This window comes from Serpentinimonas sp. SMBJO2 (genome assembly GCF_056341105.1).
The window spans coordinates 2,373,533-2,481,150 of record NZ_CP150628.1 but is presented as its reverse complement, the minus strand read 5'-3'; the positions used below and the strand labels follow the sequence as shown (position 1 = coordinate 2,481,150).

Here is a 107,618-nt window from a genome sequence, read left to right as displayed (position 1 = left end):
CTGGCGGCATTTACTGCCGAGCTGGAGCAGCTGTCTCCCCCGCGTGAGCGGGGATCGACCTCGGACCTTCCCGGCACGGCGCGAGGCCGCAGGGTCTCCCCCGCGTGAGCGGGGATCGACCGTGGACTCGGTGCCCATGGTCGACGTGGTGCTGGTCTCCCCCGCGTGAGCGGGGATCGACCCCGCACCGCCGAAGGCGGCAAGAAGTTCTGAGGGTCTCCCCCGCGTGAGCGGGGATCGACCGCCGCCAGAGCTGAGGAACAACGCCGCACCGCAGTCTCCCCCGCGTGAGCGGGGATCGACCCTACCTTTCTCACCTTGCCAGCGTGTTCGCCATGTCTCCCCCGCGTGAGCGGGGATCGACCCGATGCCCGATAGGCGGCCAGGCGCTCCTTTGCGTCTCCCCCGCGTGAGCGGGGATCGACCGCACACGACCCACATCTTAAAATACGGGCCATGGTCTCCCCCGCGTGAGCGGGGATCGACCCGGGGATTACGCCACGGCTCAAGCGCATTGCCGGTCTCCCCCGCGTGAGCGGGGATCGACCCTTCCCTGGCTTCGAGCGGCACGTGATCGAGACGTCTCCCCCGCGTGAGCGGGGATCGACCCATTCCCGCCGCTGCGATTCGTGCGCCGTTCACGTCTCCCCCGCGTGAGCGGGGATCGACCTGGAGTTTGGTTCGGACGGGGCATCGCTGGCGGGTCTCCCCCGCGTGAGCGGGGATCGACCGCCGCGCTGGTGCCCATGTGCTGCGTGCGCATGGTCTCCCCCGCGTGAGCGGGGATCGACCACAATGATGGTTCTGTTGTCGATGGTTCCGGCCGTCTCCCCCGCGTGAGCGGGGATCGACCCCAGCATTCTGAAGGATCTTGCTCGCATGATGAGTCTCCCCCGCGTGAGCGGGGATCGACCCCAGACCGACAGCGGAAACAACCGACTGCCACCGTCTCCCCCGCGTGAGCGGGGATCGACCTTCAGCGGAATCTCAAGCACCAGTCTAGGGGGCGTCTCCCCCGCGTGAGCGGGGATCGACCCCGCACCGCGACCGCTGAGAGCGAGATATTCAAGTCTCCCCCGCGTGAGCGGGGATCGACCCCTGCGATTGCGATTGGGTGGAACGACCTTCACGTCTCCCCCGCGTGAGCGGGGATCGACCCTACCCCGAGAGCGAATGCAAGGGAGAGTGCATGTCTCCCCCGCGTGAGCGGGGATCGACCCGCAGGTCGAGCGTTTCTATGGGGTCGCCGTGGGTCTCCCCCGCGTGAGCGGGGATCGACCTCGTTGTCAGCTCTACCGCTTCGGCAAGGCTGAGTCTCCCCCGCGTGAGCGGGGATCGACCCGCAAGGCGGCAGAGATTGAATGGGAGTACGCCGTCTCCCCCGCGTGAGCGGGGATCGACCCTCACAACCCGCGACTTGATGGCGGCAGAGGCAGTCTCCCCCGCGTGAGCGGGGATCGACCCTCAGGCGAGAAAGGGTTTAGGCCGCAATGCATGTCTCCCCCGCGTGAGCGGGGATCGACCCATGGATGACTACGACGGCGCAGACCGCAGACGGTCTCCCCCGCGTGAGCGGGGATCGACCCGTGCTCAATGTATTCCAGCGGCGGCAAGATGTGTCTCCCCCGCGTGAGCGGGGATCGACCGCAACACCTGATTTGCCCGCTCTGCGCCATCAGGTCTCCCCCGCGTGAGCGGGGATCGACCCATCATGCCAGCCGCCGCAAGCGAGGATGTGCAGTCTCCCCCGCGTGAGCGGGGATCGACCCAAACAAACGACCAGCAACCGCCGCCAAAAGCAGTCTCCCCCGCGTGAGCGGGGATCGACCCTGGTGAGGCATCAACAACGGGCGAGGCAGCAAGTCTCCCCCGCGTGAGCGGGGATCGACCCCAGGTCGCCGCCGCTGGAGTTCTACCAGGTCGGTCTCCCCCGCGTGAGCGGGGATCGACCCCAGGTCGCCGCCGCTGGAGTTCAACCAGGTCGGTCTCCCCCGCGTGAGCGGGGATCGACCCTGCTGGCACAGGACGGGGCTTCTGAGGGAATCGTCTCCCCCGCGTGAGCGGGGATCGACCCCCGGCAGGCAGAAGGCGTATGGAGCGGTTACCGTCTCCCCCGCGTGAGCGGGGATCGACCCTAGTAAAGGATTTGCATGGACTACATCACCATGTCTCCCCCGCGTGAGCGGGGATCGACCCCACATGATCGCCATGCACCAGAACCCGGCTGCGTCTCCCCCGCGTGAGCGGGGATCGACCCTGGCGAGGCGGCAGCATCAGGCGAGGCGGCAGGTCTCCCCCGCGTGAGCGGGGATCGACCCCGTTCCGCTGCTGGAGCGCACCCTTTCCATCGGTCTCCCCCGCGTGAGCGGGGATCGACCGTCACCGACGTGCGCGTGGAGCGGTTGCAGGACGTCTCCCCCGCGTGAGCGGGGATCGACCCGCCTCCAGCGCCTGCTGCGCTGCGTCTCTGAGGTCTCCCCCGCGTGAGCGGGGATCGACCTCGGCGACGTCGACGGCGGCATGGATAACTTCCGTCTCCCCCGCGTGAGCGGGGATCGACCTTTCCAGCAAAGCCACTGCGGGCGGTCTTTGAGGTCTCCCCCGCGTGAGCGGGGATCGACCACCATTGTGGTTCAGGTCGAACCCGCGCCACCAGTCTCCCCCGCGTGAGCGGGGATCGACCTTCCCTATCACGGCTGAAGTGAGTATGGAAATTGTCTCCCCCGCGTGAGCGGGGATCGACCCGCATCGCAAAGCGGCAGGGTTACCACATGACCGTCTCCCCCGCGTGAGCGGGGATCGACCGTGAGCAACGGTGCCCGCCCTTACGCCCGATGCGTCTCCCCCGCGTGAGCGGGGATCGACCTCGTCAGGGGACGATGTGCGATACCTGAGCCGCGTCTCCCCCGCGTGAGCGGGGATCGACCCGACAAGGCCGGAACCATCGATAACAGAACCATGTCTCCCCCGCGTGAGCGGGGATCGACCCGTGGCAATAACCAACGTAAACGGCGCATTCACGTCTCCCCCGCGTGAGCGGGGATCGACCGCCACCCCGGCCCCGGCCCCGGCCCCCGCAACAGTCTCCCCCGCGTGAGCGGGGATCGACCCGAGGGCAGCGGATTGTGGTACGGGCTTAGGGTGTCTCCCCCGCGTGAGCGGGGATCGACCTCATGACGCCCTACCCATGGCCATTCCCCCGATGTCTCCCCCGCGTGAGCGGGGATCGACCCAGCGCCTAGGTCTTGATTTGCCGGGGTGAAGTGTCTCCCCCGCGTGAGCGGGGATCGACCCTTAATGCAGGCCAGCAGGGCGATGTTACGCGGGTCTCCCCCGCGTGAGCGGGGATCGACCCGATACAGACACCTTCCGCGCTGCCCCACTCTAGTCTCCCCCGCGTGAGCGGGGATCGACCCCCAAGACCCGATCAGCAGCACTGACGGCACCAGTCTCCCCCGCGTGAGCGGGGATCGACCCCGAGAGATTGTAAGGCAAAAGGATCGACTGGCGTCTCCCCCGCGTGAGCGGGGATCGACCCGCGCAGGGTGAAGGCGCCCAGCTGGGCAAGATGTCTCCCCCGCGTGAGCGGGGATCGACCTGCTGCCGATGGCCGTAATTGCGCCGCTTGGAAGTCTCCCCCGCGTGAGCGGGGATCGACCCGATTCAGCCGCGCCCAATAGTGAGTTGAACGCGTCTCCCCCGCGTGAGCGGGGATCGACCTGACGCCCTCGGGGCCGCTTGCGGTCTGGTCGAGTCTCCCCCGCGTGAGCGGGGATCGACCTGACGCCCTCGGGGCCGCTTGCGGTCTGGTCGAGTCTCCCCCGCGTGAGCGGGGATCGACCCCACGCCTTCAGGCCAGGGTTGTCGAAGGCCTCGTCTCCCCCGCGTGAGCGGGGATCGACCCGGCTGGGTGTCAGGGTTGTATTGGCTCATATGGTCTCCCCCGCGTGAGCGGGGATCGACCTTGCCGCTGATCGGTATAAGGGTCGTATGGTGGGTCTCCCCCGCGTGAGCGGGGATCGACCGTCTCGCGGGTGAGGGGCGAGGTGCGAAAGTGGGTCTCCCCCGCGTGAGCGGGGATCGACCGTTTGCGCAGACCCCAGAAGGCGATGAGGGCGAGTCTCCCCCGCGTGAGCGGGGATCGACCCTTTGCGATTTTGGTAGAGAGGAAGGCCATTTGGTCTCCCCCGCGTGAGCGGGGATCGACCCGACCCAGCCTCAGCCGGGGGAGCAGAAAAGGGGTCTCCCCCGCGTGAGCGGGGATCGACCGATTGGGTTCAGGACACAAAACGCGCTTGGCAAGTCTCCCCCGCGTGAGCGGGGATCGACCTTGTGGGCACCGACCAGATATTGCAGGCCCTACGTCTCCCCCGCGTGAGCGGGGATCGACCCACAGTCGACGCGGCGAAGGTGTTTGGCGTTGAGTCTCCCCCGCGTGAGCGGGGATCGACCGCTAAGCGCCGGACGCGGCCCCCTAGCCTTTGGGTCTCCCCCGCGTGAGCGGGGATCGACCTCTCGCAAGCTCCGTGAAGGCCAGCACCGTATAGTCTCCCCCGCGTGAGCGGGGATCGACCTCGCACATGGATGACTGAAAGCGAAAAGATAGGGTCTCCCCCGCGTGAGCGGGGATCGACCTGCAGCGGCGGCGGTGGCCAATGCGACCCTTTGGTCTCCCCCGCGTGAGCGGGGATCGACCCCTGAGTTCGACGTTCAAGGCTTGAGCCACTGCGTCTCCCCCGCGTGAGCGGGGATCGACCTCTCGTCGGCTTGGTCTTGGTACAGCGCAAAGTGTCTCCCCCGCGTGAGCGGGGATCGACCCCGCACGATGTCGTCATAGCGATCGGCAAACTGGTCTCCCCCGCGTGAGCGGGGATCGACCCCGACGTGCCGTTCCTGGCGCGCCATGCGTTCAGTCTCCCCCGCGTGAGCGGGGATCGACCCGGACAATGCAAGGGCGGCAAGGGCTGCCCGGTGTCTCCCCCGCGTGAGCGGGGATCGACCCCTGATCGGTGACGTGTCGCTTCAGGTCCGCACGTCTCCCCCGCGTGAGCGGGGATCGACCTGGTCTCAGGGCGGTGGCGCGGCAGACTGTATCGTCTCCCCCGCGTGAGCGGGGATCGACCCGATTTGGCTTTGCCGGTTTCCAGCAAATCGGCGTCTCCCCCGCGTGAGCGGGGATCGACCCCCTGCACAGCCAACGAACTGGCAGACCTGACCGTCTCCCCCGCGTGAGCGGGGATCGACCGCGAGGATGCAACTCCAGTACATCTGCGTCTGGGTCTCCCCCGCGTGAGCGGGGATCGACCTCAGCTAGCCCTTGCACGCGCTCAAGCTGATGAGTCTCCCCCGCGTGAGCGGGGATCGACCCTGATCGGCGGTGCAAAGCACGCAGCCTTCCTCGTCTCCCCCGCGTGAGCGGGGATCGACCTCATTTACGGGTCGAGGCGCTGGATGCCCTGTGGTCTCCCCCGCGTGAGCGGGGATCGACCGCTGCTGCCCAGCAGGGTTGGTGCGCTGTTTGCGTCTCCCCCGCGTGAGCGGGGATCGACCTCGGCAGGCAGGCCGGGTGCGATGGATCACCTCGTCTCCCCCGCGTGAGCGGGGATCGACCCATTCAGATTGCACTTCACCGCCAGCCGCAGCGGTCTCCCCCGCGTGAGCGGGGATCGACCTCCGAACGGATGCCACAACCGCCGACCATTCCGGTCTCCCCCGCGTGAGCGGGGATCGACCCGAGTGCTAGAGCGCGCCATCGTTGACCTGCAAGTCTCCCCCGCGTGAGCGGGGATCGACCATCACCTGCGCCGGTTTTATGACCTGATGGCCAGTCTCCCCCGCGTGAGCGGGGATCGACCTCTGCTCATGCAGGTCTACGGCCCCCACAATCGGTCTCCCCCGCGTGAGCGGGGATCGACCCACTTCATGTCGCGGAGAAGGTGACAATGGCAGGTCTCCCCCGCGTGAGCGGGGATCGACCCCCAGCCGGTTCGATGCCGATGGCAACCGTCTGGTCTCCCCCGCGTGAGCGGGGATCGACCCATTCCATGCGTGTGCAAACCTTCTGACCCGCCGTCTCCCCCGCGTGAGCGGGGATCGACCGAAAGCCGAGCAAGCACGCCGCAACAGCGTCAAGTCTCCCCCGCGTGAGCGGGGATCGACCTGCAGATTCGTAGCTCACGTCATACACCCTGTCGTCTCCCCCGCGTGAGCGGGGATCGACCCCGGGGCGACTGCGTGGCCCTGGTGGCCGCCATGTCTCCCCCGCGTGAGCGGGGATCGACCTCACGTTGCGGTGCGAGTGCAGGATCACGCCGCGTCTCCCCCGCGTGAGCGGGGATCGACCTGTCAGCAGAGTCTGACACCATTGTCATCAAGGGTCTCCCCCGCGTGAGCGGGGATCGACCCGAATCCATCGAAGCTGGCGTCGTGCCCAGCATGTCTCCCCCGCGTGAGCGGGGATCGACCTCCCCTACCGTGGCCGGGCTCACACCCAGCACAGTCTCCCCCGCGTGAGCGGGGATCGACCTGCGGCCGTGACCCAGCAGCAAGCGCCGGCTGAGTCTCCCCCGCGTGAGCGGGGATCGACCGCGCAGGCGGTCGCGGTGCGCCCAAAGATCGGTGTCTCCCCCGCGTGAGCGAGGATCGACCTGATCCAGTCCGAGAGCTTTCGGCCCTCGCGCTGTCTCCCCCGCGTGAGCGGGGATCGACCCGGCAAGACCATCATAGAGGGCACCGGCAGTCAGTCTCCCCCGCGTGAGCGGGGATCGACCTCTTCGCCGGCAAGCGCTCCCAAAAAACAGCCGGTCTCCCCCGCGTGAGCGGGGATCGACCCGTGACCTACGACGACGCCACGACCGGCAACCTGTCTCCCCCGCGTGAGCGGGGATCGACCCGACTCGGCCACATCCCGCAGCGCCTTGATACCGTCTCCCTCGGGTGAGCGGGGATCGAACTTGCTGGGCGAAAAACACGATCTGTCTGGATTGGGTTCTCCCCGATCGAGCAGGAATGAGTCCGTGCCTAGAAGGCGTTTTTATGGGCTTGGTGATGCCGAGGTATCGGTCGGGCCTAAAAACGCGCAAAGAGGCCGAGAGCTGCGCTCGACTAGGCAGGCGCCGCCGGGACTTGGCGTAACTACAAAACGCAGCTACACTACGGCCACAATGGAGCTTGAACTCGGCTTGGCCCGCTCTGCCGTGCCCTACGTGGTCTATACCGTTCGACACGAGCACACTATCCGCCTGATTTCAGCAAGGAAAGCCAATGCCAGCGAAAGAAAGCACTATCGTCAAGCGCACCCTTGACCTCAAGCAGCCGCCGCGCTTGGGCGCCGAGCAAAAGGCACGACTGGCTGCCGTGGCCTCGATGCCCGATGAGCAGATCGACTACAGCGACGCACCTGCACTACCCGATGCGGTCTGGATGAAGGCGGCGGCAGAATTGCCCCACGCCAAGAAGCAAGTGACGCTGCGCATCGATGCCGACGTGTTGGCGTACTTCAAGCACGCCGGCAAGCGCTACCAGTCGCGCATGAACGCCGTGTTGCGCTCCTACGTCGAGGCGCACAAGGCGCAGGCGAAGTGACCGAGCGCTGCAGTCGCTGAAAAACTGTGGTCGAGCCTGCATCCAGACCACATCGGACAGGGGTTAGGCTGCACACTGCTAGGCCACAGTGCGTTAGACACAGGAGCAGGAAAGGGTTATCATGCAGCATTACCATGTGATAACAGGCCCACTATGGCAACGTCTCTCAAAATCGACGACACGCTGAAAGGTCGCGTTCAGCACCTCGCCAGCCAGCGCCGCCGCTCGCCTCACTGGATCATGCTCGAAGCGATTCAGCAGTACGTCGAGCGCGAAGAAGCCCGCGAGAGCTTTAAGCAGGAGGCCTTGGCATCTTGGGCGGCCTACAAGGAAACCGGCCGCCACCTGAGTGGCCAAGAAGTTCGCACTTGGTTGAACACTTGGGGCACCGATGACGCAAAGGCGGTGCCGGAGTGCCACGAGTAATCGTTACCGAAGGCGCGGCGCAAGGTTTGGAACGTTGCCGGCGATTTCTGGCGGTCAAAGCACCGGACGCCGCCAAGCGCGCCGGCCAGGCCATCGAGCGGCAATTCCTGCTGCTGGAAACCGCCCCCGACATTGGCCGGCCGTGCCCTGACATGCCCGATCTGCGCGAGTGGGTGATTGCCTTTGGGGATTCCGGCTATGTGGCCCTGTACCGCCACGAGCCGGCCGACGATGCGGTGTATGTTCTGGCCTTTCGGCACCAGAAAGAGGCGGGCTATTGATGGCCAGCGTGGTGGACGCTGCTAGCCTTGGTCCACCGGCGTGCGCAAGGTCACGAACTCTTCGGCCACGGTCGGGTGGATGCCCAGCGTGGCGTCGAACTGCGCCTTGGTGGCGCCGGCTTGCAGCGCCACGGCAAAGCCCTGCACGATCTCGCCGGCTTCGGCGCCCACCATGTGCAGGCCGAGCACGCGGTCGTCGGCGTCGTTGACGATCAGCTTGATCAGCGTGCGCTCGCTGCTGGCGCTCAGGGTGTGGCGCAGGGCGCGAAACTCGCTGCGATAGACACGCACGCGCCGGTAGCGCTGGCGCGCCTGCGCCTCGCTCAGGCCCACCGTGGCCAGGCTGGGGTGGGTGAACACGGCGGTGGGCACCAGATCGAGGTCGAGCGCCGCGCGGGCGTGGCCGCTGCCGTAAAGCTGGTCGACCAGCCGCATGGCCTGCGCCAGCGCCACCGGGGTGAGTTGCATCGGCCCGGTGACGTCGCCCAGCGCATAGACGCTGGGCACGCTGCTTTGAAACTGCGCATCGACCACGATCTCGCCTTGCGCTCCCAGCGCCACGCCCAGTTCCTCGAGGCCCAGCCCCTGCACGTTGGGCCGGCGCCCGGTGGCGTAGAGCGCGGCATCGACGACCAGGCGGTTGCCGTCTTCCATTGTCACGTGCAGGCCGTCGGCGTGGCGCTCCAGCCCCAGCACGCCGGCTTGCAAGCGCAGATCGAGCCCTTGCTTGAGCAGTTCGGCGGCCAGAAAGTGGCGCAGCTCGTCGTCGAAGCCGCGCAAGATCTGCTCGCCGCGATAGAGCTGCGTCACGTGCGCGCCCAAGCCGTGAAAGATGGAGGCGAACTCGCAGGCGATGTAGCCGCCGCCGACCACCAGCAGCCGCTGCGGAAAGGGCTCGATCTCAAACAGATCGCCGGAGTGCAGGGCATGCTCGCGGCCCTTGAAGTGCGGCAGATGCGGCGCGGCCCCGGTGGCTACGAGGATGCGCGCGGCGCTGAAGCGGTGCTGGCCCGGCGAGCCGTCGGCGTTTAGGGTGGCCAGGCTCACCGTGTGGGGGTCGAGCAGGCGCGCCCAGCCCTCGAACAGCGCCACGCCGCTGGCGCGCAGCAGATCGGCATAGACGCCGTTGAGCCGCGCCAGCTCGCGTGCGCGGTTGGCCTTGAGGGTGGACCAGTTGAGCCGCGCCGGCGCGCCCTCCCAGCCGTAGCCCAGCGACTCGCGCTGCGCGGCCGCGTAGTGCGCGGCGTAGCCGTAGAGCTTTTTGGGGATGCAGCCGGCGTTGACGCAGGTGCCGCCCAGCCCGGCCACGCCGTGCGCCTCGGCCAGCGCCACGCGCACGCCACGCTGCGCCGCCATGCGCGCCGCGCGCACGCCACCGCTGCCGCCACCAATCACGAAGAGGTCGAAGTCGTAGGGGTTCATGGCGGCTGTGGCGGTGGGGTGGCTGAGGGCAAATTATGCCGCGCTGCGGCTGCCACGGGGCGCCTCGGGGCGGCGCGCAGCCTGCGCCCCGAGGCTGCGCTGCAAAAAGCGCCCGGTGTGGCTGCTGGGGCAGGCCGCCACTTGCTCGGGGGTGCCGCAGACCAGGATCTGGCCGCCGCCGGCACCGCCTTCGGGGCCGAGGTCGATGAGCCAGTCGGCGGTTTTGATCACGTCCAGGTTGTGCTCGATCACCACGATGGTGTTGCCGGCGTCGCGCAGCTGGTGCAGCACCTTGAGCAGCAGCTCGATGTCGGCGAAGTGCAGGCCGGTGGTGGGTTCGTCCAGCACGTAAAGGGTGCGGCCGGTGTCGCGCTTCGAGAGCTCGAGCGCCAGCTTGACGCGCTGCGCCTCGCCGCCCGAGAGCGTGGTCGCGCTCTGGCCCAGGCGCAGATAGCCCAGTCCGACGTCGAGCAGGGTTTGCAGTTTGCGCTGCAGCGCCGGCACGGCCTGGAAGCAGGCGCTGGCCTGCTCGACCGTGAGCTCCAGAATCTGCGCGATGTGCTTGCCCTTGTACTGCACCGCCAGCGTTTCGCGGTTGTAGCGCTGGCCCTGGCAGACCTCGCACGCCACATAGACGTCGGGCAGGAAGTGCATTTCGACCTTGACCACGCCGTCGCCCTGGCAGGCTTCGCAGCGGCCACCGCCGGCCGACTGCGCCACGTTGAACGAAAAGCGCCCCGGGCCATAGCCGCGCTCGCGCGCCGCCGGCACCTCGGCCAGCAGCTCGCGGATGCCGGTGAACAGGCCGGTGTAGGTGGCCGGGTTGCTGCGCGGGGTGCGCCCGATCGGGCTTTGATCGACGTTGATGACCTTGTCGAAATGCTCCAGCCCTTCCAGGCCCTGGTGCGGCGCCGCTTCGTCGTGGCTGCGGTAGAGGTGGCGCGCCACGGCGCGGTACAGGGTGTCGTTGACGAGGGTCGATTTGCCCGAGCCGCTCACGCCGGTGACGCAGGTGAACAGCCCCACGGGGAAGGCGGTGCTGACCGCGCGCAGGTTGTGGCCGCTGGCCTGCAGCAGGCGCAGCGCCGGGCCGCTGTCCGGGTCGAAGGCTTTGCGCTGCCTGGGCACCTCGATGCGCCGGGCGCCCGAGAGGTAGGCGCCGGTGAGCGAGCCCGGCGTGGCCATGAGCTGGGCGCAGCTGCCTTGGGCCATGACGCGCCCGCCGTGTACGCCGGCGCCGGGGCCGAGGTCGATGACGTGGTCGGCGGCGCGGATCATGTCTTCGTCGTGTTCGACCACCAGCACGCTGTTGCCGAGTTCGCGCAGGCGCAGCAGGGTGCCGATCAGGCGCTCGTTGTCGCGCTGGTGCAAGCCGATGCTGGGCTCGTCGAGCACGTACAGCACGCCCGACAGGCCCGAGCCGATCTGGCTGGCCAGGCGGATGCGCTGCGCCTCGCCGCCGCTCAGGGTCTCGGCGCTGCGCTCCAGGTTCAGGTAGCCCAGCCCGACGTCGTTGAGAAAGCGCAGCCGCGCCGCGATTTCGCGCTGCACCCGGGCCCCGATCTCGGCCTTGGCGCCCTGTAGCTGCAGCTGTTCGAACCAATGCAGCGCCTGCGCCAGCGTGATCTGGCCGATCTGGTAGATGGCGCGGGCTTGCTCGCCTGCGCCGATGTACACGTGGCGCGCCTGCGGCCGCAGGCGGCTGCCGTGGCACTGCGGGCAGACCTGGGTGCTGCGCAGACGCGCCAGTTCTTCGCGCACGGTCGGGTGGCTGCCTTCGCGCCAGCGCCGCTCGAGGTTGGGCAGCAGGCCCTCGAAGGGGTGGCTTTTGCGCACCGTCTGGCCGGCGTCGAAGGCGTAGTCGAAGGCGATGGCGTGCGCGCCCGACCCGTGCAGCAGCACCTGGCGCACCGGCTCGGGCAGGCGCTCCCAAGGGGCTTCGAGGTCGAAGCCGTAGTGCGCGGCCAGGTTTTGCAGCACGCCAAAAGCCTGGGCGTTGCGCCGGTCCCAGCCCTTGATGGCGCCGGCGGCCAGGCTCAGGCTGGGGAAGGCCACCACCCGCGCCGGGTCGAAACGCTCCACCTGTCCCAAGCCCTCGCAGCCGGGGCAGGCCCCAAGGGGTGAGTTGAACGAGAACAGGCGCGGCTCGAGCTCGTCGAGCGCGTAATCACACAGCGGGCAGGCAAAGCGTGCGCTCAGCAGGTGTTCGCGGCCGCTGTCGAGTTCGAGCACCAGCGCCTTGCCGTCGCCCAGCCGCAGCGCGGTTTCGAAGCTCTCGGCCAGCCGCTGGCGCTGGTCGGCGCCTGCGCTGGGGTCGGGCGCCCCGGCCTCGGGCGCGCGCACCCTGAGGCGGTCGATCACCACGTCGAGGTCGTGCTTGTCGTGGCGCTTGAGCGCCGGCAGGCGCTCGGCCTCGAGCACTTGGCCGTCGAGCCTGAAGCGCACGAAGCCCTGCGCCTGCAGCTCGGCCAGGGTGTCGGTGAATCCGCCCTTGCGCGCGCGCGCGATCGGGGCCAGCAGCAGGATTTTGCTGCCTGGCGGCAGCGCCAGCACCTGATCGACCATCTGGCTCACCGTTTGCGCCCGCAGCGCCTGGCCGTGCTCGGGGCAGTGCGGGCTGCCGACGCGGGCATAGAGCAGCCGCAGGTAGTCGTGGACTTCGGTCACCGTGCCCACGGTCGAGCGCGGGTTGTGGCTGGTGGCTTTCTGCTCGATGGCGATGGCCGGCGCCAGGCCGTCGATGCTGTCCACGTCGGGCTTGTCGAGGCGCTGCAAGAACTGGCGCGCGTAGGCGCTCAGGCTCTCGACGTAGCGGCGCTGGCCCTCGGCGTACAGGGTGTCGAAGGCAAGGCTGGATTTGCCCGAGCCCGACAGGCCGGTGATCACCACCAGCGCGTTTTTCGGGATGTCGAGGTCGATGTTTTTCAGGTTGTGCGTGCGCGCGCCACGCACGCGCAGCATCGGCAGCGCAGCGGGCTGACGCAGCGCCTGCGCCAGCGGGGTGCCGTGGTCTGGGGCGCTGGAGGCAAGGGCGGCAGCGGCGGTGGGGTGGTCGGGGTTCAAGGGGCGCGGCAAGTCGATCGGGGGCAACCCCCGATCATAGGAGCTCTGGCCCAGGCGTGCCCAGGCTGCGCCCCAGCGCCCGCCTCGGGCCGCCCCTTACTGCCCCTGCCCGAGCGCGAAGCCGCGTTCGCCGTCGAAGGTGCAGAGGTTTTCGGTCTTGATGAAGTCGATGCCGCGCTGCGCCAGCGCCTGCATCAGTTCGATCAGGTCGGTATGCGTCACGCTCGCGCCGTTGGCGGCCACGAAGCGGCAGCGCCAGTGGTCGGTGCAGAAGGTTTCGGGGAACCCCCCCGGCCAGACCTTGACGCCGCGGTTGGTGATCATCTGCAGGTGAAACGCCGGCGTCACCAACGCGCTCAGCTGGCCGGCCAGAAAGTCGGCGCTGCAGCGCGCGTTGACGAACACATCGACCCCCACCAGCGCCTTGACCGACACCGGATCGGGCAGCGCCGCATGCAGCCCCGAGTGGGCCGCCGCCGCCGAGGTCTCGAGGGCGGTTTGGGCGGGCGCCACGTAACGCACCGGTTTGAGTTGGCTCGGTTCCTGGCCCAGGCGGTCGATCACGGCGTCGGCAAAGTCCATGCTGCCAAAGGGCCGGCCGACGCTCAGCGAGCCGCGCAGGTCGGCGGTGATGATGCCGTCTTCGATCGTGCGCAGCCAGGCGTTGTGCACCTTTTCGGCCACTTCGGACTGGCCGATGTGGATCAGCATCATCACCCCCGCCAGCAGCAGGCCCGACGGGTTGGCGATGCCCTTGCCGGCGATGTCGGGGGCGCTGCCGTGGATGGCCTCGAACATGGCGATGCGCTCGCCGATGTTGGCGCTCGGGGCCAGCCCGACCGAGCCGGTGATCTCGGCCGCCACGTCGCTGATGATGTCGCCGTACAGATTGAGGGTGACGATGACGTCGAAGCGCTCGGGCCGCGTGGCCAGCCGCGCCGCGCCGATGTCGATGATCATGTGCTCGTTTTCGATCTGCGGGTATTCCTTGGCCACTTCGTCGAAGACCTTGTGAAACAGGCCGTCGGTCATCTTCATGATGTTGTCTTTGGTCATGCACGTGACCTTGCGCCGCGCGTTCTGGACCGCGTACTCGAAGGCGTAGCGGATGATCTTTTCGCAGCCGGGCCGGGTCACGAGCTTGAGGCACTGATAGACCTGATCGGTCTGGCGGTGCTCGATGCCGGCGTACAGGTCTTCCTCGTTTTCGCGCACGATCACCAGGTCCATCTCGGGGTGCAGCGTCTTGACGAAGGGGTGATAGGTGACGCAGGGGCGCACGTTGGCGTACAGGCCCAGCGTTTTGCGGATGGTCACGTTCAGGCTCTTGAAGCCGCCGCCTTGCGGGGTGGTGATGGGGCCCTTGAGCAACACGCGGGTGCGGCGCAGGCTGTCCCAGCTCTCGGGCGCGATGCCCGAGGTGTGGCCGGCCAGATACTGCGCTTCGCCGACGCTGATGGTCTCGGGCGCGATCTGCGCTCCGGCAGCGCGCAGCACGCGCAGCGTGGCTTCGGTGATCTCGGGGCCGATGCCGTCGCCCGGGGCGACGGTGATGGGAACCAGGTTGCTCATGGGGGATGCTCCTCTTGAGGTTGGGTGAATCGATGCAGTGCGGGGCGCGGCAGCGCCCATGGGCTGCGGGCCAGCGCAGAGTATGACGCGAAAGCGCCTCATGACCCGATTATCTTATGGCCTACATCGCTCGGACTAAACCTAGTGTGGCGTTGCGCGCTATCTGGAACATAAAACCGCGCCTTTTCGTCCCTGCTGTCGTTGCAAATCCGCGCCATAGTGGCACTATGGCTGTGGTTTGCGCCTAAGCAGGGCCAAAAATCCATCGGTTTTATTTGTCCCATCCAGCGCGCACCACCACACCAGGGGCGAACGGGGCTGGGGCCGGGTGCGTGCCCAGCCCGTCGATGCCTGCCAATGCCCGCCAATGCCCGACAATGCGGCCATGAACCCGTCATCTATCCCACCCACGCCCGAAGGGGGCGCTGCGCCCGTGCATGGCGAGCGCCCTGCCCACATCCCCCGGCCTGCGTCCGAGCACGAGCTGGTGCTCAAGGTCATCCCCATGCCGGCCGACTGCAACCCCAACGGCAACATTTTTGGCGGTTGGGTCATGGCCCAGGTCGATCTGGCCGGTTCGGTGCTGCCGGCGCGGCTGGCGCGTGGGCGCATCGCCACCGTGGCGGTGAACCAGTTCATTTTCAAGCAGCCGGTGCGGGTGGGCGACATCCTGAGCTTTTACGCCACCCTGACGCGCGTCGGCAACACCTCGATCACGGTGCAGGTGGAGGTCTATGCCGAGCGCTTTGCGGCCCAGGGCCGCTACGTCAAGGTGACCGAGGCCTCGCTCACCTACGTGGCGATCGACGAGCAGGGGCGGCCGCGACCGGTGCCCAAATAGACGGCCGGCACGCAGGCAGACGAAGTGCGCGGCCCCGCGGGCCGTGCCATGCGGCCAAAAAAAAAGCCGCCCGAAGGCGGCAATGACGTCCATCAAGGCGTCTTTGGGAAACCATGAAGTCATCCAGTGGCGGCCATCTGAGGGCCACCAAACCCTGCGGGCAATCTGTTGCGCCCTTCATTCGACTGTGTTGACAGCGACAGATGCCGATTGTGCAGGTGCAGCAAAGGCTTGTACATCCCCTGTTTAGGGGAGTGCCGGGCGGCAGACGGCGGGGTGGCTTCAGCACCGTCTCAAGCATTTATGGCGGCCGCTCGGCGATCTGCAGCCGCTGTCTGGCCAGCCACACCAGCGCGATCACCGGCACCCCGAGCAGCGCCGTGAGCATGAAGAAGCCGGGGTAGCCCAAGCCATCGACCATGGCGCCCGAGTAGCCGCCCAGGGTTTTGGGCAGCAGCGTCATGAGCGAGCTGAAGATCGCGTACTGCACGGCGGTGAACTGGATGTTGGTCAGGCTCGACAGGAAGGCCACGAAGGCGGCGCTGGCAAAGCCGGCGGCCAGGTTGTCGAGCGACACCACCCAATAGAGCAAAGTCAGGTCGCGCCCAGCGTAGGCCAAGGTGATGAAGGCCAGGTTGGTGAGGGCGGACAAAATCGCACCCCAGAGCAGCGCCCGCATGACGCCGATGCGGTAGGCCAGAATGCCGCCCAGAAAACCGCCAAAAATCGTGATTGCCAGGCCGTAGGTCTTGACCGCGGTGGCGATTTCGGGCTTGGTGAAGCCCATGTCCTGGTAGAAGATGTTGGAGATCACGCCCAGCACGATGTCGGAGATGCGGTACAGCCCCACCAGCGCCAGCAGCAGCGCGGCCGTGTGCCAGCCGTAGCGCTTGAAAAAGTCCAGCAGCGGCTCCACCCACGTGATGCGCGCCTGCTCCCGGTCGGCCAGCCCGAGCCGAATCAGCAGCCCGCCCAGCGCAAAGGCGCTGCCCAGCGCCAGCGCCATGCGGCTGGCCTCGAGCAGCAGGTTTTGCAGCGCGCCAGCGCCGCGCTCTGACTGCCACCCCAGCGCCCCCAGGCCCCAGAACATGCCGACAAAGCCGGCGACGCTGAACAGGAACACCAGCAGCAGCCGCAGGTGCTGGCCCGCTGGCGCCAGCGCGGCCTGGCCTTGGCTGGCGCGCGGCTCCGGAATCAGCAGCGTGGTGAGCATGCCCACGCCCATCACCGTCGCCATGATCAGGTAGGCCGACTGCCAGGCCTCGAACTGGTAGTGGTCGCGCGAGGTGCCCCAGTGCGCGGCCAGAAACAGCACCCCGGCCCCGGCCACGATCATGCCCACGCGGTAGCCGGCGATGTAGGCCGCCGACAGCAGGCCCTGCTGCTCGGGGCGCGCGATCTCGATGCGGTAGGCGTCGATGACGATGTCCTGCGTCGCCGACATGAAGCCCAGCATGACCGCAAACAGCGCCATCGCCACCAGCGCCTGCGGGCCTTGGGCCGGGTCGGTCATGGCCATGCCGACTATGGCGCACGCCACCCCGACCTGCGCCAGCAGCATGTAGGCGCGCCGGCGCCCCAGGCGGGCGGTGAGCCACGGCAGCGGCAGCCGATCCACCAGCGGCGCCCAGACGAACTTGAACGAATAACCCAGCGCCGCCCAGCTGAAAAAGGTCACGGCGCGGCGCTCGACCCCGGCCTCCATGAGCCAGAGCGAGAGCGAAGAAAAGATCAGCAGCAGCGGCAAGCCGGCCGAAAATCCCAGCATCAGCAGGCACAGGACGCGCCAGTCCCACAGCGCCTGCAGGGTCTCGCTCCAGGTGTGCAGGGGCGGGGCTGCGCCGGCCTCGGCGTCGGGGGCGCCGGCGGGCAGCGCCACCGAGGGCGCAGCGGTGGCCAGCGCGGCAGGGGGTACCGCGCCGGCGGTGGCCAAGGCCGGGTCGCTCGGGCTGGGTTTTGTTACAGAAGCTGACACACGCATGCCGCGATTGTGCCTATGATTGCGCCATGTGCTGGCTCTGTGTATGCAAAACTCCGCTCGGCTCGGCCACTGCGCCGCAGCCCGATGGCGCGCCGCCGCAGCGCTGGGCGTCGCGCCGCGGCTTCATGCTTGCCGCCGCCGCTGGCGCCGCCACGGTTGCTGCCGGCGGCTTGCTGCCCACGGCGGCGCAGGCCCAGGTCAGCGTGGGCGAGGGCTCGCGTCTGCGCCACCTGGTGCCGGCGGCCCAGCTCGAAGCGGCTGCGGCGCAGCAGTACCGCCAGATGATGGAGCAGGCGCGCCAGCAGGGTGCGCTGGCCCCCGACTCCGACCGCCAGTTGCGCAATCTGCGCGCCATCGCGCAGCGCCAAATCCCCTTTGCCCACCCCTGGAACGCGCGCTCGCGCCAGTGGCAGTGGGAGGTCAACCTGATCCGCAGCGAGCAGATCAACGCCTTCGTCATGCCCGGCGGCAAGATCGCTTTCTTTACCGGCATCCTCGACCAGTTGCGCCTGAGCAACGACGAGATCGGCATGATCATGGGCCACGAGGCCGCGCACGCGGTGCGCGAGCACGCCCGTGCGCGCCTGGCCAAGACCCAGGCCACCAGCCTCGGGCTGTCGCTTGGGGCGCAGCTGCTGGGCTTGGGCGATTTGGGCAACGTGGCGGCCAACCTCGGCACCCAGTTGCTGGCGCTGCGCTTTAGCCGCGAAGACGAATCCGACGCCGATCTGGTGGGCCTGGAGATCGCCGCCCGCGCCGGCCACCACCCGCAAGCCAGCGTCACGCTATGGGAAAAGATGATTGCGCGCAACCGCAGCGCGGGCATCAACTTCTTGTCCACGCACCCGGCTGGGCCCGAGCGCATTGCCCAACTGCAGGCCAATGTGCCCAAGGTCATGGGCCTGTTCGAGCAGGCGCGGCGGCGCGGCTGAAGGGGCGCAGCCCAGTGTGGTGTTGCTAGAGCGGGTCGCGCACGTAGGGGTTGCTGCGGCGCTCGCGCCCAAAGCTGCTCTCGGGGCCGTGGCCGGGAATGAACACGGTTGCGTCGCCCATGGGCCACAGGCGTTCGCGGATGCTGGCCAGCAGTTGCTCGTGGTCGCCCTGCGGGAAGTCGGTGCGCCCGATGCTGCCGGCAAACAGCACATCGCCCACAAAGGCACGCCCGATCTCGGGGCTGTAAAACACCACGTGTCCGGGCGTGTGGCCGGGGCAGTGGCGCACGTGCACGCTGCTGCGCCCGAGCGTGACCGTGTCGCCGTCGTGCAGCCAGCGCGTGGGCGTGAAGGGGCGCGCTGGCGGGAAGCCAAACATCTGGCTTTGCTGCGCCAGCGCATCAATCCAGAACTGGTCGCCCGGGTGCGGCCCGATGATCGGCAGGCCCAGCCGCTGCGCCAACTCGCCGGCGGCCCCGGCGTGGTCGATGTGGGCGTGGGTGAGCCAGATCTGCTCGAGCCTGAGCCCCAGGCGCTGCGCCTCGGCCAGTACCTCGTCGAGGTCGCCACCGGGGTCGATCACCGCCGCGGCCTGGGTCTGGTCACACCACAGCAGGCTGCAGTTTTGCTGAAACGGCGTCACGGGGATGGTGTGGTAGTGCAGCATGGGCTGGATTGTAGGCAGGTGGGGGCGGTGAGCGCGCATCTGGTGAGGGCGCATCAGCACAAAGCAGAAATGTCCCCTGTGGTGTGCGGGGGCGGTTGCTCAGCGGATGGCGATTGGGCGGCTGCGGGCGCGCGGGTTGCGGCAGCAGTAGCCTGCGCCCGCAGCCAAGCCGCCAACCCCAGGCCCGCCACGCGGCCGCTGGCCATGCAGGCGGTGAGCAGGTAGCCGCCGGTGGGGGCTTCCCAGTCCAGCATCTCACCGGCGCAGAACACGCCGGGCAGGGGTTGCAGCATCAGGGCGTCGTTCAGGCCCTCCAGCGCCACCCCGCCGGCGCTGCTGATGGCCTCGGCCAGTGGGCGCGGGGCCACCAAATCGAGCGCCAGGTTGTGCAGGGTGGCCGCCACTTGGGCCGGGTCGTGGCGCTGTTCGGGGGGCAGCACCTCGTGCAGCAGCGCCACTTGCGCGGCGGTCAGGCCCAGGCGCTTGCGCAACAGCGTGCCCAGCGACTGGCCGCTGCGTGAGCGCTCCAGCTCGGCTTGCAAGCGGCTGTGGCTCCAGTCGGGTTTGAGGTCGAGCGCGATGCGCACCCGGCCAGCGGCGTCGATGCCGTCGCGCAGCCGCGCCGCGGCGGCGTAGATCAGGCTGCCTTCGAGCCCGGTTTGGGTGAGCACGCATTCGCCCCGGCGCTCGAAGGCCTGCCCGCTGGCGTCGGTGAAGCGCAGCAGCACGCCCTTGAGTGCCGCGCCGGCAAAGCGCTGTTGCAGGTGTGCGCTCCACCCTACGCGTGCGCCCACGGCCACGTCGAAGCCGCAGTTGCTGGGGCGCAGCGGCTGCAAGGCCACGCCGTGCTGCGCCAGCCACGGCATCCAGGCGCCGTCGGAGCCCAGCCGGGGCCAGCTCGCACCACCGAGCGCCAGCACCACGGCGCGCGCGTGCACCTCGGTCTGGCCCTGTGGGCCGTGCAGGCGCAGGCAGTAGCCGGGCGGTGCGGCGCTGGGTGCCAGCGGCTGCAAGTGGCCGCTCCAGCGCTGGCGCAGGTGAAAGCGCACCGGCACGCCGCTGGCTGGATGGCGCAGCCGCTGCAACCAGGCGCGCAACAAGGGCGCGGCCTTCATGTCGTGCGGGAACACGCGCTGCGAGCTGCCCACGAAGGTGGCTATGCCCAGCCCGGCGGCCCAGTCGCGCAGCGCCTGCGGACCAAAGGCGTCGAGCCAGCGGCCGCACTCTGCAGCGCGGGCGCCGTAGCGGGTCTTGAAGGCCGGCAGCGGCTCGGCGTGCGTCAGGTTCAGGCCGCCGATGCCGGCGAGCAACAGCTTGCGCCCCACCGTGGGCATGGCGTCGAACAGGTGCACCTCGAAGCCGGCCGCGCTCAAGACCTCGGCTGCCATGAGCCCCGCCGGCCCGGCGCCGACGATGGCCACCGGGCAGTGCAGGGGGGGTTGGGCGGCGGCGCTGACCGGGTGGTGTGGGGTGGTGTGGCTGGAGTGGCTGCTCATGTCGGCTCCCCCTGGCGCAGGGCGGAGCGCACTTGCTGTTCCAGCGCCTGCAGGTCGCCGTCGTTGTGCAAGCGCTGCAACCCGGCTTGTTCGCTGGCGTCGAGGGGCTCAAGAAAACCCTGCTGCAGCGCCAGCACGGCGGCGTCGGCGTCGGAGGGGTCGCGGCCATCGGCTTGGCGCGCGGCCAGGCGCCGTTGCGCCAGCTCGGGGCTGGCGCTGCAATGCCACAGGTGAAACGGCACCCGCTGTTGAGCGGCCAGTGCGCGCACGGCCTCGCGCTCGTGGCGGCGCAGGCAGGCCGCGTCGATCAGCACCGAGCAACCGGCTTGCAGCAGTTGCCCGGCCGCTTGCTGCAGCCGGGCGTAGGTGCGCTGCGTCGTGTCCGGGTGGTACCAGTGCGCTTGCTGCGCCGCACTGGGCCGCGCCGTGGCAGCCACGCCCAGCAAGCGCTTGCGCTCCACGTCGGAGCGCAGGCACAGGGCGGCGCGCCCCTGCTGCGCCAGGGCATCACGCAGCAGCCGCGCCACGGTCGATTTGCCGCTGCCGCTCAGGCCCATCAGCAGCCACACGCCGGGTGGCGCGGGCGCGGCCAGCAGGGCTTGGGCGCAGGCGAGGTAACTGGCGTGCTGCGCCCAAGCGGTGGCGTTGCGGCCACCGCGGTCGCTGTGGGCAGCGTCGTGGGCAGCGTCGTGGGCAGAGCCGTTGCCGTTGTCGCAGGCGCCGCCCAAACCGCCGTGGCCACTCATCAAGGTCACGCGCGCACGCACCAGGGCGCGGTAGGCGGCCCAGGGGCGCAGGGCGCGCACGCCGTCGAAATCGCCCGTGGCATCCAGATAGCCGTTGAGGAAGCGCCACGCCAGCGCCGGCAGCCGGTGCTGGAGCAGGTCCATGAAGGCAAAGGCGGCGTCGTGCAGCACGTCGAGGGCGCGCAGATCGGGCTCGAACTCGAGCGCATCGAAGGCGCGCACCCCGCCTTCCCACTCGATCAGGTTGCCCAGATGCAAGTCGCCGTGGCACTCGCGCACCTGCCCGGCAGCGGCACGCGCCTGCATCCACGGGCGCAGCGCCTGCAATTGCGCCTGCAGCGCCGCACCCAGTGCCTGCACGGCAGCCCGGTCCGCTGCCGTCAGCGCCGGGTGCGCCAGCAGGGCCTGCACGCATTCATGCGCCCAATGCGCGGTGTCGCGCTGCGGCAGCGCCGCGAGCGGCAGCGGCGCCAGCGACTGGTGAAAGGCCGCCACGTGGGCCGCCAGGGCGTCGATGGTTTGCGCTCGCAGGCAGCCGCGGCGGGCCTGCTCGGCCAGCAGCGCCTCAGGGGCAAAGCGGCGCATGCACAGCACCCAGTCCAGCGCGGTGTGCGCCTCGCTGGCGTGCAGCGCCGCCTCGGGGTCGGCGGCAAACACCTCCCAGCTCGTGCTCAGGGGGCGCAGCCCCAGGTACAGCTCGGGCGCCGTGCGCCGGTTCAGGCGCAATTCTTCCAGCCCAAACCAGCGCCGCCGCTCGGGAGTGGAAAAATCCAGAAAAGGCAGGCGCAGCGGTTTTTTGAGCTTGTAGGCGCGCTCGCCATGCAGCAGCACGCGCGAAATGTGGGTCTCGATGCACACGGTCATGTGGGCAGTGTAGGGCACAGGGGCGGCCCCAAGCGCGGCCAGCGCCCCATCGGGGGCCGAGAGGCGGTGGGGGCAGCAGGCTTGGCCTCGAGGCGCTGCACCACGCGGTGCCGTGAGAGCCAAAAGTGGCCCAAAGTGGCCGTAGAAAGGGTGCTACAATGCGCTCCTTTCCCCGATAGCTCAGTCGGTAGAGCGCCGGACTGTTAATCCGTAGGTCCCTGGTTCGAGCCCAGGTCGGGGAGCCAAGATTTTTTCAAATCAAAGGCTTGCATCATTGATGGTGCAAAACGCCCTCAGCGGTGGCAAAGCATCAGCACCGTGCCGCCACCGAAGGTCCAGACGGGATCGGGCATACGGGGGGGCAAGATCACGCCACCAGCGCAGCGGCCAACGCTTCGGGTGCCAGCACTTCCTTGTGGCTCACGCTGGCCGTGCGGCTGGCCAGCGCCAGCGCGTTGTTTCCATGCGGACGTTCTTCCGCATCCAGGCTCAGCCCAGCTTGACAGGAGTTAACATGCGTGTTAAGTTCGGGTCATGGCCTACCGCATCGAGTTTTTCAACGCCAGGGTTCAGGCCGAGGTGCTGGGCTGGCCTGCTGGCATTGCGGCGTGCTTTGCCGTGATTGCCAAACGCATGCTCGAGCACGGCCCGAACCTGGGTTTGCCGCACACCCGGGCCTTGGGCGGTGGCTTGTATGAGGTGCGAGCGCGCGGCGCAGAGGGCATAGGGCGCGCCTTGTTTTGCACGCTGGTGGGGCAGCGCATTGTGGTGCTGCACGGCTTCATCAAGAAAACGCAGGCCACCCCGGCCGAGCATTTGCGCACGGCGCGTCGGCGCATGAAGGAGTTGCAGGATGAATGAGTCCGAAAAGTTTGCCCCCGTGGCTTTTGACCCGCAGGCGTACGCGAGCGCGCGCAGCGCGGTGGACGCGGCGTTCAAGCAGGCCTTTGAGGCGCTGGATGATGAGTTCAGCGCGCTCGATGTGTTGCTGCAGGCGCGCAAGGCTGCCGGGCTGACCCAGGCCGAGGTGGCGCAGCGCATGGGGATTGCGCCGGCTTCGCTGGCGCGCATCGAGGCCAGCGTGGGCAGCCGCAAGCACGCCCCTTCGCTGCTGACGCTGCGTAAGTACGCGCAGGCCTGCGGCAAGCGCTTGGCGCTGCGACTGGATTGACGCCGCCGCGCCAGGGCGTGATGCAGCAGATTGGCGTCATGGCTTGCCCCTGGGCAGAAACTTGCAAACCTGGAGAACCCCCTTGGCTCGGTTTGCAAGGTGGCCCTGCGGCGTGTTTGCAGCAGCGCAGTGCCTCCCGTATTGAGCGGCTGCTCGGACCGTCTGCCGCGCACGTCTCCAGCCAGCCTAAAGCGCCCTCAGAAACTCACCCGCCAAGCGTTGCGCCTGTTCGTACGTCACCTGGTCATAGTCCTGCGTCACGGACTCGGCTACATCACTCAAGCGCGGCGAGACGAAACCCAGGTACTGCGGGTCGGGCACGAAGATGTCGATGTCCTTGCTCAGCCGATGGCGGTGGCAAAGCATCAGCACCGTGCCGCCACCGAAGGTCCAGACGGGATCGCTGATGCCGTGCCTGGTGATTTCGTCGATCAACGTGTAGGCGTGGCGCAGCAGATCCTGCCAGATGCCCAGGGGCAAGTCGGAAGGCGTTTGATCACCGGCGCTCATGCCCAGGCTGACCGCGGCGACTGCAAGTCATGGGCCCACTGCAGCAGATGTTTCCACAGCGTCTTGGCGGGGCAATGGGTGTGGCGAGCCACCTCTTCCACGGCACCCACGATGAGGAACAGCGGTGCTTCATCCAGCAGGGTAGCGACCTGGGGCGTGATGTGGGCCGGCAGTTGCCCCGCCACCAGCGCAGCGGCCAAGGCTTCGGGTGCGAGCACTTCCTTGTAGCTCACGCTGGCCGTGCGGCTGGCCAGCGCCAGCGCGTTGTTTCTATGCGGACGCACTTCAGCATCCAGGCTCAGCCCGAGCAGTTCCAGCAGCATGATGAGCTTGGCGGCACCCAGGTCAGCAATCGTGCCGGTTTCCAGCTGGTTGATCGTGGCGCGCGACAAGCCGCTGAGCCGGGCAAGCCTGGCCTGCGACAGGCCCAGGAGCTGACGACGCTGTTTGACGAGCAGGCCGATAGACACCAAATTCATGGGCGCATTGGAGCACAGGCGACCATGAAATGTCAACAATATTTGACTTTTTGCACCAGCCCCGCCGGGGATCAATCCCGGGTCTTGCAGGTGTTGATGCCAAAAGGCAGATAAGCCGGGCACCAGCCCAGGGCGGCGGTCAGGATCGGCACGATGCCGATGTAGCCCCAAGCGCCCACGGTTCCCGTGGCGGCCAGCGCGATCAGCGCCACCCCAGCCACCACGCGCACGATACGGTCCACACTGCCTACGTTGGTCTGCATTGCTGCTCTCCTGCGTGAATAAGACATCGACATTCTGGCACAGCGGTTCTGGCCTTGTTCAAGGCGCAGTCTTTATACTCTAACAGCTCAGGCGAGCACACTCAACCTGCCAAGGGGATGCGACCATGATCAAGCCGCTCAACGTTCTGTTTTTGTGCACCCACAACGCCGCACGGTCCATCGTCGCCGAGGCGGTGCTCAACCACTTGGGTGGGCATCGTTTTCGGGCCTATTCGGCCGGCACCCAGGCGCGTGCCGATCACCAGCCGCACCCGCTGGCGCTGGAGGTGCTGCGCGCCGCCGGCATCGCCACCGACGGGCTGCGCAGCAAGAGCTGGACCGAGTTCAGCGGCCCCGACGCGCCCGAGATGGACTTGGTGGTCACGGTGTGCGACCTGGCCGCCGGTGAGCCGTGCCCGGTCTGGCCTGGGCACCCCGCGACGGCGCACTGGAGCTACCCAGACCCGTCGAAGGTGGCGGGTGACCTGGAGCAGCAACGCGAGGCCTTCCGTCAGACCCTGCATGCGCTGCACCTGCGGCTCGAGCTGCTGGTGCAACTGCCACTGGCCGGGGTGGATCGGCTGGTGCTGCAAAGCGAGGCGCGCCGTCTGGGGCACTAAAGCCCCAAGCCCCAAGCCGGCACCCCCAAGCGCCCGCGCCGCGCTTGGCCGGCTGCTCGGCAAGGGCGTGTACCCCCGGCACTGCGCCTGCCCCGGCGCATGACACGCTTTTGACGCCTGATCGTCACCGATTTTTCATCGGCACGCATTACGCTGCGCACAGTACAAGGCTGCGCGGCGCGACCCAGGGGTGCGCCGAAGTCTTGTGCGCTTTTCTTCTCCCCCCATGAATTTCGTGTCGCAAGGAGCGCATCGATGTTGAATTTGAATCTGCGTGCGGTATCCGCCGCTTGTGTGTTGGCGCTGGCCACTGGTGTGGCCGCAGCCAGCGCGGCCAGTGCGGCGCGCGCCCCGGCTGCCGACCCAGGCCGTGCCGCCATGACACAAGCCGTGCCCACCGGCAACGTGATCTTCTTTCACCCCGACGGCACCGGCCTGAACCACTGGACCGCGCACCGCATGTACTTCCATGGTCTGGACGGCATCTCCAACAAAGACCGTCTGCCGCAGATGGCGGTCTACCGTGGCCACATGCACAACCTGATCAACGGCACCTCGCACGCCGGCGCCACCACGCACGCCTTTGGCTACAAGGTCGATGCCTTCGGCTCTTTTGGCATGGACGGCGACGGCAACGCCAATCCGCCCACCAACCGTGCCATCCGCAGCCTGTCGGGCTTCAGAGGTTCGATCATGCGCGAAGCGGCCAACGCCGGTATTCCCGTGGGCGTGGTCAACGACGGCCACATCGGCGAGCCCGGCACCGGGGCCTTCCTGGCTGAGGTCGGCAACCGCGACAACTGGCAGGAAATCACGCGCCAGATGATTCTGGGCCGCCCGGGCATGAACGACACCACGCCCTGGGTCATCATGGGCGGCGGCGAGGCCGACGCGCTGCCGGCAGGTGCTACCACCGTGCACCGCAATGTGAACGAAGAGCGCCGCGCCCCGCTCAACAGCCGCACCAGCCTGCGCACCGACGACCTGAACCTGATCGCGGCCTGGAACGCCATGGGCAGCGGCAACCTGAGCAACGACCCGATGCAGCGCGACGACTTCATCGTCCTGCGCACGCGCGCCGAGTTCGAGACGCTGCGCCAGGCGCTCAAGGAACACCCGCGCTACGCCCCGCGCGTGCTCGGTCTGTTTGCCTTCCAGGACACCTTCAACGACCGCAACGAACAAGACCTGATCAACCGCGGCTTTGTGCGCGCGGGCATGGCGGCTGGCAGCACCGGCGCGGCGCCGAACAAGCAAAGCCGCCTCGTGCTCTGGGGTGACCACAGCGCCACCGAGCCGGGCTACAACCCGCCCACCTTTGCCGAGATGACCGAAGTGGCGATCGAGATCCTCAGCCGCGCCGCCGCCCAGCGCCCGCAAGCCGCGCAGCGCCGTTTCTTCCTGGTGGCCGAGCAGGAGGCTATCGACAACTTCGGCAACAACACCAACGCCATCGGCATGTTGCACGCCATGGAAGACACCGACCGCGCCATCGGCAAGGCGCTGGACTTTTTGCGCCGCAACGAGCGCACGCTCATCGTCACCGCCGCCGACAGCGACGCCGGTGGCCTGACGGTGGTATCAGGTCAAGTCTCGGGCATCACGCCCCCGACCAACATTTTGCCCGCTGGCCGCGCGCCCGACAACGTCGCCGCTGTGGCCACCAACCCGTCGGCAGCCGTGCCAGCGGGTGGCGCCGGCCCGGATTCGGCCACGGTGAACAACTTCCTCGACGGCGTCGAAGGCCGCCAGTCGCCGATGTTCGTCACCGAGCCGGACCAGTTCGGCAACCGGATGCAGTTCGGCATCGCCTGGCCGGGCACGGCCGACTACCACGGCGGCGTGTTGTCGCGCGCCGCCGGCCTCAACGCCGGCATGTTGAACAGCCGCTTCAGCGCCCGCTTCGACAACGTGGACGTCTATCGCCTCAAGCACGCCACCCTGTTTGGCCGCATGCTCAACTACCCCAGCGCCACCCAGGCGCCTGGGCGTTGAGGTAGCCACCTGGTTTCGGGAAAGCGCGTGGGGCTTACCCCCACGCCTTGATGCCGCCTGCACCCACCGGGGTCAGGCGGTTTTTTTGTGCGCCCGGCCCACGCGGTGGTGGCGGCCAGCCCCGCAGCGATCTGATCACCGTGCTACACTGCCAGCAAAAGCTAGTGTGGTGGTGCGCGCTGGATGGGACAAATAAAACCGATGGATTTTTGGCCCTGCTTAGGCGCAAACCACAGCCATAGTGCCACTATGGCGCGGATTTGCAACGACAGCAGGGACGAAAAGGCGCGGTTTTATGTTCCAGATAGCGCGCAACACCACACTAGGGAGGGCAGATGAGGCGCGTGCGCAGGGCTTGGGCGGGGGTGACTTTGATCGAGTCGCTGGTGGTGCTGGCGCTGCTGGCCATGCTGGCGGCGCTGGCGGCCCCGGCGCTGGGGCAGTTGGTGTTGAACCAGCGCCAAAGCACGACGGCCAGCGAGATCTGGCGCGCCTTGGCGCTGACGCGCAGCGAAGCCATCCGCCAAGGCCGCCGCATGGTCTTGTGCCGCAGCGCCGACGGCAGCCTCTGCGCGCCCGCAGGCGATTGGTCGCAAGGCTGGATCCTGTTTGCCGACCCCAACCACAACGCGCAACGCGATCCGAGTGAAGCGGTGCTGCAGGTCTGGGCCGCGGTCGCACCGGGCATGCGCGTGCTTGGCAATGCGCCGGTCGTGCGCTACGTGTCCTACATGCCGCAGGGGCACACCGAACTGGTCAGCGGCGCCTTTCAGGCTGGCACCATCACCGTCTGCCGCGCGGGCAGCAGCCCGAGCCCAGCGCAGCAGATCGTCATCAGCCGCAGCGGCCGGCCACGTCTGCAGCAGGGCACGGTCGGCACCTGCCTCTGAGCTGTGCCGGGGCAGCGGTTTGCCTGCTCAGCCCGCTTGCAGCGGTGCCACTGTGCCCTGGGCCAGCACCTCGGCCAGCGCCGCCACCAGCGCCGCGCACTGCTCGGGCGTGCCCACGGTAATGCGCAAGAAGGCGTCGATGCGCGACGCGGCAAAGTGGCGCACCAGCACCGCACGCTGGCGCAGCGCAGCGGCCAGATCGGCGCCGCGGTGGGCCGGGTGGCGCGCAAACACAAAATTGGCCGCCGACGGCAGCACCTCAAAACCCAGCGCCGCCAGTTGCTGGTGCAGCCAGGCGCGGGTGTCGATCACGCGCTGGCAGTTGGCGGCGAAGTGGGCCTCGTCGGCCACCGAGGCCAGCGCGCCGGCCAGCGCCAGCCGCCCCAGCGGGTAGGAGTTGAAGCTGTTCTTCACCCGCTCCAGCGCCTCGATCAGCGGCGCTTGCCCCAGCGCGTGGCCCACGCGCAGCCCGGCCAGGGCGCGGCTCTTGGAGAAGGTCTGCACCACCAGCAGGTTCGGGTATTGCGGCACCAGCGCTGCGGCGCTGTGGCCGCCGAAGTCGATGTAGGCCTCATCCACCAGCACCACCGCGTCCGGGTTGCCGGCCACGATGCGCTCCACGGCGTCGAGCGCCAGCAGCCGGCCGGTGGGGGCGTTGGGGTTGGCAAAGACGATGGCGCCGGCGCGCTCGCCGTCGGGGCGCGGCAGGTAGTCGTCGGGGTGCAGGCTGAAGTCGGGGCGCAGCGCCACGGTGCGCGCGCTCAGGCCATACAGGCGGCAATAGACTGGGTAGAAGCTGTAGCTGATGTCGGGCAGCCACAGCGGCCGCACGTGCCTGAGCAGCGCCATGAAGGCGTGCGCCAGCACCTCGTCCGAGCCGTTGCCCACGAACACCTGCTCGGGTTGCAGGCCGTGGCGCCGCGCCAGTGCGGCCTTGAGCGCGGCGGCGTTGGGGTCGGGGTACAGGCGCAGGCCCTCGTCGGCGGCGGCGCGCATGGCCGCCAGCGCCAGCGGCGAAGGCCCGTAGGGGTGTTCGTTGGTGTTGAGCTTGACCAGACCGGCGATCTGGGGCTGTTCGCCTGGCACGTAGGGGGTCAGGCCGTGCACCACGGCGCTCCAGTAGCGGCTCATCGGGGGGTGGGGGCAATGGGGGTGTAGGGGCTGGGATGGTATCATGGCGGCCGATATCTCCCCCCTTTGCCTCGCCGTGCCATCTTCCGAATCCAGCAGCCCCATGCGGCAAGCCGACGTCACCCGCCAGACCCTGGAGACGCGCATCCGCGTCGCCCTCAACCTCGACGGCAGCGGCGTCGCCAGCTTGCGCAGCGGCATCGGTTTTCTGGACCACATGCTCGAGCAGATCGCGCGCCACGGCCTGATCGACCTCACCGTGGAGTGCGAGGGCGACTTGCACATCGACGGCCACCACACCGTCGAAGACATCGGCATCACCCTCGGCCAGGCGCTGGCGCGTGCCGTGGGCGACAAGCGCGGCATTCGCCGCTACGGCCACGCCTACGTGCCGCTCGACGAAGCCCTGAGCCGCGTGGTGGTCGATTTTTCGGGCCGCCCGGGCCTGCACATGGACGTGCGCTTCACCGCCGCGCGCCTGGGCGAGCTCGACACCCAGCTGGTGTTCGAGTTCTTTCAGGGGCTGGTCAACCACGCCGGCATCACGCTGCACATCGACAACCTCAAGGGCGTGAACGCGCACCACCAGTGCGAGACCGTGTTCAAGGCCTTTGCCCGCGCCCTGCGCGCCGCGCTCGAGCCCGACCCGCGCGCGCCGGCCGCCATGCCCTCGACCAAAGGCTGCCTATGAGCCCGGCTGCCGCCGCCGCACTGGCGCCGTCTGTGGGCCAGCCGCACGTACACCCAAGCCATTCCCAGCCATGAAGCCGCACACCGTGGCCGTGGTCGATTACGGCATGGGCAATCTGCGTTCGGTGGCGCAGGCGCTGCGCGCTGCGGCGCGCACGCTCGAGGCGCCGTTCGAGGTCGTGGTCACCGGCAGCGCGCAGGTGCTGCGCGAGGCCGAGCGCGTGGTGCTGCCCGGCCAGGGGGCCATGCCCGACTGCATGGCCGAACTCGAGCGCAGCGGCCTGCTGCCGGCGCTGCACCACGCCGCCGCGCACAAACCGCTGTTTGGCGTCTGCGTCGGCATGCAGATGTTGCTCGACCACTCCGAAGAGGGCGACACCCCCGGCCTGGGCCTGATCCCCGGCCAGGTGCGCCGCTTCAGGCTCGAAGGCCAACGCCACCCCGACGGCAGCCGCATCAAGGTGCCGCAAATGGGCTGGAACCAAGTCTGGCAAGCCGCGCACCCGCTGTGGCACGGCATCCCGGACGGCAGCCACTACTACTTCGTGCACAGCTTCTACGCCCAGCCCGCCGACCCGGCGCACGGCGTCGGCCGCACCGACTACGGCGGCCCCTTCGTCAGCGCGCTGGCGCGCGACAACCTCTTTGGCACCCAGTTCCACCCCGAAAAAAGCGCCGACCCAGGGCTGGCCCTGTACCGCAACTTTCTGCGCTGGGCGCCCTGAATTCACTCCAACCCCTCAGCCTCCAGCCTCCCGCCATGTTGCTCATCCCCGCCATCGACCTCAAAGACGGACAATGCGTGCGCCTCAAACAGGGCGACATGGAGCAGTCCACCGTGTTTGGCGACGACCCCGCCGCCATGGCGCGCCACTGGCTGGCCCTGGGTGCGCGCCGGGTGCACCTGGTGGACCTCAACGGCGCCTTTGCCGGCAAACCCAAAAACGAAGCCGCCATCCGCAGCATCCTGGCCGAGCTCGGCGACGAAGTCGATGTGCAACTGGGCGGTGGCATCCGCGACCTCGACACCATCGAGCGCTACCTCGACGCCGGGCTGCGCTACGTCATCATCGGCACCGCCGCGGTCAAGAACCCCGGCTTCCTGCACGACGCCTGCAGCGCCTTTGGCGGCCACATCATCGTCGGGCTCGATGCGCGCGACGGCAAAGTCGCCACCGACGGCTGGAGCAAGCTCACCGGGCACGACGTCGTCGATCTGGGCAAGAAGTTTCAGGACTACGGCGTCGAATCCATCATCTACACCGACATCGGGCGCGACGGCATGCTCAGCGGCATCAACATCGAAGCCACCGTGCGCCTGGCGCAGGCGCTCACCATTCCCGTCATCGCCTCGGGCGGCTTGGCCGGCCTCGACGACATCGAGCGCCTGTGCGCCGTGCAAGACGAAGGCGTGCAGGGCGTGATCTGCGGGCGCTCGATCTACAGCGGCGAGATCGACTTTGCCGCGGCGCAGCGGCTGGCCGACGCCTACCCACGCTGAAGCGGCCCCGCCCCATGCTCGCCAAACGCATCATCCCCTGCCTCGACGTCACCGGCGGGCGCGTGGTCAAGGGCGTCAACTTCGTCGAACTGCGCGACGCCGGCGACCCGGTCGAAATCGCCGCGCGCTACAACGAGCAGGGCGCCGACGAGCTCACCTTCCTCGACATCACCGCCAGCAGCGACGGGCGCGACCTGATTTTGCCCATCATCGAAGCCGTGGCCGCGCGCGTGTTCATCCCGCTCACCGTGGGCGGCGGCGTGCGCAGCGTGGCCGACGTGCGCCGCCTGCTCAACGCCGGGGCCGACAAGGTCAGCTTCAACTCTGCCGCGCTGGCGCGGCCCGAGCTCATCGCCGAAGCCAGCGCCCGCTACGGCGCGCAGTGCATCGTGGTGGCCATCGACGCCAAACGCCGCAGCGCCGCCGAACCGCAACGCCCCGGCCCTAACGGCACCCCCCTGGGTCCGGGCTGGGACGTGTACAGCCACGGCGGGCGCGTCAACACCGGGCTGGATGCGCTGGTTTGGGCGCAGCGCGTGGCGCACTTGGGTGCGGGCGAGATTTTGCTCACCAGCATGGACCGCGACGGCACCCAAAGCGGCTTCGACCTCGAACTCACCCGCGCCGTGAGCGACGCCGTGCCCGTGCCCCTGATCGCCTCCGGCGGCGTCGGCAGCCTGGAGCACCTCGCCGACGGCATCCGGCTAGGCGGCGCCGACGCCGTGCTCGCCGCCAGCATCTTCCACTACGGCCAGCACACCATCGCGCAAGCCAAGCAGTTCATGGCCGCGCAGGGGATTGCGGTGCGGCGGTAGCCGGGCTGGGCGCGGCATCCTCATAAACCTGCTCCAGCGTCAGCTCCAGGCCCACGCTCTCAAGCTGCACCGTTTGGCCAGGGCCGCAGGGGTGCAGCACCCACAGGCCGGTCTCGTTGCGCCTGAACACATCGACGCTCGGATGCTCGGGGTCGATCAACACATATTCGCGCAGGCTGTTCAAGCTGCGATAAAAAGCAAACTTGAGCCCACGGTCGTAGGCGGCGGTGCTGGGCGAGAGCACCTCGATCACCAGCAGCGGCTCGGCCTTGGCGTCGCTGCGCGCGGCGTCGGCAGCCGAGCAGGTCACGAACACATCGGGGTACAGATAGGCATCGGCGGCAGCGATCTGCAGCTTCATGTCGGAGATGTAGGTGCGGCACGGGCTGGCGCGCAGGTGCTGGCGCAGGTGCGCAAACACGTTGCCGCAGAGGGTCACGTGCGCGTCGCTGGCACCGGCCATGGCAAAGACCTCGCCGCGCAAAAACTCGTGCTTGCGCGCTTGCTCGCGCTCCCAGCGCAGGTAGTCGGCGCCGGTGAAGGGGGTTTTTTCCAGTGCACTCATGCGCGCATTGTGCGCCAAAGCGGCGCGCTTGTGTGCCATCAGGTGTGGCCAGGCCGCACCTGAAGGGTTCAATGAGCGTCGCGCAACACTTCGGGGTGCCGGCGTGCAATGCGGATGAGTGCCTGCGCGGCACCGCTCGGCGTGCGCCGCCCTTGTTCCCAGTCTTGCAAAGTGCGCGTGGAAATGCAAAGCGCCGAGGCAAATTGGGCTTGCGTCAGGCCACAGCCCAAGCGCGCTTGCGCCACTTCATTGGGTTCGATACGGGTGCTGCGCGCAGCCTGGCCAGACTTCATTTCGTGCACCGACTGCAACAACATGCGCCCAAGCTCGGTGCCGCTCATGGTGCCTGTTGAAGGGCTGGGGTTGGGTTTGGGGTAAGTCATTTTCGATAGCCTCGCGTATGGATTTGAGCAAATGCGCCGGGATGTTGCCCCTGACCGCCTTGGCATAGATGAGCAGCAACCAAATCTCACCCTTGGCCAAGCGCGTGAAGTAGATCACGCGCACACCAGCGCGCTTGCCAGTGCCGCTGCGTGACCAGCGCAGCTTGCGGCAACCGCCGCTGCCAGGAATCACGTCGCCGTCATCTGGGTTGGATGCAATCCAGTTGCAAAAAGCCAGCCGCTCATCTTCAGACCAGAGGCTGTTTGCAGCAGCCACGAAGCTCGGCGTTTCAACGATGGTGAGCATGAGCAGCCACATTATACGGCCAAGCCGTAGTCATGCGCGGGCTTGTCATGCGCAGCCACGCAGCCCCATGCCGCCCAACAACGCCGCCCCGCAACACCCCCCAGCGCCGTGGTTCAAACGGCTCGGGCGTGGTGAGGCTCAACAGTTCGACGTGGGGGTCTGGGCGTGTTGCCCTACCGGGCTTCACAAATCGGGCGCACGCGGGCCAAGGTGGCATCGAGCACGGCGACGGCGGCCACTGCCCGGTTGAGCCAGGCGGCCTTGATGGCGTCGTCCTGGGGGTAGTCGTGTGCCAGTTGGTTGCGGATTGCGCGCAACTCGGCCCAGTCGTGCGCGTGCTCGATCAGGCCCAGTTTTTCGAGCCGGTTCAATTTGTCGATCATGGGCCGGTCTTCGAGCGCTTCCTGCAACACGTCGAGCACCGCCGGGAGCAGGCGTGCGCCCATGGTGTCTTGCAATTTGGTGAAGCGCAGCAAGAACTGATCCCAGTCTTGCACCGCTTCGTCATCGTACCGGGCCAACTGGGCTGCGCTCACGGGCAGCAGCGGGCGCAGGGCGCTCAGGGCGTGTTCGAGGTGGTGCCGGTGGCGCTGGCACTGTTGCCAAGCGTCGTGCAGGCGCAGGCGCGCAGCGTCGCTCACAGCGGTTGGCCTTGCGCGTGTGCGCGGCTGTAAATCGGGGCACAGTGCGTGCGGCCGGGGTAGTCGATCAGGAGGTCGATTTTCTGCTCGCCCAACTGCGCCCAGGCCTGCGCCAGAAAGCGGCTGTGCGCCGCCACGATCTGCTCCGGGTCGCGCAGCTCGGTCACCAGCAGCAAGTCGATGTCGCCGCCGCGCTGGCGCTCGTCGAGGCGCGAGCCAAACAGCCGCACCTGCACGCTGGCACCAAAACAGGCGCGCGCGCTGTCCAGCAGAACCCGGCGTTGTTCAGGGCTTAGGCGCATGGGGGTTGCATGGTCAGAGCAGAGAAGGCTTGCAGGCGCATTCTACGGTTTTCGGCACAGGTTCAGATCATGGTTGGGCGCAGGCGAGCCGCCCCCATGCCGCCCAACAACGCCGCCCTGCTACGCCCCCCAGCGCCGTGGTTCAAACGGCTCGGGGGTGGTGAGGTCGAACAGTTCGTCGTGGATGTGTGCGGTGTACAGGCCTTGCGCGTGGGCTTGCTCGCGCACGCCGGCGTCCCAGTCCACCCCGGCCAGAATGCCGATGCGCGGGCGCTGGCCGTATTCGGGCAGCATCAGCGGCAAGGTTTCGAGCTGCTCGATGAGCTGATCGATGGCTTCCGCGCGCACGCGGCTCTTGACTTCCACGACCACCACCAGGTTCACGCTGCCATTGGCGCTGGCGATCACGTCGTACTCTTGCTCGCGCCCGTGGCGGCGCACGCGCTGGCGCGGGGCGATGGTCTCCATGCCAAAGCGCTCCTGCAGCAGCCGCTCCATCGAGGGCAGGGCCATGCCTTCGGCAAAATAACCGAACTTGTCGCCCAGGCCGGCAATCTGCTTGCCCAGCTCCGCCATGCGCCGATCCAGCTCACGCCGCGACTGCTCGGTCTTCTTGCGCTCCTCGGCCAGCTCGCGCTCGTTTTGTGTGCGTGCGGTGGCCAAGTTGCGCTCGATGGCTTCGGTCTTCTTGCGCTCCTCGGCCAGCTCGCGCTCGATTGCGGCGCGCGTGGCCGCCAGCTCGCGCTCATTTTGCGCGCGCAAGGCCTCCAGCCGGCGGTCCGACTCGCGAAAGTGCTCGTTGTAGCCCAGGATCATGGCCTTGAGCTCGGCCCACGAAACTTCTGGTGCGGCGCTGCTGCTGGGGCTGGTCATGCGGTGCTTCCTCCTTGTTCTTTGTGTCAGGCCACCTTGACGGCGAACTCCATCACGGCGGGTTGCGGCACGTGTAGGCTGGCGTTCAAGATCTCGAAGCCGACCACGTTGCCTTGGGCATCGTAATCGACAATTACGCCGGGCCTGATTTCGTCCGACTCCTCCACGGGAGCGGCGCTGAAGGTCAGGGTCAGGATGTCTACACTGCGGTCGTAGTCGGCTTTCATGTGGGGCTCCAACACCAAACGCACCAGATACACCTTGCCGTCGGCAAGTACACGCGACTGGTGGATGACGCGCCCACCTTGGCCAGCAAGCACTTGTTCGGGCGAGTAAAAAACGCTCTCAACCCAAGCCAGTGGGATTTGGCGGCGCTCCATCTCAAAGGCAGCGCGCGCAGTCAACGTAAAGGGCATGTGCAGATTATGGCAGCACTGCGCTGCTCAGGGTGACGGCGCTCCCCCAGCGCCGTGGCTCAAACGGCTCGGGGGTGGTGAGGTCGAACAGTTCGTCGTGGAGGTCTGGGCGTGTTGCCCTACCGGGCTGCACAAATCGGGCGCAGGCGCGCAGCGTCGCTCACAGCAGTTGGCCTTGCGCGTGTGCGCGGCTGTAAATCGGGGCACGGTGCGTGCGGCCGGGGTAGTCGATCAGGAGGTCGATTTTCTGTTCGCCCAACTGCGCCCAGGCCTGCGCCAGAAAGCGGCTGTGCGCCGCCACGATCTGCTCCGGGTCGCGCAGCTCGGTCACCAGCAGCAAGTCGATATCGCCGCCGCGCTGGTGCTCGTCGAGGCGCGAGCCAAACAGCCGCACCTGCACGCTGGCACCAAAACAGGCGCGCGCGCTGTCCAGCAGAACCCGGCGTTGTTCAGGGCTTAGGCGCATGGGGGTTGCATGGTCAGAGCAGAGAAGGCTTGCAGGCGCATTCTACGGTTTTCGGCACAGGTTCCGATCATGGTTGGGCGCAGGCACGCCAACAGGCGCTGCCCCCCCCGCACAGCCTCAACGCTTGAGCTCGCGGTAAAAGTTCTCGTGCGGGCCCAGTGCCAGCCAGGTGCGCGAACCCTCGTCCCACAGGTAGGCGAGCAGGTACTGCTGGTTCACACAGTCGAACTTGTGTACCCATACGCCGCTCAGGTCGCTCTCGACGCCCAGCAGAGGGTTTGCCACCAGCTCATGCAGCGCTTGCAGCAGCGCAGCGCGCTGGTTGGCGTGCAGCTTCTTGACAGCGCGCTTGAACGCTGGCCGCTGGTACAGCGCGACGCTCATGCCTGGGGCCAGGCAAAAGGCTCGGAGGCTTCTTCCAACGCCACCAGCGTGTCGCGCACCAGCTCGATCGGCAAGTCTGGGTTGTCGAGCGCGGCGCGCCCGACCCTGGCCCAGTAGGCCACCTGCTGCGGTGCCGAGCGCATCTCGGCCTTGGCGCGCAGCTTGGCGCTTTCGTACAAGCTGGGGTCGATGCGAATCGAAACGCTCATGGCGCAACTCCTGTGGTAAGGTGCAACAATTGTAGCTCAGCACCAAACCCTGCGCCAGCCCTGCGCCAGCCCTGCGCCAGCCCTGCGCCAGCCCTGCGCCAGCCCTGCGCCAAACCCGGCGCTTGCGGCGCCCAGCCCCCAACTGTTGCACCCACACCACACCTGCACGAAAAACCGCGCCCAAACGCGCCGCCCGGCCCCGCTTTCTGGTGCAATAGAGCCCAGCCCCCAGTGCAGTCACTGGGGGTCGGCCAGGCAGCACCGCCGCCACGGGCCCCATCCGTTTAACCTTGGAGCATTTTTCGATGAAAAAGACCCTGATCGCCCTGGCCGCTCTGGCCGCCACTGGCGCCACCCTGGCCCAATCCAGCGTCACCATCTATGGTCGCATGGACTTGGGTATGTCGCAAACGGATACCACTGTTAGCTCGGGCACCAGCAGCGTGCACCAACTGACCGGCGCTACTGCTCCTGCTTCTCCTGTCGGCGGCAGCGTCAACGACGCCTTCTCCCTCGCAGGTGCGCAAGACCAGTGGACTGGCAGCCGCATCGGCTTCCGCGGCACCGAAGACCTCGGCGGTGGCCTGCGCGCTGGCTTCGTGTATGAGTTTGGCATCAACGCCGACCGCGGTGCAGCCGGTTCCGCCGACACCGCTACCCGCCTCGCCAACCTGAGCCTGAGCGGCGGCTTCGGCACCGTGGTCATCGGTACCTTCCTGAACTCCTTCGATACCGCACGCGGCTTCAGCCCGGCCAACAACAGCATCCCCGGCGGTTCCTTCACCCAGTTCGAAGCCGCTGCAGTGACCGAGCGCTTCGACGGCCGTTCGCAGAACGCCATTGCCTACGTGTCGCCCGCATTCAACGGCTTCACTGCGTCCATCGGCTTCGTCAACAACAGCGACGAAACGCGTAACCTGAATGGTCAGGCTCTAGGCGGTGGCTTCAACTACGACGGCTTCATCGTCGGCTTGGGCTTCACCCAAGGCCCGCTGCGCGCCCAGTTTGCCTACGGTAACTTGGATGTCAATTTCCACACTGGCATCGGTGCTGGCACCCTCACCGCCCCCGTCAACACCGACGTCACCAACTGGGCCTTGGGCGTGAGCTACAACTTCGGCCCTGCCGTCGTCTCCTTCGTGTACGAAGACAGCAGCCGTGACCGCCGCGGTCCTGCCACTGGCGTTACGGAAATCGATGGTATCGACCGCAACGCCTGGGAAATCGGTGCCCGCTTCCCCATGGGTGCCTTTGCTCCTTACGTCACTTTCGGCGAGGGTAGGGTCACCACTATCCGTGCTGCTGACGGCGTGCGTACCCGCAACGACACCAGCGCTTGGCAAATCGGCACCACCTACAACCTGAGCGCCCGCACTTGGGTGTATGCTGGTATCGGCGAAGCCCAGCGTGAAACCGCTGACGGTCTGAACGTGCGCAACGTCGAAGGCTACCGCCTCGGCCTCGTCCACACTTTCTGATCCCGGTTCGTGGCCAGCGGCCTGAAAGCCTGAAGCGCTGCCCAGCCTGCCCCAACGCAGGCCAGGCAGTCGCAACAAGCCCCCAGCCGCCCCCAACCCACCCGCCCAGCGTTAACCCGCTGCGCGGTTTTTTTTCATCTTTAGCGCTGCGCGGGTTTTTTCATGCCTGCGGTTTGCTTCCCCAAGGGGGCTGGCAGCAGGGGTGCCAGCGTGTGCGGCACGGCTTGCCTGGCAAGCTCGCTCGCTCCGGCACGGGGTAGGGCGGGGTGTGCGCAGCGCAAGCGGCATGCGCTCTGTTTGCTATCCAGCACTGGTGTGCTAGACTGGTCGGCAAATGGGCAAAGCCCACGCCTTCCCAGGAGCCTGTGATGTACGCGATAGCGTTCGTCCTCGACACCGAGACTTTGAAGCAGTCATACCCCAACCCGTCGTGGAACAATGCCTACGGCGACATTCGTCGTGTACTGGAGCCGCTCGGGTTTAGCTGGCAGCAGGGCAGCGTGTATTTCGGCGACGACAAAATGACCGCAGTCAAGTGCGTGCTTGCTGCACAGGCGGTCAGCAAAGCGCTGCCCTGGTTTCGCGCCAGCGTGCGCGACATCAGAATGCTGCGCATAGAAGAAATGAACGACCTCGAGCCTGCCTTGTAAGACCACGGTCCTGAAAGGCTTTTCAGGCCTCATTGGCTGTCCCATCCCGGACGATTGTCTGGACCTGCGGCGCCAACGCGGGTCCCCTGCGTCAAAAAACCTGCCGTTTGTCTAAGTTCGGTTCAAGCAGGCGTAGCCTTGCCCAGGTCGGAGAAGTTGGAGATCTTGACCGCGCCGTCGGGAAAACGCGCCACCACCTCCAGCTCACCGCCCATCGCTTCGATGTGGCTGCGCAGCGTGGATATGTACATGTCGGTGCGCTTTTCGATCTTGGCAATCGAGGGCTGCTGGACGCGCAACACCTCGGCGAGCATCTTTTGCGACAGCCCACGCGCCTGGCGCAGTTCGTTGAGCGGCATTTCCGCCAGCATGGCCTGCGCCATGGACTCGGAGCGCGCTCGTGCTTCGGGCGACATCTGAGCGCGCAGATCGGCAAACTTCTTAGCCATGGATCAGCCCTTCCTTTCGAAGTTGTTCCAAATGTTCGTCGTAAAGCCGGTCCGCCACCGGCACATGGACGGCGTACCAGCGCTCGTCTGCAGTCTTGTCGCCCCCGATGAGCAAAATCGCGCTGCGGCGAGGGTCAAAGGCGTAGAGCGTACGGTAGGGGCGGCCTGCGTGCTGTGTGCGAAGCTCACGCATGTGGCCATGCTTGGAGCCGTTGATCGCGCTGCTGTGCGGGAAACCCAGGTTCGGCCCACGTTCCTCAAGCAAGTGCACCGAGGCCGCCAGCGACTCTTGCTCGGCCTCGGACAATGTGCTCCACCAATCGCCGAACTCATCGGTGTATTCGACATCCCAACTCATGCAGCGATTATGCCCTTTATGGAATATTCCGTCAAGAGAATGTTGGCTTGCCACCCAGGTTTCTGTGGTGTGGGCTCGCGCCTTTGCGAAATCGTGCTTGGACATTATCCGCTTCTAGCTGTACCATCCCGGACGATTGCCTAGACTTGGGGCACCAACTGGGGTCCCCCCCCGCGTCAGGAAACTTGCCGTTGCGCTGGCCGCTCGCCGGTCAACTGTCCAGCCGCTTGAGTTCGCGGTAGAAGTTTTCGTGCGGCCCAAGCATCAGCAGTTTGAGCGTGCTCTCGTCGAGGACTCGGTAAGCCAGCAGGCAGAGCAAGCTGCCCATGCGGAACTTGTAAACCTGCACGCCTGCCAGGTCGCCAACTTTGGTTTCGCCCGCTTCGGGCTGGCTGACAAGCGTGCGCACCGCTTCGTCGAGCGCGGCTTTCTGCTGCTTGTGCAGCTTCTTGACGCTGCGCTCGAAGGTGGGCGTGACGAGGATGCGCATCAACCAAACTGGTACTCAGCTTCAGCTTCCTCTTGATCGGCGATCAGGATGTCGCGGATGACGCTGAAGGGCAGGTCGGGGTTTTCAGCGGCGATCTTGCCGATCTGCGACCAGTATTCGATTTGCTTGGGCACCGAGCGGTGCTCGATGGAACCGTAGCGCTTGGCGCATTCGACCAAGCCAGCGGAGAGTTTGACGTTGATGGCCATGGTGCACCTCAATGGATGGGCGCATTCTAGCCCAACATGGGCCAAAAGGGAACCAGTTTGCCGCTCACCTGTACCTGGATGGTTCAGCAAGGCCGGAGCCGGATTCTCGGCAGCAGCGTGACCGCAGCCAGTCGGCAAACTCACCAGCGCGCGCCCAGTATGGCTGTGCTGAGCGCATGAGGCCCCCAGGTTGCTGAGCGGGTTTGCAGCTTCAGGCCACCGTCGGCCCGTCCATGCGCAGGGTCGGCTGGTCCACGCCCACCGGCAGGCTCTGGCCCTCCTTGCCGCTGGTGCCCACGCCGCTGTCGAGCGCGAGGGCGTTGTCAGGCATGTCTCATGTGGTATATTTACTGCATGAGCAAAGTCCCTCGCTTCGAGCGGCCCTTGCATTGGGTGGGCTCATCCAATGCGCGAGCTGTTGGCGTTTCCGGCGTGAGTTATGGCCGCGATGATTGATGCCGTCGATGAGGGCTCTGGCGATGTGTTCAGGGATTTGGGCTTTGCCGATGCCCAAGAGCGACGGCTGCGCACCGAGCTGGCCATGCGCCTGAACGATCTGATCCAAGAGCGCAAACTCACGCAAAAGGCGGCGGCCGAGATCTTCGGCATTGCCCAATCGCACGTCTCGGAACTGCGCCACTACAAGCTGCGCCGCTTCTCGGCGGAGCGCTTGCTGCACTTCATCACCCAGCTGGACCGCGACGTCGAGATTCTCATCCGCCCCAAGGTCGCTCATCACGCCGCCGGCTGTGTGTCGGTGCTGGCCGCCGTCTGAGGCTGCGACGAGAAATCGGGTCAAGCAGTTTCATTGTGAATGCCTTCAACAGGTCAACTTGAGCTGCTCAACGAGGTCAGGGCGGCCTGAACAACAAAGTAACGGCAGGCGCACCGAGCGGGATGACTATGACTTGTCAGCACACCGTCCGGACGCTATGATGGCGGCATGTTTCAGAACATGGGGGTTGCCATGAGTGCCTTGAACCTCGCCAAAACCGAACGCATCGATGTCCGCGCCAGCAGTGCTGTCAAGCAACTGCTGCAGGAGGCAGCGCGTTCTTGCCACAAAAACGTCAGCGAGTTCCTGCTGGATGCCGGGGTGGTTGCGGCCAACCAGGCGCTGGCAGATCGTCGTCACTTCGTCCTGTCTGAGGAGCAGTGGCAGGCGTTTCAGCAAGCCCTCGATGCACCGCCGCAGCCTTTGCCGCGCCTCAAGAAGCTGATGGCGCAACCCAGCATTCTGGACTGATGCGTGTCTCGGCTTGAGTCCATTCGCAAACTCAGGGCAACCGATGCCGTCGAAGCGTTCGATTGTGGCCAGCTCGCCTTGAATCAGTTTCTGCAACGCCATGCACTCAACAATCAACGGGCCAGCAGCGCGCAGACCTACGTGTGTTGCGACAACGGGACGGTCGTCGGGTTTTACAGCCTGACCGTGGGCAGTGTCGATCATCCTTCGGCACCGGAAGTTTGATTTCAAAGATGGAGCGACCGATCCATTCCACCTGTTTCTGGTCATAAAGGATCTCAAGGCGTTGCTCGCGCAGTAAGCGCTGACGGCCAGGTGCCCCATCCCGGACGATTGTATAGACCTGTGGCGCCAAGCTCATCATGCTGCTGGAACTGCTGAGCCTGGATGCTGAAGAACGTCCGCATGGAAACAGCGCGCTGGCGCTGGCCAGTCGCACGGCCAGCGTGAGCTATAGGTGTCCCATCCCGGGCGATTGACTAGACTTGCGGTGCCAGTGCGGGTCACCCCCGCGTCAGGAAACCTGCCGTTGCGCTGGCCGCTCGCCAGTCAACACTGCGCTTCAGCAGGACGCGCCTTCGGCGCGCCCCTGAGCATGAGCGTTGGCCGGCAAGCAGCTTCGCAGCTAAAATAGCAGGCATCCGCATTTCGATGTGTTACCAAGAAACGAGAGCATGCCTCACGCGCTAGAACTGAAGTACAGCCTGACCTCTCAGGAACTGCTTGACGCAATCGACAAACGATTCCGTCTGAAGGTTGCGCTGGAGGGTGCCGTGGCGGAGGTTCATTTTGAGCGCAAGCTCCGCATTGCCAGCAGAGAAGGCTGGCTACACAGCTACGAAGGCCACGATGTGGACGGTATGCATGACTTCACCATCATCACCCTTGCCGGCACGACCATGAAAGTGGAGGTGAAAACCATACGCAATGGTCAAAAACCGCAGGTTGAACTGCAAAAAACCCGCACGGCCAAAGGCGATCCTGGCAGCCGCTACTACGAACGAAGCCATTTCGATGTGGTCGCCGTTTGTGTCGGTCGTCTTACTGGTGATTGGAGCCAGTTTCGGTATGCATTGGTGCAAGACCTTCCTGCTCACCGAAGCCATCCAGGCAAACTTCAGGTTATGCACCCTGTACCTGATGGAGAAGAAACCAGCCCGCGGTGGTTCTCACGCTTGCAGGATGTGATTGACGCATATGCAGTCTGACCCCATCTACAAAACGGAGTTCGGCGCGCTGTTTTGCGCTGACAGTTTGGAGTTCTTGCGGCACCTGCCTGATGACTCGGTTGATTTGGTCATTACCAGTCCGCCTTACGCTCTGCATTTCAAGAAAGAGTATGGAAATGCTGACCAGCAAGATTACGTTGCCTGGCTTGTCCCCTTTGCCAGAGAAATAAAGCGTGTCATCAAACCAACTGGTTCATTCGTTCTGAACCTCGGTGGCGCATGGCAACCCGGAGCGCCGGTTCGCAGTTTGTATCACTATCGAACATTGCTGGCCTTGATCGATCAAGTTGGCTTTGACTTGGCACAGGAATTTTTTTGGTTCAATCCTGCAAAAATGCCGGCGCCGGCAGAGTGGGTAAATGTCAGGCGCATACGCGTCAAGGACAGCGTTGAATACATTTTCTGGCTCGTCAAGGACCCGATGGCCAACGCTGACAACAGGAGGGTTTTGCAACCTTACAGCGAGGACATGAAGCGGCTCATCAAGCGCGGCGTTAAACAGACTGTGCGCCCCAGTGGCCACGTGATAAACGGCACCTTTGCCAGCGACAAAGGCGGTTCAATTCCTTCCAACCTCATTCAGTGTGGCAACAACGAATCAAACAGCTCCTATATTAAAAACAGCAAGCAACTTGGCAACAAGGTGCACCCGGCTCGCTTTCCAGCAGAGCTTCCCAGATTCTTCATTGAATTTCTGACAAACCCTGGAGATTTCGTGCTTGACCCATTTGCCGGGAGCAACACCACGGGCTATGTGGCTGAATGCTTGAGGCGCAAATGGACTGGAGTCGAAATTAGAAGTGACTATGCTGCGGAAAGTAAATTGCGCTTTGAGAGTTCTTCGGAGCTTGCATCTGCGACGCAAGGACAGTCGCCTCTTCCGTTTGATTTGATTCACGAAATGTCACAATGAAAGTCGCCCAACCAGGCACTTGAGCGGACTTGCCCGCCACCGGCGGTCACGCCGCTTGGCTTCGGCGATGGGCCGCCTTTGGGTAGGTGTCCCTTCCCGGCTGATTGCCTAGACCTGTGGCGCCAACGCGCGCGTCCAGCTTGGCTGTGCTGAGCGCTTGTCAAAAATAACCTATTAGCTTACACTTCCGCAGGTGGAGAAGAAAACGCCACATCGCAAGCTGTCGGTGGTCAAGGCCTTGGTCGAGGCGGGTAAAGTCCGCGTCACGCACTCAGCCAGGCTTGGGGCTGCTGCCATGGGGTTTGAGCTGGCCGACATGTTGGCTGTTGTGCTGGCGCTCAAGCCCGCAGATTTTTACAAGAGCATGACCACCCAAGCCGACCACACCCTGTGGCAGGACGCATACCGCCCCAGCACCAAGGTGGGCGACGTGTACCTGAAGCTGACGGTGGTGGATGAGGGGCTGATCGTGTCTTTCAAGGAGCTATGACCATGAAATGCCCGGTTTGCGGCGCGGCGGAACTGATACGCGACACCCGCGACCTGCCCTACACCTACAAGGGCGAAAGCACCGTGATACCTGCGGTCACGGCGGACTTTTGCCCCGCCTGCGCCGAGTCCATCACCGACTTGGCCGAGACCGAGCGCGTGATGCGCGAAATGCATGCCTTCAACAAGCAAGTGAACGCAGCCAGCGTGGACCCGACCTTCATCGTTCAAGTGCGCAAGAAACTCAAGCTTGGCCAACGCGAAGCGGCCGATCTGTTTGGCGGCGGGGTCAACGCCTTCTCGCGCTACGAGCGCGGCCTGACCAAGCCCCCGCTGGCCTTGGTGCAGTTGTTCAAGCTGCTGGACCGTCACCCCGAGCTGCTAAACGAGGTCAGGGCCGCCTGAGCAGCAAAGAAACGGCAGGCGCACCGAGCGGAATGAAAGGTCAGGTTGATCCATGGCATGGTTACGGCTCCATTCCATGGTCGCCAGAACGATCTGCATCCATGTCGCACACCCGGTCGAAGATGACGGTGCAAAGGTGCGAACAAACGGCTTTGACGGCTTGCCAGTCGTGCCAGCGAGGATTGAGGTTCTTGTATTCGCTGAGTTCAGTTTCTTCCAAGTCAAAGGGTAGCGCGTGGGCAAGTTGCACCTGCAATTGCTGCAGCGGCGATTCCCCGTTGTCCTGCTGGTAGAGCCGGTCGAACGGTTGCAGCGCACGGGCAACGTGCGCATCACCCATGTGATCGGCCAAGGCCACGAAGTCGAGGTAGTCCCGCGTGGCGTTGCGCTTGAGGATCAGCACGCCCTTGATGCGCAGAATCTCGCCCTCGGTTGGAACGGTGATTCGCGCACCGTGATAGTCCACCACTGCCGTTTCCAGCGGTTCGTCGCGGATAAGCTGTCGAACGCCGGTTTCGATGCCGTCGAGGCTGCCAAGGATTTGCACGGGGCGCTGCACGCGAGCCGTCTTCCAGCCAGCGACCGACTCAAGCTCGGCCAGCACTGCGTCGAAGCGATGGCGCAGGTCGGTCAGCACATGGTCGGCGTCGCGCGAGAAGCGATGCGCGGCATGGATGGCCGAGGCGGTACCCCCGACCAGCACGGCATCGGGCAGGATGCGCTGGAGCCGTGCGGCAGAAGACAAGACCAGCTCCCAGTCAGGCAGCGGCGCGATGTGCTTCGGCATAGTGCATCCAGAAGTGATGGCGCTGCGCGTAGGGGTCGGAGATGCGGGGCCGGCAAACGCGCGCCACTTTGTCGAGCAGGGCAGGGTCGGACAAAGCCGCCTGGCGCAGTTGCGCCCAATCGTTCCACCGACCGCGTGAGATCACGTCGTCGATGGCGGCGAGGGTGTAGCGTTGATGGTTGAGGTGGCGATGCAGCATGGCGAACCACACACTTTTATGATTTTGAACGGCAGCATCTTACGCGAACAGCGTGAAAAAAGCCGCACGCCATGCGATTATCTGTCCCATCCCGGGCGATTGCCTAGACCTGCGGCGCCAACGCGCGCGTCCAGCTTGGTTGTGCCGAGCGCTTGATGCGGCCCCAAGGTGGCTACGCAGGGTTGCGGCCTCAGGCCGTGCCGCCCACCGTCAGCCCGTCGATGCGCGGCGTCGGCTCACCCACCACGCCCACCCGCTGACTCTGGCACCACCCGCACCGCTGCCCCGGTGCCGCGCGCCGCGATCTGGCCGATGGCGTACACCGTTTCGCCTTGGGCGCGCAGCGTGGCGGCCACCGCATCGGCGGCGGCAGCAGCAACCACCAGCACCATGCCGATGCCGTTGTTGAAGGTGCGGTTCATCTCGAAATCGTCGATGCCGGCGCTGCGCTGCAGCCAGGCAAAGAGCTCGCTCTGCGGCCAGCTGCCCGACACCAGTTCGGCTGCGAGGTGATCGGGCAGCACGCGCGGAATGTTTTCCAGCAGGCCGCCGCCGGTGATGTGCGCCAGCGCCTTGATGCCGCCCGCTGGCGCATCGAATGGGTGCTGCGCCAGCGCCTGCAGCACGCTGCGCACGTAGATGCGCGTGGGCGCCATGATGGCTTGGCGCAGCGGCTGGCCGTCGAGGGTGGCGGGCAGCTTCGATGCCTCGCGTTCGAGGCACTTGCGCAGCAGCGAAAAGCCGTTGGAGTGCACGCCGCTGGAGGCCAGCCCCAGCACCACGTCGCCGCTGGCCACGGTCTGCCCGGTGAGGATGCGCGCTTTTTCCACCGCCCCGACGCAAAAGCCCGCCAGGTCGTACTCGCCCGGCGGGTACATGCCGGGCATTTCGGCGGTCTCACCCCCGATCAGGGCGCAGCCGGCCAGTTCGCAGCCGCGCGCAATGCCGCCCACCACCGCCGCAGCGGTATCGACATCGAGCTTGCCGCAGGCAAAGTAATCGAGGAAGAACAGCGGCTCGGCACCCTGCACCAGCACGTCGTTGACGCTCATGGCCACCAGGTCGATGCCCACCGTGTCGTGCAGCTGCCACTCGAAGGCCAGCTTGAGCTTGGTGCCCACGCCGTCGGTGCCCGACACCAGCACCGGCTCGCGGTAGCGCTTGGGCACTTCAAACAGCGCACCAAAGCCGCCGATGCCGGCCAGCACGCCTTCGCGCAGCGTCTTGCGCGCCAGCGGCTTGATGCGCTCGACCAGCGCGTCGCCGGCGTCGATGTCAACGCCAGCGTCTTTGTAGGAGAGGGGTGTCGTGGTCATGTGATGTGGGCACTATAGAATGTGTCGATTTTACTGGCCCGCCTTCCCACCTTGTCTGCCCCTTCGATGTTGCTCACCCCTGCGCAGTGGCGCGTGCTCACCTGGCTCGGCCTGGCCGTGGTGGCGTGGCTGCTGCTGGGCCTGCTGGCGCCGGTGCTGGCGCCCTTCATCGTCGCCGCCGTCATCGCCTACGCGCTGCACCCGGTGGTGGAGCGCTTGCACGCGCGCGGCCTGCCGCGCTGGGTGGGGGCGGGCATTTCGATTTTGCTGCTCATGGCGATCATGGCGGCGGTGCTGCTGCTGATCGTGCCCGTCATTACGCACCAGATCCCGCTGCTGCGCGAGCAGATTCCGCTGCTGCTGGAGCGCTTCAACGCCTGGGTGCAGCCCTTGGTGCAGGCGTATGAGCTGGACTTGGACCTGACCGTGGACGTGGCCGCCGTGCGCGAGCTGTTGCAGCGCCTGCTGGCGGGCCAGGAAGGGCAGTTGGTGGACTACGTGCTGTCGTCGCTGCGCATTGGCGGCTCGGTGCTGGTGGCGCTGCTGGGCTACCTGGTGCTGACGCCCATCGTGGCGTTTTACATGCTGTGCGACTGGGACTGGCTGGTGGCGCACAGCAAGCTGCTGGTGCCGCCGCGCTGGCGCGCCACGACGCAAAGCTTCCTCGACGAGACCGACCAGGTGCTGGGCCAGTACCTGCGCGGCCAGTTGCTGGTGATGAGCACCATGGCGCTGTTCTTCACCCTCGGGCTGATGCTGGTGGGGCTGGACCTGGCCTTGCCCATAGGCGTGTTTACCGGACTGGCCATGTTTGTGCCCTTCCTGGGCTATGGCGTGGGGCTGGTGCTGGCGCTGTTGGCGGCGCTGTTGCAGTTCCAGGAGCTGTGGCCGGTGCTGATGGTGGCGGCGGTGTACGCCGCCGGGCAGGTGTTCGAGAGCTTTTACCTGACGCCGCGCGTGCTGGGCGAGCGCATCGGGCTGCACCCGGTGGCGGTGATCTTTGCCCTGATGGCCTTTGGGCACCTGTTCGGCTTCGTCGGCGTGCTGATTGCGCTGCCGGTGAGCGCGGTGCTGGTGGTGGCGCTGCGCCGCCTGCAGGCGCTGTACCAAGGCAGCGCGCTCTACACCGACGGCATGGAGCGGGTGCCTGCGCCTGCCGCTGATTCTGCACCCGCCCCCGGGAACCCGCCCGCCTGAGCCACGATGCAGCAACTGGTGCTCGATCTGGGGCTGGCCGCGCCGCCCGCGCTCGACAATTTCCTCACCGACCTCGACGCCGAGCAGCCGGCCCTTGCGCACCTGCGCGAGCTGTTGGCGCAGCCGCAGTGCGCCAGCGTGCCCACTTTGCTCTGGGGGGCGCCCGGCACCGGCAAAACGCATCTGCTGCACGCGGTGCGGCTGGCGCTGCAGCAGCAGGGGCAGGCGGTGGGCTGGCTCGATGCCGGCTGCCGGGTGCTGCCCGATTTTGATCCGAGCTGGAGCGCCGTGCTGCTCGACGACTGCCAGCACTACGGCAGTGCGCAGCAGGCGCTGGCCTTCAACTGGTGCATCAACGCGCTCACGCCCACCGACGGCCGCCCGCGCTGGGTGCTGGCCGCCGCCGACCGGCCGCCGGCCGACCTCGATCTGCGCCCCGACCTGCGCACCCGGCTGGCGTGGGGCCATGTGTTCCAATTGCCGCTGTTGAGCGACGCCGAGCGCCGCCGCGTGCTGCGCCAGGCCGCCAGCGTGCGCGGGCTCTTGGTGCCGGACGAGCTGCTCGACTTCATGCTCAACCGCTTTGCGCGCGAGCTCGGCAGCCTGATGGCGCTGCTCGAGCGGCTCGACGGCTACGCGCTGCGCACCCAGCGCCCGCTCAGCATCCCCTTGCTCAAGGCCATGCTCGATGAGCACCGCTGAACCGGCCGGCCCCAGCCCCCGAACCACCCCCATTCAAGCCCACCACCAACGCACCACCCCATGAAGCTGGCCCTATTTGACCTCGACCACACTTTGCTGCCACTGGACTCCGACCACGCCTGGGGCCAGTTCACCACCCGCATCGGCTGGACCGACGCCGATACCTTCACGCGCCGCAACGACGAATTCTTTGCCCAGTACCAGGCCGGCGCGCTCGACATCCACGACTACGTGCGCTTCAGCACCGCCGCCGTGCGCGAGCGCGGCGCGCAGGCCGCTGCCGCCGCGCACCAGCAATACATGCGCGAAGTGATCGCGCCGCAGCTGCGGCCGGCCGCATTCGAACTGGTCGAGCGGCACCGCCGCGCCGGCGACGCGCTGCTCATCGTCACCGCCACCAACGAGTTCGTCACGCGCCCGATCGCGCACGCGTTCGGCATCGACGAGCTGCTGGCGGTCGAACTGGCGCGCGGCCCCGATGGCTGGTACAGTGGCGAGATCGCAGGCACGCCCTCGTTTCGCGAAGGCAAGGTGCAGCGCCTGGAGCAATGGCTGGCCGCGCGCGGCTTGGGCTGGGGCCAGGTGCACACCACCTTTTATTCCGACTCCCTCAACGACTTGCCCCTGCTCGAAAAAGCCGACGTGCCGGTGGCCACCAACCCTTCGGCCGGCTTGCGCACGCTGGCGCAACAACGCGGCTGGCCCATTCTCGACCTATTTGATACCGCACCGGCATGATCACCTCTTTTATCAACCGCTTGCTGGGCAAGGCGCCCAAGGCCAGCGCCACCCCCTTTGGCAAGCGCGAAGACGTGCCGGTGGCGGTGCACGGCATCGACCCCTCGCTGGTCGATGGCCGCGCGCTCGATGTGCTGCACACCCTCAAGCGCGCCGGCCACGAGGCCTACATCGTCGGCGGGGCGGTGCGCGATTTGCTGCTGGGCTTGCGCCCCAAGGATTTCGACGTCGCCACCAGCGCCACGCCGGAGCAGGTCAAGTCCTTGTTTCGCCGCGCCTTCATCATCGGGCGCCGCTTTCGCATCGTGCATGTGGTGTTTGGGCGCGGGCGCGAGCACGAGGTGATCGAGGTCTCGACCCTGCGCGCCTACCTCGACAGCGCCGACGCCGAGCAGATCAGCGGCAACGAGCGCAGCCAGAAGGCGGCGCTGGTCGGGGTCGGGCACGCCGTCGATGCCAGCGGCCGGGTGCTGCGCGACAACGTCTGGGGCACGCTGGAACAGGACGCGGCGCGGCGCGACTTCAGCGTCAACGCGCTCTACTACGACCCCGAGACCGAGGTGGTGGTGGATTTCCACCACGGCATCCGCGACGCCAAAAAACGCGTGCTGCGCCTGATCGGCGACCCGGTCACGCGCTACCGCGAAGACCCGGTGCGCATCATCCGCGCGGTGCGCTTTGCGGCCAAGCTCAGTGGCCTGGGGTTTCACTTCGACAGCAAGACCCGCGCCCCGTTGCGCCCCAGCCTGCCGCTGCTGGCCGAGGTGCCGCCCAGCCGCTTGTTCGACGAAATGCTCAAGCTGCTGCAAACCGGCCACGCCCTGGCGAGCCTCGAGCAGCTGCAGGCGCTCGGGCTGGGGCAGGGCATCTACCCCTTGCTCGACGTGGTGGTGGAGCGTGCCCAGGACCCCTTTGTGCGCGCCGCGCTGCAGGACACGGATCGGCGCGTGGCCGAAGAAAAATCGGTGGTGCCGAGCTTTTTGCTGGCCTGCGTGCTGTGGAGCGACGTGCGCGCAGGCTGGGAGCGGCGCCAGCAGGCCGGGAGCAGCCCCTTTGCGGCCCTGCAAGAGGCGGTGGATGAGGCCTTCGAGGCGCGCATCGGCGACGTCTCGGGACGCGGCAAGCTGGCGGCCGACATGCGCGAAATCTGGCTCATGCAGCCGCGTTTCGACAAGCGCAGCGGCCAGGCCCCGTTTGCCTTGGTCGAGCAGCCGCGCTTTCGCGCTGGTTTCGACTTTTTGCGCCTGCGCGCCCAAGTCGGCGAGCTCGACGAGGAGCTGTCGCACTGGTGGGAGACCTTCAGCCTGGCCAACGAAGCGGTGCGGCGCGACATGCTCGAAGCGCTGCGCCTCGAGCAGCAGCGCAGCCGCGCACCGACCAAGGGCTCGGGGCGCGCCAAAGCGCCCAGGGTGCCGCGCAGCACGGCAGACGAAGCACGACCCGAGCCCGACCCCAACCAGCCCGAGCTGGGCGCGGTCGAACCCGGCGCGGCCGTGGGCAGCGGTGCAGCCGATGCCGCCCCCGCACGCAAACGCCGGCGCCGGCGCAAACCGGCTGCGGCTGGGGGTGCCAGTGCCGGTGCCGGTGCCGGTGCCGAAAGAGGCGCTGACAGCGCACGCGCGGCCAACCCCGATGCCGCCTGAAGCGCTGCCCCAAAGTGCCCGATCAGCGCCTCATTTAAGCGCCCAAGTGCCGTGACCGACCTGCTGCACACCGCGGCGGCGCGCCCCCTGGTGTCGGCCTGGGTGGGTTTGGGCGCCAACCTGGGCGATGCCCGCGCCAGCGTGCTTGCCGCCATCGAGGCGCTGGGGCGTTTGCCGCGCACACGGCTGCAGCGCGCCTCGAGCCTGTACCGCAGCGCGCCGTGGCAGGCCGAAGGGGCCGATTTCATCAACGCCGTGGCCGAATTGCACACGCACCTGAGCGCCCCCGATTTGCTGCAGCAGCTGCAAGCGCTGGAGCAGGCCGCCGGCCGCGCGCGCCCCTACCGCAACGCGCCGCGCACGCTCGACCTCGATCTGCTGGCATACGGCGCGGCGCGCATCGAGTCGGCCTGGCTCACCCTGCCGCATCCGCGCCTGCACGAACGCGCCTTCGTGTTGTGGCCGCTGGCCGAAATCGCGCCCGAGCGCGTCAGCGCCGCCGCGCTGGCGCGGGTGGCCGGGCAGCGCATCGAAAGGCTGGGGTAGTCCCCCCTTCCTAGCCCCCCTTCGCCTGTGGGGGTGCCGCACAAAGCGGCTTGGCGGCTGTCTGGCTCCAGGATTGGCCTGGGTCTATCAGGGGTACAGGCGCTCGCGCACCCAGTCGCTGCCCTCGAGGCGGTAGCGCAGCCGGTCGTGCAGGCGGCTCGGGCGGCCCTGCCAGAACTCCCAGCGGTCGGGGCGCAGCCGGTAGCCGCCCCAGTGTGGCGGGCGCGGCGGGTGCAGCACAAACTGGGCTCCGTACTTGAGCGCCTGCGCCACCAGCGCCGCCCGGCTCGAGAGCACGCGGCTCTGCGCGCTGGCCCAAGCGCCGATGCGGTGCTCCAATGGCCGGCTCTGGTAGTAGGTGTCGCTCTCGGCGGCGCTGACGCGCTCCACGCGGCCCTCGATGCGCACCACGCGCTCGAGTTCGGTCCAATGAAACTGCAGCGCCGCCCACGGGTTGCCGGCCAGTTCCTGGCCTTTGCGGCTGTCGTAGTTGGTGTACCACACCAGGCCATCGGCGTCGTAGCCCTTGATCAGCACCACGCGCGTGCTCGGGCGCAGGTCGCTGCCCACGGTGGCCAGCGTCATGGCGTTGGGCTCGGGCAGTTCGCTGTTCAGGGCTTCCTGGAACCAGCGGCCAAACTGCTGCAGCGGGTCGGGGTGCGAGTCGTCCTCGCTCAGGGCGGCGCGTTCGTAGCTTTTGCGCAAGTCGGCGATGTTCATGGGCGCAAGTATGGCACGGTGGGCGGGCACTTAAAATCGAGCGCTTGCCGCCAAAACGCCAGCCCCATGACCCACACCGCCCCCCGGCCCCAAGCCCTCGACCTGCGCGCCCTGGCCGACAGCGCGCAGCCGCTGCACGGCGAGCTGGCGCTGGCCGATCTGCCGCGCTGGCGCGCCGACGCACCGGCTTGGCCCAGCCCGCTGGCACCGCTCACATGGCAGGCGCTGGCCCAGTGGCGCGCCAGCCCGGCGGCCGCGCCAACTGCGGGGCGCAGCGCCGCACCGCGCCAGTTGTGGCTGCAGCTGAGCTGGAGCGCCCAGGTGCCGCTGCACTGCCAGCGCTGCCTCGAGCCCTATCTGGAGCCGCTGCACGATGAGCGCTGGTTTCGCTTCGTGGCCGACGAGGCCAGCGCCCTGGCCGAAGACGAGGCCAGCGCCGAAGACCTGCTGGTCTGGCAGCCGCGTTTTGATCTGCTCGAGCTGATCGAGGACGAGCTGCTGCTGGCGCTGCCGCTGGTGCCCATGCACCCAGCCTGCCCGAGCACGCTGCCGGGTTATGCCGAAGCCACCGCCCCCGATGAGGATGAGCCGCCGCGGCCGAACCCATTCAAGGCACTGGCGCAACGCAAGCCTGGTGCAGACTCGGCGTTATAATGCAAGGTTTCGCACGTGGGCGACTGTAGGCATAGGCTGCTGCTGCCTGGGGTCGAAATCGCTGTGCATTGTCGCAAAATCGGGCAGGCTCCCAGGGCCACCCACTTTCATCCAGGAGCCGATCATGGCCGTTCAGCAAAACAAGAAATCGCCTTCCAAGCGCGGTATGCACCGCTCGCACAACGCCCTGAATGTGCCGGGCATGGCGATCGAGCCCAGCACGGGCGAGGTGCACCTGCGCCACCACGTCAGCCCCAACGGTTTTTACCGCGGCCGGCAGGTGCTCAAGAACAAGTCCGAGGCTTGATCCGGCCTGCGCCTGCCTGTGTTCCCTGCGCTTGATCCTGCGCCTCTGTCTGCGTCGGCCCACGTGCTCAAGCCAGCGCCTGACCACAGTCCAGCGCTGGGCTTGGGCTGGGCTTTGCCCGCATGCACTCGCCTGAGGGGCAACCGATCGTGATCACGCTGGCGGTCGATTGCATGGGCGGCGACCACGGCCCCGCCACCACCTTGGCGGGGTGTGCGGCCTTCCTGGCGCGCCACCCCGGCGCCCGTTTGCTGCTGGTCGGTCAGCCGCAGGCCTTGGCGCAACTGCCGGCGGCGCTCGATGCCAGCCGCTGCACCGTGGTGCCCGCCACCGAGGTGGTGGCCATGGACGACCCGGTCGAGGTGGCGCTGCGGCGCAAGCGCGATTCCTCGATGCGCGTGGCCATCGAACAGGTCAAGAGCGGGGCGGCGCAGGTGGCGGTCTCGGCGGGCAACACCGGCGCCCTGATGGCGATTGCGCGCTACCTGCTCAAAACGCTCGACGGCATCGACCGCCCGGCGATCGCCTCGCAGATGCCCAACGCCAAGGGCACGGCCACCACCGTGCTCGACCTGGGCGCCAACGTGGATTGCAGCGCCGAACACCTGCTGCAGTTTGCCCTCATGGGCTCGTCGCTGGTGGCGGCCAGCGGCAAGGCCGCGCCCACGGTGGGGCTGCTCAACATCGGCGAAGAGGTGATCAAGGGCAACGAGGTCATCAAGCAGGCCGGCGTGCTGCTGCGCCGCGCCGCCGAACACGGCGACCTCAATTTTTACGGCAACGTCGAGGGCAACGACCTGTTCAAGGGCACGGTCGATATCGTGGTCTGCGACGGCTTCGTGGGCAACGTGGTGCTCAAGGCCAGCGAGGGGCTGGCGAGCATGATCGGCGGTTTCGTGCGCGAGGAATTTTCGCGCAGCTGGTACAGCCAGCTGGCCGCTGCGCTGGCATGGCCGGTGCTGTCGTCGTTCAAGGAACGGGTCGATCACCGGCGCTACAACGGCGCGGCCTTGCTGGGCCTGCGCGGGCTGGTGTTCAAAAGCCACGGCTCGGCCGACGCCGTGGCGTTCGAGCAGGCCCTGCGGCGCGCCTATGAGGCCGCCGACAAACAATTGCTGCAGCGGGTGCAAGAGCGCATCGCTGCCGCCGCGCCGCTGGCGCCACTCAGTCCCGCCTAGTCCCGCAACCTTGCACAGCCCATGAGCCGCTACACCCGCATCACCGGCACCGGCAGCTACCTGCCGCCCAGGCGTTTGAGCAACGCCGATCTGGTGGCCGAACTGGCCGCGCGTGGCATCGAGAGCAGCGACGAATGGATCGTCGAGCGCACCGGCATCCGGGCGCGGCACTTTGTCGATGCGGGCAGCGAGGCCAGCGATCTGGCGCTGCAAGCCTGTTTGCAGGCGCTGCAGGCGGCGGGCCGCCAGGTGGCGGAGGTGGACCTGATCGTCGTCGCCACCTCCACGCCCGACATGGTGTTCCCTGCCACCGCCACGATCCTGCAGCGCAAGCTCAGCGAGCACGCGCAGGCCCAGGGCTTGGCGGGTGCCGCTGGCGGTGCGGCCTTTGATGTGCAGGCGGTGTGCAGCGGCTTCATCTATGCGCTTACGGTGGCCGACGCGCTCATCCGCACCGGCATCGCCCGCTGCGCGCTGGTGGTGGGCACCGAGGTGTTCTCGCGCCTGCTCGATTTCAACGACCGCGGCACCTGCGTGCTGTTTGGCGACGGCGCCGGGGCGGTGCTGCTCGAGGCCTGCACCCACGACGGCAGCGGGCCGGCGCTGCTGGCCAGCGATCTGCACGCCGACGGGCGCCACAGCGGCATTTTGTGCGTGCCCGGCAGCGTAGCCGGCGGCCAGCTGCGCGGCACGCCGCTGCTCCGAATGGACGGGCAGGCGGTGTTCAAGCTCGCCGTCGGGGTGCTGGAGGAGGCCGCCCGTGCGGTGCTGGCCAAGGCCGGGATCGAGGCCAGCGCGGTCGATTGGCTGATCCCGCACCAGGCCAACATCCGCATCATGCAGGGCACGGCGCGCAAGCTCAGGCTGGGCATGGACAAGGTGATCGTGACTGTGCACGAGCACGGCAACACCTCGGCCGCCTCGATCCCGCTGGCGCTGGATGACGGGGTGCGTTCGGGCCGGGTGCGTCCAGGGCAGCTGCTGCTGCTCGAAGGCGTGGGCGGTGGCTTCACCTGGGGCGCGGTGTTGTTGCGCTTCTGAAGGCCATGGCTCGTCCACCTGGGCGCGGCAGATGCTCGACCCCATCCACGGCCCACCCACAGCCCCCATTCCAGACCCATTGACCGCCCGACCGGGCCCCCAAGGAGCGCTAGATATGTCTGATTTTGCTTTCGTTTTCCCCGGCCAAGGGTCGCAGTCGGTGGGCATGCTCGACGCCTGGGGGTCGCACCCGGTGCTGGCCGACACCTTGCAAGAGGCCAGCGCCGCCTTGGGTGAGGATGTGGGGCAGCTGATCCAGCACGGCCCCAAAGAGGCGCTGGCGCTGACCACCAACACCCAGCCGGTGATGCTGGTGGCCGGCGTGGCGGCGTGGCGCATCTGGCGTGCCGAGGGTGGCGCGGCGCCGCTGGCGCTGGCCGGGCATTCGCTGGGCGAGTATGCGGCGCTGGTGGCCGCCGGGGTGCTCACGCTGGCCCAGGCGGCGCCGCTGGTGCGGCTGCGCGCCCAGGCCATGCAAGACGCCGTGCCGGTGGGCGCCGGCGCCATGGCCGCCATCCTGGGCTTGGGTGCCGTACAGGTGCGCGCCGGCTGCGAACAGGCCCAAGCCAGCTTTGGCCCCGACAGCGCCGAGGTGGTGCAGGCGGTCAACTTCAACGACCCGGCGCAAACCGTGATTGCCGGCAGCAAGGCAGCGGTGGAGCGCGCCTGCGAGATGCTCAAGGCCAGTGGCGCCAAGCGCGCGCTGCCCTTGCCGGTATCGGCCCCGTTCCATTCCAGTCTGATGCGCCCGGCGGCCGAGCGCCTGCGGCTGGCGCTGGAGCAGACCGCGTTCTTGCCGCCGCAGATTCCGGTGCTCAACAACATCGACGTGGCTTGCGAAACCGCGCCCGAGCGCATCCGCGACGCCCTGTACCGCCAGGCTTTTGGGCCGGTGCGCTGGGTCGAGTGCGTGCAAGCGCTCAAGGCGCGCGGCGTGCGCACGGTGGTCGAATGCGGCCCCGGCAAGGTGCTGGCCGGGCTGGTCAAGCGCATCGACCCCGAACTGGACAGCGCCGCACTCTACGACCCGGCTACACTGGCGGCGTTGCGCGCCCAATTGGGCCCAATCGGTTGAAAGGCAAGGCGGGCATGACAGCGCGCCCGAGCCCGGCGCGCGCACCCACCCCCATGCAGCGACACACCCCATGAGCGAAACCACCATCAGCCCCCCCGCCGCCACCGTGCCAGCGGCCACATCGAACGCCGCCCACAGCCACGGCAGCGCCCAGGTCGCCCTCGTCACCGGGGCCTCGCGCGGCATCGGCGCGGCGATCGCGCTCGAGCTGGCGCGCCGCGGCTACCGCGTCATCGGCAGCGCCACCAGCGACGACGGCGCCGCCAAAATCAGCCAGGCGCTGGCAGCGCACCCCGAATGCCGCGGCGTGCGGCTCGATGTCAACGACGCCGCCGCCGCCGAGGCCCTGATCGACGCCATCGTCAAAGAGCACGGCGCGCTGCACGTGCTGGTCAACAACGCCGGCATCACGCGCGACATGCTCGCCATGCGTCTCAAGGACGAAGACTGGGACGCGGTGCTCGACACCAACCTCAAGGCCGTGTTTCGCCTGAGCCGCGCCGTCATGCGCCCGATGATGAAGCAGCGCTGGGGCCGCATCGTCAACATCACCAGCGTGGTTGGGGCCAGCGGCAACGCCGGGCAGGCCAACTACGCCGCGTCCAAGGCCGGTGTCGCGGGCCTGACGCGCGCGCTGGCGCGCGAGCTTGGCAGCCGCCAGATCACGGTCAATTGCGTGGCGCCGGGCTTCATCGAAACCGACATGACCGCCGCCCTGAGCGAGGCCCAGCAGCAGGCGCTGCTGGGCCAGATTCCGCTCGGGCACCTGGGCAAGCCGGCCGACGTGGCGCAGGCCGTGGCCTTTCTGGCCAGCGCGCAGGCGGGCTACATCACCGGGCAGGAGCTGCACGTCAACGGCGGCATGCTGATGCCCTGATTTGGCCCCGCAGTCCACTTGCGCTAACATCGGCCCCCTAGACCCAGCGCATTGCGTGGCCGCTGCCCGTTGTTTAGTACCCTAAACCGCCCCGGCTAGAATGCCGGTCTTGCATTTCAACCACCCACAGAGGGAACTATGAGCGACATCGAAGCACGTGTGAAGAAAATCATCGCCGAACAACTCGGCGTGGAAGAGTCCCAGGTCACCAACGAAAAAGCCTTCGTGGCCGATCTGGGTGCCGACTCGCTCGACACCGTGGAACTGGTCATGGCCCTGGAAGACGAGTTCGGGATCGAGATCCCGGACGAAGACGCCGAAAAAATCACCACCGTTCAGCACGCCGTCGATTACGCGCTGGCGCATCAGAAAGGCTGAGTTGCCTATGAGCCGCCGTCGCGTCGTCGTGACCGGTCTGGGCTGCATCAGCCCCGTGGGCAACACGGTGCCCGAGGCGTGGGCCAGCGTGCTCGCAGGCCGCTCCGGCATCGGCCCCATCAGCAAGTTCGATGCTTCGGCCTTTGCCTGCCAAATTGCAGGTGAGGTGCGTGGCTTCGACCTCGAGTCCTACATCGGTGCCAAGGAAGCGCGCACCATGGACACCTTCATCCACTACGGCATCGCTGCCGCCGCGCAGGCCGTGGCCGACGCCGGCTTGCCCACCGGGGCCGAGCTGGATGAGGAACAAGCCTGCCGCATCGGCTGCGTGATCGGTTCGGGCATCGGCGGGCTGCCGCTGATCGAGCAGACGCACGCCGACCTGATGCAGCGCGGGCCGCGCCGCATTTCGCCCTTTTTCGTCCCGGCCTCGATCACCAACATGATCTCGGGCCATGTGTCGATGCGCTTTGGCTTCAAGGGCCCCAACCTCGCGGTGGTCACGGCCTGCACCACCGGCCTGCACTGCATCGGCGAGGCGGCGCGCAAGATCGAATACGGCGACGCCGACGTGGTGCTGGCCGGCGGCTCCGAGGCCACCGTGTCGCCGCTGGGCATCGGCGGCTTTGCCGCCATGCGCGCGCTCTCGACCCGCAACGACGACCCCACCGCTGCCTCGCGCCCCTGGGACCGGGGCCGCGACGGCTTCGTGCTCGGCGAAGGCGCCGGGGTGCTGGTGCTCGAAGCCTACGAGCACGCCTGCGCCCGTGGGGCCAGAATCTACGCCGAAGTGGCGGGCTACGGCATGAGCGCCGACGCCGGTCACATCACCGCCCCCAACCTGGACGGCCCGCGTCGCGCCATGTTGTCGGCGCTGCGCAACGCCGGCCTCAACCCCGACCAGGTGGACTACCTCAACGCCCACGGCACCTCCACGCCGCTGGGCGACATCAACGAGAGCAACGCCATCAAGGCGGCCTTGGGCGAGCACGCGCACCGGGTGCTGATCAGCTCGACCAAATCCATGACCGGGCACCTGCTCGGCGGCGCAGGCGGGGTCGAGAGCGTGTTCACGGTGCTGGCGCTGCACCACCAGGTGGCGCCCCCGACCATCAACCTGCACGAGCCCGACCCCGAGTGCGATCTCGATTACTGCGCCCACACGGCGCGCGAACACAAGCTCGAGGTGGCCCTGAAAAACAACTTCGGCTTCGGCGGCACCAACGGTTCGCTGGTGTTCAGGCGCCTCTGACCGGCCATCGTTCATGTCAAGCCTGACACGCTGCCGTCTGGTGCAGACGGCAGCAGCCGCATCTGCATCGGCCGCCGATCGCTCTGCTGCCGCTCCACCTGCCAGCGCGTCCGTCTGAAGCACCCCCGATCATGCATGGCCCGCCTGCGGTCTCTTACCCCACCGGGGCGCCCAAGGCCGAATACACGGCGTTGGCGGGGCTGGCACTGGCGTGGGCCGCAGGTCTGCTGCTTTGGCTGGCGCTGACCCCCGACCACGTGGCGCCGCCGGCCTGGTGGGCCAGCCTGGCCGGCGGGCTCGTGCTGCTGTTCTGGTGTCTGTGGCGCTTGCGCCTGCCGGTGCGGGGCGAACTGGTGTGGGAGCCTGCGCCGCCCGGTGCGCGCAACCGCAAACCCGGTGCGCGCGGACAGTGGCGCTGGTTCAGCCCTGCGTGGCGGCGCGGCCTGGAACTGACCGAGTTGCGCTGCCGGCTCGACCTGCAGGGCCTGCTGCTGCTGCACTGGCGCAGCGCCAGCGGCCTGCGCGGCTGGATCTGGGTCGAGCGCAGCCAAAACCCGGCCCAGTGGCAGGCGCTGCGCGCCGCCGTGCACGACCAGCGCCAACCCTGAGAGGCGGTGAGCTGCACAAACTTAGCAATGCGCTGGCGCTTGCGCGCACCTTGGGGTCAAACCAGGGCAGCGATCGGGTATATTGGCTCGCCCTGAACGATCACCATGACCGAACCCGACCCCTTGCCCGTCAACGCCGATCTGTTGCTGGTGCAGCGCACGCTGGCCGGGGATCAGCGCGCCTACGGTTTGTTGGTGACCAAATACCAGCGCCGCGTCGAGCGCCTGATCGGGCGCATGGTGCGCGACTCCGATCTGGTGCAGGACATCGCGCAAGAGACCTTCATTCGCGCCTATCGGGCGCTGGGCCAGTTTCGTGGCGAGGCCCAGTTTTACACCTGGCTGTATCGGATTGCGGTCAACACCGCCAAAAAACAGCTCATGGAGCTCAAGCGCGACCCGGTGGTGCTGATGAGTTCGCTGATGCGCAACGAAGACGATGAAACTTCCGCAGCGGAACTCGAACTAAATGGCCAAGTAGCCGATGCCGAAACGCCCGAATCGCTGCTGGCGAGCAAGGAAATCGCCCAAGCGGTGAACGACGCCATGGAGGGCCTGCCCAAAGAGTTGGGGCAGGCCATCGCCCTGCGCGAGATCGAAGGCCTCAGCTACGAGGAAATTGCCCAGGCGCTGGACTGCCCCATCGGCACGGTGCGCTCGCGCATTTTCCGCGCCCGCGAAGCCATTTCGGCGCGCATCAAGCCCATGCTGGAACGTCAGTCGGGCAAGCGCTGGTGAAGCGGTCAACCCTGAATGTGAAAGCGCAGTACCATGCAGACCATGCCCCGCTCCAACGCCCACGAGGCCGAGCGCCTCGCCCAAGCCCACGCCGTCCACCCGGCCGATCCGTGGGGCTACGGCACCCCAGCCGTGGCGGCAACCGATGCCGACCCGGTGCCTGCGCGCGAGTGGCTGTCGGCCCTGGTGGACGGCGAGTGTGCGCCCGAGCGCGTGGCACAGGCCCTTGGCGCGCCAGGGCGCAAGCCGCCGGGTCTGGGCGCCGACCGCGGTTCCGATCTCGATGCCGACCTGTGCGCCGACTGGTCGCTGCACCACTGGATCGGTGAAGCGCTGCGCGGCGAACCGGCGCACCCGCCTGCCAGCCCGGCTTTTGCCAACGCCGTGTTGGCCCGCCTGGCCGCCGAGCAGGCCCCGGCATGGAGCCCGGTTGCGGCGGCGCCCCAGCTGCCTGCGGCGCAGGTGCAGCCCGAAGCGCGCGTCCAGCCCGCCGCACCAGTGCCTGCCGGACTGCCCGCTGCCAACGACGCCGTGTTTCGCTGGAAAATGGTGGCCGGATTGGCTTCGGTGGCCTCGGTGGCGGCCCTGTCGTGGTCGTTGTTGCCGGGCGTGGCCACCCCGGACGCCGGCCAGCAATGGGCCCAATCCCCGCCGCCGCTGGTGGCAGCGGCCCCCGACGCGGCCGCACAGTCCACTGAGCTGCAGACCGTGGCCACCGCCCACGGTCTGGTCTGGCGCGACCCGCAGTTCGAGGCCCTGATGGCGGTGCACCGCCAGCACGGCAGCCTCAACGCCTTGCACGTGCCGGTGGGCTTCATGCGCAACGCCACCTACGATCGGCCCGCACACTGATGCCTATGCACCCCGCTTTTGGTTCTTGGGCTGCGGGACTCGTCCGCCGTACGGCTGGGCTGTTGATGGCCCTGGGTGCGTCTGCGGTGTACGCGCAAGGCGTGGCGCCTGCAGCGGCTCCAACCCCAAACACCCCTCCCGCCAGCAGCGCCAGCCTGGGCAGCGCCGCGCCGCAGCAATCCATCCTGCACTGGCTCGAGCGCCTGCACGTGGCCACGCGCAACCGCGCCTACATCGGCACGTTTGTGTTTTCCAACGGCACCGAAATCGCCTCGTCCAAAATCTGGCACGTGTGCGATGGGCGGCAACAGTTCGAACGCATCGAGACTTTGAGTGGCGCGCCGCGCATCACCATGCGGCGCAACGACGAAGTGGCGATTTTTTTCCCGGCCCAGAAACTGGTGCACAAGGATCGGCGCGACGCCCTGCGCCAGTTCCCCGATTGGCTGCGCCCGACCAACCCGCGCATCGACTCGTTTTACAGCGTGCGCGTGGTCGGCAGCGAGCGCGTGGCCGGGCTGGAAGCCACGGTGGTGGACTTCGTTGCCGCCGATGGGCTGCGCTTTGGCTACCGCGTCTGGTCTGAGCAGCGCACTGGCCTGATGCTCAAGATGCAAACCCGCTCCCCCCAAGGCCGAGTGCTGGAGCAGGTGGCGTTTACCGAGCTGCAGCTCGACGCGCCGGTGCGCCTCGAGTCGTTGGCGCGCCAGTTTGAGCAGACCAACGGCTACCGCATCGTGCATCCGGTGCAGCGCCCCAGCACGGCGCAAGAGCAGGGTTGGCGCTTGCGCCACGAGGTGCCCGGTTTTCAGCCCATGGTGTTCAATCTGCGACAGGATTCGCACGCAGCCCCGATTGCCCAGTGGGTTTTCTCTGACGGCCTGGCGTCGGTGTCGCTGTTCATCGAAACCTTCAATCCACAGCGGCATACGCGCGAAGCGGTGCGGGCCGAAGGCGCCACCCATTCGGTCACGCGCCGCGTGGCCGAGCACTGGGTGACGGCGATGGGCGAGGTGCCACCCGAGACGCTGTTGCTGCACATTCAGGCGCTCGAGCGGCTGCGTTGAGGCTTGAAGATCCGCTGCCCCGCCCCCACGTATCGGCGTCACACCGCCCTTGGCCGCATCTGGGCCAAAATCAGCCAGCCCTGAACGACGGAGTTGCACGCAACATGAAACCCATCACCCAAAGCACACGACGCTATCTTGCGGCCAGCGCGGCCGCGCTCGGTTTGGTGGCCGTGTTGTGGCTGGCGCAGTCGCAGACGGTGGAGGCGCAGCCTGGCGCGCCCGTTGCTGCGGTCGCCACCATCGGCAGCGCCAGCGGTCTGGTGCCTTCGGGCACCTTGGCGCAGGCCGTGCCCGCTCGCAGCCCTGCCGCCCTGGCCCCGGTCAGCGCCCCGGTAGAGGTGCGCGGCCTGCCCGATTTCACGGTGCTGGTCGATCTGGTCGGGCCGGCGGTGGTCAACATCCGCACCGTCGAGCGCGTGCGACGCGGCGGCTCGCCCGAAGACCAGATGCAGGAGTTCTTTCGCCGCTTTGGCATTCCGCTGCCGCCGGGCATGTCGCCGCGCGGTCCCCAAGGCCCGCAAGATGGGCCCGAGATCGAGCGCCCGCGTGGCGTCGGTTCGGGCTTCATCCTCACGCCCGACGGCTTCATCCTCACCAACGCGCACGTGGTCGAGGGCGCCAGCGAGGTGGTGGTGACGCTCAACGACGAGCGCGAATTCACCGCCCGCGTGGTCGGGGCCGACCGGCGCACCGACGTGGCGGTGGTGAAGATCGAGGCCACCCGGCTGCCCACGGTGCGCATCGGCGACGTCAACCGGCTGCGGGTGGGCGAGTGGGTCATGGCCATCGGTTCGCCCTTTGGGCTCGAGAACACCGTCACCGCCGGCATCGTCAGCGCCAAGCAGCGCGAAACCGGCGAGTTCCTGCCCTTCATCCAGACCGACGTGGCCATCAACCCCGGCAACTCGGGCGGGCCGCTGATCAACATGCGCGGCGAGGTGGTGGGGATCAACAGCATGATCTACACCCGCTCGGGCGGCTTTCAGGGCATCTCGTTTGCCATTCCGATCGACGAAGCGATGCTGGTGGCCGACCAGTTGCGCGCCACTGGCCGCGTCACGCGCGGGCGCATCGGGGTGGCGATCGGCGCCGTGGACCGTGAGACGGCCGAGACGTTGCGCCTGCCGCGCGCCACCGGGGCCTTGATCCGCGGCGTCGAAAACAACTCGCCGGCGGCGCGCGGCGGCATCGAACCCGGCGATGTGATTCTGAGTTTCGATGGCAAAGCGGTCGAGCGCTCGACCGACCTGCCGCGCATCGTGGCCGGCACGGCGCCAGGCACGCAGGTGCCGGTGCGGGTGTGGCGCCAAGGGGCCGAGCGCACCCTGACCGTGACCGTGGCGGCCTTCGAGGACGAACGCAGAGCCCGCGCCGGTGAGCGCGACGCCGAGCCGCCTGCTGCCACCCCGGCGGCGCAGCGCTTGGGCCTGCAGTTGCGCGAACCCACGGCGGCCGAGCGGCGCAGCCTGCGCATCGAAGGCGGGGTCTGGGTGGCGGCGGCCAGCGGCGCGGCGGCGCGGGCCGGTTTGCGGCCCGATGATGTGATCCTGGCGCTGGGCAACCGCCCGGTAGCCAGCGTGCGCGAGTTCGAGGCCGCCGCCGCTGCCGCGCCCCAGAACCGCCCCGTGCACGTGCTGGTGCGCCGTGGCGACTGGACTCAATACGCCATCATCCGGCCCTAACGTAAAATGGCGGGTTGACCTGCCCCTTCGATGCAGGCCTCGGGCGCGCCAGCCAGTGCGCGCCCGTTTTGTTTGCCCCTTTCATGAAGCACATCCGCAATTTTTCCATCATCGCCCACATCGACCACGGCAAGAGCACGCTGGCGGATCGGCTCATCGCCCGCTGCGGCGGCCTGAGCGAGCGCGAAATGAGCGCGCAGGTGCTGGATTCGATGGAGCTGGAAAAGGAGCGCGGCATCACCATCAAGGCGCAGACGGCGGCGCTGCACTACACCGCCCGCGACGGCCAGACCTACAACCTGAACCTGATCGACACCCCCGGCCACGTCGATTTCTCCTACGAAGTCAGCCGCTCGCTCAGCGCCTGCGAGGGCGCGCTGCTGGTGGTCGATGCCAGCCAAGGGGTGGAGGCGCAGACGGTGGCCAACTGCTACACCGCGCTCGAGCTCGGTGTGGAAGTGTTGCCGGTGCTCAACAAAATGGACCTGCCGCAGGCCGACCCGGACGCGGCGCGGCAAGAGATCGAGGACGTGATCGGCATCGACGCCACCGAGGCCATCCCCTGTTCGGCCAAGACCGGCATGGGCATCGACGAGATTCTGGAGCTGGTGGTGGCCAAGGTGCCGCCGCCGCGCGGCCAACCCGAGGCGGCCTTGCGCGCCATGATCATCGATTCGTGGTTCGACAACTACGTCGGCGTGGTGATGCTGGTGCGCGTGGTCGATGGCCGCCTGAACCGCGGCGACCGCATCAAGCTCATGGCCACGGGCGCGGTCTATGGCTGCGAGAAGCTGGGCGTGTTCACCCCCGCCAACCAGCCGCGCCAGGCGCTGTGCGCCGGCGAGGTGGGTTATGTGATCGCCGGCATCCGCGAGCTCAAGGCGGCCAAGGTGGGCGACACGCTCACCGCCATCAAGAGCAGCAGCGGCGCCAACCTGCAGCTGGCCACCGAGCCGCTGCCGGGCTTCAAAGAGGTGCAGCCGCAGGTCTTTGCCGGCCTGTACCCGAGCGAAGCCAGCGAATACGAGGAGCTGCGCGACGCGCTCGAAAAACTGCAGCTCAACGACGCCGCGCTGCACTACGAGCCCGAAGTCTCGCAGGCGCTGGGTTTTGGTTTCCGCTGCGGTTTTCTGGGCCTGCTGCACATGGAGATCGTGCAAGAGCGGCTCGAGCGCGAGTTCGACCAGGACCTGATCACCACCGCGCCCAGCGTGGTCTATCAGGTGCTGCGCGGCGACGGCGTGCTGCTGGAGATCGAGAACCCGGCCAAGATGCCCGAAGTCGGGCGCATCCAGGAGATCCGCGAGCCCATCGTCACCGTGCACCTGTACATGCCGCAAGAGTACGTGGGCGCGGTCATGACGCTGGCGAACCAGAAGCGCGGCGTGCAGCTCAACATGGCCTACCACGGCAAGCAGGTCATGCTCACCTACGAGCTGCCGCTGGGCGAGATCGTGCTCGACTTCTTCGATAAGCTCAAATCGGTCAGCCGCGGCTACGCCAGCATGGACTACGAGTTCAAGGAGTACCGCGCCTCGGACGTGGTCAAGGTGGACATCATGCTCAACGGCGACAAGGTCGATGCGCTGTCGATCATCGTGCACCGCAGCCAGTCGCAGTTTCGCGCCCGCGCGGTGGTGGCCAAGATGCGCGAGATCATCAGCCGCCAGCAGTTCGACGTCGCCATTCAGGCGGCCATCGGGGCCAACATCATCGCCCGCGAAACGGTGAAGGCGCTGCGCAAGAACGTGATCGCCAAGTGCTACGGGGGCGACATCTCGCGCAAGCGCAAGCTGCTCGAAAAACAGAAGGCAGGCAAGAAACGCATGAAACAGATCGGTTCGGTCGAGGTGCCGCAAGAGGCGTTTCTGGCCATTTTGCAGGTGGACGAATGAGTCGCGAATCGAGCATGGCCGCCCTCACCGGGGTGGTGCTGGCGGCCTTTGGCGGCTACGGGCTGGCCTGGTACCTGGGGCTGGTGCAGGGCAATTTTTCGCTGCTGCTGTTGCTGGCCACGGTGGTGACCGGGGTTTATTGGGTGGCCGAGCGCTGGCATTTCTTGCCCCAGCGCCGCGCCGCCGCGCAGCGCTTCGAGGCCGAGCACCAGCGCCGCATGGCCGAGTTTGAGCGTTTGGGCATCAAGGGCGACAACGTCGATGTGGAAGCGGCGCGGCACAAACTGCTGTTGCAGCCGTGGTGGCTGGACTGGACCGCCGGGCTGTTTCCGGTGATTCTGATCGTCTTTTTGCTGCGCTCGTTTCTGTTCGAGCCGTTCAAGATTCCCTCCGGCTCGATGCTGCCGACGCTGCACGTGGGCGACCTGATCCTGGTCAACAAATTCCACTACGGCCTGCGCCTGCCGGTGATCCACACCAAGGTCTGGGCCAACCAGGCCCCGGCGCGCGGCGACGTGATGGTGTTTCGCTTCCCGCCGCAGCCCAACCTCGATTACATCAAGCGCGTGGTGGCCGTGCCCGGCGACGAAGTGGCTTTCCTCGACAAGCGCCTGTCGATCAACGGCGTCGAGGTGCCGCGTGTGGCGCTGCCGCAGTTCTACGACCCGGAATCGATGCGCTACTCGCTGCAATACGCCGAAACCCTGGGCGGGCGGCGCTTCAACACCCTCAACGACGCCGACCGCCCCGCCTTCATCCCCGCGGTGGGCGATTTCCCGCACCGCGAACTGTGCCGCTACACCATCGAAGGCGTGACCTGCACCGTGCCGGACGGGCACTTCTTCGTGCTCGGCGACAACCGCGACAATTCGCTCGATTCGCGCTTCTGGGGCTTTGTGCCTGAGGCCAACATCGTCGGCAAAGCCTTTTTCGTCTGGATGAATTTTGGCGATTTGAGCCGCATCGGGCGCTTCGAATGAACCCAGGCGGCGGCGATTGATTAAGATGCGCTTTTTGCATCGCAATGGAGTCGGCTCATGAAGCGTCAGCAACGTGGGGTCAGTTTTCTGGGTATCGTCCTGATCGGTGTCGTGGTGGCGGCGCTGGCGGTTCTGACCGCGCGGGTGGTGCCCACGGTGGTCGAATACCAGTCGATTCAGCGCGCCGTGCAGCAAGCCGCGCAGGCCGGGCAAACCCCGGCGGAGGTGCGCACGGCCTTTGAGCGCGCGCGCGCGGTGGGCTATTTCGACGCCGTCACGGGCGCTGATCTGGTCATCACGCGCGCCAACGACCGGCTGCTGGTGGAGTTCGCCTACGACGAGGAAATCCACCTGTTTGGGCCGGCTTACCTGGTGCTCAAATACCGGGGAAGCAGCCACTGATGCCCGCCAACGACGCGCCCCCGGCGGCGCTGCTGGCGCTGCAAGAGCGCATCGGGCACCGCTTCACCGACCCCGCTTTGCTGCTGCGCGCCCTCACGCACCGCAGCTTTGCCGCCGAACACAACGAGCGCCTCGAGCTGCTGGGCGACTCGGTGCTCGGCTTGGCCGTCACCACCTTGCTCTACCAGCACCTATGCGGCCACGACGAGGGCGAGCTGTCGCGCACCCGCGCCAACCTGGTCAAGCAAGACACGCTGCACCGGCTGGCGCTGGCGCTGGGCTTGCCCGAGCTGCTGCGCCTGGGCGAGGGCGAGGCGCGCTCCGGTGGCCGCCAGCGGGCCTCGATTCTGGCCGACGCGCTGGAGGCGCTGCTGGGTGCGGTGTATCTGGACGCCGGTTTCGCCGCCGCCGAGGCGCTGGTGCGCCGCCTGTACGCCGACACCGACTTGCGCCCGGGCCAAGGCGCGCACGGCAAAGACGCCAAAACCGCCCTGCAAGAGTGGTTGCAGGGGCGCAAGATGCAGCTGCCGCGCTACACCGTGGCGGCCACGCGCGGCCAAGCGCACCTGCAGACCTTCGAGGTGCAGTGCCAGATCAACGAGACCGGCCAGAGCGCGCTCGGTCAGGGCAGCTCGCGCCGCGCCGCCGAGCAGGCCGCCGCCGCGCAGCTGCTGCATCAACTCCAACACGCCAGGCCATGAAAACCAGCAAGCCCCCAGCCGCCGCACCGCCCCAGAGCGCCGCAGAACTCGAGGCCATGCTGGCGCAGGCCTTGGGCAAACTGCCCAAGGCCGCAGTCGCGCCCGACCCGGCTGCCGCTCCAGCCAAGCCGCCGCCGGTGCCGGGCGCTGTGGCCGAGGAGGGTGTGGTAGGTGCTGCGGCCGACGCCATCGCAGCGGGTGCGAGCGCGGGTGTGGAGGCACCGCGCCGCTGCGGGCTGGTGGCCATCGTCGGGCGGCCCAATGTGGGCAAATCGACGCTGCTCAACGCGCTGGTGGGGCAAAAGGTGAGCATCACTTCGGCCAAGGCGCAGACCACGCGCCACCGCATCACCGGCGTGCTGACGCAAGGGGCGAGCCAGTTCGTGTTCGTCGACACCCCCGGCTTCCAGACCCGGCACGGCAACGCGCTCAACCGCAGCCTCAACAAAACCGTGCTCGGCACCGTGGCCGATGTCGATCTGATCGTGTTCGTGCTCGAGGCCGGGCGCTTTGGCCCCGCCGATGCGCAGGTGCTGGCGCTGCTGCCACCGCAGGTGCCCACGCTGCTGCTGGCCAACAAACTCGACGCCGTGGCCAACCGCGCCGACTTGGCGCCGTGGCTGTTGCAGTTGCAGCAGCGCCACCCCTTTGCCGAATACGTGCCGATGTCGGCCAAGAGCACACGCGACGTGCAGCGCCTGCTGGCGATCGTGGAAAAATACCTGCCGCAGCAAGACTGGCTGCACGACGCCGACGCCCTGACCGACCGCAGCGAGCGCTTCATGGCGGCCGAAATGGTGCGCGAAAAGCTCTTCAGGCTCACCGGCGACGAGCTGCCCTACACCAGCACGGTACTGATCGACCAGTTCGAGCAAGAGGGCACGCTGCGCCGCATCGCCGCCACCATCGTGGTCGAGCGCGAGGGCCACAAGGGCATGGTGATCGGCGAGGGCGGCGAAAAGCTCAAGCGCATCGGCAGCGAAGCGCGCCAGGAGCTGGAAAAACTCTGGGACTGCAAGGTGTTTTTGCAGCTGTGGGTCAAGGTGCGCTCGGGCTGGGCCGACAGCGAGGCCCGCGTGCGCTCCTTCGGTTACGAGTGAGCGCCGCCATGGCGCGCGCGGCAGCGGCCAAGGCCAGTCGGGTGCATGAAGAGCCGGCGTTCGTGTTGCACCGCCACGACTGGAGCGAGTCGAGCCTGATCCTGGAGGTATTCAGCCGCCACCACGGCCGCGTGGCGCTGGTGGCCAAGGGCGTGAAGCGCCCGACTTCGCAGTTTCGCTCGGTGCTGCTGGCGCTGTGGCCGCTGCGCCTGAGCTGGGGCGGCGCGACCGAGGTGCGCACCCTCAAGGCCGCACACTGGCCGGGCGGGCAGTTGCTGCCCCCCGGTGAGGCCTTGCTGGCGGGCTACTACCTCAACGAGTTGCTGCTCAAGCTGCTGGCGCGCGAAGACCCGCACCCGACGCTGTTCGACCACTACGCGCAGGCGCTGGCCCTGCTGGCCGCCGGCGCGCCGCAAGCGGGGGTGCTGCGCGCCTTCGAGCTGCTGCTGCTGGGCGAGCTGGGCTGGTTGCCGGCCTTGGACCACGACAGCGCCAGCCTGCAGCCGCTGCGGCCCCATGGGCGCTACCAGTTGCAGGCGCAGGGCGGCTTGCGCGAGGTGGCGCCGCCGGATGGGGAGGTGGCGCTGCCGGATGGGGCGGTGGACGAGGGCGGCCGTGCCTTGCCCGACACCGCCGCTGCCGCCGCCTGCAGCGCAGACCATTGGCTGGCGCTGCACGCGGCCTTGCAGGCCGAGGCGGTGTGGCCGGCGCTGCTGCCCCTGTGCCAGCAAGACCGCAGCGGGGCCTTGCGGCGCCAGTTGCGCGCCGCCTTGCACTACCATAGCGGGGTGCGCGAGTTCCAGACCCGGCGCTGGGCGCAGCAGGTGCAGCGCCTGGCGGGCCACCGGATGGCGCTGCCCGGATGAGCCCTGCACGATGCCCTGCCCAAACCCCATAGATTGCCCCATGCGCCCTGCTGTCAGCCCCCCGCCTTGTGCCTTGTCGGTCAACCTGAACAAGGTGGCGCTGCTGCGCAACAGCCGGCACCTGGGCCTCCCGAGCGTGCAACGCGCCGCGCTGGCCTGCCTGCAAGCCGGGGCGCACGGCATCACCGTGCACCCGCGGCCCGACGAGCGCCACATCCGCCGCCACGATGTGTTCGAGCTCGCCGAATTGCTGCAAGGCTGGCCGCAGCGCGAATACAACATCGAGGGCAACCCCTTTCACAACCTGCTCGACGTGGCGCGCGAGCTGCGCACGCGCGGCCTGCCGCTGCACCAGCTCACCTTCGTGCCCGACAGCGTCGGCCAGTACACCAGCGACCACGGCTGGAGCCTGCCGGCCGACGCCGAGCGGCTGCGCCCGGTGATCGCGCAGGCGCAGGCGCTGGGCGCGCGCGTGAGCCTGTTCATGGACGCCGAGCCCGAGCAGATGGCGGCAGCCCGCGCCCTCGGGGCCGACCGGGTCGAGCTCTACACCGAGCCCTACGCGGCGGCGCACACCGCGGCCTATGCCAAGGCCTATGCGGCGGCGTATTTGGCGCCGCACGCAGCCGCAGGCGCCGACTGCGCGCCCGCTGCCACGGCCAGCGCTGCGTTGCGCGCGCAACTGCAGCGCTACGCCGCTGCCGCCCAGGCCGCCCTGGATGCCGGGCTGGGCCTGAACGCCGGCCACGACCTGAACCGCGCCAACCTGAGCGAGTTTTTGCGCCAGGTGCCGGGCGTGCGCGAAGTCTCGATCGGCCACGCCCTGATCGCCGATGCGCTCGAGCTCGGCTACAGCGCCACGGTGCGCGGCTATCTGCGCTGCATCGAGGAGGCTGCGGCCAGCCCAGTCACCCCCCGGTCATGATCTACGGCATCGGCACCGACGTCTGCGACATCCGGCGCATCGGCGCCGCGCTGGCGCGCCACGGGCCGCGCTTTGCCCAGCGCGTGCTCGGGCCGCACGAGCTGCCCATCTGGCAGCAGCGCCACGCGCGCAGTCCTGGGCGCGGCCTGCGCTACCTGGCCACGCGCTTCAGCGCCAAAGAAGCCTTCAGCAAAGCCGTCGGCCTGGGGCTGCGCCTGCCCATGCGCTGGCGCGATTGCGAAATCCTGAACCTGCCCAGCGGCCAGCCCAGCGTGCGGCTGCACGGCGCCCTCAAAGACTGGTTTGCGGCGCGCGCCCTGTGCGCCCACGTGAGCTTGAGCGACGAAACCGACTATGCCACCAGCTTCGTGGTGGTGGAGCAAAACCCATGTCACACGCCCCCCTGATCATCGACGTCGCCGGCACCCGGCTGCACAAAACCGAGCGCCAGCGCCTGGCGCACCCGCTGGTGGGGGGCGTGATTCTGTTTGGCCGCAACTGGGAGAGCCGGGCCCAGCTCGCCAAGCTGTGCCGGCAGATCAAGAAAGTGCGCCCCGACCTGCTGATCTGCGTCGATCACGAAGGCGGGCGCGTGCAGCGCTTTCGCAGCGACGGCTTTACCCACCTGCCGCCCATGCGCGCGCTGGGCCAGATGTGGCTGGGTGAGGCGCCGCAGCGTGCCGCTGGGCAGGCTGCGCCCGGGGCCGCAGAGCGGCTGCCAGGGGCCACCGAGTTGCCCGGCGCCGCCGCGCTCGCCGCGTGCCGCGCCGCCACCGCTTGCGGCTACGTGCTGGCGGCCGAATTGCGTGCCTGCGGCGTCGATCTGAGCTTCACCCCGGTGCTGGACCTGGACCACGGGCGCAGCGCCGTCATCGGCGACCGGGCCTTGGGCGCCGATGCGCGCGTGGTGAGCGTGCTGGCGCAGGCGCTCATGCACGGCCTGCTGCAGGCGGGCATGCGCAACTGCGGCAAACACTTTCCCGGCCACGGCTACGTGGCGGCCGATTCGCACCACGAGATCCCGGTCGATGAGCGCAGCCTCGAGGCCATCCTCGTGGCCGACGCCGCGCCCTATGGCTGGTTGCAAGCCAGCCTGGATGCCGTCATGCCCGCGCACGTGGTCTATAGCCAAGTGGATGCGCGCCCGGCCGGGTTTTCGGCGCGCTGGATCGAGGGCATTTTGCGCCAGCAGCTGGGTTTTGGCGGCGCCGTGTTCAGCGACGACCTGAGCATGGCCGGGGCGCGCCGCCTCGATGGCCGCGAGATCGGCAGCACCGAGGCCGCGCTGGCCGCGCTGCAAGCCGGCTGCGACCTGGTGCTGCTGTGCAACCAGAGCGTGGTCGACGACGGCGCGCCGATCGACGAACTGATCGACGGCCTGAGCCGCGCCCAGATCGAAGGCTGCTGGCAGCCCAGCGCCCTGAGCGAGCAGCGCCGCCTCGAGCTGCTGCCCGCCGCGCCCGCGCCGCGGTGGGACGAGCTCATGGTGAGCCCGCGCTACATGCAGGCGCTCGAACGCCTGCCCTGAGCGCCGCCGCCGCCAGCAGCTTCAGGCCGGCAGCACCGCGTCGGCGCTCTGGCGCTGCAGCATGGCCAGCAGGTTGGCGACGGTGGGGCGCAGCTCGCGCCGGTCGCAGATGAGGTCGAGCGCGCCCTTGGCGAGCAGAAACTCGGCGCGCTGAAAGCCTTCGGGCAGCTTGACGCGCACCGTGTTTTCAATCACGCGCGGGCCGGCAAAGCCGATCAGCGCCTTGGGTTCGGCGATCACCACGTCGCCAACAAAGGCAAAGCCCGCGCTCACGCCGCCCATGGTCGGGTCGGTGAGCACGCTGATGTAGGGCAGCCCGCGCTTGGCCAGGCGCGTGAGCGCGGCGTTGGTTTTGGCCATTTGCAGCAGGCTGAGCAAGCCTTCCTGCATGCGCGCGCCGCCGGTGGCGGTGAAGCACACGAAGGGCACTTTTTGCTCGATCGCGGCCTCCACGCCGCGCACGAAGCGCTCGCCCACCACCGAGCCCATGGAGCCGCCCATGAAGTCGAACTCGAAGCAGGCCGCGACCAGGTCGATGCCCTGCACCGCACCGCCGATGACGATCAGGGCGTCGGTCTCGCCGGTGTTCTCCAGCGCCTCCTTGAGCCGCTCGGGGTATTTGCGGCTGTCCTTGAACTTGAGCGCATCCACGGGCAGCACCTCTTGCCCGATTTCGTAGCGGCCTTCGGCATCCAGAAAGGCGTTGAGGCGCGCGCGCGCGCCGATGCGGTGGTGGTGCGCGCAGTGCGGGCAGACATTGAGGTTTTTCTCGAGGTCGCTTTTGTAGAGCACGGCCTCGCAGCTGGGGCACTTGAGCCACAGCCCCTCGGGCATGCTGCGGCGCTCGGCGGGGTCGGCGCGCTGGATTTTGGGCGGGAGCAGTTTTTCGAGCCAGGACATGCGGGCTTTCCTTGCGGATCTTGGGGGCTGCGACGGCGCTGATTATCCCCGATTGCCCGCAGGCGCCAGCGCCACCGGGCCGCCAGCCCCGCCAGCCCCGCCGCCCGCCACGCCGCCGCCCTCGAGCCCGTCGAGCGCCTGCCGCAGCTCAGCCATGAAGGCGCAGGCCACGGTCCCAGCCTGTTCGGGGGGGGCGCTGTCGAGCAGTTGGATCAGCCGGGTGCCGATCACCACGGCGTCGGCGCTGCGGCCCACGGCGCAGGCGCTGGCGGCGTCGCGGATGCCAAAGCCCACGCCCACCGGAATGCGCACGTGCCGGCGTATGCGCGGCAGCATCGCCTCGACGGCGGCGGTGTCCAGGTGCCCGGCCCCGGTCACGCCCTTGAGCGACACGTAATAGACGTAGCCGCTGGCCACGCGCCCGACTTCGGCCATGCGCGCCTCGCTGCTGGTGGGGGCGAGCAAAAAGATCAGATCCAGCCCCTGCGCCTTCAGGGCGGTGGCAAAAGCCTGGCACTCCTCGGGCGGGTAATCGACGATCAGCACGCCATCGACGCCAGCGGCGGCGGCGTCGCGCGCAAAGGCGCCGGCGCCGTGCTTGAGTTCGTAGCGCTCCACCGGGTTGGCGTAGCCCATCAGCACCACGGGCGTGAGGCGGTCGTGGGCGCGAAAGGCGCGCACCATCTCCAGCACCTGCAGCAGCCCGACGCCGGCGCGCAGCGCCCGTTCGCCGGCTTGCTGGATCACCGGGCCGTCGGCCATCGGGTCCGAGAACGGCACGCCGAGCTCGATGATGTCGGCCCCGCCCTGCACCAGCGCCTGCATCAGGGCGGGCGTGATGTCGGCCTGCGGGAAGCCCGCCGTCACGTAGGGGATCAGGGCTTTGCGGCGCTGGCCCTGCAGGCGGCGGAAGGTGGCTTCGATGCGGCTCATGCGTGCACCCCTGCGAGGTCGGATACGGTGCCGAGGTCTTTGTCGCCGCGGCCCGAGAGGTTGACGAGGATCGATTGATCGGGGCGCAGGGTGGGGGCGAGCTCGAAGGCGTAGGCCAGCGCGTGGCTGGATTCGAGCGCCGGGATGATGCCCTCGTGGCGGCACAGGCGGTGAAAGGCGGCCAGCGCCTGTGCGTCGGTGATGCCCACGTAGCTGGCGCGGCCGCTGTCTTTGAGCCAGGCGTGCTCGGGGCCGACGCCGGGGTAGTCCAGCCCGGCGCTGACGCTGTGGGTCTCGATGATCTGGCCGTCTTCGTCTTGCAGCACGTAGCTGCGGTTGCCGTGCAGCACGCCGGGCAGCCCCTTTTGCAGCGAGGCGGCGTGGCGGCCGCTCTCGAGCCCTTCACCGGCGGCCTCGACGCCGATCAGGCGCGTGTGCGGGTGGTCGATGTAGGGGTGGAAAATCCCGATCGCGTTGCTGCCGCCGCCCACGCAGGCCAGCACCACGTCGGGTTGCAATTCGGCGCCGTTGCCCGGCAGGCCGAGCTCGCGCAGCAGGGTGGGCATCTGCTGCAGGCATTCTTCGCCGATCACGCACTGGAAATCGCGCACCATCATCGGGTAGGGGTGCGGCCCGGCCACGGTGCCGATGAGGTAGAAGGTGTGCTCGACGTTCGTGACCCAGTCGCGCATGGCTTCGTTGAGCGCGTCTTTGAGGGTCTGGCTGCCCGACGTCACCGGCACCACGGTGGCGCCCAGCAGCTTCATGCGATAGACGTTGGGCAGCTGGCGCTTGAGGTCTTCGGCGCCCATATAAATCACGCACTCGAGCCCGTAGCGGGCGCAGATGGTGGCGGTGGCCACGCCGTGCTGGCCGGCGCCGGTCTCGGCGATGATGCGCGCTTTGCCCATGCGCCGCGCCAGCATGGCTTGGCCGATGACGTTGTTGATTTTGTGCGCGCCGGTGTGGTTGAGGTCTTCGCGCTTGAGGAAGATCTGCGCCCCGCCCAGCTCGCGGCTGGTGCGCGCCGCGTGGTAGATGGGTGAGGGCCGGCCGACGAAGTGCGCCAGTTCGTAGCGGAATTCGCGCTGGAACTCGGGATCGTGCTGGGTGCGGGCGTAGGCCTCGCGCAACTCGGACAGGGCGTGGGTGAGGGTTTCGCTGACAAAGCTGCCGCCGTAGGGGCCGAAGTGACCGCTGGCGTCGGGTTGCTGGTAGGGGGGGCTGCTGGTGGGTGCTAGGGCAGTTGCGGTGGCGGTGGACATGACGGTGGGGATGTGAGGGGCTGGGGTGCGGCAAGGGCCGTATCGGCCAAGCGCACAGCGGCGACGAAGCGGGCGATCAAATCGGGGCACTTGATGCCGCGCCCGGCCTCGACGCCGGAGCTCACATCAACCGCCCACGGGCGCAGCAGGCGCACGCCATCGGCCACGTTTGCAGGCGTGAGTCCACCAGACAAAACGAGGCGAGAGCTGGCGTTTAGTGCGGGGTGTGACCAATCGAATGCCGTCCAGTCAAAAGAATGCCCGGCGCCGCCGTAGCCCGGCACTTGGGCGTCGAGCAACAGCGCTTGTGCGCCAGCGTGTTGTTCGGCGTATTCTAGAAGATCGAAGCGCGCCGCGTCGGCGCTCAGCGGGATGCGCGCTGCGCGCAGATAGGGCCGGCCTTGGGCCAGCGCCTGGCATTGGGCGGGCGATTCGTCGCCATGAAACTGCAGCAGCGCGTGGGGCACCTCTGCCAAACCGGCCTGCACCTCGGCGGCGCTGGGGTTGACGTAGAGCAGCACCGGCGTGATAAAGGGCGGCAGCAGCCGCGCCAGCGCGCCCGCCTGCGCCGGCGTGAGCGCGCGCGCGCTGGGCGGGTAGAGCACGAAGCCCACGGCGTCGGCCCCGGCGGCGGCGGCGCAGTGCAGGTCAGACGGGCGGGTGAGGCCACAGATTTTGATGCGGGTGCGGTGTGGCATGGGACGGGCGCTATCTGCGGGGGTGGCAAAGGTGGGAGCAAAGATGGGAGCAAAGATGGGAGCAGGCGGGGATGCAAGCGACAACTAGGGGCTTTGGGGCAACCAGTCCAGCCCCGGCACCCGGTCTGGCAGGCCCCAGTGCGGCGCATAGACCGGGCCCAGAAAATACAGCCCGTCGGGGGCGAAGGTGGGCGCAGCGACGGCGCGGCTGCGCGCCGCCAGCACGTCCGCGATCCAGTCGGGCGCGTGCAAACCCTGGCCCACGGCCAGCAGGCAGCCCATGAGGTTGCGCACCATGTGGTGCAAAAAGGCGTCGGCCTCGAACTCGAAGCGCCAGTAGGCGCCGTGGCGCGAAATATCGAGCCGGCGCAGGTGCTTGACGGGCGAGAGCGCCTGGCAGCTGGAGGCGCGAAAGCTCGTGAAGTCGTGTCGGCCCAGCAGGTGCGCCGCCCCCGCCTGCAGGTCGGGCAACGACAGTGGCCGAAACACCCAGCCGGCGCGGCCGTGTTCTAGGCTCGGGCGCACGGCCGATTCGAGCAGCACATAGACGTAACGCCGCGCCAGCGCACTGGCGCGGGCGTGAAAGGTGGCCGGCACCACCTGCGCCCACTGGATGGCGATGTCGGGCGGCAGGTAGCGGTTGCAGCCGCGCACCCAGGCGTGCAGCGGGCGCTCGATCGGGGTGTCGAAGTGCACCACCTGCATCAGGGCGTGCACGCCGGCGTCGGTGCGCCCGGCGCACAGGGTGCTCACGGCCGGGGCGGCGGTGAAGGTCGCCAGCGCCGCCTGCAAGTGGTCTTGCACCGTTTGGCCGCTGGCTTGGCTCTGCCAGCCCTGGTAGGCGCTACCCGAGTAACTGAGTCCGAGCGCGAGGCGCAAAGGTGTGGGCTTTCTGCGGTGGGTGCGGGGGCTTAGGGGAGCTTTGGGGAGCTTTGGGGAGCTTGAGGGACTTAGCCCAGCTGCGCCAAGAAGGCCCGGGCCCGCTCTTTGAGCGCGCCGGTGGCCTCGGACTCGACCTCCAGCGCCAGCGAGCGCGCGCCGTCGGTGTCGCCGATGGCGTCGAACTCTTGCGCCAGCGACAGCTTGGTCTCGAGCGGGTCGGCCCCCGAGGGTTCGGCGTCCAGCTCGAGGTCCAGCGACAGCTCTTGCACGCTGCTGGGCAAGGCGGTTGCGGCGTTGGCCGCAGCAGGCGGGGTGGCCGGCGGCTTCTGGGTGGCGGGTGCGGTGTCGAGGTCGAGGTCGAGGTCGAAGTCGATGTCGAGCGCAGGGGCAGCCGCAACCGGCGCAGCTTGCGTGGCTGGCGCAGCGGTGGCGGGTGGGGATGCCGCTGCAGGGGTTTGTTCGAAGTCGAAATCAAAAGCCAGGTCGGTGGCTGGGGTGGTGGGCTTGCGGGTGCCGGTGAGCAGGGCCTCGAGTTCCTCGTCGGCGGCGGTTTGCCGCGAGGCGGGGCCCGGGCTGGTCGCCGGGCCGGAGCGGGATGCCGGCCCCGAGACCGAGTCTGCAAACCCCAAGTCGAAATCGGGGGCTGCTGCTGCCGGGTGGTCTGCGTTCGATGCGGCGTCGGTTGCAGGGGCGCTGCTCGAAGGGGGGCTGCTCGAAGGGGTGCTGCTTGGCACCAGTTGGTACAAGGGGTTGTCGGGGTCGAGCAACTGGCCGGCCTCGCGCGCCTGCTCCCACGCATCGCCAGTGCCGCCGCTCACCTGGTGCAGGGTCTGGGCGGCGGCGTGGAAGGCGGGCAGGTCGCGCCGTTGACCGTAAATTTCGAGCAGCTTGAGGTGCGCGGGCAGGCGCTCGGGGTGCAGGCGGATGGCTTCGAGCAAAATGTCTTCGGCCTGCTTCTCGCGGCCATAAGCCAGGTACACCTCGGCTTCGGCCACGGCATCGACGTCGCCACCGGCATCGAGCTGGCTGGGCGAATACATCATCGAGGTCGCTGGCGCATCGGCGGGTGCATCGGCCAGCGCACCGCTCGCCGGCTCCGATTGCGGGTCGTCCCGGTCGGCCAGGGCGGTTTGAGCTTGCTGTCGGCGGCTGCGGATGCGCGCGGCCAGCAGCCCCAGCAACAGCAAGGCTGCGGCACCGCCCGCTGCGGGCAGCGCCAAGGGGTGGGTGGTGAGGGTCTGAAGCAAACCGGGTGCAGCCACGTCGGCCGGTGGGGGCGCTGGCGGGGCCGCAGGGGCTGGAGGGTCGGCCGCCGGGGCCGCTGGAACAGGCGCTGCCGCCAGTGCCGGGGCCTCGAGGGCCGGTGCGGCCGGTGCGGGTGCTTGCGCGGTTGCGGCCGCCGCTGGCGTGGCGTCGGCGGGGGCCGGGGTTGCTGGGGCCGGCACAGGCGCCGCTGCAGGCGCTTGCGCAGCCTGGCGCAGGCGCTCGAGCTCTTGCAGGTTGCGCTCGACTTCGGTGATTTGCTGCTGCGTGGCCTGCTGCTGCCGCGCTTGGGCCAACTGGTCGAGCGCGGCCCCGGGCAAGGCGCCGCGCTCGAGCGTCAGGCGGTCTTGTGCGGTGGCAGCGGGGCGTGGGTCGGTGACTTCGGCCTGCACCGCACCGGCCGCAGCGCGGGTGGCTTCGGGTGCCGCTTGGGCCGGGGCCAATGCGGCCAGCCGACGCCGGAATTCGTTGAAATCGCGGCTGTGGGCTTGCACGATGCGGCGTGCCTCTCGGGCGGGGGTGGCGCTGGCCGCTTCGGCGCTGGGCAGGTCGAGCACCGCGCCAGCGCGCAGCCGGTTGACATTGTCGCCGATGAACGCTTGTGGGTTGGCGCGCAGCAGCGCCACCAACATCTGATCGAGCGACACCCCGCCGGGCAGGTGCGCCTGCGCGATGCGGCCGGCGGTATCGCCACGCCGCACGGTGATCGACGCAGGGGTGGGGTCGGCGGCAGGGGCTTGGGCGCGGGGTCGCGCGGGGGCGGCGACCGCCGGGGCGGCCGGGGGCAGTGGCACGGCCGGACGCACCTCGGTCACCGATGGCGCAGGCGGTGCTGTCGGGGCCGCAGCAGGAGCGGCAGGAGGGGGCACGAGCGCCACCGGTGGCAGCGGTTCCGGCGCCAGCGCCGGGCGCAAATTGGGCGGATCGAACAACAGGGTGTAGCCACGCAGCAACTGCCCATTGGCCCAGTTGGCCTGCACCAGCAAATCGAGGAAGGGTTCGTTGATGGCGGCGCTGCTGCTCAGGCGTAAGACACTGCGGCCGTCGGGCAGCGTGACCAGTTGAAACCGCACATCGGCCAAGGCTGGGTTGAAGTTCAGGTTGAGCGCCTGAAAGCGCTCGGGCGCCGCCACGCTGGCTTGCAAAGTGGCCGCGTCTTGGGCGCTGAGCTGGGGCAAGTCGATCTCGGCGCGCAGCGGCTCGCCCAGTTGCGATTGCACCGTCACCCCTCCCAGCGCCACGGCCCAGGCCTGGCTGGTCGGCACCGCCAAGGCCGCCACCAAGGCCGCCGCGCTCGCCACCGAGCGCCAGCGCAGCCGATGGGGTGGCGCAGGGGGGTTGTCGGTGGCCAGGGCGGCAGGTCCCGGGGGGTGCATTTCTGAAGGGCGATTCGGCACAGACACCTCTGTCATTTTCAAAGCTGTTCGACCATAACATCAAGCGCTTGCATACACAAGCTCAGAAGCAACCCGAAGCAAATCTGGAGCCCAAATGGCATCAAGGCCGGGGGTTGGCGTTGCACTGGTGCAACAGATTGGATATTCCCCTTGCCGCCATGCCCTTAAGCCACCAGCAGAATGCGCAGCATGCGCCGCAGCGGCTCGGCCGCGCCCCACAGCAACTGGTCGCCGATCACGAATGCCGACAGGTACTGCGGCCCCATGTTGAGCTTGCGCACCCGGCCCACGCCCACCTGCAGGCCGCCGGTGATGGCCGCCGGCGTGAGCTCGGCGACGCTGGCCGGGCGCTCGTTGGGTACCCATTTGACCCAGGGGTTGCCGCCTCGGATCAGGGCTTCGATTTCGGCCAGCGGCAGGTCGTGCGTGAGCTTGAGCGTGAGCGCCAGGCTGTGGCAGCGCATGGCGCCGATGCGCACGCACAGGCCATCGACCGGGATGGCCTGGGTCGTGCCCAGGATTTTGTTGACCTCGGCCTGCCCTTTCCATTCTTCTTTGGACTGGCCGTTGTCGAGCTGCGCGTCGATCCACGGGATCAGGCCGCCGGCCAGCGGGGCGCCGAAGTAGGCGCGCGGCACCTCGGTGCGGATGGCGTGCGCCACTTTGCGGTCGATGTCCAGAATGGCGCTGGCCGGGTTGGCCAGATCGGCGGCCACGGCGGCGTGACACACGCCCATGCCTTGCAGCAGTTCGCGCATGTGGTTGGCACCGCCGCCCGATGCCGCTTGGTAGGTCATGGAGCTGACCCACTCCACCAGGCCGGCGCGGAACAGGCCGCACAGGCCCATGAGCAAAATCGAGTTGGTGCAGTTGCCGCCGATCCAGTCGCGCCCGCCCGCAGCCAGGCGCTGGCGGATCAGGCCCTCGTTGACCGGGTCGAGCACGATCACGGCCTCGGGTTCCATGCGCAGCGCCGAGGCGGCGTCGATCCAGTGCCCGCGCCAGCCGCTGGCGCGCAGCTGCGGGTACACGGCTTTGGTGTAGTCGCCGCCCTGGCAGGTGAGGACGATGTCGCAGCGCGCCAGGGCGGCCAGGTCGTTGGCGTCTTGCAGCGTGCGCTGGCTTTGGGCCTGCGCCGGGGCAGCGCCGCCGGCGTTGGAGGTGGAAAAGAACACCGGGTCGATGAGCGCGAAGTCGCCTTCGGCGGTCATGCGATCCATCAACACCGAGCCAACCATGCCGCGCCAGCCCACCAGACCTACCAACTTGCTCATGACGAACGCCCTTTCAGGTTACAGAAATACGGATCCAGACCCCGGGTACCGTCCTGCCCGGCTCGTCTGGCCGGGTGGGGGCGCGCGACGAACCGGGCTGGGGTCTAGCCGGTCGTGGTTTTGACGATTGCGCGCGCCCACACCCGCGCCGGGGTGGCGATGGCGTGGCTCGAGGTGAACGATTGGGCGGCAAACATGGTCGTACATTCTAGCCGATGGCGCCCGGTGCGTTGCTCTGCTGCGCACGCGGGTTTTGAGGGCCTTTTTCGTCTGGAGCAAAGCTGCCATGGGGTACCAAATCGCGGCCGAGGCGGTCATGAGCCTGCACCTGCTCTACATCGTCTTTTCGGTGTTCGGGGCCGTGCTGGCGCTGTGGTGGCGCTGGGTGCCGTGGCTGCAGCTGCCGTGCGCGGCTTGGGCGTTTTTTGTCATGATCGCCGGGGCGCCGTGCCCGCTCACCGACATCGAAAACCATTTCCGGCTCCAGGCCGGCCAGGCCGGCATGGCCCCGGGCGGCTTCATCGAGCACTACTTGCTGGCCGTGATCTACCCCGCAGGCCTGACGCGCGAGCTGCAATACCTGCTCGGGGCGCTGGTGCTGGGGTTCAACGGCGTGATTTATGCGTGGGTCTGGAGGCGCTGGCGCCGCCGGCCCCCGGGGGGTGCAATTAGGGCGTAGCGCCGCCGCTGGGCGGCTGGGAGGCGGCACCGGCGCCCGTGGGCGCGACCACTGGCGCGGGCGGCTCGCCCGGCCAAGTGCGCGTGATGCGTTGAAAAAACATGCTGTTTGGAAACTTCAGGGTCGAGCCCGGGCCGTCGGCGCTGTGTTCCTGCACCGTGGTGTAGATCAGATTGATGTCGATCACTTGGCCCCTGAGCCCAGCGGTTTGGCCGTTTTCCACGACTTCGATGTGGTCGTGCAAGCGCACGATGCCGGTAACAAAGATCAAAAAACTGCAAAAAATGTTGGACAGCACGCTCCAGGCGGCAAAAAAGGCCACCGCCGCCACGGCCGCAAAGCCGGTGAACGCGGTCCAGAGCACGGTGGCCGAAACCCCCAGGCGGTCGAGCACCAGCAACATGGCGGCACCGTAGATCACGATCTTGCCCGCGAGCAAGGCGACAAACGTAAACTCGGGTGGCAGCCCATGGCGCGTGCTGGTACTCCGCACCAAGCGCCCAAACAGGGCGCGCAGCAGCCACGCACCCACGATGAGCAGGGTGATCTGCGCACCGAGCACGATGCTGGGCACCCAAGGGTACAGCCACTGCGGCAGCATTTGCATAGAGACTAACACCGGTGGAGCTGGCTGGAATTAGGGAGCTTGGATCAGCCCAGCGCCGCCCGCACCGCCGCGCCCATCTGCGCCGTGCCGACGCGGGTGCAGCCGGGGGCCATCAGGTCGGGCGTGCGCAGGCCTTGCTCGAGCACGGTTTGCACCGCAGCCTCGATGCGCGCCGCAGCCTCGGGCTGGCCGAGCGAGAAGCGCAGCATCATGGCCGCGCTCAAAATCGTGGCCAACGGGTTGGCCACGCCTTGGCCGGCGATGTCGGGCGCGCTGCCGTGGCTGGGCTCGTACAGGCCCTGGCCGCGCTCGTTCAGGCTGGCCGAAGGCAACATGCCGATCGAGCCGGTGAGCATCGAGGCTTCGTCGGACAAAATGTCGCCAAACATGTTGCCGGTGACGATCACGTCAAAAGCCTTGGGGCGCTTGACCAACTGCATCGCGGCGTTGTCCACGTACATGTGCTCCAGCGCCACGTCGGGGTAGTCGGCGTGCACGGCGCTGACCACGTCCTTCCAGAACTGGAAGGTCTCGAGCACGTTGGCCTTGTCCACGCTGGTGACCTTTTGGTTGCGCTGGCGCGCGGCCTTGAAGGCCACGTGGGCGATGCGCTCGATCTCGGGCCGGCTGTAGCGCATGGTGTCGAAGGCTTCTTCGCTGCCGGCAAAGGGGCCGTCGGGGGCGCTGCGGCGGCCGCGCGGCTGGCCGAAGTAGATGTCGCCGGTGAGCTCGCGGATGATCAGGATGTCGAGCCCGGCGACCAGCTCGGGCTTGAGGCTGGAGGCCGCCACCAACTGCGGGTAGCAGATGGCAGGGCGGAAGTTGGCAAACAGCCCCAGGTGCTTGCGCAGCCCCAGAATGGCCTGCTCGGGCCGCAGGTGGCGCTCGAGCCGGTCGTATTTCCAGTCGCCCACGGCGCCGAACAACACCGCGTCGGCCTGCTGCGCCAGCTTGAGCGTGGCCTCGGGCAGCGGGTGGCCGTGCGCCTCGTAGGCGGCACCGCCCACGGCGGCGTGCTCGAACTCGAACGGCAAACCCAGCGCCTGCAACACGCTGAGCGCTTGGGCGACGATTTCGGTGCCGATGCCGTCACCGGGGAGGACTGCGATTTTCATGGAGGGGTAGGGTAACAGAGTGGCAACGAGGGCTTAACCCAGCCAGGTGCGCGCCAGCCACGGTTTGGCCGCCAGGCGCTGGGCCTCGAAGCTGCGGATGGTGTCGGCGTGGCGCAGCGTCAGGCCGATGTCGTCAAGGCCGTTGAGCAGGCAGTGCTTGCGAAAGGGGTTGACCTCGAAAGCGATTTCTTCGCCCTGCGGCAGCACGATGCACTGGCGCGGCAGGTCGATGGTCAGGCGGTAGCCGGCAAAGGCGTGCACGGCGTCGAACAGGCGGGCCACGGTGGCTTCGGGGAGCACGATCGGCAGCAGGCCGTTTTTGAAGCAGTTGTTGAAGAAGATGTCGGCAAAGCTGGGTGCGATCAGGGCCCGAAAGCCGTACTGCTCGATCGCCCAGGGCGCGTGCTCGCGGCTGGAGCCGCAGCCAAAGTTTTTGCGCGCCAGCAAAATCGACGCCCCGGCATAGCGCGGTTGGTTCAGCACGAAGTCGGGGTTGGGGCGCCGGCTGGCCGGGTCTTGCCCCGGCTGGCCGACGTCGAGGTAGCGCCACTCGTCGAACAGATTCGGGCCAAAGCCGGTCTTGCGGATGGATTTGAGGAACTGCTTGGGGATGATGGCGTCGGTATCGACGTTTTCGCGGTCGATCGGGGCCACCAGGCCCTGGTGTACGGTGAAGGCTTGCATCGGAGCGTAAGGGGTGTGGGCGCCGCTCAGCGGGCGGCGTCTTGGATGATCTGGCCGCCGCGTTGCACGTCTTTGCCGATGCCGGCGACGGTGGCGCAGCCGCCCAAGGCCAGGCTGGCGCTCAACAGCAGCAGGGTGAGGAAGGTTTTCATGGCAAAACTCCTGGATAAGCATTCAGGCGAGGGTGCGGACATCGACGAAATGGCCGTGGATGGCCGCTGCCGCTGCCATGGCTGGGCTGACGAGGTGCGTGCGGCCACCGGCGCCTTGGCGGCCTTCAAAGTTGCGGTTGCTGGTGCTGGCGCAGCGCTCGCCGGGTTCGAGCCGGTCGGCGTTCATCGCCAAGCACATGCTGCAGCCGGGTTCGCGCCACTCAAAGCCGGCGGCGCGAAAAATCTCGTGCAGCCCTTCGCGTTCGGCCTGCGCCTTGACCAAGCCCGAACCGGGCACCACCAGCGCCTGGCGCACGTTGCGCGCCACCTTCAGTCCCAGCTTTTGCACCACCTCGGCGGCTTGGCGCAAATCTTCGATGCGGCTGTTGGTGCACGAGCCGATGAACACCTTGTCGATGTGGATGTCGGCCAGCGCCTTGCCCGGCTGCAGGCCCATGTAGTGCAGCGCGCGCTCGGTGGCGGCGCGTTGGTTGGCGTCTTTGATCTGGTCGGGGTCGGGCACGCACGCCGTGATCGGCAGCACCATCTCGGGCGAGGTGCCCCATGTCACTTGGGGCGCGATCTGCGCCGCGTCGAGCTCGACCATGGCGTCAAACACCGCGTCGGGGTCGGAATGCAGGGTGCGCCAGCTGGCCACGGCCTGCTCCCACTCCAGGCCCGTGGGCGCCAGCGCACGGCCTTGCAGGTAGGCGATGGTTTTGTCGTCCACGGCCACCAAGCCAGCGCGGGCACCGGCCTCGATCGCCATGTTGCACACCGTCATGCGGCCTTCGATCGAGAGCGCGCGGATGGCGCTGCCGCCAAACTCGATCGTGTAGCCGGTGCCGCCCGCCGTGCCGATGCGGCCGATGATGGCCAGCACAATGTCTTTGGCGCCGCAGCCCCGGGGCAACTGGCCCTCGACGCGGATGAGCAGGTTGCGCGCTTTTTTGGCCAGCAGCGTCTGCGTGGCCAGCACGTGCTCGACTTCGCTGGTGCCGATGCCGTGCGCCAGCGCGCCAAAGGCGCCGTGGGTCGAGGTGTGCGAGTCGCCGCAGACCACGGTCATGCCCGGCAGGGTGGCGCCGTTTTCCGGCCCCACCACGTGCACGATGCCCTGGCGTGGGTGCATGAACGGGAAGAAAGCGGCCGCACCGAACTCGGCGATGTTGGTGTCGAGCGTGGTGATCTGCTCTTTGCTGATCGGGTCGGCGATGCCCTCGTAGCCCAGCTCCCAGCCGGTGGTGGGGGTGTTGTGGTCGGCTGTGGCCACGATGGAGCTCACGCGCCAGACCTTGCGCCCGGCCTCGCGCAGCCCCTCGAAGGCCTGCGGGCTGGTGACTTCGTGCACCAGGTGCCGGTCGATGTAGAGCACGGCGGTGCCGTCGGGCTCGGTGTGGACGACGTGCTCGTCCCAGATTTTGTCGTAGAGGGTGCGTCCCATGGTTGCGCTGGTGAGGGGGTGGTGGCCGGCGCTTGGGGCCGGGCGATGGGCTGATTTTAGTGCTTCAGCGCGGGGCTTGCTGCGCACCTTTGGTTGGACCATTTATTACAAATTGTTACAATTTCCCCCTTGCAAAATCGCGGGGGGGGGTAGAGTAGCGCTGTCAAAAACAACGGTACAGGGAGTGCTATGAATTGGCGTGCGCTATGTCTTGTCATGGGTCTGCTGGCCGCGCCTGCGGCTTGGGCCGATCTGCCTCTGACGGTCGAAGACCTGATCACCGAGCGCGGCCAGTGGCGCTTGGATTTGGGGCTGACCTACGCCAACCTCGAGCGCCAAGGCGTGGCCACGGGCGAGCCGATCGAAGTGCAGACTGGCGCCGCCACCTTCGTCCTGCTGCCCACCGCCATCGGCGAGCGGATCGACAACTCCGACACCTTCGTCGCCAGCCTCGGGCTGCGCTACGGCCTGAGCGAGCACACCGAAATCTATGGCCGCCTGAGCGCACTGCAAAGCCGCCAGCGCAGCAGCGAGCCCGGCCAGATCAGCCGCAGCCACAGCGAAGGGCGTCTGGCCGACCTCTGGCTGGGCCTGAACCACCAGTTTCGGCCCGACCGCAACGGCCCGGCGCTGCTCGGCTTTGCCGAGCTGGCCGTGCTCGAGCGCCAGCGCGCCGCCAACGCCCATGCGCGTGCGCTCACGCTCGGGCTGACCACCTACACCGCGATCGACCCGATCGTGTTCTCGCTCACCGGCGCCTACCGCCTCAACCGCAGCCGGCGCGACGGCGGCGAACAGCTACAGCCCGGCAACCTGGTCTTGCTGCACCCATCGGTCGGCTTTGCTGTGAACGACCGCGTCACCCTGAGCACCGGCGTGCAATGGACGCACCGCAGCACTGCCCGGCGCGACGGCGTGCGCCAAGGCAGCGACCGCAGTGCCACCGACCTAGTGCTGGCAGTGGGCTACGGCATAGCGCGCGGCAACACCCTCAACGGCACCCTCAAGCTCAATGCCTCGGGGCGCGGCGGGGCCGAGTTCCGGCTCAACTGGCTCTACACCTTCCAGGGCGCAGCGGCAGCGCGCAGCGGCAACCGCCGGGCGACTGGGGGTTGAAGGCAGGCGGAGCTTCAAGCAGGGGAAAAATGGAGTGCGTGCGCTGCAGACAGCGCACGCCTCAAAGGGTTTGGCCTTGTTGACGCAGGGCCAAAGGGAGCCTCGGGTGAGACCGAGGCGGTTTTTTGTCATCAAAATGCAATTGGAGTTTATCATGATGAAGATGAAGCGGATGGTACTGAGGTGGGCACTGGCCTTGGCGGCCACGGGGATGTTGGCGGGGCCGGCGCTGGCGGCTGAGGGTTTGTACGCAGAAGTGCCGGGCGTGCTGGCGCTGCAACCTGTGCAAGCGGTAGCGGTGGCTGAGCTGGTGGCTGAGCGGCCCACACAGCCGGCGCTGGCAGAATTGCCCGCGCTGGTGGCGGCAGGCTCCCTGCCGGCAGAGCTGCCCGTGCTGGCGCTGACGCCACCAGAGCCCTTCAGCGCGGCCGACTTGCAAGCGCTGTTCGTGCCCGGCCATGAGCCGCTGCGGGTGGCCGTGCTGTCGCCGCAGGAGATGGAGGAGACCAAGGGGGCGTTGGCGCCGTTTGCTGTTGGTGGCTTGGTTGGCGGGGCGGTCGGCGGTGGCGGATTTGCGCTTGGTGTTTGGCGTGGAAATCATGCTTGGAATACCCATAGGTTCCTTGGCAACGTTGCGACTGGTGCGGTGATTGGTGGAAGCTTTGGTGCTGCTGGGGCAGCCGCCAGTGGGGGGATGTGACACTCAATTCCAACCGGAGGATTTCCCATGCAGAACGCTGCTATCCTGGAGGGCGCTGTGCGCGACCGTTATACTGAAGGTGCGCGCATCGCGAAACCCAATCTATGCTGCCCCACCAGCTATGACCCCAGATTATTGGAAGCATTGCCCAAGGAAATCATCGAGCGGGATTATGGCTGCGGAGACCCGTCACGTTATGTCCGCAGCGGTGACGTCGTATTGGACCTCGGCTCCGGCACCGGAAAGATGTGCTATATGGCCAGTCAATTAGTCGGCCCGAGCGGACACGTGATCGGTGTGGATGTCAACGACGACATGCTGGCGTTGGCCAGGAAATACCGAAACCCCATGGCCATCGCATTCGGCACTCGGCCGGTGGATTTCATTAAATGCCGGATACAGGATTTGAAAACCGACCTCGAGCAGGTCGAGAAATTCATCGCCAGCAATCCCATCACGAACCGTGACTCCATGGCGCGATACGAGGACTGGCTGCGGCAGACGCCGCCGGCGGTCACGGACGGTTCCGTGGACCTGGTGATCTCCAATTGCGTGCTGAACTTGGTCGGCAAGGACGAGCGCCAGCAGCTCATCCGCGAGATCCACCGCGTCCTCAAGCCAGGGGGCCGCGTGGCCATCGCCGACGTCGTCAGCGACAAAGAGGTGCCGCAGAACCTGCAGGAGAACCCCGATCTGTGGGCCGACTGCATTTCGGGCGCATTCCAGGAACAGGAGTTCATGCGTGTATTCACCGACACGGGATTTACCGATCTCGCATTCGACAAATGGACCGACGAAGCCTGGCAGGTTCTGGAGGGCATTGAATTCCGGTCCGTCACCTTGACGGCGGTGAAACCCGTGACCGGTCCCTGTATATACGGCGGCAAAGAAGTCATTTACCGCGGCCCATTCAGCCGCGTCCACGATGACGACAAGCATGAATACCTGCGCGGCAGCCGGACCAGCGTATGCGACAAGACCTACCAAAGCCTCCTGGACGGCCCGATGAGCCAGAGTTTCATATTCATCGGCGGCTCTAACAAATCGACGCAAACCCCCGCCTGCCAGCCCGGCGGCGATTGCTGTTGAAACGGCCATCACGCATTGGCGTGACACTGGAGAAATACCGATGAATTCTGCCGTCAAAATGGTGCTTGTTTCCCTGGACGAAGGTGACTTTCAGCCCCTCGGACTGGCCTCCCCTGCGGCCCATATCAGGCAGGCGGGACATGCCGTGGACGTCGTGGACCGTTTTCAGGACATGCCGCTGAACTGGGAGGGCGCCGATGCGGTGGCCTTTTCCGTTCCCATCTTCGCCGCCATACAGCCCACCATCCGGGAAGCCCTGACCATTCGAAAGAAAGGTTTTCGGGGGCCAATCATCTTCTATAATCAATATGCCACGGTGCAGCCGGAAACATTCATTCTGGACGAGGATTGCCGTGTGGTGCTGGGCGAATATGAGCCGGTGCTGTGCGATATCGCCCAACGGCTTGCCGAGGACGACGGACTGGATGAGGTGGCCCATTTGTGGGACGGGCGCTCGCCCAAGCCGGCCAAGTGCCTCAAGCGGGTGTCCGACCTGCCGCCGGACCGCAGCGGCCTGCCGGCGCTGGACCTCTATGCCCGCAAGAACGGTCTCGTCGTGGGCAACATCGAGACCATGCGGGGCTGTGCCCATCCTTGCTCCTACTGCTCCGTGTATGCTGCGTACGAGCGCCGGGTGGTCAAGCATGAGCCCGTGGCTATCGACATGGACATCGATCGGGTCGTGGCCCTGGGCGCGGAGCACATCACTTTCGTCGATGCGGATTTCTTCAGCACCGGCCAGCGGGGCCTGCAGATCGTCCGCGCCATGGCATCCCGGCATCCCGGCATGCCCTTCGATGTGACGGTGCGGCTCGATGACGTCATCCGCTACGAAGCTGCGGTGCATGAACTGAGAGAGCTGGGCTGCGTGGAGTTCACCACGGCATGCGAGTTCCCCGACGACGCGGTGCTGGAAGCCGTCAACAAGGGAATGAGCGTGGCCGACATGCAGCAAGGCCTGGCCATCCTCAAAGGCACCGGTGCGCGGGTGCGACCGACCTTCATCACCTTCAACCCGTGGACCACGAAGGACGACTTTGGCAGGCTCGACCGCTTTCTGGCCGACGCGGGCATGACGGACATGTTCGACGAAATGCAGCGCACCACACGGCTGCTGCTCTACAAGGGCTCGCCCCTGCTGGCCCTGACCGAGGTGCAGAAACTGTCGAAGATCGACATGGGTAGCTACTACGAGTGGCAACACGCCGACCCTCAGACCGACGCCATCTACCTCTCCATCGACAAGAGCGACGCCAGCGTGAGCCGCAAGCGTTGCTGCATCAAAGGTTAATCACTCAAAGGAGCATGCCATGGGCAGCAAGAACTACTTCGAAGACGTAGCAACCGAATGGGACACCATGCGCAAGGGTTTCTTCTCCGAGAACGTGAGGCGCAAGGCGCTCACCGTGGCGGAAATCAAGCCCGGGGCCGTTGCCGCCGATCTGGGTGCGGGGACGGGCTTCATCACCGAAGCACTGCTCCAGCACGGTGCCCGGGTCATCGCCATCGATGAATCGCCATCGATGCTGGACGAACTCAGGAAAAAGATGGGCGGCAACCCCGCCCTGCAATGCGAGGTCGGCGAATCCGAGTCGCTACCCATCGAGGACAACAGCCTCGACTATGTGTTCGCCAACATGTACCTGCACCATGTCGAGCACCCCGCCGTCGCGATCCACCACGCTGCGCAAAAGCTCAAGAAGGGTGGCGCGCTCGTCATCACGGACCTGGACGCCCACGAGCACGAATACCTGCGCACCGAGCACAACGACCGGTGGATGGGCTTCGATCGCGGGGACATCGCGAAGTGGTACCGCGATGCGGGGCTGGAACAGGTGCGCGTGGACTGCGTCGGGGAAACCTGCAATTCCACATCGTCCTGCGGTGGCGGGGATGCCTCCATCAGCATCTTCTACGCCATCGGCTACAAGATGTGAGAACGAAAGTTGCACACACTACGCAACGGCGCGCCCCGGGTATAGACTCTTTTGCTGTGAGTTCCTTGTTTCCTGCGAAGATGTTCAGTGCACGACAGCGGCGTAGACGTTCTGGAAGTGGTGCTCGCGCAGGTACATCGTCGTGCCCATGACCTTGCGCCCGTAGTCGGTGACCCGCCAGCGCCTGGTGCGCGGGATCTTGGCGATCAGTCCGTGGGCATGCAGGCGTCGGAAGCATCGGCCGACCTTGGCGCTGGCGTTCTTCGGGTCATCGGCGCACGCACGTAGCCAGCGTGTGCCTGTCAGTCGGGATCGGATGTCGCGATTCGTGAAGCCGTGCTGATCGACGACGCCGCCATCGCACGCGTCGCCGCCGAGATCGACCGCCGCCGCATCGCCGCCGGCGAGCAGCCGCGCGTCTGGAAGATCGGCTTCACCAACTGCACGATCTGGCCGCGCTACGGCGTGCACGAGCCGATCTGGGCGCGCGTGTGGGACAGCACGCTCGCGCTGCTCGACGGCGGGCAGGCCGTGGGGTAGAGGACTTCGAACGAGTGCTGCGATGATCTGCTCGCGCGTGGCGCCGAATATGGCCAGCAGATCGCCGTTGCAGTCCAGCATCTGGCGCTGGCGCGAGAGCACCAGGCCCACCGCCCAGGCAACGCGCCACATTGCCCGCAACCGCCGCCGCGATGACCCTGCGCGTGGCCCTTCTCACCCCAGCGTCATCCAGCGCCTTGTCCAGACCTTGTGCCGCCTCGCACATCACGGCAATGGCGCGACGCGCAGCGCTCTCCGGCACTTCACACGCCGCCCCCAGCCTGAGCAAGTCACCGCGCCCGGGCGGGCGCGCTTCACCACGCTTACGGTACCTGGAAGTAGGCACCCGCAGGTAGGCGCCTGGCAGGGCGATTGCGACGCCGTGCGCGGCTTAAGACCGTCCGAGGTCACCACCCTCGGGAGCCATGCGTGCAAGCCGTCGGCCGACAGCCCCAGAGGGCGCCCGATGGCACCCCCGGTCCACTACGAGCGCCACCGCCCCGAGCAGACCACGCTGTACCGCCTGGTGCAGCAGCACGCGGCCAGCTTCATCGCGCACACCGAAGCCAGCACCGGATGGCAGTTGCCGCAGTTCATCAAGGGCGAGTTCGATGCCTTCCTCGAGTGCGGCATCCTGGCCCACGGCTTTCTGAGGCTGCGCTGCGGGGAGTGCGGCCACGACAAGCTGCTGGCCTTCAGCTGCAAGCGGCGCGGGTTCTGCCCCTCATGCGGCGCGCGGCGCATGTCGCAGACCTCGGCGCAGCGGGTGGATCACGTCATCCCGCATGTGCCGGTGCGGCAGTGGGTGCTGTCGCTGCCGATCCCGCTGCGCCTGCTGCTGGCCGCGCAGCCCGAGCTGGTCACGCCGGTGCTGCAGGTGGTGCAGCGCGTGGTCACGCGCCATTTGCTGGACCGCGCCGGGCTGAAGGCCGCCGAAGGCCACGGCGGCGCCGTCACGCTGATCCAGCGCTTTGGCTCTGCGGCCAACCTCAACATCCACCTTCACGGCCTGGTGCTGGACGGCGTGTACCGGTGCGGCGCCGACGGCGCGCCCAGCTTCATCGAGGCGGGTGTGCCCACCGAAGACGAACTGCACGCGCTGCTGCAGACCATCATCGCCCGGCTGATGAAGATGCTCACGCGCCGGGGCGTGCTGGTCGAGGACATGGGCCAGACCTACCTGGCCGAGCCCGATGGCGACGGTGACGAGGCACGCACCCTGCGACCACTGCAGGCTGCGGCCATCACTTACCGCATCGCCTTCGGGCCCCGCGCCGGGCAGAAGATGCTGACTCTGCGAGGTGCGATGCCGCAGGAGGCCACATCGCGCCAGCCCCTGTGCGCCGACATCGACGGGTTCAGCCTGCACGCGGCCGTGCGAGGGAAAACGTGGTCTGACCCCTATTTTCCCTTCCAGGGCGCAGCGCGCAGCGGCAACCGCCGGGCGACCGGGGGCTGAGATGCGAGGGGCTGCGGAAGGGAAAAAAATTGTGGGCGTGCGCTGCAGGCAGCGCACGCCACAAAGGTTTTGGCCTTGTTGACGCAAGGCCAAAGAGTGCCTCGGGTGAGACCGAGGCGGGTTTTGTCATCGAAACGCAACTGGAGTATATCATGATGCGGATGAAGCAAACACTGTTGGCCTTGGCGGCCACTGGGATGTTGGCGGGGCCGGCGCTGGCGGCTGAGGGCTTGGGCGCAGAAGCGCCGAGCGCGCTGGCGCTGCAGCCGGTGCAGGCGGTAGCGGTAGCTGAGCTCGTGGCTGAGCTGCACGCACCGCCCGCGCAGGCAGAATTGCCCGCGCAGGCGGTGGCAGGCACCCTGCCGGCAGAGCTGCCCGAGCTGCCTGCCGTGCTGGCGCTGACGCCACCGGAGCCCTTCAGTGCGGCCGACATGCAAGCGCTGTTCGTGCCCGGCCACGAGCCGCTGCGGGTGGCCGTGCTGTCGCCGCAGGAGATGGAGGAGACCAAGGGGGCGTTCCTATGGTTCGCGCCGATCGTTCTTCATGCAGGACGTTTTGCCGCAGTTAGAATTGCACATCATTCAGCGCACCATTCCTTCGGCAGTTTAGGGAGGCTCCCTCATATTCAATTCAATGCATGGCGCCCTGGCGTCTCCGGCTCTGGCGGCGCTTTCCGAATCCCGCTTCCGAATACACCGTTCTTCAGGCCGTAAAGATGGCTGAACCCGGGGTCGATATGATGTTGAACTCCGGGGCTACAGGGAAATGGAAATGAATAAAGACGAACTGTTGCTTATCCTCAGAGGTAAATTGGCAAAGTATCGCTTGATGCCATACGCCGAACTCAGCCAGCGAGTCGGTAATCAGCAACCTGAGACCGATTCACAAGGCGATCCGAATGGTCAAAACTTTTATCAAACAGAGGTCGAGGTTGTTCGTGATGACGCTCATTCAGGTAATCTGAGAGTCATCGGCATGATCGATAATGGCAAAGGCCTATCGGGAACCTACGACCTCATCATTTCGCCGGATGGAACTCTGCTCGCCGAAGGGGGCAATGTGCGCGGATGCAGTGCGGGAGTTGTCAAGACCGCCCTCTCCCTCTTCCTCCTGCGCGCTCTGCCCTTTGAGCGTTTTGCCTTCCCGCGCTGGCAGGCGCTGGCGGGCATCAGCCTGATCGGCCTGCTGGTTGGGCTCGATCCGGCCTTGCGCGCCGGCACGCCCGAGATGCCCGGGATGCCCGGGATGCCCGGGATGCCCTTGGCGCTGGCGCTGGTGTCCATGCTGCTGTCGGTTTGGGTCGCATTCCTGATCATCCACGCGGTGCTGCGCTGGTGGCTGCGCCGGGGTGCGCGCTGGGACGGGCAGGGCGACTTGTTCAACCTCATGGCGGCGTCCTGGCTGGTGTCCAACGTGCTCGGTGCGGTCTTGGTGGCCGTCGGTGTGCCGTATCTGCTCACGCTGCCGCTGTGGCTGTACGCGGTCTGGGTCGGTGCCAACGCGCTCTCGGGGGCCATCCCCAAAGCCAGCCTGGGCTACTGCATCGGCGGCATCGCGCTGTCGCTGCTGCCGGCGATGTTGGCCACCGGACTGATCGGGGCCGCGATTTTCCTGCTGTTTGCGCCGGGCGCCATGGCGCAGTAAGCGCAGCACACCCCCACGAGGGCTGCGGGCGCTGCTTGAGGCAGGATCAGGGCCATTGAAGCGCACAGGGAGATTGCCATGACGAAACTGAAGCGGTGTTTGCTGGGTACGGGCCTTAGCGCCCCTCTTGCCTGCACCAATGGCCGAGCACCTCAGGTGGCGAGACCGGGTGTTTTTAAGCGTTTCGTTGTAGCCCTAAAGGCCATTTTGGCCTTGGGCGCGGCACTGCTGTGGGCTGCTGCTTGGGCGCAGCCGCCCGCCAGCCCCCCGCCCTGACAGCCCAGCCCCGAAGGGGTGCTGCTGCACACCCACAGTGCCGCCGGGTTCGTGCCGGTGCGCAGTTGGAAGTCGCTGCGCGACGCGCGCATCGTCAAGCAAGACCTCGATTATTCCTGCGGCGCGGCCTCGCTGGCAACGCTGCTCAATGCGTTCTACGGCCAGAACTTGACCGAGGCCCAAATCCTCCAGGCGCTCGACCAAGGCGACGGCATGGCCAGCTTTGCCGATATGGCGCGGGTGCTGCCGCAGTTTGGGTTTCGGGGCCAGGGTCTGGCAGCCGACTGGGCGCAGTTGAGCCGTTTGCGCATGCCGGTGGTGGTCTATCTGCACCACCGGCGCAGCGAGCATTTTTCGGTCATCCGCGGCATCGATGAACACACGGTCTGGCTGGCCGACCCCTCGCTGGGCAACCGCAGCTTCAGCCGCGAGCAGTTTGAGCAGATGTGGCAGACCCGCGCCGGCCGCCCCCAACCCGAGCTGGCGGGCAAGTTTATGGCCATTTTGCCGCTGCGTGATGGCATCAGCGCAGCGGGCGATTTTTTCACCCACACGCCGCAGCGCCAGAGCGCGCCAGCACGCCAGCAACTGGGGTTTCGGGCCCTGCCTTGAGGGGTAGGGGCTGTGCTGCGGGGTCTGCGCGTCAACGAACGGCGGCAGGGGCGGCAGGTTTTGCCGACAGCTCAATGCCGAGCGCCTTCATCACGGCCAGCGTCGTGCGCAGCGTCGGGTTGCCTTCGGCGCTAAACGAGCGGTAGAGCTGTTCGCGCGACAGCCCGGTCTGGCTGGCGATCTGCGCCATACCCTTGGCGCGGGCCACGATGCCCAGCGCGTGGGCGATGAAACCGGGGTCGTTGGTCTCGAGCGCACCGGCCATGAAGTCGGCGATGGCCTGGTCGGATTTCAGATGCTCGGCGGGGTCGAAGGTGGTCAGTTTTTTGCTCATGGTCACTCGCTCCATTCATCAGCTAGGCGCAGCGCAGTCTTGATGTCGCGGGCCTGCGATTTCTTGTCACCCCCGCAGAGCAGCAAGTAGATCGTGTCACCGCGCCGTTGGAAATACACCCGGTAGCCGGGGCCGTAGTGGATGCGAAGCTCGCTGACACCGTTACCTACCGGCTCGGCGTCGCCAGTGTGTCCGTAGGCCAGCCGCGCCAAGCGCAAGGAAATGGCCGTTGTCGCCCGCTCATCCCGGAGCTTGGCAAACCATTTGCAGAAGGTTTCGGTCTGCTTGAGCTCGATCATGCCAGCGATTGTAGTCTAAAAACTACGATAAAGCAAGGATACTGCGTTCTGGAGAGAATTTGAACCCGGTAAGTCCGACGGGCTGCTAGAATGTTATTCCTTACTTCATTACTTTCAGAGGGGCTGTCATGCTGGCCAAGCGCACGAGCAAGAACCAGGTCACCCTGCCCAAGGCCATCGTCCAGACGGCGGGTGAGGCGGACTACTACGACGTCACGGTTCAGAACGGCAAGATCGTGCTGACACCGGTGCGCATGCAGCAAGCGGACGCGGTACGGGCCAAGCTGCAGGAACTTGGCATCGCGCCGGACGATGTGGCTGACGCGATCGCTTGGGCGAGAAAGCGCGCATGAGCGTGCCGCGCGTAGTCCTCGACACCAACTGCCTGGTCTCGGCCCTGATCTTTGCGCGCGGCAACTGCGCTTGGTTGCGGCAAGCCTGGCAGGCCAAACGCTTTGTCGCTTTGGCCAGTCACGACACGGTCAGCGAGTTGCTGCGGGTGCTCGCCTACCCCAAGTTCAAGCTGACCCGCGACGAGCAAGAAACGCTGCTGGCCGAGTTCTTGCCCTACGTCGAGACCGTCAAGATCGACACCATGCCGGACGGCCTACCCGACATCCGCGACGCAGACGACAGCGTCTTTTTGGTGCTGGCTGCCGTCGGCCAAGCCGATGCGCTGGTCAGTGGCGACGCCGACATTCAGGCCGTTCGGGAGCAATTTCACATTCCCATCCTGACCGTTGCGCAATTCGCTGACTGGATCGGAGCGGGGAGGGGGTAGCAGAGGGAAGGGGATAGCAGAGATGGCGTCAGGGCATGCAATCAAGCACTGCACCCGCACGCTTTTCGCTGCGCACCCTCCTTCCGTCTGGCCACGTTCAGCGCTGCCCGAGCGTGGGCACGTCGCGCCGGGTCGAGCCGGTGAACAGCTGGCGCGGGCGGCCGATTTTGTACTCTGGGTCGGCCAGCATTTCGTTCAGTTGCGCGATCCAGCCCACGGTGCGTGCCAGCGCGAAGATGCCGGTGAACAGGCTGACCGGGATGCCGATGGCGCGCTGCACGATGCCGGAATAGAAATCGACGTTGGGGTAGAGCTTGCGCTGCACGAAGTAGTCGTCTTCGAGGGCGATTTTTTCCAGCGCCTTGGCGAGCTTGAACAGCGGGTCGTTATCCAGGCCGAGTTCGCCCAGCACCTCGTTGCAGGTTTCCTGCATGAGCTTGGCGCGCGGGTCGTAGTTTTTATAGACGCGGTGGCCAAAACCCATCAGCTTGACGCCCGAGTTCTTGTCCTTGACCTGGTGGATGAAGTCGCCGATTTTTTCCACGCCGCCGTTGCGTTGAATGTCTTCGAGCATGTTGAGCGCGGCCTCGTTGGCGCCGCCGTGCGCCGGGCCCCACAGGCAGGCGACCCCTGCGGCAATGGCGGCAAAGGGGTTGGTGCCCGAGCTGCCGCACAGGCGCACGGTGGAGGTGGAGGCGTTTTGCTCGTGGTCGGCGTGCAGGATGAAGATGCGATCGAGCGCGCGCTCCAGCACCGGGTTGACGACGTAGTCGTCGCACGGGGTGCCAAACATCATGCGCAGGAAGTTGCCGGCGTACGACAGGTCGTTGCGCGGGTACATGTAGGGCTGGCCGACGCCGTACTTGTAGGCCATGGCCACCAGGGTCGGCATTTTGGCGATCAGGCGGATGGCCGAAATGCGCCGGTGTTCGGGGTTGTTGATGTCGGTGCTGTCGTGGTAGAAGGCCGACAGGGCACCGATCAGGCCGGTGAGCACGGCCATGGGGTGCGCGTCGCGCCGAAAGCCGCGCAGGAAGAACTGCATCTGCTCGTGCACCATGGTGTGGTTGATCACGCGCTTGTGGAAGTCGTTGCGCTCGGCCTCGTTGGGCAGCTCGCCGTTGAGCAGCAGGTAGCAGGTGTCGAGGTAGTCGCACTGGGTGGCGAGCTGCTCGATCGGGTAGCCGCGGTAGAGCAGTTCGCCCTTGTCGCCGTCGATGTAGGTGATGGCCGACTGGCACGAGGCGGTCGAGAGGAAGCCGGGGTCGTAGGTGAACATCCCGGTCTGGCCATAGAGCTTGCGGATGTCGATCACGTCGGGGCCGATGGTGCCGGCATAGACAGGCAGCTCCATGCTCGGCGCGCCGTTGCTGAAGGACAGGGTGGCTTTGTGGTCAGCGAGTTTCATGCTGCATCCTTATGAGAAGTGGGGGAGTAAAAAAGGGGCTGAAACCGAGGGCAGGCAGCGGGCTAGACCGGCTGCGCCGTGGGGCGCAACTGTTGCAGCATCTCGAGGATGTCGGCGCTGCGGTGCTCGGGGCCGGGGGGCTTGCGCGCCAGCAGCAGATCGAGCAGATCGGGGTCGGATAAGTCCATGAGCGCCAACAGGGCGCGCTCTTGGCTCACGCTGATGCGGTCGCCCATGCGGGCAAAAAACCGCTCCAGCAGCAGGTCGTTTTCAAGCAGACCACGCCGACAGCGCCAGCGCAGCCTGCTGAGCGCGCGCTCGTCGATGGGGGCGTGGTCGGGGGCGGACATGGTCGGTGGGTCTGAAACTCAGATGGCGCGGCGCACCATCATCTCCTTGATCTTGCCGATGGCCTTGGTAGGGTTCAGGCTCTTGGGGCAGACGTCGACGCAGTTCATGATGGTGTGGCAGCGGAACAGCCGGTACGGGTCTTCGAGGTTGTCGAGGCGCTCGGTGGTGGCCTGGTCGCGGCTGTCGGCCAAGAAGCGGTAGGCTTGCAGCAGGCCGGCTGGGCCGACGAACTTGTCCGGGTTCCACCAGAAGCTCGGGCAACTGGTGGAGCACGAGGCGCAGAGGATGCACTCGTACAGGCCGTTGAGCTCGTCGCGCTCCTCGGGCGATTGCAGGCGCTCGGTCTCGGGCGGCTGGCTGGTGTTGACCAGGTAGGGCTTGATGCTGTGGTACTGCTGGAAGAACTGCGTCATGTCCACGATCAGGTCGCGCACCACCGGCAGCCCCGGCAGGGGCTTGAGCACGATTTCGCCCTTGAGCGTGTTCATGTTGGTCAGGCAGGCCAGGCCGTTCTTGCCGTTGATGTTCATGGCGTCGGAGCCGCACACGCCTTCGCGGCAGGAGCGGCGGAACGAGAGCGTGGGGTCCACCTGTTTGAGCTTCATGAGCGCATCGAGCAGCATGCGCTCGTGCCCGCTGAGCTCCACCTGCAGGGTCTGCATGTAGGGCTTGGCGTCGCGCTCGGGGTCGTAGCGGTAGATTTTGAAGGTGCGTAGGGCCATGATCGGGTGCTCCGGGGGCGTGCGTCGGCGGCTTTAGAAGGTGCGGACTTTGGGCGCAACCGAAGCCACCGTGAGGGGCTTGAGGTTGACCGGCTTGTAGCTGAGCGCGTTGCCGGCGCTGTGCCACAGGGTGTGCTTCATCCAGTCGCGGTCGTTGCGGCCCAGCGGGTGCTCGGCGTCGTCGGCGGCGCGCTCGTAGTCGTTCACGGTGTGGGCGCCACGGCATTCGGTGCGCGCGGCGGCCGAGGTCATGGTGGCTTGCGCGGCTTCGATCAGGTTTTCCACTTCCAGCGCCTCGATGCGCGCGGTGTTGAAGACCTTGGACTTGTCCTTGAGGCCGATGGCTTGCACGCGCTGGCGCAAGGCGGCGACTTTGCCCACGCCCTCGTTCATGCTGGCCTGGGTGCGAAACACCCCGGCGTGCTGCTGCATGGTGGCGCGCAGGTCGTCGGCCACCACCTGGGCGTATTCGCCCTCGGTGCAGGCATCGAACCGGGCCAGGCGGGCCAGCGACGGGTCGGCGGCGTCGCGCGGCAGGTCCGGGAATTCGGCCTTGCGCTCCAGGTTGGCGACGATGTGGTTGCCGGCGGCGCGGCCAAACACCAGCAGATCGAGCAGCGAGTTGGTGCCCAGCCGGTTGGCACCGTGTACGCTGACGCAGGCGCATTCGCCCACCGCGTACAGCCCCGGCAGCACTTTTTGGCCGCCGGCGGCGTCGGGCACCACCACCTGGCCGTGGATGTTGGTCGGGATGCCGCCCATCTGGTAGTGGATCGTGGGCACCACCGGAATGGGCTCCTTGGTGATGTCGACGTTGGCGAAGTTGTGGCCGATCTCGAACACCGAGGGCAGGCGCTTGAGGATGGTGTCGCCCCCGAGGTGCGTCATGTCGAGGTTGATGTAGTCCTTGTTGGGGCCGCAGCCGCGGCCTTCCTTGATTTCCTGGTCCATGCAGCGGCTGACGAAGTCGCGCGGGGCCAGGTCTTTGAGCGTGGGCGCGTAGCGCTCCATGAAGCGCTCGCCGTTGCAGTTGCGCAGAATCGCGCCTTCGCCGCGGCAGCCTTCGGTGAGCAGCACGCCGGCGCCGGCCACGCCGGTGGGGTGAAACTGCCAGAACTCCATGTCTTGCAGCGGGATGCCGGCACGCGCCGCCATGCCCAGCCCGTCGCCGGTGTTGATGAAGGCGTTGGTGGAGGCGGCAAAAATGCGCCCGGCGCCGCCAGTGGCCAGCAGCGTGGTCTTGGCTTGCAGCAGGTAGGTGTCGCCGGTTTCCATCTCGAGTGCGGTCACGCCCAGCACGTCGCCGGCGGCGTTGCGCACCAGATCCAGCGCCATCCACTCCACAAAGAAAGTGGTGCGCGCGGCCACGTTTTGCTGGTACAGCGTGTGCAGCATGGCGTGGCCGGTGCGGTCGGCGGCGGCGCAGGCGCGCTGCACCGGTTTTTCGCCGTAGTTGGCGGTGTGGCCGCCGAAGGGGCGCTGGTAGATGGTGCCGTCGGGGTTGCGGTCGAAGGGCATGCCGAAGTGCTCGAGCTCATAGACCACCTTGGGCGCTTCGCGGCACATGAACTCGATCGCGTCCTGGTCGCCGAGCCAGTCGGAACCCTTGACGGTGTCGTAGAAGTGGTAGTGCCAGTTGTCCTCGCTCATGTTGCCCAGCGAGGCGCCGATGCCGCCCTGCGCCGCCACGGTGTGCGAGCGCGTGGGGAAAACCTTGCTCAATACCGCCACGTTGAGCCCGGCGCGCGCCAGTTGCAGCGAGGCGCGCATGCCAGAGCCACCGGCGCCGATGATGATGACGTCGAAGCGGCGCTTGGGCAAAGAGGATGTGAGGGCAGTCATGAATCAAAGTCTCCAGAGCACTTGGAAGGCCCAGCCGGCGCAGCCCACCAGCCAGACGAGCGTGAACACATGCAGGGCCAGCCGCAAGCCGGCCGGTTTGATGTAATCCATCCAGATGTCGCGCACGCCCACCCAAGCGTGCCAGATCAGGGCGACGATCAGGGCGTAGGTGAGGAACTTCATCCACGTTTGGGCAAAGATGCCAGCCCAGACCTCGTAGCCGATGGGGCCGCTGACCAGCAGCAGTTGCGCCAGCAGCAGCAGGGTGAACAAAGCCATGAGGGCGGCGCTGATGCGCTGCATCAGCCAGTCGCGCAAGCCGTAGTGGGCGCCGCTGACGACGCGCCGGGAACCGTGGTTGACGGGCATTTTCATCTGCTCCTGGGGGCTTTGTGGTGGGGGTGAATCAATACAGGCCAAACAGCTTGGCGCCGAGCGCGGCCGTGAGGGCCAGGCTGAGCACCAGGGTGGCCACGGCCGAGGACTTGCCAAAGGCTTTGTCCACGCTGTGGGTGGCATCCATGTAGAGGTGGCGCAGACCGGCCAACAGGTGGTGCAGGAAGGCCCAGATCAGCCCCAGCACCACCAGCTTGACGCACCAGGCGGGCACGAAGCCGATGCCGGCCGTGAAGGCCGAGGCAAAGACGCCAAACGACAGCTCGGACGAGAGCGAGGCGTCGAACATCCAGACGATGAAGGGCAGCAGCAGAAACATCAGCAGGCCGCTGATGCGGTGCAGGATCGAGACCCAGCCCGCAGCGGGCAAGCGGTAACTGGGCAGGTCGGTCAGGGCGTGGATGTTGCGAAACTCGGGCCGCGGTGTGGTGCGCGATTCAGCCATGGTGTGAAGAACCTGTGGTGAGGGAGGTGGGCGGGTGCAGTCGGGAGGGTATTCGATGCAGCGGCTGGGCCTGAATGTGCACGAAAACCCTGACGCATCTCTTTCGGATTCTATTGCAACGCAGCATCTGCGCAGCGGGTCTATGGTTATCTTTGGGACTAGCTAAGTTGGTTGCGGTAGTGGTGGTGTTCGGTGCGGTACAGGCCCCGGCGCAGCTCCATGGGCTGGTCGTGGTAGGTGTAGGCCAGCCGCTCGACGCTGAGCAGCGGCGTGCCCGGCGCCAGCGCCAGGCCGGCTGCGGCCTCGGCGTCGGCCGCCACGGCCTTGATGCGCTCGTCGGCGCGCACCATGCGCACGCCGAATTCGCTTTCGAACAGGGCGTACATGGGGCCTTGGTGCTCGGTCAGCACCTTGAGCGTGAGGCCCTTGAAGGGGTCGCCGGGCAGCCAGAGCTGCTCCAGAATGGTGGGCACGTCTTGAAACGACAGCACGCGCTGCACCTGCACCACGCTGTCGCCGGCGCGCAGGCCCAAGGCCAGCCCGACGTCGGCCGGTGCGCGCAGCCGCTGGCACGCGAGGATGCGCCGCTGCGCCGGGCCGCTGGGGTCCAGATGGCCACGGTCGGGGTGCAGGCGCAGAAAGCGAAACTGGGTGCGCTGCTCGGCGTGGGTGGCCACGAAGGTGCCCTTGCCTTGGCGCCGCAGCAGCAGGTTTTCGGCGGCCAACTCGTCGATGGCTTTGCGCACCGTGCCCTGGCTGACGCGAAAGCGGGTGGCCAGTTCGACCTCGCTCGGGATCGGTTCGCCCGGCTTCCACTCGCCGCCTTGAAGGCTGCGCAGCAGCAACGCCTTGATTTGCTGGTACAGCGGGCTGAAGGCGGGCGCAACCTGCGGCCCGGCCGGTTCGGGGGCGGGGCTCGGGGCGGCGAGGGGGCTGAGGTCGGTGTTCATGGTGTGTCTGCCCGAGTTTATCTTATATAAGACATAAGACAAATTGACGCCCAGGGCAAGTCGGGGTACACTTGCCGGATCGAGCGCTTTTTTTCAACCTGTGCATTATTTTGGAGTGTATTCATGAGCAAGAAGCCCGTTCGCGTGGCCGTCACCGGTGCCGCTGGCCAGATTGGTTATGCCCTGCTGTTTCGCATCGCTTCCGGTGAAATGCTGGGCAAGGACCAGCCCGTGATCCTGCAGCTGCTCGAAATCCCCGACGAAAAAGCCCAGAAAGCGCTCAAGGGCGTGATGATGGAGCTCGACGACTGCGCCTTCCCGCTGCTGGCTGGCATGGAGGCGCACAGCGAGGCCAAGGCGGCCTTCAAGGACACCGACTATGCGCTGCTGGTGGGCGCGCGCCCACGCGGCCCGGGCATGGAGCGCGCCGACTTGCTGGCGGCCAACGCCCAGATCTTCACCGCCCAGGGCCGGGCGCTCAACGAAGCCGCTGCGCGCAACGTGAAGGTGCTGGTGGTGGGCAACCCAGCCAACACCAACGCCTACATCGCCATGAAGTCGGCCCCCGAGCTGCCGGCGCGCAACTTCACCGCCATGCTGCGCCTGGACCACAACCGCGCCCTGAGCCAACTGGCAGCCAAAACCGGCAAGCCAGTGGCCTCGATCAAAAGCCTGGCGGTGTGGGGCAACCACAGCCCGACCATGTACGCCGACTACCGCTTTGCCACCATCGACGGCGCCTCGGTCAAAGAGCTGATCAACGACCAGGTCTGGAACAAGGACGTGTTCCTGCCCACCGTGGGCAAGCGCGGCGCGGCGATCATCGAGGCGCGCGGCCTGTCGTCGGCGGCCTCGGCGGCCAACGCGGCCATCGACCACATGCGCGATTGGGCGCTGGGCACCGACGGCGCCTGGGTGACCATGGGCGTGCCTTCCAATGGCGAATACGGCATCCCCAAAGACGTGGTGTTCGGCTACCCCGTCACGTGCTCGGGCGGCGACTACCAGATCGTGCCAGGGCTGCCCATCGACGCCTTCAGCCAGGAGTGCATCAACAAGACGCTGGCCGAGCTGCAGGGTGAGCAAGACGGCGTGCGCCATCTGCTGTAAGCCACTGGCGGCAATACGGGCGGCAGCGCTCCATGCATCCACGCGACCTGTTGTTGGGCCCGCAAGCCGGCCAGCGCCTGCTGCCGGTGTGTGACCATTACAGTGGCGTGCCGGCGCGCATGCGCAAGAGCCTGGCGCTGCAAGCCGAATACAGCCAGCGCCACGGCCGCTGCGTGTTCGACGTCACGCTCGACTGCGAAGACGGCGCCCCGGTAGGCGGCGAGGCCGAGCACGCGGCGTTGGTGGTCGAGCTGCTGCAGGGCCTCGACCTGGCGGCGCCGGTGCCGCCGCGCGTCGGGGTGCGGGTGCACCCGGTCGGGCACGCGGCCTTCGAGGCCGAGGTCGAGTCCATCGTCGGGCAGGCGCATGATCGGCTGGCCTACCTGATGCTGCCCAAGGTCGAAGGCGTGGCCGATGTGCAGCGTGCCTTGCAGGCGGTGGATGCCGCTGGCGGCGCGGCCCTGCCGGTGCATGTGCTGATCGAGTCGCCGCTGGCGCTGCAGCGCGCCTTTGAGGTTGCGGCGCAGGCGCGGGTCGAATCCATCAGCTTTGGCCTGATGGATTTTGTTTCGGCCCACGGCGGCGCGATTCCGGCGACTGCGATGGGGTGGCCGGGCCAGTTCAGCCACCCGCTGGTGCGCCGCGCCAAGCTCGAGATCGCCAGCGCCTGCCACGCCCACGGCAAGGTGCCGTCGCACTGCGTGGTGACCGAGATCGACGACCTGCCCGCGCTGCGCCAGGCCGCGCTCGCGGCGGCGCGCGAGTTTGGCTACAGCCGCATGTGGAGCATCCACCCGCAGCAGATCGAGCCCATCCTGCAAGCCTTTGCCCCGCCCACCGACGAGGTCGAGCGCGCCACGGCGATCATCCTGGCGGCGCTGGCGGCCGATTGGGCGCCGATCGCGCACCGGGGTCAATTGCACGACCGCGCCAGTTACCGCTACTATTGGCAGATACTGGAGCGCGCGCAGCAAGCCGGCGCGGCTCTCGATGCCGGTTTGCAACCGTTGTTCGCAGCGCCTGCGCCCGAGTCGCGGGCACGCCCCTGCGCTGCGCCCTTGTAGCCACTGCCCATTTGTTCAGCAGGAGCCCGCCATGCCCACCATCGCTACCCCAGGCTCGTCGCGTGCGCCGAGCAATCGCGCGCGCAACCGGCTGCTGTCATGGTCGAGGGCGCGGTGCGGGATTGGGCTGATCGCCGCGGCGCTGGCCATGAGCCAACCCGCGCTGGCCCAAGGCAGCCGCAGCGTGCCCACGGTGCAGGCCGGCACCCCGGCCGACACCCCGTTGAGCGAGCGCGAACTGGCCACGGCGGCGCTGGTGCACGTGGGCAGCAAGACCTGCTCGCACGGCCGCAGCGTGCGCATCGAGGCCGCCCCGCAAGCCGCGGGCCACTTCGTGCTGCAAAGTGGGGGGCAGCGCTACCTGCTGCGCCCGGTCGAGACCAGCACCGGTGCCATCCGGCTCGAAGACCGCGCCCAGGGTGCGGTCTGGATCCAGCTCGCCAACAAATCCATGCTGCTCGGCCAGCGCCCGAACCGGCGCCTGCTCGACGACTGCAGCAACGCGCTGCAGCAGGCGGTGGCCGCCGCCATGCTGCGCAACCCCGGCCCCGACCTGCTCGGCATCGCGCAGCGGCCAGCCGGCCAATGAACCCTTGGTATCAATCCTTCTTTTACTGGAGCCCCCGCCATGTTGCAAGCCTACCGCCTACACGCCGCCGAACGCGCCGCGCTCGGTATCCCGCCGCTGCCGCTGGACGCCAAACAGGTGTCCGAGCTGATCGAGCTGATCAAAAACCCGCCTGCGGGCGAAGCCGAGTTCCTGCTCGACCTGCTCACGCACCGCGTGCCGCCGGGTGTGGACGACGCCGCCAAGGTCAAGGCCAGCTTCCTGGCCGCCGTGGCGCATGGCGATGAGCGCGTGGCCCTGATCTCCAACGCCAAGGCCACCGAACTGCTGGGCACCATGGTGGGCGGCTACAACGTGCACCCGCTGATCGAGCTGCTCGACGACCCCGAGGTGGCACCCGTGGCCGCCGCAGCGCTCAAAAAGACGCTGCTGATGTTTGATTTCTTCAACGACGTGGCCACCAAGGCCAAGGCCGGCAACGCCCACGCCCAGGCGGTGATGCAAAGCTGGGCCGCGGCCGAGTGGTTCACCAGCCGCCCCGAAGTGCCACAGAAAATCACCGTTACTGTGTTCAAGGTGCCGGGCGAGACCAACACCGACGACCTCTCGCCCGCGCCCGACGCCTGGAGCCGCCCCGACATCCCGCTGCACTACCTGGCGATGCTGAAAAACACGCGCCCCGACGCCGCCTTCAAGCCCGAAGAAGACGGCAAGCGCGGCCCGATGCAGTTCATCGAAGACCTCAAGCGCAAGGGCCACCTGGTGGCCTACGTGGGTGACGTGGTGGGCACCGGCTCGAGCCGCAAGTCGGCCACCAACTCGGTGGTCTGGGCCACCGGGCAAGACATCCCCTTCGTGCCCAACAAGCGCTTTGGCGGCGTGACGCTGGGCGGCAAGATCGCCCCGATCTTTTTCAACACGCAAGAAGACTCGGGCTCGCTGCCGATCGAAGTCGACGTCAGCGCCTTCCAGATGGGCGACGTGATCGACATCTACCCCTACGCGGGCAAGATCGAGAAGAACGGCGCCGTGGTGGCCGAGTTCCAGCTCAAGAGCCAGGTGCTGCTGGACGAAGTGCGTGCTGGCGGCCGCATCAACCTGATCATCGGGCGCTCGCTCACCGCCAAGGCGCGCGAGTGCCTGGGCCTGCCGGCCTCGACCGTGTTCCGCCTGCCGGTCGCGCCCCAGGACACGGGCAAGGGCTACACGCTGGCGCAGAAAATGGTGGGCCGCGCCTGCGGCCTGCCCGAAGGCCAGGGCATACGCCCCGGCACCTACTGCGAACCGCACATGACCACCGTCGGCAGCCAGGACACCACCGGCCCGATGACGCGCGACGAGCTCAAGGACCTCGCCTGCCTGGGCTTCAGCGCCGACCTGGTGATGCAATCCTTCTGCCACACGGCGGCCTACCCGAAACCGGTGGACGCCAAAATGCACCGCGAACTGCCGCCCTTCATCAGCAGCCGCGGCGGCGTGGCGCTGCGCCCCGGCGACGGCGTGATTCATAGCTGGTTGAATCGCCTGCTGCTGCCCGACACCGTGGGCACCGGCGGCGACTCGCACACGCGCTTCCCGATCGGCATCAGCTTCCCGGCCGGCTCGGGGCTGGTGGCCTTTGGCGCCGCCACTGGCGTGATGCCGCTGGACATGCCCGAAAGCGTGCTGGTGCGCTTCAAGGGCCAGATGCAGCCGGGCGTGACGCTGCGCGACCTGGTGCACGCGATTCCGCTCTACGCCATCAAGGCCGGGCTGCTGACGGTGGCCAAATCGGGCAAGAAAAACATCTTTTCGGGCCGCATCCTCGAAATCGAAGGCTTGCCCGACCTGAAGGTGGAGCAGGCGTTCGAGTTGTCGGATGCCAGCGCCGAGCGTTCGGCCGCGGGCTGCACGATCCAGCTCAACCCCGAGCCGGTGATCGAATACCTCAACAGCAACATCGTGCTGATGAAGAACATGATCGCCGACGGCTACCAGGACGCCAAGACGCTGGCGCGGCGCATCGAGCGCGTGCAGCAGTGGCTCGAGCAGCCCAAGCTGCTGCGCGCCGACGCCGACGCCGAATACGCCGCCGTGATCGAGATCGATCTGGCCGAAATCACCGAGCCGATCCTGTGCTGCCCCAACGACCCGGACGACGCCAAAGTGCTCTCGGACGTGGCCGGCACCCCGATCGACGAGGCCTTCATCGGCTCGTGCATGACCAACATCGGGCACTTCCGCGCCGCGGCCAAGCTGCTCGGTGGCCAGCGCGACATCCCGGTCAAGCTCTGGGTGGCCCCGCCCACCAAGATGGACGCCAGCGAGCTGATGAAGGAAGGCC

117 protein-coding genes, 1 tRNA gene, 1 pseudogene and 1 CRISPR repeat array (2 of these 120 running past the window's edge) are annotated in these 107,618 nt (G+C 67.3%); of the genes and pseudogenes, 67 read left to right on the top strand and 52 right to left on the bottom strand.

The window, feature by feature from the left end; genetic code table 11:
- Window positions 1-6,953: a CRISPR direct-repeat array (repeat unit 28 nt; unit sequence GTCTCCCCCGCGTGAGCGGGGATCGACC) (it extends 4,606 nt beyond the left edge of the window).
- Between the two features lie 310 nt (window positions 6,954-7,263).
- The 3 genes from AAAZ40_RS11605 (at window position 7,264) to AAAZ40_RS11595 (ending at window position 8,291) form a co-directional block, all read left to right on the top strand.
- Window positions 7,264-7,584 carry a BrnA antitoxin family protein gene (locus AAAZ40_RS11605; RefSeq protein WP_476464037.1) on the top strand — a complete coding sequence of 107 codons (321 nt, stop codon included), beginning with the start codon at window positions 7,264-7,266 and terminating at the stop codon, window positions 7,582-7,584.
- Between the two features lie 153 nt (window positions 7,585-7,737).
- Entirely contained in the window at window positions 7,738-8,010 is a 273-nt protein-coding gene (locus AAAZ40_RS11600; protein ID WP_476464038.1) for a CopG family ribbon-helix-helix protein, read from the top strand.
- A complete protein-coding gene (locus AAAZ40_RS11595) occupies window positions 7,998-8,291 on the top strand; it encodes a type II toxin-antitoxin system RelE/ParE family toxin (RefSeq protein ID WP_476464039.1) in 294 nt (97 codons plus the stop codon). The genes AAAZ40_RS11600 and AAAZ40_RS11595 overlap by 13 nt, the downstream gene beginning before the upstream one ends.
- Before the next feature lie 21 nt (window positions 8,292-8,312).
- On the opposite strand, the gene gorA is transcribed toward AAAZ40_RS11595, so the two are convergent.
- From gorA to AAAZ40_RS11580, 3 genes are all read right to left on the bottom strand, one after another.
- A complete protein-coding gene (gene gorA, locus AAAZ40_RS11590) occupies window positions 8,313-9,713 on the bottom strand; it encodes a glutathione-disulfide reductase (RefSeq protein ID WP_476660502.1) in 1,401 nt (466 codons plus the stop codon).
- A 33-nt stretch (window positions 9,714-9,746) separates the two neighbouring features.
- Window positions 9,747-12,674: an excinuclease ABC subunit UvrA gene (uvrA, locus tag AAAZ40_RS11585; protein ID WP_476661738.1), complete on the bottom strand. Its 2,928-nt coding sequence runs from the start codon at window positions 12,672-12,674 to the stop codon at window positions 9,747-9,749.
- A gap of 198 nt (window positions 12,675-12,872) precedes the next feature.
- A complete protein-coding gene (locus AAAZ40_RS11580) occupies window positions 12,873-14,348 on the bottom strand; it encodes an NADP-dependent isocitrate dehydrogenase (RefSeq protein ID WP_476660501.1) in 1,476 nt (491 codons plus the stop codon).
- Window positions 14,349-14,733: 385 nt separating this feature from the next.
- Here AAAZ40_RS11580 and AAAZ40_RS11575 point away from each other — a divergent pair, with 385 nt between their 5' ends.
- Window positions 14,734-15,189: an acyl-CoA thioesterase gene (locus AAAZ40_RS11575; protein ID WP_476660500.1), complete on the top strand. Its 456-nt coding sequence runs from the start codon at window positions 14,734-14,736 to the stop codon at window positions 15,187-15,189.
- Window positions 15,190-15,490: 301 nt separating this feature from the next.
- Here the strand turns inward: AAAZ40_RS11575 and AAAZ40_RS11570 are convergent, their stop codons facing one another.
- Window positions 15,491-17,170, bottom strand: a complete 1,680-nt coding sequence (locus AAAZ40_RS11570) for an AmpG family muropeptide MFS transporter (RefSeq protein WP_476660499.1) — start codon at window positions 17,168-17,170, stop codon at window positions 15,491-15,493.
- A gap of 125 nt (window positions 17,171-17,295) precedes the next feature.
- On the opposite strand from AAAZ40_RS11570, the gene AAAZ40_RS11565 reads away from it, so the two are divergent.
- Window positions 17,296-18,102 (top strand): M48 family metallopeptidase, encoded by an 807-nt coding sequence (locus AAAZ40_RS11565; RefSeq protein ID WP_476660498.1) that lies wholly within the window; start codon window positions 17,296-17,298, stop codon window positions 18,100-18,102.
- A 25-nt stretch (window positions 18,103-18,127) separates the two neighbouring features.
- Here the strand turns inward: AAAZ40_RS11565 and AAAZ40_RS11560 are convergent, their stop codons facing one another.
- From AAAZ40_RS11560 to AAAZ40_RS11550, 3 genes are read right to left on the bottom strand one after another with little or no spacing between them, the layout of a single operon-like run.
- Window positions 18,128-18,769, bottom strand: coding sequence for an MBL fold metallo-hydrolase (locus AAAZ40_RS11560; RefSeq protein WP_476660497.1), 642 nt, complete (start codon window positions 18,767-18,769; stop codon window positions 18,128-18,130).
- A 53-nt stretch (window positions 18,770-18,822) separates the two neighbouring features.
- Window positions 18,823-20,265 (bottom strand): BaiN/RdsA family NAD(P)/FAD-dependent oxidoreductase, encoded by a 1,443-nt coding sequence (locus AAAZ40_RS11555; protein WP_476660496.1) that lies wholly within the window; start codon window positions 20,263-20,265, stop codon window positions 18,823-18,825.
- A complete protein-coding gene (locus AAAZ40_RS11550; RefSeq protein WP_476660495.1) occupies window positions 20,262-21,875 on the bottom strand; it encodes a bifunctional aminoglycoside phosphotransferase/ATP-binding protein in 1,614 nt (537 codons plus the stop codon). Before AAAZ40_RS11550 ends, AAAZ40_RS11555 begins: the two co-directional genes overlap by 4 nt.
- Window positions 21,876-22,044: 169 nt before the next feature.
- Here AAAZ40_RS11550 and AAAZ40_RS11545 point away from each other — a divergent pair.
- From AAAZ40_RS11545 to AAAZ40_RS11535, 3 genes are all read left to right on the top strand, one after another.
- Window positions 22,045-22,120 (top strand) — tRNA-Asn (locus AAAZ40_RS11545).
- A gap of 289 nt (window positions 22,121-22,409) precedes the next feature.
- Entirely contained in the window at window positions 22,410-22,736 is a 327-nt protein-coding gene (locus AAAZ40_RS11540) for a type II toxin-antitoxin system RelE/ParE family toxin (RefSeq protein WP_476660494.1), read from the top strand.
- Window positions 22,729-23,046 (top strand): helix-turn-helix domain-containing protein, encoded by a 318-nt coding sequence (locus AAAZ40_RS11535; protein ID WP_476660493.1) that lies wholly within the window; start codon window positions 22,729-22,731, stop codon window positions 23,044-23,046. The genes AAAZ40_RS11540 and AAAZ40_RS11535 overlap by 8 nt, the downstream gene beginning before the upstream one ends.
- Before the next feature lie 186 nt (window positions 23,047-23,232).
- On the opposite strand, the gene AAAZ40_RS11530 is transcribed toward AAAZ40_RS11535, so the two are convergent.
- From AAAZ40_RS11530 to AAAZ40_RS11520, 3 genes are all read right to left on the bottom strand, one after another.
- Window positions 23,233-23,556 carry a nucleotidyl transferase AbiEii/AbiGii toxin family protein gene (locus AAAZ40_RS11530; protein WP_476660492.1) on the bottom strand — a complete coding sequence of 108 codons (324 nt, stop codon included), beginning with the start codon at window positions 23,554-23,556 and terminating at the stop codon, window positions 23,233-23,235.
- The gene (locus AAAZ40_RS11525) at window positions 23,553-24,035 is read right to left on the bottom strand and encodes a helix-turn-helix transcriptional regulator (protein WP_476660491.1); all 483 of its coding nucleotides are present in this window, start codon (window positions 24,033-24,035) and stop codon (window positions 23,553-23,555) included. Before AAAZ40_RS11525 ends, AAAZ40_RS11530 begins: the two co-directional genes overlap by 4 nt.
- Window positions 24,036-24,106: 71 nt before the next feature.
- Window positions 24,107-24,298: a YgaP family membrane protein gene (locus AAAZ40_RS11520; RefSeq protein WP_476660490.1), complete on the bottom strand. Its 192-nt coding sequence runs from the start codon at window positions 24,296-24,298 to the stop codon at window positions 24,107-24,109.
- Between the two features lie 125 nt (window positions 24,299-24,423).
- Between AAAZ40_RS11520 and AAAZ40_RS11515 the strand changes: the two genes are divergently transcribed.
- The 3 genes from AAAZ40_RS11515 to AAAZ40_RS11505 all read left to right on the top strand — a co-directional run bounded on the left by AAAZ40_RS11515 (window position 24,424) and on the right by AAAZ40_RS11505 (window position 27,803).
- Window positions 24,424-24,918, top strand: coding sequence for an arsenate reductase ArsC (locus tag AAAZ40_RS11515; RefSeq protein ID WP_476660489.1), 495 nt, complete (start codon window positions 24,424-24,426; stop codon window positions 24,916-24,918).
- 255 nt (window positions 24,919-25,173) lie between these two features.
- Window positions 25,174-26,913, top strand: coding sequence for an alkaline phosphatase (locus AAAZ40_RS11510; protein ID WP_476660488.1), 1,740 nt, complete (start codon window positions 25,174-25,176; stop codon window positions 26,911-26,913).
- A 335-nt stretch (window positions 26,914-27,248) separates the two neighbouring features.
- Window positions 27,249-27,803: a GspH/FimT family protein gene (locus AAAZ40_RS11505; RefSeq protein ID WP_476660487.1), complete on the top strand. Its 555-nt coding sequence runs from the start codon at window positions 27,249-27,251 to the stop codon at window positions 27,801-27,803.
- A 27-nt stretch (window positions 27,804-27,830) separates the two neighbouring features.
- Here the strand turns inward: AAAZ40_RS11505 and hisC are convergent, their stop codons facing one another.
- Window positions 27,831-28,934, bottom strand: a complete 1,104-nt coding sequence (gene hisC / locus AAAZ40_RS11500; RefSeq protein WP_476660486.1) for a histidinol-phosphate transaminase — start codon at window positions 28,932-28,934, stop codon at window positions 27,831-27,833.
- Between the two features lie 103 nt (window positions 28,935-29,037).
- Here hisC and hisB point away from each other — a divergent pair, with 103 nt between their 5' ends.
- The 4 genes from hisB to hisF all read left to right on the top strand — a co-directional run bounded on the left by hisB (window position 29,038) and on the right by hisF (window position 31,940).
- Window positions 29,038-29,625, top strand: coding sequence for an imidazoleglycerol-phosphate dehydratase HisB (hisB, locus tag AAAZ40_RS11495; protein ID WP_476661737.1), 588 nt, complete (start codon window positions 29,038-29,040; stop codon window positions 29,623-29,625).
- A gap of 70 nt (window positions 29,626-29,695) precedes the next feature.
- Entirely contained in the window at window positions 29,696-30,349 is a 654-nt protein-coding gene (gene hisH, locus AAAZ40_RS11490; protein WP_476660485.1) for an imidazole glycerol phosphate synthase subunit HisH, read from the top strand.
- Window positions 30,350-30,384: 35 nt separating this feature from the next.
- Complete coding sequence (gene hisA, locus AAAZ40_RS11485) at window positions 30,385-31,125, top strand: 1-(5-phosphoribosyl)-5-[(5-phosphoribosylamino)methylideneamino]imidazole-4-carboxamide isomerase (RefSeq protein WP_476660484.1); 741 nt, start codon at window positions 30,385-30,387, stop codon at window positions 31,123-31,125.
- A gap of 14 nt (window positions 31,126-31,139) precedes the next feature.
- Complete coding sequence (gene hisF, locus AAAZ40_RS11480) at window positions 31,140-31,940, top strand: imidazole glycerol phosphate synthase subunit HisF (protein WP_476660483.1); 801 nt, start codon at window positions 31,140-31,142, stop codon at window positions 31,938-31,940.
- Here the strand turns inward: hisF and AAAZ40_RS11475 are convergent.
- From AAAZ40_RS11475 to AAAZ40_RS11430, 10 genes are all read right to left on the bottom strand, one after another.
- Window positions 31,906-32,505 (bottom strand): Uma2 family endonuclease, encoded by a 600-nt coding sequence (locus tag AAAZ40_RS11475; protein ID WP_476660482.1) that lies wholly within the window; start codon window positions 32,503-32,505, stop codon window positions 31,906-31,908. The genes hisF and AAAZ40_RS11475 overlap by 35 nt on opposite strands.
- Window positions 32,506-32,573: 68 nt before the next feature.
- Window positions 32,574-32,798 carry a helix-turn-helix domain-containing protein gene (locus AAAZ40_RS11470; RefSeq protein ID WP_476660481.1) on the bottom strand — a complete coding sequence of 75 codons (225 nt, stop codon included), beginning with the start codon at window positions 32,796-32,798 and terminating at the stop codon, window positions 32,574-32,576.
- Complete coding sequence (locus AAAZ40_RS11465) at window positions 32,752-33,195, bottom strand: transcriptional regulator (protein WP_476660480.1); 444 nt, start codon at window positions 33,193-33,195, stop codon at window positions 32,752-32,754. The genes AAAZ40_RS11470 and AAAZ40_RS11465 overlap by 47 nt, the downstream gene beginning before the upstream one ends.
- 173 nt (window positions 33,196-33,368) lie before the next feature.
- Window positions 33,369-33,836 (bottom strand): hypothetical protein, encoded by a 468-nt coding sequence (locus AAAZ40_RS11460; protein WP_476660479.1) that lies wholly within the window; start codon window positions 33,834-33,836, stop codon window positions 33,369-33,371.
- A complete protein-coding gene (locus AAAZ40_RS11455) occupies window positions 33,833-34,138 on the bottom strand; it encodes a hypothetical protein (RefSeq protein ID WP_476660478.1) in 306 nt (101 codons plus the stop codon). The genes AAAZ40_RS11460 and AAAZ40_RS11455 overlap by 4 nt, the downstream gene beginning before the upstream one ends.
- 120 nt (window positions 34,139-34,258) lie before the next feature.
- Window positions 34,259-35,011 carry a DUF3782 domain-containing protein gene (locus AAAZ40_RS11450; protein ID WP_476660477.1) on the bottom strand — a complete coding sequence of 251 codons (753 nt, stop codon included), beginning with the start codon at window positions 35,009-35,011 and terminating at the stop codon, window positions 34,259-34,261.
- Between the two features lie 26 nt (window positions 35,012-35,037).
- Window positions 35,038-35,427: a DUF2283 domain-containing protein gene (locus tag AAAZ40_RS11445; RefSeq protein WP_476660476.1), complete on the bottom strand. Its 390-nt coding sequence runs from the start codon at window positions 35,425-35,427 to the stop codon at window positions 35,038-35,040.
- 160 nt (window positions 35,428-35,587) lie between these two features.
- Window positions 35,588-35,893 (bottom strand): hypothetical protein, encoded by a 306-nt coding sequence (locus AAAZ40_RS11440; protein ID WP_476660475.1) that lies wholly within the window; start codon window positions 35,891-35,893, stop codon window positions 35,588-35,590.
- Between the two features lie 117 nt (window positions 35,894-36,010).
- Entirely contained in the window at window positions 36,011-36,277 is a 267-nt protein-coding gene (locus AAAZ40_RS11435; protein ID WP_476660474.1) for a type II toxin-antitoxin system RelE/ParE family toxin, read from the bottom strand.
- A complete protein-coding gene (locus AAAZ40_RS11430) occupies window positions 36,274-36,486 on the bottom strand; it encodes a TA system antitoxin ParD family protein (RefSeq protein ID WP_476660473.1) in 213 nt (70 codons plus the stop codon). The genes AAAZ40_RS11435 and AAAZ40_RS11430 overlap by 4 nt, the downstream gene beginning before the upstream one ends.
- A 305-nt stretch (window positions 36,487-36,791) precedes the next feature.
- Here AAAZ40_RS11430 and AAAZ40_RS11425 point away from each other — a divergent pair, with 305 nt between their 5' ends.
- Window positions 36,792-37,964, top strand: a complete 1,173-nt coding sequence (locus AAAZ40_RS11425; RefSeq protein ID WP_476660472.1) for a porin — start codon at window positions 36,792-36,794, stop codon at window positions 37,962-37,964.
- Window positions 37,965-38,332: 368 nt separating this feature from the next.
- On the top strand, window positions 38,333-38,614 hold the full coding sequence (locus AAAZ40_RS11420) for a virulence factor (RefSeq protein WP_476660471.1): 282 nt from the start codon (window positions 38,333-38,335) through the stop codon (window positions 38,612-38,614).
- Window positions 38,615-38,736: 122 nt separating this feature from the next.
- On the opposite strand, the gene AAAZ40_RS11415 is transcribed toward AAAZ40_RS11420, so the two are convergent.
- The 5 genes and pseudogenes from AAAZ40_RS11415 to AAAZ40_RS11395 form a co-directional block, all read right to left on the bottom strand.
- A complete protein-coding gene (locus AAAZ40_RS11415; protein WP_476660470.1) occupies window positions 38,737-39,063 on the bottom strand; it encodes an XRE family transcriptional regulator in 327 nt (108 codons plus the stop codon).
- Window positions 39,056-39,421, bottom strand: a complete 366-nt coding sequence (locus tag AAAZ40_RS11410; RefSeq protein WP_476661736.1) for a type II toxin-antitoxin system RelE/ParE family toxin — start codon at window positions 39,419-39,421, stop codon at window positions 39,056-39,058. Before AAAZ40_RS11410 ends, AAAZ40_RS11415 begins: the two co-directional genes overlap by 8 nt.
- A 211-nt stretch (window positions 39,422-39,632) precedes the next feature.
- Window positions 39,633-39,911, bottom strand: a complete 279-nt coding sequence (locus AAAZ40_RS11405; RefSeq protein WP_476660469.1) for a type II toxin-antitoxin system RelE/ParE family toxin — start codon at window positions 39,909-39,911, stop codon at window positions 39,633-39,635.
- Window positions 39,911-40,120, bottom strand: coding sequence for a TA system antitoxin ParD family protein (locus AAAZ40_RS11400; RefSeq protein ID WP_476660468.1), 210 nt, complete (start codon window positions 40,118-40,120; stop codon window positions 39,911-39,913). Before AAAZ40_RS11400 ends, AAAZ40_RS11405 begins: the two co-directional genes overlap by 1 nt.
- 211 nt (window positions 40,121-40,331) lie before the next feature.
- A pseudogene (locus AAAZ40_RS11395) lies at window positions 40,332-40,442 on the bottom strand (metallopeptidase TldD-related protein); the annotation flags it as partial.
- Between the two features lie 117 nt (window positions 40,443-40,559).
- On the opposite strand from AAAZ40_RS11395, the gene AAAZ40_RS11390 reads away from it, so the two are divergent.
- The 7 genes from AAAZ40_RS11390 (at window position 40,560) to AAAZ40_RS11360 (ending at window position 44,402) form a co-directional block, all read left to right on the top strand.
- Complete coding sequence (locus AAAZ40_RS11390) at window positions 40,560-40,895, top strand: helix-turn-helix domain-containing protein (RefSeq protein ID WP_476660467.1); 336 nt, start codon at window positions 40,560-40,562, stop codon at window positions 40,893-40,895.
- A 192-nt stretch (window positions 40,896-41,087) separates the two neighbouring features.
- Entirely contained in the window at window positions 41,088-41,366 is a 279-nt protein-coding gene (locus tag AAAZ40_RS11385) for a type II toxin-antitoxin system TacA family antitoxin (RefSeq protein ID WP_476660466.1), read from the top strand.
- A 3-nt stretch (window positions 41,367-41,369) separates the two neighbouring features.
- A complete protein-coding gene (locus AAAZ40_RS11380; protein WP_476660465.1) occupies window positions 41,370-41,591 on the top strand; it encodes a hypothetical protein in 222 nt (73 codons plus the stop codon).
- Between the two features lie 449 nt (window positions 41,592-42,040).
- Window positions 42,041-42,574 carry a hypothetical protein gene (locus AAAZ40_RS11375; protein WP_476660464.1) on the top strand — a complete coding sequence of 178 codons (534 nt, stop codon included), beginning with the start codon at window positions 42,041-42,043 and terminating at the stop codon, window positions 42,572-42,574.
- Entirely contained in the window at window positions 42,564-43,508 is a 945-nt protein-coding gene (locus tag AAAZ40_RS11370) for a DNA-methyltransferase (protein WP_476660463.1), read from the top strand. Before AAAZ40_RS11375 ends, AAAZ40_RS11370 begins: the two co-directional genes overlap by 11 nt.
- A 193-nt stretch (window positions 43,509-43,701) precedes the next feature.
- Window positions 43,702-43,998 carry a type II toxin-antitoxin system MqsR family toxin gene (locus tag AAAZ40_RS11365; protein ID WP_476660462.1) on the top strand — a complete coding sequence of 99 codons (297 nt, stop codon included), beginning with the start codon at window positions 43,702-43,704 and terminating at the stop codon, window positions 43,996-43,998.
- A 2-nt stretch (window positions 43,999-44,000) separates the two neighbouring features.
- Window positions 44,001-44,402 carry a type II toxin-antitoxin system MqsA family antitoxin gene (locus tag AAAZ40_RS11360; protein WP_476660461.1) on the top strand — a complete coding sequence of 134 codons (402 nt, stop codon included), beginning with the start codon at window positions 44,001-44,003 and terminating at the stop codon, window positions 44,400-44,402.
- Window positions 44,403-44,463: 61 nt separating this feature from the next.
- Here the strand turns inward: AAAZ40_RS11360 and AAAZ40_RS11355 are convergent, their stop codons facing one another.
- The 3 genes from AAAZ40_RS11355 to purM all read right to left on the bottom strand — a co-directional run bounded on the left by AAAZ40_RS11355 (window position 44,464) and on the right by purM (window position 46,704).
- On the bottom strand, window positions 44,464-45,189 hold the full coding sequence (locus AAAZ40_RS11355) for a nucleotidyl transferase AbiEii/AbiGii toxin family protein (protein WP_476660460.1): 726 nt from the start codon (window positions 45,187-45,189) through the stop codon (window positions 44,464-44,466).
- Entirely contained in the window at window positions 45,161-45,388 is a 228-nt protein-coding gene (locus AAAZ40_RS11350) for a hypothetical protein (protein WP_476660459.1), read from the bottom strand. Before AAAZ40_RS11350 ends, AAAZ40_RS11355 begins: the two co-directional genes overlap by 29 nt.
- Before the next feature lie 236 nt (window positions 45,389-45,624).
- Window positions 45,625-46,704 carry a phosphoribosylformylglycinamidine cyclo-ligase gene (gene purM / locus AAAZ40_RS11345; RefSeq protein ID WP_476660458.1) on the bottom strand — a complete coding sequence of 360 codons (1,080 nt, stop codon included), beginning with the start codon at window positions 46,702-46,704 and terminating at the stop codon, window positions 45,625-45,627.
- 66 nt (window positions 46,705-46,770) lie between these two features.
- On the opposite strand from purM, the gene AAAZ40_RS11340 reads away from it, so the two are divergent.
- Genes AAAZ40_RS11340 through folK form a run of 5 tightly spaced genes read left to right on the top strand, consistent with a single transcriptional unit; the run spans window position 46,771 to window position 51,530 of the window.
- A complete protein-coding gene (locus AAAZ40_RS11340; protein WP_476660457.1) occupies window positions 46,771-47,901 on the top strand; it encodes an AI-2E family transporter in 1,131 nt (376 codons plus the stop codon).
- Between the two features lie 6 nt (window positions 47,902-47,907).
- Window positions 47,908-48,603: an HdaA/DnaA family protein gene (locus AAAZ40_RS11335; protein ID WP_476660456.1), complete on the top strand. Its 696-nt coding sequence runs from the start codon at window positions 47,908-47,910 to the stop codon at window positions 48,601-48,603.
- 60 nt (window positions 48,604-48,663) lie between these two features.
- A complete protein-coding gene (locus AAAZ40_RS11330) occupies window positions 48,664-49,341 on the top strand; it encodes a histidinol-phosphatase (protein WP_476660455.1) in 678 nt (225 codons plus the stop codon).
- On the top strand, window positions 49,338-50,984 hold the full coding sequence (gene pcnB / locus AAAZ40_RS11325; RefSeq protein WP_476660454.1) for a polynucleotide adenylyltransferase PcnB: 1,647 nt from the start codon (window positions 49,338-49,340) through the stop codon (window positions 50,982-50,984). Before AAAZ40_RS11330 ends, pcnB begins: the two co-directional genes overlap by 4 nt.
- Before the next feature lie 51 nt (window positions 50,985-51,035).
- Complete coding sequence (gene folK / locus AAAZ40_RS11320; protein WP_476660453.1) at window positions 51,036-51,530, top strand: 2-amino-4-hydroxy-6-hydroxymethyldihydropteridine diphosphokinase; 495 nt, start codon at window positions 51,036-51,038, stop codon at window positions 51,528-51,530.
- Window positions 51,531-51,617: 87 nt separating this feature from the next.
- On the opposite strand, the gene pdxH is transcribed toward folK, so the two are convergent.
- Window positions 51,618-52,250 (bottom strand): pyridoxamine 5'-phosphate oxidase, encoded by a 633-nt coding sequence (gene pdxH, locus AAAZ40_RS11315; RefSeq protein ID WP_476660452.1) that lies wholly within the window; start codon window positions 52,248-52,250, stop codon window positions 51,618-51,620.
- Window positions 52,251-52,316: 66 nt separating this feature from the next.
- Between pdxH and AAAZ40_RS11310 the strand changes: the two genes are divergently transcribed.
- From AAAZ40_RS11310 to nagZ, 22 genes are all read left to right on the top strand, one after another.
- Complete coding sequence (locus AAAZ40_RS11310; protein WP_476660451.1) at window positions 52,317-52,904, top strand: YceD family protein; 588 nt, start codon at window positions 52,317-52,319, stop codon at window positions 52,902-52,904.
- Between the two features lie 124 nt (window positions 52,905-53,028).
- Window positions 53,029-53,211, top strand: coding sequence for a 50S ribosomal protein L32 (rpmF, locus tag AAAZ40_RS11305; RefSeq protein ID WP_476660450.1), 183 nt, complete (start codon window positions 53,029-53,031; stop codon window positions 53,209-53,211).
- Between the two features lie 149 nt (window positions 53,212-53,360).
- Window positions 53,361-54,389 carry a phosphate acyltransferase PlsX gene (plsX, locus tag AAAZ40_RS11300; RefSeq protein WP_476661735.1) on the top strand — a complete coding sequence of 343 codons (1,029 nt, stop codon included), beginning with the start codon at window positions 53,361-53,363 and terminating at the stop codon, window positions 54,387-54,389.
- 21 nt (window positions 54,390-54,410) lie between these two features.
- The gene (locus AAAZ40_RS11295) at window positions 54,411-55,430 is read left to right on the top strand and encodes a beta-ketoacyl-ACP synthase III (RefSeq protein WP_476660449.1); all 1,020 of its coding nucleotides are present in this window, start codon (window positions 54,411-54,413) and stop codon (window positions 55,428-55,430) included.
- Window positions 55,431-55,545: 115 nt separating this feature from the next.
- Window positions 55,546-56,505, top strand: a complete 960-nt coding sequence (fabD, locus tag AAAZ40_RS11290; protein ID WP_476660448.1) for an ACP S-malonyltransferase — start codon at window positions 55,546-55,548, stop codon at window positions 56,503-56,505.
- Window positions 56,506-56,575: 70 nt separating this feature from the next.
- Window positions 56,576-57,382, top strand: a complete 807-nt coding sequence (gene fabG, locus AAAZ40_RS11285; protein WP_476660447.1) for a 3-oxoacyl-ACP reductase FabG — start codon at window positions 56,576-56,578, stop codon at window positions 57,380-57,382.
- A 138-nt stretch (window positions 57,383-57,520) separates the two neighbouring features.
- Window positions 57,521-57,760 carry an acyl carrier protein gene (gene acpP, locus AAAZ40_RS11280; protein ID WP_045536264.1) on the top strand — a complete coding sequence of 80 codons (240 nt, stop codon included), beginning with the start codon at window positions 57,521-57,523 and terminating at the stop codon, window positions 57,758-57,760.
- A gap of 7 nt (window positions 57,761-57,767) precedes the next feature.
- Window positions 57,768-59,012, top strand: coding sequence for a beta-ketoacyl-ACP synthase II (gene fabF, locus AAAZ40_RS11275; protein ID WP_476660446.1), 1,245 nt, complete (start codon window positions 57,768-57,770; stop codon window positions 59,010-59,012).
- A 131-nt stretch (window positions 59,013-59,143) separates the two neighbouring features.
- The gene (locus tag AAAZ40_RS11270) at window positions 59,144-59,620 is read left to right on the top strand and encodes a hypothetical protein (protein ID WP_476660445.1); all 477 of its coding nucleotides are present in this window, start codon (window positions 59,144-59,146) and stop codon (window positions 59,618-59,620) included.
- Between the two features lie 105 nt (window positions 59,621-59,725).
- Window positions 59,726-60,358 carry an RNA polymerase sigma factor RpoE gene (gene rpoE / locus AAAZ40_RS11265; protein WP_476660444.1) on the top strand — a complete coding sequence of 211 codons (633 nt, stop codon included), beginning with the start codon at window positions 59,726-59,728 and terminating at the stop codon, window positions 60,356-60,358.
- 33 nt (window positions 60,359-60,391) lie between these two features.
- A complete protein-coding gene (locus AAAZ40_RS11260; RefSeq protein ID WP_476660443.1) occupies window positions 60,392-61,210 on the top strand; it encodes a sigma-E factor negative regulatory protein in 819 nt (272 codons plus the stop codon).
- 65 nt (window positions 61,211-61,275) lie between these two features.
- A complete protein-coding gene (locus AAAZ40_RS11255; protein ID WP_476660442.1) occupies window positions 61,276-62,277 on the top strand; it encodes a MucB/RseB C-terminal domain-containing protein in 1,002 nt (333 codons plus the stop codon).
- A 104-nt stretch (window positions 62,278-62,381) separates the two neighbouring features.
- Complete coding sequence (locus tag AAAZ40_RS11250) at window positions 62,382-63,962, top strand: Do family serine endopeptidase (RefSeq protein ID WP_476660441.1); 1,581 nt, start codon at window positions 62,382-62,384, stop codon at window positions 63,960-63,962.
- A gap of 83 nt (window positions 63,963-64,045) precedes the next feature.
- A complete protein-coding gene (gene lepA, locus AAAZ40_RS11245; protein WP_476660440.1) occupies window positions 64,046-65,857 on the top strand; it encodes a translation elongation factor 4 in 1,812 nt (603 codons plus the stop codon).
- Between the two features lie 14 nt (window positions 65,858-65,871).
- Window positions 65,872-66,837, top strand: a complete 966-nt coding sequence (gene lepB / locus AAAZ40_RS11240) for a signal peptidase I (protein WP_476661734.1) — start codon at window positions 65,872-65,874, stop codon at window positions 66,835-66,837.
- A gap of 57 nt (window positions 66,838-66,894) precedes the next feature.
- Window positions 66,895-67,239: a DUF4845 domain-containing protein gene (locus AAAZ40_RS11235; protein WP_476660439.1), complete on the top strand. Its 345-nt coding sequence runs from the start codon at window positions 66,895-66,897 to the stop codon at window positions 67,237-67,239.
- Window positions 67,239-67,940: a ribonuclease III gene (gene rnc, locus AAAZ40_RS11230; protein WP_476660438.1), complete on the top strand. Its 702-nt coding sequence runs from the start codon at window positions 67,239-67,241 to the stop codon at window positions 67,938-67,940. Before AAAZ40_RS11235 ends, rnc begins: the two co-directional genes overlap by 1 nt.
- Complete coding sequence (gene era / locus AAAZ40_RS11225; protein ID WP_476660437.1) at window positions 67,937-69,040, top strand: GTPase Era; 1,104 nt, start codon at window positions 67,937-67,939, stop codon at window positions 69,038-69,040. Before rnc ends, era begins: the two co-directional genes overlap by 4 nt.
- Window positions 69,041-69,048: 8 nt before the next feature.
- Window positions 69,049-69,906: a DNA repair protein RecO gene (gene recO / locus AAAZ40_RS11220; RefSeq protein ID WP_476660436.1), complete on the top strand. Its 858-nt coding sequence runs from the start codon at window positions 69,049-69,051 to the stop codon at window positions 69,904-69,906.
- A gap of 40 nt (window positions 69,907-69,946) precedes the next feature.
- Window positions 69,947-70,831 (top strand): pyridoxine 5'-phosphate synthase, encoded by an 885-nt coding sequence (locus tag AAAZ40_RS11215; RefSeq protein WP_476660435.1) that lies wholly within the window; start codon window positions 69,947-69,949, stop codon window positions 70,829-70,831.
- Window positions 70,828-71,238 (top strand): holo-ACP synthase, encoded by a 411-nt coding sequence (gene acpS, locus AAAZ40_RS11210; protein WP_476660434.1) that lies wholly within the window; start codon window positions 70,828-70,830, stop codon window positions 71,236-71,238. Before AAAZ40_RS11215 ends, acpS begins: the two co-directional genes overlap by 4 nt.
- A complete protein-coding gene (gene nagZ / locus AAAZ40_RS11205) occupies window positions 71,220-72,359 on the top strand; it encodes a beta-N-acetylhexosaminidase (RefSeq protein WP_476660433.1) in 1,140 nt (379 codons plus the stop codon). The genes acpS and nagZ overlap by 19 nt, the downstream gene beginning before the upstream one ends.
- A gap of 21 nt (window positions 72,360-72,380) precedes the next feature.
- Here nagZ and accD read toward each other — a convergent pair whose 3' ends face one another.
- The 7 genes from accD to asd all read right to left on the bottom strand — a co-directional run bounded on the left by accD (window position 72,381) and on the right by asd (window position 80,971).
- Entirely contained in the window at window positions 72,381-73,259 is an 879-nt protein-coding gene (gene accD / locus AAAZ40_RS11200) for an acetyl-CoA carboxylase, carboxyltransferase subunit beta (RefSeq protein ID WP_476660432.1), read from the bottom strand.
- A gap of 42 nt (window positions 73,260-73,301) precedes the next feature.
- Window positions 73,302-74,192, bottom strand: coding sequence for a tryptophan synthase subunit alpha (gene trpA, locus AAAZ40_RS11195; RefSeq protein ID WP_476660431.1), 891 nt, complete (start codon window positions 74,190-74,192; stop codon window positions 73,302-73,304).
- Window positions 74,189-75,457: a tryptophan synthase subunit beta gene (gene trpB, locus AAAZ40_RS11190; protein ID WP_476660430.1), complete on the bottom strand. Its 1,269-nt coding sequence runs from the start codon at window positions 75,455-75,457 to the stop codon at window positions 74,189-74,191. The genes trpA and trpB overlap by 4 nt, the downstream gene beginning before the upstream one ends.
- Window positions 75,430-76,155 (bottom strand): phosphoribosylanthranilate isomerase, encoded by a 726-nt coding sequence (locus AAAZ40_RS11185; RefSeq protein WP_476660429.1) that lies wholly within the window; start codon window positions 76,153-76,155, stop codon window positions 75,430-75,432. Before AAAZ40_RS11185 ends, trpB begins: the two co-directional genes overlap by 28 nt.
- 84 nt (window positions 76,156-76,239) lie before the next feature.
- Window positions 76,240-77,034: a tRNA pseudouridine(38-40) synthase TruA gene (truA, locus tag AAAZ40_RS11180; RefSeq protein WP_476660428.1), complete on the bottom strand. Its 795-nt coding sequence runs from the start codon at window positions 77,032-77,034 to the stop codon at window positions 76,240-76,242.
- Between the two features lie 71 nt (window positions 77,035-77,105).
- Window positions 77,106-79,676 (bottom strand): FimV/HubP family polar landmark protein, encoded by a 2,571-nt coding sequence (locus tag AAAZ40_RS11175; RefSeq protein WP_476660427.1) that lies wholly within the window; start codon window positions 79,674-79,676, stop codon window positions 77,106-77,108.
- A 185-nt stretch (window positions 79,677-79,861) separates the two neighbouring features.
- Entirely contained in the window at window positions 79,862-80,971 is a 1,110-nt protein-coding gene (gene asd / locus AAAZ40_RS11170) for an aspartate-semialdehyde dehydrogenase (RefSeq protein WP_476660426.1), read from the bottom strand.
- Between the two features lie 286 nt (window positions 80,972-81,257).
- Between asd and AAAZ40_RS11165 the strand changes: the two genes are divergently transcribed.
- Window positions 81,258-81,650, top strand: a complete 393-nt coding sequence (locus AAAZ40_RS11165; RefSeq protein WP_476660425.1) for a DUF2784 domain-containing protein — start codon at window positions 81,258-81,260, stop codon at window positions 81,648-81,650.
- Here the strand turns inward: AAAZ40_RS11165 and AAAZ40_RS11160 are convergent.
- The 5 genes from AAAZ40_RS11160 to leuC are packed head-to-tail and all read right to left on the bottom strand — an operon-like array spanning window position 81,640 to window position 85,652.
- Window positions 81,640-82,257 (bottom strand): mechanosensitive ion channel domain-containing protein, encoded by a 618-nt coding sequence (locus AAAZ40_RS11160; RefSeq protein WP_476660424.1) that lies wholly within the window; start codon window positions 82,255-82,257, stop codon window positions 81,640-81,642. The two genes, AAAZ40_RS11165 and AAAZ40_RS11160, sit on opposite strands and share 11 nt — an antisense overlap.
- Before the next feature lie 44 nt (window positions 82,258-82,301).
- Window positions 82,302-83,372 carry a 3-isopropylmalate dehydrogenase gene (gene leuB, locus AAAZ40_RS11155; RefSeq protein ID WP_476660423.1) on the bottom strand — a complete coding sequence of 357 codons (1,071 nt, stop codon included), beginning with the start codon at window positions 83,370-83,372 and terminating at the stop codon, window positions 82,302-82,304.
- Window positions 83,373-83,405: 33 nt separating this feature from the next.
- Window positions 83,406-84,056 carry a 3-isopropylmalate dehydratase small subunit gene (leuD, locus tag AAAZ40_RS11150; RefSeq protein WP_476660422.1) on the bottom strand — a complete coding sequence of 217 codons (651 nt, stop codon included), beginning with the start codon at window positions 84,054-84,056 and terminating at the stop codon, window positions 83,406-83,408.
- Between the two features lie 26 nt (window positions 84,057-84,082).
- The gene (locus tag AAAZ40_RS11145) at window positions 84,083-84,208 is read right to left on the bottom strand and encodes an entericidin A/B family lipoprotein (protein WP_052468471.1); all 126 of its coding nucleotides are present in this window, start codon (window positions 84,206-84,208) and stop codon (window positions 84,083-84,085) included.
- A gap of 22 nt (window positions 84,209-84,230) precedes the next feature.
- Window positions 84,231-85,652 carry a 3-isopropylmalate dehydratase large subunit gene (gene leuC, locus AAAZ40_RS11140; protein ID WP_476660421.1) on the bottom strand — a complete coding sequence of 474 codons (1,422 nt, stop codon included), beginning with the start codon at window positions 85,650-85,652 and terminating at the stop codon, window positions 84,231-84,233.
- A gap of 216 nt (window positions 85,653-85,868) precedes the next feature.
- Between leuC and AAAZ40_RS11135 the strand changes: the two genes are divergently transcribed.
- From AAAZ40_RS11135 to AAAZ40_RS11115, 5 genes are all read left to right on the top strand, one after another.
- Window positions 85,869-86,768 carry a hypothetical protein gene (locus tag AAAZ40_RS11135; protein ID WP_045536222.1) on the top strand — a complete coding sequence of 300 codons (900 nt, stop codon included), beginning with the start codon at window positions 85,869-85,871 and terminating at the stop codon, window positions 86,766-86,768.
- A gap of 154 nt (window positions 86,769-86,922) precedes the next feature.
- Window positions 86,923-87,468 (top strand): hypothetical protein, encoded by a 546-nt coding sequence (locus AAAZ40_RS11130; RefSeq protein WP_144400314.1) that lies wholly within the window; start codon window positions 86,923-86,925, stop codon window positions 87,466-87,468.
- A gap of 27 nt (window positions 87,469-87,495) precedes the next feature.
- The gene (locus tag AAAZ40_RS11125) at window positions 87,496-88,557 is read left to right on the top strand and encodes a methyltransferase domain-containing protein (protein WP_045536218.1); all 1,062 of its coding nucleotides are present in this window, start codon (window positions 87,496-87,498) and stop codon (window positions 88,555-88,557) included.
- A 40-nt stretch (window positions 88,558-88,597) separates the two neighbouring features.
- Window positions 88,598-89,848, top strand: a complete 1,251-nt coding sequence (locus AAAZ40_RS11120; RefSeq protein ID WP_082027316.1) for a radical SAM protein — start codon at window positions 88,598-88,600, stop codon at window positions 89,846-89,848.
- Window positions 89,849-89,867: 19 nt separating this feature from the next.
- Window positions 89,868-90,494 (top strand): class I SAM-dependent methyltransferase, encoded by a 627-nt coding sequence (locus tag AAAZ40_RS11115; protein WP_045536216.1) that lies wholly within the window; start codon window positions 89,868-89,870, stop codon window positions 90,492-90,494.
- 84 nt (window positions 90,495-90,578) lie between these two features.
- On the opposite strand, the gene AAAZ40_RS11110 is transcribed toward AAAZ40_RS11115, so the two are convergent.
- Complete coding sequence (locus AAAZ40_RS11110; RefSeq protein WP_171820295.1) at window positions 90,579-91,166, bottom strand: hypothetical protein; 588 nt, start codon at window positions 91,164-91,166, stop codon at window positions 90,579-90,581.
- Window positions 91,167-91,500: 334 nt separating this feature from the next.
- Here AAAZ40_RS11110 and AAAZ40_RS11105 point away from each other — a divergent pair, with 334 nt between their 5' ends.
- The 4 genes from AAAZ40_RS11105 to AAAZ40_RS11090 all read left to right on the top strand — a co-directional run bounded on the left by AAAZ40_RS11105 (window position 91,501) and on the right by AAAZ40_RS11090 (window position 95,025).
- Window positions 91,501-92,493 carry an IS91 family transposase gene (locus AAAZ40_RS11105; RefSeq protein WP_052468468.1) on the top strand — a complete coding sequence of 331 codons (993 nt, stop codon included), beginning with the start codon at window positions 91,501-91,503 and terminating at the stop codon, window positions 92,491-92,493.
- A 152-nt stretch (window positions 92,494-92,645) separates the two neighbouring features.
- Window positions 92,646-93,206 carry a hypothetical protein gene (locus AAAZ40_RS11100; protein WP_144400310.1) on the top strand — a complete coding sequence of 187 codons (561 nt, stop codon included), beginning with the start codon at window positions 92,646-92,648 and terminating at the stop codon, window positions 93,204-93,206.
- 58 nt (window positions 93,207-93,264) lie between these two features.
- A complete protein-coding gene (locus AAAZ40_RS11095; RefSeq protein ID WP_231851185.1) occupies window positions 93,265-94,137 on the top strand; it encodes a hypothetical protein in 873 nt (290 codons plus the stop codon).
- A 294-nt stretch (window positions 94,138-94,431) separates the two neighbouring features.
- A complete protein-coding gene (locus tag AAAZ40_RS11090; protein ID WP_052468467.1) occupies window positions 94,432-95,025 on the top strand; it encodes a C39 family peptidase in 594 nt (197 codons plus the stop codon).
- A 31-nt stretch (window positions 95,026-95,056) separates the two neighbouring features.
- Here the strand turns inward: AAAZ40_RS11090 and AAAZ40_RS11085 are convergent, their stop codons facing one another.
- A complete protein-coding gene (locus AAAZ40_RS11085) occupies window positions 95,057-95,359 on the bottom strand; it encodes an addiction module antidote protein (RefSeq protein WP_045536212.1) in 303 nt (100 codons plus the stop codon).
- A 2-nt stretch (window positions 95,360-95,361) separates the two neighbouring features.
- Complete coding sequence (locus tag AAAZ40_RS11080) at window positions 95,362-95,658, bottom strand: type II toxin-antitoxin system RelE/ParE family toxin (protein WP_045536205.1); 297 nt, start codon at window positions 95,656-95,658, stop codon at window positions 95,362-95,364.
- 128 nt (window positions 95,659-95,786) lie between these two features.
- On the opposite strand from AAAZ40_RS11080, the gene AAAZ40_RS11075 reads away from it, so the two are divergent.
- Together AAAZ40_RS11075 and AAAZ40_RS11070 are read left to right on the top strand one after the other, a co-directional pair.
- Entirely contained in the window at window positions 95,787-96,011 is a 225-nt protein-coding gene (locus tag AAAZ40_RS11075) for an AbrB/MazE/SpoVT family DNA-binding domain-containing protein (RefSeq protein WP_045536203.1), read from the top strand.
- The gene (locus AAAZ40_RS11070) at window positions 96,008-96,439 is read left to right on the top strand and encodes a putative toxin-antitoxin system toxin component, PIN family (RefSeq protein WP_171820294.1); all 432 of its coding nucleotides are present in this window, start codon (window positions 96,008-96,010) and stop codon (window positions 96,437-96,439) included. Before AAAZ40_RS11075 ends, AAAZ40_RS11070 begins: the two co-directional genes overlap by 4 nt.
- A gap of 97 nt (window positions 96,440-96,536) precedes the next feature.
- Here AAAZ40_RS11070 and gltA read toward each other — a convergent pair whose 3' ends face one another.
- The 7 genes from gltA to AAAZ40_RS11035 form a co-directional block, all read right to left on the bottom strand.
- Window positions 96,537-97,847, bottom strand: coding sequence for a citrate synthase (gene gltA / locus AAAZ40_RS11065; RefSeq protein WP_476660420.1), 1,311 nt, complete (start codon window positions 97,845-97,847; stop codon window positions 96,537-96,539).
- Window positions 97,848-97,909: 62 nt separating this feature from the next.
- Window positions 97,910-98,197 (bottom strand): FAD assembly factor SdhE, encoded by a 288-nt coding sequence (locus AAAZ40_RS11060; protein WP_476660419.1) that lies wholly within the window; start codon window positions 98,195-98,197, stop codon window positions 97,910-97,912.
- Window positions 98,198-98,215: 18 nt separating this feature from the next.
- The gene (locus AAAZ40_RS11055) at window positions 98,216-98,920 is read right to left on the bottom strand and encodes a succinate dehydrogenase iron-sulfur subunit (RefSeq protein ID WP_476660418.1); all 705 of its coding nucleotides are present in this window, start codon (window positions 98,918-98,920) and stop codon (window positions 98,216-98,218) included.
- Between the two features lie 33 nt (window positions 98,921-98,953).
- Window positions 98,954-100,762, bottom strand: coding sequence for a succinate dehydrogenase flavoprotein subunit (sdhA, locus tag AAAZ40_RS11050; RefSeq protein WP_476660417.1), 1,809 nt, complete (start codon window positions 100,760-100,762; stop codon window positions 98,954-98,956).
- Between the two features lie 3 nt (window positions 100,763-100,765).
- Window positions 100,766-101,131 carry a succinate dehydrogenase, hydrophobic membrane anchor protein gene (gene sdhD / locus AAAZ40_RS11045; protein ID WP_476660416.1) on the bottom strand — a complete coding sequence of 122 codons (366 nt, stop codon included), beginning with the start codon at window positions 101,129-101,131 and terminating at the stop codon, window positions 100,766-100,768.
- 37 nt (window positions 101,132-101,168) lie between these two features.
- A complete protein-coding gene (sdhC, locus tag AAAZ40_RS11040) occupies window positions 101,169-101,603 on the bottom strand; it encodes a succinate dehydrogenase, cytochrome b556 subunit (protein WP_476660415.1) in 435 nt (144 codons plus the stop codon).
- A 158-nt stretch (window positions 101,604-101,761) separates the two neighbouring features.
- Entirely contained in the window at window positions 101,762-102,553 is a 792-nt protein-coding gene (locus AAAZ40_RS11035; protein ID WP_476660414.1) for a GntR family transcriptional regulator, read from the bottom strand.
- A gap of 123 nt (window positions 102,554-102,676) precedes the next feature.
- Here AAAZ40_RS11035 and AAAZ40_RS11030 point away from each other — a divergent pair, with 123 nt between their 5' ends.
- The 4 genes in view from AAAZ40_RS11030 to acnB are tightly spaced (at most 39 nt apart) and all read left to right on the top strand, a layout consistent with a single transcriptional unit that may run on beyond the window.
- Window positions 102,677-103,663 carry a malate dehydrogenase gene (locus AAAZ40_RS11030; RefSeq protein WP_476660413.1) on the top strand — a complete coding sequence of 329 codons (987 nt, stop codon included), beginning with the start codon at window positions 102,677-102,679 and terminating at the stop codon, window positions 103,661-103,663.
- A 32-nt stretch (window positions 103,664-103,695) separates the two neighbouring features.
- Window positions 103,696-104,727, top strand: coding sequence for an HpcH/HpaI aldolase/citrate lyase family protein (locus tag AAAZ40_RS11025; RefSeq protein WP_476660412.1), 1,032 nt, complete (start codon window positions 103,696-103,698; stop codon window positions 104,725-104,727).
- Window positions 104,728-104,758: 31 nt separating this feature from the next.
- Window positions 104,759-105,316 carry a hypothetical protein gene (locus AAAZ40_RS11020; protein WP_476660411.1) on the top strand — a complete coding sequence of 186 codons (558 nt, stop codon included), beginning with the start codon at window positions 104,759-104,761 and terminating at the stop codon, window positions 105,314-105,316.
- A 39-nt stretch (window positions 105,317-105,355) separates the two neighbouring features.
- Window positions 105,356-107,618, top strand: partial view of a bifunctional aconitate hydratase 2/2-methylisocitrate dehydratase gene (acnB, locus tag AAAZ40_RS11015; protein ID WP_476660410.1) — the 5' portion only. It continues 329 nt past the right edge of the window; the window shows 2,263 of its 2,592 coding nt (coding positions 1-2,263); its start codon is at window positions 105,356-105,358; the stop codon falls past the right edge of the window.

Coding starts and splice junctions, on each gene's coding strand:
- AAAZ40_RS11605 (WP_476464037.1), top strand. CDS start 7,264: ATGCCAGCGAAAGAAAGCACTATCGTCAAGCGCACCCTTGACCTCAAG.
- AAAZ40_RS11600 (WP_476464038.1), top strand. CDS start 7,738: ATGGCAACGTCTCTCAAAATCGACGACACGCTGAAAGGTCGCGTTCAG.
- gorA (WP_476660502.1), bottom strand. CDS start 9,713: ATGAACCCCTACGACTTCGACCTCTTCGTGATTGGTGGCGGCAGCGGT.
- uvrA (WP_476661738.1), bottom strand. CDS start 12,674: ATGCTGCGCGTGCGTGGCGCGCGCACGCACAACCTGAAAAACATCGAC.
- AAAZ40_RS11580 (WP_476660501.1), bottom strand. CDS start 14,348: ATGAGCAACCTGGTTCCCATCACCGTCGCCCCGGGCGACGGCATCGGC.
- AAAZ40_RS11575 (WP_476660500.1), top strand. CDS start 14,734: ATGAACCCGTCATCTATCCCACCCACGCCCGAAGGGGGCGCTGCGCCC.
- AAAZ40_RS11570 (WP_476660499.1), bottom strand. CDS start 17,170: ATGCGTGTGTCAGCTTCTGTAACAAAACCCAGCCCGAGCGACCCGGCC.
- AAAZ40_RS11565 (WP_476660498.1), top strand. CDS start 17,296: ATGCTTGCCGCCGCCGCTGGCGCCGCCACGGTTGCTGCCGGCGGCTTG.
- AAAZ40_RS11560 (WP_476660497.1), bottom strand. CDS start 18,769: ATGCTGCACTACCACACCATCCCCGTGACGCCGTTTCAGCAAAACTGC.
- AAAZ40_RS11555 (WP_476660496.1), bottom strand. CDS start 20,265: ATGAGCAGCCACTCCAGCCACACCACCCCACACCACCCGGTCAGCGCC.
- AAAZ40_RS11550 (WP_476660495.1), bottom strand. CDS start 21,875: ATGACCGTGTGCATCGAGACCCACATTTCGCGCGTGCTGCTGCATGGC.
- AAAZ40_RS11540 (WP_476660494.1), top strand. CDS start 22,410: ATGGCCTACCGCATCGAGTTTTTCAACGCCAGGGTTCAGGCCGAGGTG.
- AAAZ40_RS11535 (WP_476660493.1), top strand. CDS start 22,729: ATGAATGAGTCCGAAAAGTTTGCCCCCGTGGCTTTTGACCCGCAGGCG.
- AAAZ40_RS11530 (WP_476660492.1), bottom strand. CDS start 23,556: ATGAGCGCCGGTGATCAAACGCCTTCCGACTTGCCCCTGGGCATCTGG.
- AAAZ40_RS11525 (WP_476660491.1), bottom strand. CDS start 24,035: ATGAATTTGGTGTCTATCGGCCTGCTCGTCAAACAGCGTCGTCAGCTC.
- AAAZ40_RS11520 (WP_476660490.1), bottom strand. CDS start 24,298: ATGCAGACCAACGTAGGCAGTGTGGACCGTATCGTGCGCGTGGTGGCT.
- AAAZ40_RS11515 (WP_476660489.1), top strand. CDS start 24,424: ATGATCAAGCCGCTCAACGTTCTGTTTTTGTGCACCCACAACGCCGCA.
- AAAZ40_RS11510 (WP_476660488.1), top strand. CDS start 25,174: ATGTTGAATTTGAATCTGCGTGCGGTATCCGCCGCTTGTGTGTTGGCG.
- AAAZ40_RS11505 (WP_476660487.1), top strand. CDS start 27,249: ATGAGGCGCGTGCGCAGGGCTTGGGCGGGGGTGACTTTGATCGAGTCG.
- hisC (WP_476660486.1), bottom strand. CDS start 28,934: ATGAGCCGCTACTGGAGCGCCGTGGTGCACGGCCTGACCCCCTACGTG.
- hisB (WP_476661737.1), top strand. CDS start 29,038: ATGCGGCAAGCCGACGTCACCCGCCAGACCCTGGAGACGCGCATCCGC.
- hisH (WP_476660485.1), top strand. CDS start 29,696: ATGAAGCCGCACACCGTGGCCGTGGTCGATTACGGCATGGGCAATCTG.
- hisA (WP_476660484.1), top strand. CDS start 30,385: ATGTTGCTCATCCCCGCCATCGACCTCAAAGACGGACAATGCGTGCGC.
- hisF (WP_476660483.1), top strand. CDS start 31,140: ATGCTCGCCAAACGCATCATCCCCTGCCTCGACGTCACCGGCGGGCGC.
- AAAZ40_RS11475 (WP_476660482.1), bottom strand. CDS start 32,505: ATGAGTGCACTGGAAAAAACCCCCTTCACCGGCGCCGACTACCTGCGC.
- AAAZ40_RS11470 (WP_476660481.1), bottom strand. CDS start 32,798: ATGAAGTCTGGCCAGGCTGCGCGCAGCACCCGTATCGAACCCAATGAA.
- AAAZ40_RS11465 (WP_476660480.1), bottom strand. CDS start 33,195: ATGCTCACCATCGTTGAAACGCCGAGCTTCGTGGCTGCTGCAAACAGC.
- AAAZ40_RS11455 (WP_476660478.1), bottom strand. CDS start 34,138: ATGCGCCTAAGCCCTGAACAACGCCGGGTTCTGCTGGACAGCGCGCGC.
- AAAZ40_RS11450 (WP_476660477.1), bottom strand. CDS start 35,011: ATGACCAGCCCCAGCAGCAGCGCCGCACCAGAAGTTTCGTGGGCCGAG.
- AAAZ40_RS11445 (WP_476660476.1), bottom strand. CDS start 35,427: ATGCCCTTTACGTTGACTGCGCGCGCTGCCTTTGAGATGGAGCGCCGC.
- AAAZ40_RS11440 (WP_476660475.1), bottom strand. CDS start 35,893: ATGCGCCTAAGCCCTGAACAACGCCGGGTTCTGCTGGACAGCGCGCGC.
- AAAZ40_RS11435 (WP_476660474.1), bottom strand. CDS start 36,277: ATGAGCGTCGCGCTGTACCAGCGGCCAGCGTTCAAGCGCGCTGTCAAG.
- AAAZ40_RS11430 (WP_476660473.1), bottom strand. CDS start 36,486: ATGAGCGTTTCGATTCGCATCGACCCCAGCTTGTACGAAAGCGCCAAG.
- AAAZ40_RS11425 (WP_476660472.1), top strand. CDS start 36,792: ATGAAAAAGACCCTGATCGCCCTGGCCGCTCTGGCCGCCACTGGCGCC.
- AAAZ40_RS11420 (WP_476660471.1), top strand. CDS start 38,333: ATGTACGCGATAGCGTTCGTCCTCGACACCGAGACTTTGAAGCAGTCA.
- AAAZ40_RS11415 (WP_476660470.1), bottom strand. CDS start 39,063: ATGGCTAAGAAGTTTGCCGATCTGCGCGCTCAGATGTCGCCCGAAGCA.
- AAAZ40_RS11410 (WP_476661736.1), bottom strand. CDS start 39,421: ATGAGTTGGGATGTCGAATACACCGATGAGTTCGGCGATTGGTGGAGC.
- AAAZ40_RS11405 (WP_476660469.1), bottom strand. CDS start 39,911: ATGCGCATCCTCGTCACGCCCACCTTCGAGCGCAGCGTCAAGAAGCTG.
- AAAZ40_RS11400 (WP_476660468.1), bottom strand. CDS start 40,120: ATGGCCATCAACGTCAAACTCTCCGCTGGCTTGGTCGAATGCGCCAAG.
- AAAZ40_RS11390 (WP_476660467.1), top strand. CDS start 40,560: ATGGCCGCGATGATTGATGCCGTCGATGAGGGCTCTGGCGATGTGTTC.
- AAAZ40_RS11385 (WP_476660466.1), top strand. CDS start 41,088: ATGAGTGCCTTGAACCTCGCCAAAACCGAACGCATCGATGTCCGCGCC.
- AAAZ40_RS11375 (WP_476660464.1), top strand. CDS start 42,041: ATGCCTCACGCGCTAGAACTGAAGTACAGCCTGACCTCTCAGGAACTG.
- AAAZ40_RS11370 (WP_476660463.1), top strand. CDS start 42,564: ATGCAGTCTGACCCCATCTACAAAACGGAGTTCGGCGCGCTGTTTTGC.
- AAAZ40_RS11360 (WP_476660461.1), top strand. CDS start 44,001: ATGAAATGCCCGGTTTGCGGCGCGGCGGAACTGATACGCGACACCCGC.
- AAAZ40_RS11355 (WP_476660460.1), bottom strand. CDS start 45,189: ATGCCGAAGCACATCGCGCCGCTGCCTGACTGGGAGCTGGTCTTGTCT.
- AAAZ40_RS11350 (WP_476660459.1), bottom strand. CDS start 45,388: ATGCTGCATCGCCACCTCAACCATCAACGCTACACCCTCGCCGCCATC.
- purM (WP_476660458.1), bottom strand. CDS start 46,704: ATGACCACGACACCCCTCTCCTACAAAGACGCTGGCGTTGACATCGAC.
- AAAZ40_RS11340 (WP_476660457.1), top strand. CDS start 46,771: ATGTTGCTCACCCCTGCGCAGTGGCGCGTGCTCACCTGGCTCGGCCTG.
- AAAZ40_RS11335 (WP_476660456.1), top strand. CDS start 47,908: ATGCAGCAACTGGTGCTCGATCTGGGGCTGGCCGCGCCGCCCGCGCTC.
- AAAZ40_RS11330 (WP_476660455.1), top strand. CDS start 48,664: ATGAAGCTGGCCCTATTTGACCTCGACCACACTTTGCTGCCACTGGAC.
- pcnB (WP_476660454.1), top strand. CDS start 49,338: ATGATCACCTCTTTTATCAACCGCTTGCTGGGCAAGGCGCCCAAGGCC.
- pdxH (WP_476660452.1), bottom strand. CDS start 52,250: ATGAACATCGCCGACTTGCGCAAAAGCTACGAACGCGCCGCCCTGAGC.
- AAAZ40_RS11310 (WP_476660451.1), top strand. CDS start 52,317: ATGACCCACACCGCCCCCCGGCCCCAAGCCCTCGACCTGCGCGCCCTG.
- rpmF (WP_476660450.1), top strand. CDS start 53,029: ATGGCCGTTCAGCAAAACAAGAAATCGCCTTCCAAGCGCGGTATGCAC.
- AAAZ40_RS11295 (WP_476660449.1), top strand. CDS start 54,411: ATGAGCCGCTACACCCGCATCACCGGCACCGGCAGCTACCTGCCGCCC.
- fabD (WP_476660448.1), top strand. CDS start 55,546: ATGTCTGATTTTGCTTTCGTTTTCCCCGGCCAAGGGTCGCAGTCGGTG.
- fabG (WP_476660447.1), top strand. CDS start 56,576: ATGAGCGAAACCACCATCAGCCCCCCCGCCGCCACCGTGCCAGCGGCC.
- acpP (WP_045536264.1), top strand. CDS start 57,521: ATGAGCGACATCGAAGCACGTGTGAAGAAAATCATCGCCGAACAACTC.
- fabF (WP_476660446.1), top strand. CDS start 57,768: ATGAGCCGCCGTCGCGTCGTCGTGACCGGTCTGGGCTGCATCAGCCCC.
- AAAZ40_RS11270 (WP_476660445.1), top strand. CDS start 59,144: ATGCATGGCCCGCCTGCGGTCTCTTACCCCACCGGGGCGCCCAAGGCC.
- rpoE (WP_476660444.1), top strand. CDS start 59,726: ATGACCGAACCCGACCCCTTGCCCGTCAACGCCGATCTGTTGCTGGTG.
- AAAZ40_RS11260 (WP_476660443.1), top strand. CDS start 60,392: ATGCAGACCATGCCCCGCTCCAACGCCCACGAGGCCGAGCGCCTCGCC.
- AAAZ40_RS11255 (WP_476660442.1), top strand. CDS start 61,276: ATGGCCCTGGGTGCGTCTGCGGTGTACGCGCAAGGCGTGGCGCCTGCA.
- AAAZ40_RS11250 (WP_476660441.1), top strand. CDS start 62,382: ATGAAACCCATCACCCAAAGCACACGACGCTATCTTGCGGCCAGCGCG.
- lepA (WP_476660440.1), top strand. CDS start 64,046: ATGAAGCACATCCGCAATTTTTCCATCATCGCCCACATCGACCACGGC.
- lepB (WP_476661734.1), top strand. CDS start 65,872: ATGGCCGCCCTCACCGGGGTGGTGCTGGCGGCCTTTGGCGGCTACGGG.
- AAAZ40_RS11235 (WP_476660439.1), top strand. CDS start 66,895: ATGAAGCGTCAGCAACGTGGGGTCAGTTTTCTGGGTATCGTCCTGATC.
- rnc (WP_476660438.1), top strand. CDS start 67,239: ATGCCCGCCAACGACGCGCCCCCGGCGGCGCTGCTGGCGCTGCAAGAG.
- era (WP_476660437.1), top strand. CDS start 67,937: ATGAAAACCAGCAAGCCCCCAGCCGCCGCACCGCCCCAGAGCGCCGCA.
- recO (WP_476660436.1), top strand. CDS start 69,049: ATGGCGCGCGCGGCAGCGGCCAAGGCCAGTCGGGTGCATGAAGAGCCG.
- AAAZ40_RS11215 (WP_476660435.1), top strand. CDS start 69,947: ATGCGCCCTGCTGTCAGCCCCCCGCCTTGTGCCTTGTCGGTCAACCTG.
- acpS (WP_476660434.1), top strand. CDS start 70,828: ATGATCTACGGCATCGGCACCGACGTCTGCGACATCCGGCGCATCGGC.
- nagZ (WP_476660433.1), top strand. CDS start 71,220: ATGTCACACGCCCCCCTGATCATCGACGTCGCCGGCACCCGGCTGCAC.
- accD (WP_476660432.1), bottom strand. CDS start 73,259: ATGTCCTGGCTCGAAAAACTGCTCCCGCCCAAAATCCAGCGCGCCGAC.
- trpA (WP_476660431.1), bottom strand. CDS start 74,192: ATGAGCCGCATCGAAGCCACCTTCCGCCGCCTGCAGGGCCAGCGCCGC.
- trpB (WP_476660430.1), bottom strand. CDS start 75,457: ATGTCCACCGCCACCGCAACTGCCCTAGCACCCACCAGCAGCCCCCCC.
- AAAZ40_RS11185 (WP_476660429.1), bottom strand. CDS start 76,155: ATGCCACACCGCACCCGCATCAAAATCTGTGGCCTCACCCGCCCGTCT.
- AAAZ40_RS11175 (WP_476660427.1), bottom strand. CDS start 79,676: ATGCACCCCCCGGGACCTGCCGCCCTGGCCACCGACAACCCCCCTGCG.
- asd (WP_476660426.1), bottom strand. CDS start 80,971: ATGAGCAAGTTGGTAGGTCTGGTGGGCTGGCGCGGCATGGTTGGCTCG.
- AAAZ40_RS11165 (WP_476660425.1), top strand. CDS start 81,258: ATGGGGTACCAAATCGCGGCCGAGGCGGTCATGAGCCTGCACCTGCTC.
- AAAZ40_RS11160 (WP_476660424.1), bottom strand. CDS start 82,257: ATGCAAATGCTGCCGCAGTGGCTGTACCCTTGGGTGCCCAGCATCGTG.
- leuB (WP_476660423.1), bottom strand. CDS start 83,372: ATGAAAATCGCAGTCCTCCCCGGTGACGGCATCGGCACCGAAATCGTC.
- leuD (WP_476660422.1), bottom strand. CDS start 84,056: ATGCAAGCCTTCACCGTACACCAGGGCCTGGTGGCCCCGATCGACCGC.
- AAAZ40_RS11145 (WP_052468471.1), bottom strand. CDS start 84,208: ATGAAAACCTTCCTCACCCTGCTGCTGTTGAGCGCCAGCCTGGCCTTG.
- leuC (WP_476660421.1), bottom strand. CDS start 85,652: ATGGGACGCACCCTCTACGACAAAATCTGGGACGAGCACGTCGTCCAC.
- AAAZ40_RS11135 (WP_045536222.1), top strand. CDS start 85,869: ATGGGTCTGCTGGCCGCGCCTGCGGCTTGGGCCGATCTGCCTCTGACG.
- AAAZ40_RS11130 (WP_144400314.1), top strand. CDS start 86,923: ATGATGAAGATGAAGCGGATGGTACTGAGGTGGGCACTGGCCTTGGCG.
- AAAZ40_RS11125 (WP_045536218.1), top strand. CDS start 87,496: ATGCAGAACGCTGCTATCCTGGAGGGCGCTGTGCGCGACCGTTATACT.
- AAAZ40_RS11120 (WP_082027316.1), top strand. CDS start 88,598: ATGAATTCTGCCGTCAAAATGGTGCTTGTTTCCCTGGACGAAGGTGAC.
- AAAZ40_RS11115 (WP_045536216.1), top strand. CDS start 89,868: ATGGGCAGCAAGAACTACTTCGAAGACGTAGCAACCGAATGGGACACC.
- AAAZ40_RS11110 (WP_171820295.1), bottom strand. CDS start 91,166: ATGTGGCGCGTTGCCTGGGCGGTGGGCCTGGTGCTCTCGCGCCAGCGC.
- AAAZ40_RS11105 (WP_052468468.1), top strand. CDS start 91,501: ATGGCACCCCCGGTCCACTACGAGCGCCACCGCCCCGAGCAGACCACG.
- AAAZ40_RS11100 (WP_144400310.1), top strand. CDS start 92,646: ATGATGCGGATGAAGCAAACACTGTTGGCCTTGGCGGCCACTGGGATG.
- AAAZ40_RS11095 (WP_231851185.1), top strand. CDS start 93,265: ATGAATAAAGACGAACTGTTGCTTATCCTCAGAGGTAAATTGGCAAAG.
- AAAZ40_RS11085 (WP_045536212.1), bottom strand. CDS start 95,359: ATGAGCAAAAAACTGACCACCTTCGACCCCGCCGAGCATCTGAAATCC.
- AAAZ40_RS11080 (WP_045536205.1), bottom strand. CDS start 95,658: ATGATCGAGCTCAAGCAGACCGAAACCTTCTGCAAATGGTTTGCCAAG.
- AAAZ40_RS11075 (WP_045536203.1), top strand. CDS start 95,787: ATGCTGGCCAAGCGCACGAGCAAGAACCAGGTCACCCTGCCCAAGGCC.
- AAAZ40_RS11070 (WP_171820294.1), top strand. CDS start 96,008: ATGAGCGTGCCGCGCGTAGTCCTCGACACCAACTGCCTGGTCTCGGCC.
- gltA (WP_476660420.1), bottom strand. CDS start 97,847: ATGAAACTCGCTGACCACAAAGCCACCCTGTCCTTCAGCAACGGCGCG.
- AAAZ40_RS11060 (WP_476660419.1), bottom strand. CDS start 98,197: ATGTCCGCCCCCGACCACGCCCCCATCGACGAGCGCGCGCTCAGCAGG.
- AAAZ40_RS11055 (WP_476660418.1), bottom strand. CDS start 98,920: ATGGCCCTACGCACCTTCAAAATCTACCGCTACGACCCCGAGCGCGAC.
- sdhA (WP_476660417.1), bottom strand. CDS start 100,762: ATGACTGCCCTCACATCCTCTTTGCCCAAGCGCCGCTTCGACGTCATC.
- sdhD (WP_476660416.1), bottom strand. CDS start 101,131: ATGCCCGTCAACCACGGTTCCCGGCGCGTCGTCAGCGGCGCCCACTAC.
- sdhC (WP_476660415.1), bottom strand. CDS start 101,603: ATGGCTGAATCGCGCACCACACCGCGGCCCGAGTTTCGCAACATCCAC.
- AAAZ40_RS11035 (WP_476660414.1), bottom strand. CDS start 102,553: ATGAACACCGACCTCAGCCCCCTCGCCGCCCCGAGCCCCGCCCCCGAA.
- AAAZ40_RS11030 (WP_476660413.1), top strand. CDS start 102,677: ATGAGCAAGAAGCCCGTTCGCGTGGCCGTCACCGGTGCCGCTGGCCAG.
- AAAZ40_RS11025 (WP_476660412.1), top strand. CDS start 103,696: ATGCATCCACGCGACCTGTTGTTGGGCCCGCAAGCCGGCCAGCGCCTG.
- AAAZ40_RS11020 (WP_476660411.1), top strand. CDS start 104,759: ATGCCCACCATCGCTACCCCAGGCTCGTCGCGTGCGCCGAGCAATCGC.